Origin of the sequence: Candidatus Bealeia paramacronuclearis (assembly GCF_035607555.1) — a bacterium.
GTDB classification, from domain to species: Bacteria; Pseudomonadota; Alphaproteobacteria; order UBA9655; family UBA9655; genus Bealeia; species Bealeia paramacronuclearis.
Map to the genome: position 1 here is coordinate 223,112 of NZ_JAVHWZ010000002.1, position 112,328 is coordinate 335,439.

The window sequence follows — 112,328 nt, forward strand, 5'->3', positions numbered from 1 at the left end:
TTCAAATTCTTGAGCGGTTGTTTTTTGAGGTTTTTCCCCTCCCGACTCTCTTGGTGTCAACACTCTATTGACGGCTTCTCGCATACTTTCATTCAGCTGTTTTTCATCATTCAACATAAAGAAAATTTTCCGCTGAATATTTTTTGAAGTATCCACATAATGCCCTTTTGGATACCTTTTAAGATAATCTTGAAAAAGCTTTAATGCGTGTAATAATTTCTCTTTATCAATCTCGCCTTCTTTAGGCGTCCAAAATCCGTCCCACGCTTTTTGCGACTGAACCAAAAGGATACGAGCCTCCATATAAGCCGCCGTTTCTTGCAGCCAATTATCATGAGATCCCCCTTTTAGAAAGTCAAACAGACCCAAGAAAGATGAGGCCTTCTGGTTCTTCAATTTTTCATAAAGTTCAAGGGACTTTTCATAGTCGTGGGTATAAAAAAAATAAGAAGCCTCAAGATATGTTTTATAGGCTCCAACCTTTTTCTCATCTAAACTTTGAATCATATCTAATAAATTGACGCCCTTCATCTCATCACCACAAAATGAAAGCATGTAATGGCGTAGTCGTATAAGATCCTGAAACCCTTCATTCGCTTGAGGATCGTAAGAGGCGGCTTTTAAGAAATTGAGCGCACTTGCATAAGTATTACTTCCACAAAACCAATGCCCTAAATCGTGATAGTCAAGGAGCTGGGGGGCAATTGGTTCAAGTTTCTTGTTTTTTTCCAAATCGTTAATTTGGGATTGGTAGTCTGTGAAGGTCATCTCATCTTGAGGCGCCCTAGAAAAATATTGATTCAAAGTTCTATAAAAAGCACTGACATTAGAATCATAAACAGGATTATAATTAGGATCAATATAGGGAGGAGCACTCCAATAAATATAGTCTTCGCGTGGATCAGTAGCACAGGCCTTACTTTTTGTGTGAAACAAAGAAAAAATGAGGATAATGCTCAAAAAAAACTTTAGTCTCATAACTTCTCCTCATTTTTCTTCTGAACAAATAGAACAACCCCTTTAAAATAAGGACTTGTCTGAAGTTGATTGATATAAATATTTGGCGTTTGATGGTTAAGTAATCCCACCTTAAATGGTATGTCAATGCGCGCAAGCTTATGAATATACTTTTTTATATCTGAAAAATGTTGGCGGTCTTGGTAAAGCTGAAAAATGATTTCATCTGTATTTTTTGCAAGTGCGCGAAGACTCTCTTTTTGACCAAATAGAATCCAATCTCCAAGCCCCGTAATGCTCAGTTGATATTCAGGTTTTAAGAGACTTTTCACTTGAGAGAGAAAATCATTATAGACAAGTAATTTTGAAGTAGGGGAATCAAAATCCAACTGCAGACCAACAACTTTCACATTGTGATGAATCCACAACGCGGCATTTCTCTCAAATAATTTCATAAGGTCTTTCGGATGCGGCAAACCACCTGAAATTCGATAAACAATATAAATTTTATGCACTGTAGGATGCGGAAACAGACCTAAACGTTCATAAGAAACCCTTTCTTCATTTTTTCTCAAAATTCCTTGGTAAATATAAAAAACCGAGTTTTCCATCCCTTTCTCAGGTCGAATTCCTGCCCAAATCCAATAATCGACAGGGAAGTTTTTCTGAGACTGAAGATAAAACCAGCTTCCTGCACCTAAAATAAGCAGAGAAAAGCAAGCAACGAGCCACCTCCAGGGAAAAACCTTTATTTTTTGAATGGGAGGAGCTTGCCTTTTTATCATTCCCAATTACCCCTCCTTATCAGGCAAAAATCCTTCCTGCTGAAGTTCCCAGAGATGGGCAAAACGCCCCTTTGCAGCAAGAAGTTTCTTTTGGCTCCCCTCCTCCACAATTTGACCTTTGTCAAAGACGAGAATGCGGTCCATCATTTTCAGTGTGGAGAGACGGTGGGCCACGACAAGCGTTGTACGTCCAACCATGAGCTCTTCCAAACTGTCATGAATTTTCTTTTCGGTAGCCGAATCCAAAGCGGAAGTTGCTTCATCTAAGACCAAAATAGGGGCATTTTTCAAAATGGCGCGCGCAATGGCCAAACGTTGGCGTTGACCACCTGAAAGCCTAAGCCCTCGCTCACCTACCGTCGTATCGTATCCAAACTCCAGCTGCATAATGAATTCATGACAATGGGCCCGCTTTGCGGCCTCAATCACCTCTTCATCCGTTGCGTCCAAGCGACCATAGCGAATGTTTTCCATGATGGATCTATGAAAAAGACTAGGATCTTGGGGAATAACGCCAATATTGGACCTTAGGGATGCCAAAGTAGCATCCGCAATGTTCTGTCCATCAATCAGGATTTGGCCCCCATTAATGTCGAATTCCCGCAAGAGCAAATTCACAAATGAGGTTTTTCCAGATCCTGAAAATCCGACAAGTCCTACCCTCTCTCCAGCTTTAATAAAAAGGGAAAGATTTTGAAAGAGCGGTGAATTTTTCCGGTATCTAAAGTTCACATTATCATAGCGAATTTCACCCTGGTGCGCTTCCAATTTCAAGGCATCTTGAGGATCTGCAATTTCCCGCTCAGTTTTCAAAAGTGTGAGCGCCCCCTCAAGGGTTCCCAAATCATTAAACAAATCCACAAGGGAAATGCTCATATGCCAAATAAGGCCAATGAGATTAAAACTACTCATCGCAACAAGCGGGAAATCTCCGGGGGTAATCCATTGAGCATGCCAGCCCAAAAGCAAACAGTATGTGATGAGGAAAATAAAGACGGCCGTCAGCGCCCCGCGGATTAAGTTTACCTTTTGAAGACTGAGGCCCGCAATTTTGGATTTTTCAATTTCAGTCCTCTGATATTTTCCGAGCCTTTTCGTTTCAAAAGGAATCCGGGCAAAAAGCCGCATAACAGAGGCATTAGCGATAATATCCACCGTCTCTCCATTAAGGCGAACAAGACTTTGATAATGATTCCCAATCTTGGTATTAATCTCATCCAAATAATAAATTGTAATTCCCAGATGCGCTGCGCACCACGTAAGAGTGATGAACGAAAAGAGAAGACTGACTTGTGCCATGACGATCAAGGTAATGAAAAACGCAAATCCAATTCCCAAAACATGCCAATAGAAGTTTTCCATAATGTGCTGGCTACTTCTAGGGATATCTGCGATTTTTGATCCAATGCTTCCCGAAAGATTTTGGGAAAAGTAATTGAGTGATTGGCCTTTTACATAATCAAAGACATCGCCGCGCATGCTGGATTTGAATTTTGGAAACGTATAGACCTCAACAAATCCATACGTACGCATAGCAATTTCCATGAAAAGCCAGGTGATCACAATGCCCCAAATAGGTACAGCGAAAACAGCCCAAATTGAGCCCTCCCCTGGATTTGAGGCCGCAATCAAATCGACCATTAATTTGACGAAATAAGGAAAGAGACACTCGTTAATGGCCCACATTAAAAGGCCAACGAGCATCGTCAAAAATTGCCATTTGTAGAGTTTGGCATAGTGCCACAAAAATGGCACCGCTTTGTGGGGTAATTGCATGATAGTAACTCAGTTTTAAATAAATTTTTTGAAAACGAAAAAAATTAGCCTCTCAAATTGATGAAGAGCTAATGGTGCTGGCGCAAAGCTACTGCTGAAGATTTTCAAATCTAACAGAAGTTTACAATCTTGTCAAGGATGGGTTGTACGAGTGCCAGGGCCACCTCATGAAAAAAATAGCTAAGAGATAGAAAAAATGAGAGCCTACCTGAAAAAAACAGGAGGTAGAAATGGGAATAGAAGTTGAAATTAGTTTTTTAGATCATTTTAAAGATATAGAAGATCCAAGGTCTGAGCGTAATCGAGACTACACAATGTCAGAAATACGCCTTGTCACTCTGTGCGCTGTAATATCTGGAGCAGAAGGATGGCAGGATGTTGAAGACTTTGGAAAGGCAAAGATTGACTACCTTCGTCAATTCTTACCTTACAAGAACGGAATTCCCAGCGATGATACCTATCGTCGATTTTTTAGAGCAATAGATCCCAAGGAATTTCAAGAGCTGTTTCGAAGTTGGGTCGAAAGTCTTAAATCTCAAATGCAAAAGAAAGTTATTGCTATCGATGGAAAATCATCACGGCATAGCTTTGATGAGGGAACTGATATGTTACATATGGTTAGCGCTTATGCGTCAGAAGCCAGATTGGTGTTAGCGCAGGAAAAAGTCTCAGAAAAAAGCAATGAAATCACAGCGATTCCTAAGCTTTTGGAATGGTTAGACCTGAGAGGAACAACAGTCACCATTGATGCAATGGGATGTCAATATGACATTGCCGATCAAATCATTCAGAAAGAGGGAAACTATATTTTTTCTTTAAAAGGAAATCAGGGAACTCTTTGCGAAGATGTAACAACCTGCTTGAGTGATAGCGAATTGAAAACAATTAACAATATCAGCTCTTTTAAGGATTACGATAAAGGTCATGGCCGCCTTGAGACAAGGCAATGTTGGGTCACACATGATGTGGCCTGGCTGCGAGAGCGGCATCCTCATTGGAGCTCAATTCATAGTATCATTCGTATTGATTCTAAACGAGAAACCAAAGATAAAACCACTTACGAAACACGATATTATATCTCTTCTCTCCAAGAAACTCCTCAGAAGGTCCTGGGGGCTATTCGAAGTCATTGGGAGATAGAAAATAATCTTCATTGGGTTTTAGACATGTCTTTTGGAGAAGATCAATCTCGCATCAGGAAAGAAAACGCCCCTCAAGTTATGGCTATTATTCGACATATGGCTTTAAATCTTTTACAGCTTACCAAAGATAAAATGAAGCGTCAGTCTATTAAAAGGCTTAGAAAAATGGCCGGTTGGGACGACAACATCCTTTCCAATATCCTCACTCAAAAATTTTCATGAGGTCGCCCTGCACACACTCCTACACTCTATTGACAGAATCGAAATATTTTTCCAAAATGTCTTTTGGAATTTACTTTCCAATAAAAAATGGCATAAAAGACAACAAGGAGAAATAAATTATGCACACTTTTGCAAGGTTTCTAACCTTAGGATCTCTTGTTTTTGGAGCAGTTGCTTTGCAAGCTACAAATCCTAATCCTGTCCCTATCAATAACAAGAGTTTTTTAATTACATGTAAAAATTGTAATATTAGATCCGATAGTTTTTTGAACTGTGAATGTAAAAGAAAAAATCAACAAAATGCTGACTCAAGTCTTAATTTGAGTAATTTCCATACTCCAGCAGGATCAGTATCTGACCTATGGAAAGCGTTGAGTCTTCAAGTTCAGAACTGTGATGGAATCTTAACAATTACCGAGTCATGTCCTCATAACTGATATTCCCACAAAAAAATAATCACGATTTCTAAATTCAAAGCCACGAACGTAGTTCGTGGCTTTTATTATGCCCAATCAAAATGAAAATTGGGTATTCTATAATGCTCCCCAGAAACTAGACTGACCAGTAGATAAGTGAGATTTTTTTCTTCAAAAATAAAGAAGGAGAAAGACATGATACGAAGAAAACATAGCGCGGGATTTAAGGCCCAAGTGGCTTTGGAAGCGATTCGAGCTGACTTAACAGTGGTTGAAATTGCCAAAAAACACGTAAGCGTCTTATTGGTGTAAATTAGAAAGGGAATACTTAAGATTCCAGGGGAGGAGGTGGGAATAATTATTTTCAGGTGTGGAATTGATGTTGGCGAGGACGTAGCGGAAATAGTCAAAAGCATTGACGCCATTGGCTTTGCAGGTCTCAATGAGGGAATAGATGACAGCTGAGGCGTGGGCACCTTTGACATTGCCCATAAAAAGCCAGTTTTTTCGGCCCACAGCAAATGGACGGATGGCGCGTCCTGCCATGTTGTTGTCAATATCCAAGCGGCCATCATTGAGGTATTCTGTCAAGGGGCCCCATTGCCTTAAAACATAGCCAACCGCTTGCCCCAAGGGACTTTTGGGAACAATCACTTTTTTGTGCTCCTTAAGCAAGACCTTGAATTTCTCAAGGATGGGCTTGGCTTTTTCTTGTCGGAGCTTTTGGATCTTATCGGGCGGGTATTGAGCCTCTTTGGCGTCTTTTTCAATTTTATAAAGGCTTCTGATGATGGTGAGCGCCTCGGCAGATTTGCCCGTGGTGTTGCCTGTACTTTTAATAATGTCCGCAAACTTGCGCCGCGCATGGGCCCAACATCCCACAGCCGTGATGTCTTGACTTTGCGCCAAGGCTTTGTAACCACCATACCCATCCGTATGAAGGTAACCTTTAAAACCCTTCAGGAATTCTTTGGCATTTTCACCTTTGCGTGTGGGCGTGTATTCATAAGAAATGGCGTGATGAGATGACGACCCGGTCATATACACCCACATATAGGATTGCGTTTGCGCCTTGCGGTCACATTCCTTTAAAACTTGAGCCCGCGTTTCATCTGCCCGTACATAAGTCTCCTTGAGAATCTCAGATCTTAAAAGCTCTTTTAAAGGGCTCAAGAGATCACCTATTTGAAGAATCCAACGGCTCATCGTGGCCCGACCTAAGTCAACTTCAAACCGCTCCCACATCTGAGATTGTCGATAAAGGGGTAGATGATCTTGGTACTTGGAGACGATGATGTGGGCCAATAGATTCGCAGATGCCATGCTTTTGAGAAGAGGCGCATTGGGCACTTCAGCCACACGCACCCCTTCGGTGCAAGATTTACAGGCATACTTCAAGCGCACGTTTTGAATGACTTTTAACTGTGCGGGAACGTAATCCAGCTGCTCAGAGATCTCCTCGCCCATCTGATGCAACGGATGTCCACAGGTGCAGATTTTATCACCAGCAATATCATGGATGACACGTTCGCGCGGCAGATGAGCCGGCAACGGACGACGTCCTTTTTTGAGAAGAGTCGAGGAGGATTTGTCCTTTCCAGAGTCATTCTCTGTTTCACTTTCAGCCCCAGCCTTTTCTGCTTCTAAAGGCGGCTCTTCGTAAACCTCATCAAAGACGTTTTCAAACCCGGGGAGCTTGGGAAATTCCTCGAACTTGATCTTCTCAGAGCTCCGCCCAAACTTGCTTTGTTTCATCTGAAGCAATAAATGAGTCAGTCGATCAACCTCTTGCACCAGATGTTCATTTTGTGTGGCTAGAATAGCCTTGTCTTTTTCTGATTTTTGCAAGTTTTTATAGAGCGCCACAGCGTCGAAAACAGAGGAGATTTTGAGTGAAGTTTGGGGCTCATTTTTCATGAGGAACTCTACCCAAAACCCCCTAAAACGTCAATGTATTTCTGAGTTTTTTCAGGTAAAAACCTCAGGAAAATTCTTGAAAATGGACCGCCTTATGGCCTTTGAGCTTTTGATAATTGAGACCCTCTTGCAGCCATCTCAATTGCTGGGAGGTCAACTCCAAAACATCTCCCCTCAAACTCACCTGAAACCTCTCTTTTTCAAGGCGTTTGTACCAAAGACAAAATCCATTCGTCTCCCAATACAAGATCTTCATCTTGGTCAGGGTCCGGTTGCAAAAAACATACATCGTTCCGTCACACGGCACACGACCTAAGCTAGAGGCCACGTAAGCCGCAAGTCCATCAATCGATTTTCTCATGTCCATCGGGGCGGAATAAAACAGAATCTCCCCTCGCGTCTGCTCAAACATGGCAACTCCGCAGTATTGCAATTACACGCTGAAGCGTAATCCCATCAAATCCCGGCACAATCTCAATCCTCTCCCCGGACATAAAGCGAATCTCAAGGGGCACGGGAGCTTGGCGAGCCTCTGCTTGAAGGGCAGGACTCTCAAATAAATCTAATGTTTCTGGACTCTCGTGCCCCACCACAGCAGTCGCCACAAAGCGCCCGACCGATGACCCCTCAAATAGCCTTCTTCCCACGCGGGGAAACCAATACTTAAAGGACGAATAACTCAGTCCTCCAGCCGTACAAAATTTTTCCTGACTCAATCCGCTCTTACGCCAGCTCTCGATCTGCTCTTCCCAATATTTCAGCTTCCCTGCGGATCTTTCATCTCGCGTTTGACGTTGCCCCGTCCTTTTCTCCTTCATCATTTTCATCTCCGTAGTTGTTTTACGGAGTCAACCTTGTCCTATTTTCCTCACACCTAAAAGATGCGGGTCCTATGACGCTTACGATAGGATTGAGGTCAGGAGAGTCAGTTGGGAGAAAGAGGAGATGGCAGCGAAATTTCTCAATCAAATCTTTCGTTTTTGGCGATTTGTGAAAGGCGGCATTGTCCATAATCAGGGTGGTATTTTTTGATAAATTCGGCAATAAAACCTCCTCAAGCCAAGCATTAAAAAGATCTGCATGACATCCACCTTGAAAGGTGAAAGGCGCCACGAACGCACCCTTCATGAGACCGCCAATGATACTGACATGCTCTCTTTTTTGGCCCGGGATCTCCGCGTAAACCTTTTGTCCGCGCGGCGCCCAGGCATGCTCTCGATAAAGGCGATTATCAATCCCAGCTTCATCAATCCACACGATTGTTTCAGGATCTATTTTCTCAAGCTGTTTTATAAATTCGGCCCGCTTGTCTTCGTTACGTTCTTTGTAAAGCGTCGTCTTTTTTTCGTGTAATGTTTAAACGTTTAAGCCATTTACTCACGTTTTGGAATCTCAACCCCAAAGCTTCGGCGATTTGTTTGAGCGTATGATCCGGATTTTGAGCGACGTAGTCTCTGAGTTTTTGCTCATCGACTTTACGCGGATAAGAAGTGCGTTTTTTCGGTTTAATATCCCCTTGTTTATGAAGACATATCCATCGATAGATCGTGGCTTCTCCAACGTTAAAAACCTTTGCAGCCTCCCGCTTACGGCCGCCGCTCGTAATGTAGGAGATGACCTTTTTCCGCAGGTCTTCCGAATATGCTTTTACCATTCCCTCCTTATACCTAAACTTTTCCTAAAAATCTATCTATTTATAGGGGAATGACTATAATAAGTTGCGCGAGATATATCGCAAATTTCTTGGCATATCGCATCGGAAACGTTTTTAGCTTTCAACTTTTCCCAGCGCCTCACGCCGTCTTCATACCGTTTGCGATAGACGTCCAAATAGTCTTGTGTACGCGCATATGCATAAAGCCTATGCATATTTTTATGTAGTCCGTGGATCCTCATCCAGTCCTCCATCAATAGGTTTTTTACATTCTCCTATTCTTGAGGCCTGGTTTGGGTGTGGCGATGGAGATGAGCCTCGCTACAGCGCAATTTGAGGGCGCTCTGCTCATCCCTCTTTTTGTCTCACATCTGTCTGAACTCGGAGATGCGTTACAAATATTTTTTAGTTGACGAAAGTGCAATTTTCGGGCCCAAAGAGAGGGGAATCTTTTAGCGTGAGTTTATATATCATGAACAAATTATTTTTGACGGCTTTTCTTTCAATTACAGCGATCTCTCTTGACGCCAGCTCTCAAGGTTCACCTCAAAAAAACAAGCTCGCGGCGGTTGTCAATAAGTCAGCGATTACGGTAACAGATCTTAATAATCGCGTGAAACTGGCGGCGTTATCAGCGGGTCTTGAGGCTAATCCTGAAGCTATAGAGAAAATGAAACCTCAAATGTTGCGCACCATGATTGAAGAGAAACTTCAATTGCAAGCGGCAAAAGAGAATGACATTAAAATTGAAAAAGATGCCATTGAAAAAGCTATGAAGAGCATTGAAGAGGGCAATGGAATGAAGCCGGGGCAATTAACTCAGCTTTTAAAGGACAACAATATTCCTTTGAAAACTTTGCAAGATCAGATCCAAGCTCAGCTCACCTGGATGGAATTTGTCAGTCAAAAATATGCCCCCACTTTACAAATCAGTGATTGGGAAATCGATCAAGAGTTCGAAAAGCACACGCAAAATGCAACACAAACCCAGTATCATTTGGCAGAAATTTTTCTCAATGTGGATAGTCCTGAGAAAGAGGGACAAGTTCAGCAAGACTTTGAGCGCTTGATCCAACAACTTCAAGCAGGGGCCCATTTCTCAGCTTTAGCCCAACAATTTTCCCAATCGGCCACAGCGGCTAAAGGCGGAGATATGGGATGGCTTTCTGAAAATGCATTGACTGATGAGATTTCACCAGCTGTCAAATCCATGACACCGGGAGATTTAAGTCGTCCGATCCGAACGGCGCAAGGCTATATTTTGTTGGGATTGATCGATCGAAAGATGCCGGGAGAAAGCCAATCTCAGCGTTTAGATGTTCTTCAAACTGCATTGCCTTATCCTCCAGGCGCCACAGAAGCACAGGCGATGGAAGTCATGCAAAAGCTGGAATCTCTTCTTAAAACCACAAAAAGTTGTGCAGATTTAGACGTGGCTATTAAAAAAGCCGGTGGCCAATCCGCAAGAAATGCCAATGCTAGGCTTGATGCTTTCCCAGAAGCGATGCGGAAGATTTTAGCAAGCCTTGAGGTGAATAATCCAAGTCAACCACTTATGACAGAATCTGGAGGACTTGCCGTCATGGTGTGTAATCGCACGGAGGAAAAAGCCAAAGAATTCTCCAAAGATGATGCGCTGCATCTTATTGCAGATAAGCGATTGGCACTTTTGGCGCGCCGCGAACTACGGGATCTCAAGCGTGCGGCTTATATTGATCTTAGGCAATAATGGACGAAAAGCTGCCCTCCCTTAAAGACGTCATTGCGTGCTATGATCTGGCGCCAAAAAAAAGCCTGGGGCAGCATTTCCTTTTGAATCCTTCAGTCCTTGAAAAAATTGTGACCACGGCAGGAGACCTGTCGGAATATTCAGTCATTGAAGTGGGCCCCGGCCCTGGCGGATTAAGTCGGGTGATTTGTGAAAAGGGCTGTCGACACTTTTATCTCATTGAAAAAGATGATCGTGCCATAGAAGGTCTCAGTCTTTTAGAAAAGCATTTTAAAACACCACTCACCATCTTGGCAAAAGATGCCCTTGAGGTGTCTGCACATACGTTAGGTGATTCTCCTCGAAAATTAATTTCAAACCTACCTTATAATGTCTCTGTTCCTCTTTTCTTGCGATGGCTTGAACACATTCAAGACTTTGATCTTCTGGTTTTGATGTTTCAAAAGGAAGTCGCGTTAAGGCTTAAGGCCAAACCCTCTACTCCCGATTATGGAAGACTTTCAGTTATCACGCAACTGGTGGCCGATGTAGAGCTTTTGTTTGATTTGCCGCCTGGCGCCTTTTCTCCACCACCCAAAGTGGTATCTTCAATTATTCGGGTGAGACCTAAAAAAAAACCTCCTACAATTGATTTTAACAGCTTTGAGAAACTCACGGCTGCAGCCTTTGGACAACGGCGGAAAATGTTGCGCTCAAGCTTGAAATCGCTTATGAAAAATCCGGAAGAGCTCCTTGAAAAAGCAGGAATTGAGCCCACATCTCGCGCGGAAGAATTAACTCCTCAAGATTTTTTTAACTTTTATCAACATTGGAGATTGTCATGAAAAAATGGGTTGTATTTTTAAGTTTGTTTTTCCCCACCTCTCTTTGGGGAAGTGAACTTAAAATCTTAACGGAAAAAGGACATCTTCTCTTTGAAGCGGAGCTTGTAACCACAGATGCCCAAACATCCTTGGGTCTTATGTACAGGACAGAATTAAAAGACCGTCATGGCATGCTTTTGGTAATGAACCCTCAAAACCGCACGGTGATGTGGATGAAAAATACATCTATTCCCCTTGATATGATGTTTATCAACACCCAAGGGACAATTGTACACATTCAGGAAAATACAAAACCTTATTCAACAAAACCAATTGGATACTTTACTAATGTATTGGCGGTCTTTGAAGTTCCCTCAGGAACTTGTGATAAGGAAGGTATTCACGTCGGCGATAAGGTCAGTTATCACTTATTTCAGTAACGTTTTTTTGCGACCATAAACCCATCACCTAAGGGCACAAGGGAGATTGAAACACGATCGTCATTCATAAGTTTTTCATTAAATGCGCGCAAAGACTCTGTTGTGACTTCGTGATTTTTGGGATCTGCCACACGTCCAGACCACAAGACATTATCAATGACAATTGTACCATGGGAACGCAAAAGGGTGAGAGCAAACTCATAATAAACGTCATAACGTTGTTTATCAGCATCGATGAACATAAGATCAAACGAACACGTTTGCCCCTCTTCAATAAGATTTTTAAGAGAGTCGACGGCATGACCCAGCCTCAACTCCATTTTTGAAGAAACTCCTGCCAACTCCCAAAACTGCTGAGCAATTTTTGTCCACTCGGGATTGGTATCCAATGTTATGAGATGACCATCTTTTGGCAAACTCAAGCCCATCACAAGGGAGCTGTAACCTGTAAACGTTCCCACCTCAAGAATGCGACGTGAGTCTGTAAGCTCCACTAAAAGACTTAAAAAACGGCCTTGCTCGGATGTGATCTGCAAATGGGCTTCTGGGAGCTTTTGCGTTTCTCGCCGAAGCTGCTCAAGAAACAAAGCCTCTCCACGAGAAATCCGCTGGATATAAGTTGCCAGAGCATCAGACTGAAGGAGGTGTTTCATGAGTGCCAAAAACAAATTTGTTGAAATTTTGCCCTCATACTACAAGAACAATTGTACTTTTTGAACAAACTTGCTAAAGATGGGACAAATTTATTTTGAAGAGTTTCAGAAGGAGAGAACTATCATGCAAGTTATTTTGTTGCAACGCGTTGAAAAATTAGGAAAAATGGGCGACCTGAAGTCTGTAAGACCTGGATATTTCAGAAACTTTTTGTTTCCCAAAAAGATGGCGGCTTTGGCGACAGCTGAAAATATCGAGAAATTTGACAAAGAAAAAGTTGTTCTCGAACAACTCAATCTGAAGCACAAGGAAGAAGCAGAACTCGCAGCAAAAGCGATTGATGGCCTTATGGTTATTGTGATTCGCCAAGCGGGTGAGAGCGGACATCTTTATGGATCTGTCACATCACGTGATATTGCAGAAGAAGTTCAAAAGAGCTTTTCTCATGTAACTCGCCAGCAAGTTCAAATCGATCATCCGATCAAAACAATTGGTATCCACCGCGTTCGCGTAGTTTTACATCCTGAAGTTAATGTGACGGTCTCTGTGAACGTTGCAAAATCTGAAGACGAAGCCAAATCTCAGACCACTGCTATGGAAGAGGCTGTTGTTGAGTCCAAAGCAGAGCGCGTTGAGTAATCACCGTCACCTTGATTTTGTTCCCGTGATTGATTTCAGGGCCTTTCAGAACCTAAAAAAGATATTTAAACAAATTAAATACGATGATTTTAAAAAAAGCTCTGAGGTGTCCCTATACCTTGGGGCTTTTTGTTGACCTTAACGATGATGATGCAAACCCCATCCATGGCCATGATGAAATATCATGGTCTGAACAAAATCATTAGAAATAAGTACTTCTTCATCTTGAGAAGTGTATGCTCAGGGATGCCTATCGCACCATCGCACACTTGGGTACCAAGCTTGAGCAGACCCTGCCCAAAGTATAGACAACAATAAAATTGATAGTATCTTTATTTAAATATCCACATTTTCAATCGTCTTATTTTAATATAAAATTATTTAATATTTTATTAAGAAAGATTTGCATTTCTTTGATGTTTTTCGTATAACCCTCGTAATATTGAGAATGGGGGACATATCATGAAATTTTTAGTCACCGGCACAGCTGGCTTTATTGGAAATCATACAGCCCTACGCCTTTTGAATAAGGGGCATGAAGTAATTGGAATTGATGATTTCAACCCTTATTATTCAGTCTCTTTAAAAGAAGATCGAAACGATCGAATTAAGGATCATCCCAATTTCACGCTTTATCGTGAAGGGCTCGAGAATCTGGAAAAAATCAAAGAAATTTTTAAAGAACACCGTCCCGATAAAGTAATCCATTTAGCGGCCCAACCTGGTGTTCGATATAGCTTGATTAATCCTGAGGCATATACACGCAGCAATGTCACAGGCACACTCAGCATCCTTGAGTCTTGTCGCACTTATCCCGTCGAACACTTGATTTATGCCAGTACAAGCTCTGTTTATGGCGCGAATACAAAGCTTCCTTTTGAGGAAAATGATGCTGTTGATCACCCTCTGACGCTTTACGCGGCAACAAAGCGCGCCAATGAGCTGATGGCACACTCCTATAGTTATCTTTTTAAAATCCCCACCTCTGGGTTGCGTTTTTTTACCGTCTATGGCCCTTGGGGCCGCCCTGATATGGCATTTTTTCTTTTTACCAAAAATATTCTTGAAGGCAAACCCATTGATGTTTTTAACAATGGGGATATGGAGCGCGACTTTACGTATATTGAGGATATTGTCTCAGGTATCCTGAATGTGGCTGCCACAAACCCTGGAGAATTAAATCCAGAAAAGCTCCATGTCGCGGATAAAAGTGCGGTGGCCCCTTATCAGATTTATAACATTGGCAATAACAAGCGTGTTCAATTGATGCACTACATTAAAGTCATTGAAGATGTTTTGGGGATTGAGGCTCAAAAAAATTTCCTTCCCATGCAAAATGGAGACGTTCAAAAAACATTTGCAAGTGTTGATAAGCTGGAGAAAAATGCTGGTTATCGTCCCTCCACTTCTGTGGAAGTAGGTGTTAAAAACTTCGTTGAATGGTATCGAAATTATTATCAAGTGTGATTTCGGCACGACTTTTGCATTCAATCCTTTTGAAAGGAATTTTAATGCAAAAAGTCTGTTGGAAAATTCGGCGATATAACGTCCTTCTGATCACATTCCTCTGTCTTTCAGGGTGCAGTGCCATTAATGACTATCGTGCGACACAAATTTATACTTCGGGCTATTTAAAGGCTTTGCCTGAAAAAACACAGCCACCACTTTATTGCTATGAAACAATCGATAAACCTATGTGCTATCCGGAACCCATCCCTGGCGCTGAAGATCGTTTAATTGATTATTATGAAGGTCCCCCCCCACCGTGCCCCAAGGAAGCGCCCATTCAAAAGCCTTCAAAACCTGAAGGCAAGCCTTATCCAGGCCCAAGATTCCCAAATTCACCCATTGTGATTAGACCATTGAAGAAATAAAATCAGCGCACCTCAGGAAGACTTGCCTCCAGAACTTCGCCCCCCATAAGAAGATGAATTTTCGCTGCAAACATCTGGAGAGATTTCCAGAGTTTAAAGATGGGTAAAAATGAAGACTGAACGTACTCTTCCTCTCCATGACCTTTATGACCCAAAAGCTTTTCGGAAAGTTCTTCGAGTAAAGATTTAGGTTTAGGATAGATGAGGACTTCCGCATCGCTGTCCAGCTTGGCCTCCAATTTAGCAAACATAATGGCGTCTTGAAGGCCTCCCAATTGATCAACAAGTCCTAAGGATTGGGCTTGCTCACCTGTCCAAACACGTCCCTTAGCAGCTTTTTCAACGGCGTCTGGGCTTAATTTTCGCCTAGTTGCGACTTTGTTTACGAAGGAGGAGTAAATTCGATCCAAAAACGCATTCACGCGCTCCCATTCTTCAGGCGAGAAAGTTGTATTCATACTATCAAGTCCACTGTTTTTACCAAAGGACGCGCCAGCCCAATGGATTCCCAGCTTCTCCCAAAGATCCTTAATGACAAATTTGCCAGTGAAAACTCCGATAGAGCCTGTGAGCGTGAAGGGTTCAGCAAAAATCTTACTTCCTTCTGTTGAAACCCAATATCCCCCAGAGGCTGCATAATCGCCCATAGAGACGACGACAGGTATACCTTTTGTTTTGGCATGTCGAATCACACTTGCAATGGTTTCAGAGGCCACAGGAGACCCTCCGGGAGAGCTGATGCGATAGACAATGGACTTAACGTGAGGGTCTTTCAATAACTCCATAAAAATATGATACGTCCGGGCAGAGCTAATAAAACTCTCACGCATCAAGCCTTCGGCGTCATCATCACTGGAATTAATTGCTCCCGCATCAAAAACAAGAGCTACGTGATCTTGAAAGGGAGAGGCAATTTTATCGACAGCTTGAACTTCCTGATAAGTCAAAAAGTCGAGGAAATGGAGTGCCTTTTCGTGCCCATAGCGTTCCTCTAAAGCAGGTTTTAAATTTTGACGATATTCGAGACGATCGATGAGCTTGAGTTCATTGGCCTCAAGATCGGTGTAAGGACTATTATTAATGGCATTGAGAATTTGATCTGTGTTCATCTTCCGGCTTTTCGCCAAAGCCTCCACGACTTGGGAAGTGATGGAATCCAGCATGGCTTGTTGTGCTTCTTTGGCAGGTTCAGAAGGTGCATTGAGAGTAAACATTTCAACGAAGGATTTGTATTCTTTACGCCCTCCAAATTCAGGTGTTACGCCAATTTTTTCTAAGGCGTCTCTGGCATAAGGTTGCTCAAGTCGAAGGCCTAAAATATTCAACATTCCAATAGGTTGCATCCAAATTTCATCACAAGCCGAAGCCAAATAATAGTGCAAAAGTCCAGACGTCATCTCTCCATAAGAATCGGCATAAATGAGTGTGGGTTTTCCCGTTTTTTTAAATTTCAAAATAGCATCGCGCAATTCTTGCAATTGGGCCAACCCTATGCCGGGAGTTTTGAGAGTCATTACAAGACCTGTAATTTTAGGATCTTGAGAAGCAGCATCTAAGGTCGTCAAAAGATCATAAAGAGAGCTTTCCTCACGCTTTAATAAATGCTTGAGAGAGTCTTTTTTAAGATAATCAGGATAGTCGCCCTGAAGTGTGACGGTCAAAAATGTGTTCTCGTGCACAGGGGCCGTGGAGGGCTTTTGAAGAGAGTAATGATAGATAAGGAGAGCGCCAAAAAAAACGACAAACCCCAAGGCCGCACATAATCCGTAAAAGGTCTTAAAGAAAAACTTAAAAAATTTTGAGATCATATGCGTGTCCTTTTTGAATCGCCATCATTGCCCGCAAGAGAGAACTTTGACCCACGCGCCGTGGCACTTCAGAAAAAAATGATATAGTTTGAAGAATTTTGGAGTGTATCTTGAATTTATCTCCAAAGTCGAGAAAAGATTGAGGGGGGGGGGGGAAATACAGGTTTTGGTAAAACCTATCCCCTCCCCTACTCTGTCATGCTTAACTTGGGCACCACATCACCTCATTTTTCAAACGGGCTCTCGATTGCCCTTTTCTAAAACTTGATCCAAACGGTTTAGACACGCTTCATAAGAGGGCTTGAAATTTTCAGAAATCCACCACTCTTCAGTCTCATGAAGGATATTTCCCAAAGCAGGCCCTTTAATGCCACGCTGCATCAGATCCTCACCTTTGAGAGGGAATAGAGGACGCGTCCAACTTTGAATGATTTGAAGCCAGGAGCTATCAAACTCCCCTCCTTTAGAGGCTTGTAAAATGACCCAATCTCTGACAGTTTCAGTCCCCCATCGATAAAGAGATTCAGAAAGATTTTGAGCTGTTATAGGTTGGAAATTTTCAAGTTTCTTGTAGCGCAATTGTTCTTTGTTCGAGAGTCTTAAAGAGGAAAAAAGAACCGTCGATTGGATTTGAGAAAGGGCAAGTCTTAAAAAAGGATCCGGGCCAAAGGAAAGACTTCTCTCAAACTCCAACATCTTTTGAAGCCCTTCAAAATCAATGGTCGTCTCGAGAAAAACGCCTAATATTCTACTACCTTGAAGGGTTTTTAAAACAGGGAAAACGAAGGGCGTTTTCATTAATTTCAGGAATTCTTGAGTGATCCGTTCTTTGGCCAATATTCGAATTTGAGGGGCCAACCGCGTACATGCGGCAAGCCCTTCAGAATCCAAATTTCCTTTTCCATAAAAAGCTGAAAACCGAAAGAACCGGAGAATCCGTAAATAATCTTCCTCAATGCGTTTTGTAGGATTGCCAATGAATTTTACATGATGATTGTGAAGATCTTCAATTCCCCCAAAAGGATCATAGATTGTCCCCTCAAGATCCGCATAAAGCGCATTGATCGTAAAATCCCGCCTTGAAGCATCTTGAATCCAGTCTTCGGTAAATGCGACTTCCGCATGCCGTCCGAAGGTTTTGATATCTGTCCGAAGGCTTGTAATTTGATAAGGGCGTTTTTTCAGCACTGCGGTAATAGTACCGTGAGAAAGTCCTGTGGGAACATGAGGGATGCCCGCCTCATCTAAAAGCCCCATGACCTCTTCTGGCAAAATATTAATCGCAATATCTTCGTCTTCTGCGCGCAAGCCTAAAAGAGCATCTCGGACGCCCCCTCCCACCAAATACGGGGTGGCCCCATTTTGGGACAACGTCTGAAATAAGGTTTTCAATGCAGAATCATTTTCCCAAGGGGACTGAATTTTTAGAGAGGGTTTCATCACATGAGAGATTGCCAAATCGCAAGGAAAAAAGCAATCCCAAGAAGACTGTCCAGACGATCTAAAAGCCCGCCATGACCTGGAATCAAGTGGCCGCTATCTTTCACATGCCAAAAACGCTTGACGGAAGATTCCATAAGGTCTCCCAGCTGACCAATAAAAGACAACCCCAAAACTACCGGAAAAAATTTCATCCAATCCTCAGCTCCCCCAATAAAATAAACCCCAACACTGCCTATGACTGTTCCCAAAATAAGGCCCCCAAAAAAGCCGGACCAAGTTTTATTGGGGCTGAGGCGCGAGGCAAGTTTAGGGCCTTTGAAAATACTTCCTACAAGATACGCTCCTGAATCCGTGCTCCACACGATAATGAGGAGCATAAGGATAAGTTTACCCCCCAGTCCTTCTGGAGTTTCCAAAACATGAAGTAGAAATAACGCACTTGCCAAAACATACAAGAGTCCTGCAAAAAACATGAGGACTCCTCGAAAATCGGGTTTCCGCGCTGAAAAGCTCATCAAAACCCACTCCAAAAGTAACATCAAAGTTACAAGGCCTCCGAATAGGGAGGAATAAGGCGGCCCTGCATAAAGACAGGCAATGACGGGGGGAATCAGAATGACACTCGAAAGAATTCGTTTTTGGAGGTCATTCATTGCCATAATTACGCCGCCGTTCCGTACCGACGCTCACGGCCGTGATAGACTTCTATGGCCTCGAGAAAATCTTGAGGTGTAAAATTGGGCCAGTATTTATTAACAAACACAAATTCTGTGTAAGCCAATTGCCACAATAAATAGTTACTAATGCGTTGTTCACCGCTGGTGCGAATCAAAAGATCTGGATCCGGTACATCAGACGTATAAAGATGGGCGGACAAAGCCTCTTCGGTAATATCCTCTGGTTCCAAACGGCGATCTCTAACTTTTTGAGCCATCTCTCGGGCTGCATTCACAATCTCTGCCCGGCTGCCGTAACTGAGCGCCATAATGAGCTCAATCTTTTTATTCGTCCGTGTTTTGGCTTCCGCATCTTCAATCAGTGCTAAAATATTATTGGGCAAAAGATGACGTTCCCCAATGATTCTCAATTTTACACCTTCTTGATGGAGCGTTTCCACTTCTGTTTCAAGGTAATGTTTTAAAAGAGCCATAAGACCTGTGACCTCATCGGGATCACGGCGCCAATTTTCTGACGAAAACGCAAAGAGCGTGATATATCCTACCCCAGCATCCGCGGCAGCACGGATAATATCGCGCGCGACTTCGCTGCCTTTTTGATGACCAGCAAGACGAGAAAGTCCTTGCTCTCGGGCCCATCGACCATTCCCATCCATAATGATGGCAACATGTTGTGGAACATGTGAAAGAGAAGGAGAACCCTTGGTCATAGACACACCTCAAAACAATTTGAAAATTAAAACTATGTTAAAATTTATATACCCTACAAACTTAACAAACTATATTTCTCTTCTGAGGTCAACACTCGCGCACCGAATTCCTTTATCGTGATGCTAGAATAAACAACCTCATCGCGTAAAACCATCACACCTGCAAAATTTCTTTTTCTTTATGAACTAAGGCTTCATCCAATTTTTTAATAAAATCATCCGTCATTTTTTGAATATCATCTGACAAACGGTGAAGGTCATCTTCCGAGATGTGTCCGTCTTTTTCCATAAGCTTAATTTTGTCCATGCCATCTCGGCGAACACCACGAATGGCAACCCGTCCTGCTTCTGCATACTTTCCGGCAACCTTGACCATTTCCTTGCGGCGTTCTTCGCTGAGCTCAGGGACAGGCACGCGAATGACTTGCCCTGCAGATGAGGGATTTAATCCCAACCCTGCTTCTCTAATTGCTTTTTCGACATGACTGACTAAGGATGCGTCCCAAACTTGCACAGACAAAGCACGGGGCTCTGGTGCGTTAATGTTGCCCACTTGGGACAAAGGCATTTTTCCACCGTAAGCGTCAACCACAATGGCTTCCAAAAGACTAGGTGCCGCGCGACCTGTCCTCAAACCTGAAAAATCCTTATGCGCCGCGTCCAAAGACGCAGTCATTCGACGTTTGATATCTTCGAGAAGAGTGTTAGGCACTTGTTATTCCTCATTATAATAATTTGAGAACTTCATATAAACACCTCTTTTCAAAAGAGGCAATACGATGATTTTAAGATACGACCGTAAACTTACCCCGACCTCTCACAACATCAATCAACGCATCGTGATTCAGAATCGAGAAAACAATGATCGGAATCTTGCTTTCCCGGGCCAAAGAAATAGCGGCCGCATCCATGACCTGCAAATCTTGCGTGAGTACATCCATATAACCCAATTTTTCATAAAATTTGGCGTCTTTATCTTTTATCGGATCTGCAGAATAAACACCGTCCACTTTTGTTGCTTTCAAAAGTGCATGGCAATGAAGTTCTGAGGCGCGAAGCGCTGCAGCAGAGTCAGTTGTGAAATAGGGGTTTCCCGTTCCTGCCGCACAAATCACGATGCGTCCCTTTTCCATATGATGGACGGCCCGTCTTCTAATATACGGTTCACAAATGGAATGCATAGGAATTGCAGACATCACACGAACTTCAAGACCTAAATACTCAAGGCTGCTTTGCAGTGCAAGCGAATTCATGACGGTTGCAAGCATTCCCATGTGATCAGATGTTGAGCGCTCAATGCCCTCTGCAGCGCCCTTAAGGCCTCGGAAGATATTTCCACCACCGACTACAATGCAAATCTCAACACCCATATCATGGGCGTCTTTGATTTCTTGCGACATGCGCTCAATGGTGGGTAAATCTATGCCATAGGATCGCCCCCCCATCAATGCCTCCCCTGAAAGTTTCAAGAGAATACGCTTATATTGAATTTTGGGATCGAAACTAGGACTTAACACAAGATTTTCCTTATTTTGCAAGTGATGCCACTTCTGCAGCGAAATCAGATTCTTCTTTTTCAATGCCTTCGCCCAATGCGAATGAGAGGAATCCGGAAAGAACAACGGAAGATCCAAGCTCTTTTCCTTTTTGCTCAACGACATCTTTCACGCGAGATTTTGGATCCATGATGAAAGCTTGCTCTTCAAGAACAACTTCTTCGTAATACTTGCGAATACGGCCTTCGACCATTTTGTCAGCAAACTCTGCAGGCTTGCCAGACGCAATTGCTTGATCTTTGAAAATCGCGCGCTCACGCTCAACATCTGCTGAGGAGAGATCTGTCGTCTTCAAAGCCGTAGGGCGCGCAGCAGCAATATGCATTGCAATTTGCTTGCCCAATTGGGTCAATTCATCTTTCGATGCTGTAGACTCAAGCGCAACCAAAACACCAATCCGCCCCAGTTCTGGAGAGATCGCATTGTGAAGGTAAGAGACAACAACGCCGTCTTTGACTTCCAAAAAACCGGAACGACGCAATGCCATATTCTCGCCAATAGTTGCAATCAATTGGGTCAAACGCTCAGAAATGTTTTCAGATGTTCCAGGATAAGTTAATGTCTTTAACGTTTCCAAGTCACCTTTGGCATCCATAGTCAACTTTGTGGCCGCTTTCACGAACTCTTGGAAGTGCTCGTTACGTCCAACGAAATCAGTTTCCGCGTTGACTTCAAGGATCGCTCCCTTTGCGCCAGAAACGGCAACGCCAACGAGGCCTTCAGCCGCAACACGGCCTGATTTTTTAGCCGCAGCCGCAAGACCTTTTTTCCGAAGCCAATCAACGGCATGTTCAAGGCTGCCATTGACTTCCGCCAATGCTTTTTTACAATCCATCATACCTGCGCCCGTTTTTTCGCGCAGTTCTTTCACTAATGCTGGTGTTACACTCACGACTCTACTCCTTATTCAAATTTCATTTTTGTTATGCAGAAGGTTGATTTTCCGTCTCGACCTGAGTTTCCACAACGATGATCTCAATTTCAACTTCGTCATCACCAGCAGTCTTAACGGAGACTTCAGCAAGAGCTCCAATATCAACACCTTTGGAAGCGATTTCAGCTTTCATACCTTCAAGAACGGCACCAGCTACGATATCGCAGTAAAGATCAATGGCGCGGGTCGCATCATCGTTTCCAGGGATAGGATAATCCACGCCGTCTGGATTGGAGTTACTGTCAATCACTGCCACAACGGGGATGTTCAGCTTATTTGCTTCTTTAATAGAAATTTCTTCACGGTTGGTGTCGATCACGAAAATAATGTCAGGAAGACCGCCCATATCTTTAATTCCGCCCAAAGCGCGCTCAAGTTTTTCGCGCTCGCGTGTTAATGTCAAAAGCTCTTTCTTTGTGAAACCATGAATGTCGCCATCCAATTGCTCTTCAAGCTCTTTCAAACGACGAATGGACTGCGTAACTGTCTTCCAGTTGGTCAACATTCCGCCGAGCCAACGGTGATTCACATAATATTGACCGCAAAGTCTTGCCGCATCGCGAACCTTATCACTGGCCTGGCGCTTTGTTCCTACAAAAAGAACTTTACCGCCATTAGCAACAACTTGCTTAATAGCATCCAAGCCTTGATGGAGCATAGGGACAGTTTGACGCAAATCGATAATGTGAACGCCACCATGAGTTCCGTACAAGAAGGGTGCCATTTTAGGATTCCACCGACGGGTTTGGTGACCAAAGTGAACTCCTGCCTCTAAAAGCTGGCGCATAGAAAATGTTTGTAATGTCATAATAAAGTGTTTCCTTTTCCGGTTAATCCGCCGCAGAGGGGAAGCTGAGACAATCTCAACACCGGAAGGGCTTGATACAAGGCCCCATCTCTGCGTGTGGTTTTCGCTTGCACTTATAGCCTAATCTCAGAAAAAAATGCAAGCCCTACAATATCGATTGTAGGAGTTCATATAGAATGAGACTCAAGAGGATTCGAGAATATGAGAGTGAATATACTGCAAAGGAGTGAGGCCTTTCAAGGCGCAATGAGGCCGATAAGAATTTGAGACAGCTTGAGAGAGCTCAAAGCGCATAGAACCTATGGAATCAGCCAGGAGGTTGTTTTTGTTGTAAAATTCCTCCCGGAATATTCGATTTCCCCGCTCAACGCCGCCGTTGTAAGTGGGCTTTTTGGGGGGCAGAACAATCAGCGGAATTCCAATTTCTGCACAGGCTTCCTCAAATTCTGCCATAAATTCAGAGCCACCGTCGACGTGTAGGGAGTGAATTTTAAAGGGCGCCTGCTTTACAAACTCAAGCAAGAAGCGCTTGGCGCTGGCACTCTTCGCATGGGAGAATACGGCCGCATAGATAAATTTCTAGCCTCTTTCCCAAGCCTGGAAGTGCTTGAAACAGATGCCATTTTTGGTGACTGTCATGTGGTCAATCTGCACCCGCTCACCAAGCGTCATCGTTTTATAATCCTTGAAAGTCCAAGGTTTTGCATGGCTTTCAAACGTCTTTTTCTTTTTGTTCTCAGGGCAGAGGGTGATTTTTGCACAAGACCCTTGTTTTTGAGGGAGGTCAGGAGACGGCCGACGGTGCTTTCGCTCAGGATTTGCCCATGGTCTCGCTTGAGAATGATGGCGATTTTCTCTTTGCCATAGGTGGGATTTTCGCGGCGCACTTTCACAAGCTGAAGTTCTGCTTCTCTCCAGCGCGGTTTGTTTATAGTCCTTCCCCTATAAATAGATAGATTTTTAGGAAAAGTTTAGGTATAAGGAGGGAATGGTAAAAGCATATTCGGAAGACCTGCGGAAAAAGGTCATCTCCTACATTACGAGCGGCGGCCGTAAGCGGGAGGCTGCAAAGGTTTTTAACGTTGGAGAAGCCACGATCTATCGATGGATATGTCTTCATAAACAAGGGGATATTAAACCGAAAAAACGCACTTCTTATCCGCGTAAAGTCGATGAGCAAAAACTCAGAGACTACGTCGCTCAAAATCCGGATCATACGCTCAAACAAATCGCCGAAGCTTTGGGGTTGAGATTCCAAAACGTGAGTAAATGGCTTAAACGTTTAAACATTACACGAAAAAAAGACGACGCTTTACAAAGAACGTAACGAAGACAAGCGGGCCGAATTTATAAAACAGCTTGAGAAAATAGATCCTGAAACAATCGTGTGGATTGATGAAGCTGGGATTGATAATCGCCTTTATCGAGAGCATGCCTGGGCGCCGCGCGGACAAAAGGTTTACGCGGAGATCCCGGGCCAAAAAAGAGAGCATGTCAGTATCATTGGCGGTCTCATGAAGGGTGCGTTCGTGGCGCCTTTCACCTTTCAAGGTGGATGTCATGCAGATCTTTTTAATGCTTGGCTTGAGGAGGTTTTATTGCCGAATTTATCAAAAAATACCACCCTGATTATGGACAATGCCGCCTTTCACAAATCGCCAAAAACGAAAGATTTGATTGAGAAATTTGGCTGCCATCTCCTCTTTCTCCCAACTGACTCTCCTGACCTCAATCCTATCGAACATTGGTGGCACAAAATCAAATCCATCCTCCGCCCCCTCGTCCAGCAAAACCCAGAAAACCTTCATCAACTCCTTGATAAACTCCTCAGCCAATATCTATCCATATAATGGAGAAGTACTATAGTTTTCTTGGTTTTTTTGAAGGAGGATCAATCCCTTTGTCAAGATCACGCAGAATGTTTTTGTGGCGATAATAAGTTGCGCGGGACATGCCGCAAATTTCTTGGCATGTCGCATCGCAAACGTTTTCAGATTTCAGCTTTTTCCAGCGCCTCACGCCGTCTTCATACCGTTTGCAATAGACGTCCAAATAGTCTTGTGTACGCGCATATGCATAAAGCCTATGCATATTTTTATGTAATCCGTGGATCCTCAGCCAATCCTCCATCAATAGGTTTTTTACATTTTTTTTACATTTCCTATTCTTGAGGCCTGGTTTTGGTAGGGCAATGGAGATGAGCTTCGCTACAGCGCAATTTGGGGGCGCACTCAGCTCATCTCCATCCCTACTAATTTTGTCTCACTTCTATCTGAACTCGGACAAACCCCTACATGATTTTCCTGGACATCCCCAGATCCCAACCCTCCCCTTGATCTTTTTTTCCTCTCACACCCAAACTGGCCCTAACACCTGATTTGTGCAACACAGCCTTAGAACGGGGGCTTTGATTCTACTTATTTTCCGCATTCGAAATGAGCTTTATAAAGGAATTAACATCATTTTGTGTTTCAACAACCTCTTTAAATATATCTCCAAGAGGTTTATTCGCCCAAGTCACAGCTTTGCGAATTAAGTAAGGCGTTGGACTGTGAGGTTCAACTTTGGCTAAATAATCTGCAATATCTTTCAGACGTGCATAAGCTTGCTCACGGGATTGAATGGGGCCCAATTCATTGGGCGTTTTAATAGTATAAGTTCCCATGGATTCCACAACGGGTGCTGCAGATTTTGAAGTCTTAATATTGGCAACTTTTGCGGTTCCCCTTTCGCTCACGACTCCGCGTGCAAATCTTTGAAAATTTTCAATTTTCTCACGAATTTTGTAAAAGCTTGGGGATTCTCCATCCAGGTGAAGTTTAAGCTCCTCATCCAACAAATTAAGTAATTTCAAGGAACGGTCGCACTCCTCGAGGATATGAGCGTAAAAAAGAACAGGCGTTTTATTAATGCCATCCTTAAGTTTTGCCACCGTAGGGCGCTTTTTTTCTTGAGCTTCTGCTAATATCTTTGCGCGCTCAGGGCTTGAGCGACTTTGGATCTCAATGCGATTGGCCTCATTCCAATCAATTAATCGATAGGGCACCATCGGAGATTCTGAAGGCATCGTAATAAGAATATAGGGTACATCATCACTCAAGCGATCGTTAATCCAATCATAGGGCACGATGCGGTGTTCATATCCTGAAGCATCAAGTTTTGGATAAGCGCAATCCCAAAAACCTTTAGTGAGCCCATAAATCAGCTCAAGCCCCCGAGAAAGCCCCGCCACGCCTTCTGTATACATCCAACCTTCCGTAAGCCAGACTGCAATCTGCAAATCCTTACTGCGATTTAAAAGCGCATTGTAGGTTAGTTTAACAAGCTGGTCCCAATCCGCTTTTTTAATTTCTGTCTGCCAAATCCCTTGTGGTAATGACGCATCATCTTCGCGTCTGGCTTCTCGGATTTGATCGTAAACTTCCGTATAGCGAAGAAATTCACCCGCAGGATCTGTACCTCGAAAAGGAGTTAAAAGGCTTTTCAGATTCCAATCTTGACCGTTTCCATTTCCGTTTTCACGACTCATGAGCTTTCTCCTTTTTTAAGGACTGGAGCCGATGTTGGAAATGCGGGAAGAGGACTTGTTTTACTTGCATCTAAAAGCTTTGCACTTTCCCCTGGATTTGCATCTCCTGAAAGAAGTTTTTGCGCTTGAGTTGCATTTTGCAAAGGTTGTGGAGTCACCCTCACAAAGACTTCTGCATTTTGAGGAACTAAAGTTGCAGAGATATCACCTGAAGAGGCAACTGGAATCTTAAATTTCAAAGTCGTGGGGCGATTATCGATCAAACTATTAAAATCAGAAAGAGCGGCGGGTTGATTCAAAAGAAGCCTTAAAAGACCCCACTGTCCCGGATAGGTAAATGAAACGGAGTTTCCATCCACTTGCAGAGCGGGATTATCGCGAGAACCGGTCGGCTCAAGAGGACTGTTGGCAGCCCACCGGAACTCGGCAGAAACGGGTTCTCCGTATTGCCAAAATCCACTACCCAAGGGATCACGGAAATCAATTTTATTACCTGCAAGGTTCATGGTCCAATCAATGATTTGATTGCCCAAAACTTCTCGGTCTTTGTTCACACGAAAATCAACTTTGAAAACAAAAGCTGGTTTTGCCAAAGGATCTTTCTTGACCAAGAATCCTCCAAAAAATGTTCGGACCATATTCATTTGGTCAATAAATTCAGAGGCCCGATTTCCAGCAGCTCCAAGATTTTTAGCTTCTTTGAGAAGACTAGTCACTGTCGCCCCATACTTATCCATCAAATCAAAAAAGCCTTGAATATCACTGGGCAAAGCGTCTGGAGCCACCCCCTTGGGATCCTCAACAAAGGGAAATTTCCCAGCGAGATTAGCATTAAAATAACTCGCCAGCATATCATAAGACTCTGATGAGGATGAATCAGCCAGTTTGTGACACTGCTGAGCCAAAGACAATTGCATATTTTGTAAAGCTGTCGTGAAATAATCCATAGTAAAACTATTGGGCGCAACTGCGTTGGCCAATTGAGGACAGGCGGATAATGTAATTCCACTCAACGTATTTTCAATATAATTCTCAAGGGTTATGATTGTATCTCCCTGTGCCTTGCTGGCATAACCATTAACGGCCCCTATAATCCCATTCCATTTATTCACAAGGGGTAGATTTGCAGGCATACCCTCTTTATTGATGAGCGTTAAAATTTGAACGACAGGATCTGCAAATTCTTTTGAAAGATAGCGAATCCTCTCTCGTTGAAGATTAATATAGCTTTTAAGATCTGGAAGCGTATCCACCCCAAAAGCATCCAATGAGGGAGGATTGGCACCATCCCACCAGTCAAAATTTCCATCTTTAATGGCATAAGGATGATCATCCTCAAAGATTTTATCTATTTTCTCGAGAAGAGCATAATTTTGCCGTGTGACAAGAGATTTTAATTGTGCATAGGTTGTATTGGCTCGATTAATCCTCAAAGCTCCAAAAATCTGCTCCAAGAGAGGGAGCGTAATACGATAATTTTGGACTTGAGACAAAAGTGCATCTTCTGGTGACATCAAAGATGTTTGAGCGATACTTGAATCAAGAATTTGAGAATTTGCAACAATTGTCGTTAAATTTTGGCTCAACCTTTCACGGGCTGTATAAGTTAAAATTGACTGTAGAACTTTGGGAAACGTCATTGATTTTGAAGAAAGAAACTCATTATAGGATGCAATCATATCCACAGCTTTTTGAAGCTGTGAGGCGTCCCACAACAAAACGGAGCCCGCAGGGATCACGGTTATCAGGTTTTCAGCGGGAGCATTTGCCATGAAGGGTTGTGAGAAAAATAAATTTAGATCTCCTTGAAGTTTCAAAGTCCCTTGCGAGGGATTTGAGATAATATTCCCTAAGTCAATTTCAAAAATAGGCCCTTTTGTGAGAGGAGATTGATACGATGCTAATTCGGATTCAAATTGCACAAATCTTTTCTCTGCCTCAGCCCTTAGTGTTTCGGCCACTTGATTGTCAAAGAAATATCGAGATCCTACAATATTATTCATAAGAGCATCATATTCTTCACCTGGATCAAATGTTTGTGCATCCATCCAATTTAAACTGGGATTATTAATGGAATTTAATGTTGTATTCAGCGCAGTTGAAACACTTCGCAATGTTCCCATTTCAAGCTGAGCCAGCCCCTCTCCCCTCCTCAGTTTTTGGAATGCAGACTGCAAGTCATTAAGCCCTGGCACCATATAATCAACATTGAACGCAACATCTTCAAAAGCTTGAAAAAGAGTATGCAGTTTTGAATTGGCGGCATTGTGGTAAACATCAAAATCAAAACGCTTTACACGGCTGTGAAGCAGGGCCAAACTATAGTATTCATCCTCTTCGTAAAATGATTCAGGTAAGTCATAGTTAAAAAGGTATTTTATAATTTTTCCGATATCGTCAGGCGTTGAAGCCATGGAGAGCAAATTAAATTTTTCTGCCACCTTTTCAAAAGTTGTGATCTCTCTCACGTAATCTTGTAAAGTATAAAACTCAGGAGATGCCAATGGGTCTTGAGAATGCACACCCACTTTATCCAAAACTCCACCTTGCGAGGAAACCAAACTCACAAGATTTGTCGCCTTTGCGTTGAGCTCTGCATAAAGAGATTGGAAAACAACTTGATCATAAGCGAGCGTCATTACATTTTGAATTTTAACGTCCAATGCGCTAAACCATGACGAGGGAATAAAAACAGAAAAAAGGCTATTTACTTGAATTTTTGACATAATGTCTAATAAAATCTGGGCATGATTGTCAAAATAAGCTCTTTGATCTGATTTTGAGTCACCTGAATCCGAAACACCTTCCAATTGCACCTCAATTTGCTGAAGGGTGGGCAAGAGGTTCATATTAGCCACTCTTAAATTTTCATTTGATTTTAAAAGCCCCAGTGTTCCAATAATAGCCCCCACAGCTACCCCTGTTTTTGCAATATTCAAGGCTTTGGTATTTCCCAAAAGCACACCAGACACAGGGCGAGCCAGTCCCACCTCTCTAAAGACTTTGTCCTCAACAAGAGACGTTGTAAAAGCAATATTGGAAAGGGATTCCATATTCAAATTAAAGGGCGTGTGCCCCTCATGAGACGGCAAAATAATCTGAGGTGTTTTCGTAGCCTCATCCTCATAATTTCCAGTAAAATATATTCCTCTTAGGAAAAAGGATTCATGATAGCTGGAATCTCTAAAAAGATGATCGCAATAAACCTGAAGACCCTCTTTTAACTTATTGAGACTTAAGGGGAAAAGAAAAACACCAGCACGATCAAATGGCGTGATGCCTTGAGTATAAATCTCTTCTTGAGCTTGATAAAGCTCATTTTCAACTGTATCAAAAGCTTCCGAAATCCAATCTGGCCTATAAACGACGTCGAGAGACTTGCCATTAGACCAGCCAAACATACCGCTCAACGAATCAACTGGGAGATTTTTAAGAAAACTATCAAACCCCGCCACTTGGTCACATTTTGTGACAACGATATAGATGGGCAATCTCAATCCAACGACTTTTTGAACTTCCCATAGTTTTTTATAGAGATACTCAGACCGCATAGTTTGATCATCCACATCGAAATTACCATCTACAATTAGTTCCTCATAAGGGATAGTGAGAATAATCCCATCAAGCGGACGCTTGGGTCGATATTTTGAGAATGAATCCAAAAGAAGGCGCCAATCCTCTTCATCCGATTGGGCACTCTCACTATCCATGACAAGACCGCCATCAGATTCAATTAAGATACCGTGATTAAAGAAATTCCAATCCACCATGGAAAAGGCCTGATCCTCATCAGAAAAACCAGGGTGCCCCAATGGTAAATCTAAATTGAGACTTTGAATAAAAGAAGACTTTCCTGATCCCTTGGCGCCCATAACCAAGATCCAAGGTAGCTGATATTTATAATTACGCCCACCTATGAATTTATGAAGTGTTTTGACGGCCCTTGTAAAAGATTGACTAATGGGATCAAGTGGAAAAATCCCTAGTTTTGCAATAAAGCACGAGTTACGCAGTTTGCAGGAGAAGAGAGAAGAGATAAGGTGAGAGGGAATATTTATTAAATGAGAAGAAATGATGTCTCGACACAAATGCACAAAATCACTTTATCGTTCATTTTTACAAGCCAGCAGTGTGCGCTATTCAGGGTTGGCACTTTCGGAGGTGTCACCGATTCCATTGTCGCATGACAGCGTCAATCGATGGTTGAGTTCTAGTGCATTGCGTCCGAGCGGAGTGTGGAATCTTACTCAATCTCTTATTAACAAGAAAGAACCTTGTTTTTTAGTATGTGACGATACAATTTTGGATAAAAATCGGAGCGAGAAGATAGAGCTTGTGCATTATCAGTATTCTGGGAATGCCCATGATGTTATTGCGGGGATAGGTCTTGTCAATTTGGTATGGCATGGCCTGAGGAGTCATGACTCTATTCCTGTTGATTATCGTATTTATGATAAAGCCAGCGATGGCAAAAGCAAGAATGACCATTTCAGGGAAATGTTAAAGCTGGCTCAAGACAGAGGGATAAATCCGGATGACGTGGTTGCAGACGCTTGGTACTCGAGCTTGAATAATCTGAAGGCCATTGAATCCATAGGCTGGACATGGGTGATGGGGTTGAAGAAAAACAGGAAAGTGAATCGTGGAGAAACTCTTGAAAAGCTGGACATTCCAGATGAAGGACTGAAAGTTCACTTACGCGGATATGGATGGATTACTGTTTTCCGGTTTGTTGCCAAAAACGGTCGCACGGATTATATCGGAACCAATAGGGATAATCCCTCTCGTGATCATATTGAACTGGTCATGAAATCGCGTTGGAAAATCGAAGTTTATCATCGGGAATTAAAGCAAACATGCGGTCTTGAACGCTGTCAGTCTCGCACGGGACGAGCCCAAAGAAATCATATATTTCTTGCCATTTCGGCTTGGATTCAAAGATTTAAAAGACGACTTGCTGGAGGCTTCTCTTTTTATCAGCAGCAGTGGGATGTTATTAAGCATGATATCTCTAGAGAAATAACAAAACTCATGTCTTTCGCTTAGATTCCCACCCTTTTGCTGCAAACTGCGTAACTCGTGTAAAGGCTTTGGGGGCATCAAACAGCAAGAATGAAGCACGAGTTACGCAGTTTGCAGGAGAAGAGAGAAGAGATAAGGTGAGAGGGAATATTTATTAAATGAGAAGAAATGATGTCTCGACACAAATGCACAAAATCACTTTATCGTTCATTTTTACAAGCCAGCAGTGTGCGCTATTCAGGGTTGGCACTTTCGGAGGTGTCACCGATTCCATTGTCGCATGACAGCGTCAATCGATGGTTGAGTTCTAGTGCATTGCGTCCGAGCGGAGTGTGGAATCTTACTCAATCTCTTATTAACAAGAAAGAACCTTGTTTTTTAGTATGTGACGATACAATTTTGGATAAAAATCGGAGCGAGAAGATAGAGCTTGTGCATTATCAGTATTCTGGGAATGCCCATGATGTTATTGCGGGGATAGGTCTTGTCAATTTGGTATGGCATGGCCTGAGGAGTCATGACTCTATTCCTGTTGATTATCGTATTTATGATAAAGCCAGCGATGGCAAAAGCAAGAATGACCATTTCAGGGAAATGTTAAAGCTGGCTCAAGACAGAGGGATAAATCCGGATGACGTGGTTGCAGACGCTTGGTACTCGAGCTTGAATAATCTGAAGGCCATTGAATCCATAGGCTGGACATGGGTGATGGGGTTGAAGAAAAACAGGAAAGTGAATCGTGGAGAAACTCTTGAAAAGCTGGACATTCCAGATGAAGGACTGAAAGTTCACTTACGCGGATATGGATGGATTACTGTTTTCCGGTTTGTTGCCAAAAACGGTCGCACGGATTATATCGGAACCAATAGGGATAATCCCTCTCGTGATCATATTGAACTGGTCATGAAATCGCGTTGGAAAATCGAAGTTTATCATCGGGAATTAAAGCAAACATGCGGTCTTGAACGCTGTCAGTCTCGCACGGGACGAGCCCAAAGAAATCATATATTTCTTGCCATTTCGGCTTGGATTCAAAGATTTAAAAGACGACTTGCTGGAGGCTTCTCTTTTTATCAGCAGCAGTGGGATGTTATTAAGCATGATATCTCTAGAGAAATAACAAAACTCATGTCTTTCGCTTAGATTCCCACCCTTTTGCTGCAAACTGCGTAACTCGTGTGAAGGTGTATCTTGATCAGGATCATCCGCTTGATCTTCACCTTTTCGAAAAAGTTTAACACCTAAAATCCCAAAAATGATCGCCACCAAAAGAATAAGAAGGATCGTAATGACATGAGGGGAGAAGAAATTGCTCATAAGCCCTCGCCCCCTTCTTGTGAATGAGAAGCATTCGTGAGAATTCTTTCAACAAGATCATTAATATCAGATGTCGAAAAATACCAAATCAAAGAGGATGATAGCAGGTATAAAAGCCCAATAGCTGAAAAAATAATGTACCAATTTCGCGCATCCGGGAGATCTTTTCCCCTTAAACCCGAAAGAGTTTCTTGCCCCGCTTGCGGGCAAAGATTATAGCCTTCCCCTTTAGAGAATTGAGAGTCATGATGATTAATGTACGCAAAAAGAAGAGAGGAATAGTTTTGAATGACACCGGCATCATCGCGACTGTGATATTGCCCCCGCAGCCCTAGCCCTAATGCCGCTAAATAAACACGAGCTACATCTTTCCACGCGGGATTATCTCTTTTTAAAAGAGCCTCAATTTTTTCAAAAAAGACTTGCCCACCACTATGGGTGCCATAGATTCTTTGCTCGAGAAGATTATCTTCCCAATAATGCTGTCCAGGCCAATCCAGATTGAGAAAAACCTCATCGGCCAAAACAACCATCGCATATTTAGTTTCTTCATAAAGCGTCTGCAAAATCCCCACAAGGTTTCTACCAAAGAGATGCTCTTCTTGATTTTCTAGGAAAATTTGAAATTTTTCGAGCAAACTGTTTGCAAAAATATCTGGAGTAACCTCTTGATCCGAAGCGTCAGGCTGAAGCCAGGCTTTTGTAAGAACCCTTTGTTTGTTCCTGAGTAATTCACAATAAAAAGATTCAAAACAGGCATAGACGTACGAAGCACTACTCTCTTTGTATCCTTCCAAACCGTATGAACCCGAACCCTGCATGATCGCGCCTTTTATTTTTTTCTAATGTGCGTTAAAGCACACTTATATACACTTTTATATATTTTTTTTATTAACATAAGGTTAATAATTTATCCTTTCTGCTGAGGACGATAGAGGATTAACTCAAGCGGGCGCATTAACGCATTATCAGAAACATTAAAAATCTGAAGCGTATCCTTGAAATCAATGAATTTAGGATCCACATCCACCAGAACTAATTTAATACCTTGTGGCGGAATTAAATCCATCTGAGCACGAGTTACGCAGTTTGCAGGAGAAGAGAGAAGAGATAAGGTGAGAGGGAATATTTATTAAATGAGAAGAAATGATGTCTCGACACAAATGCACAAAATCACTTTATCGTTCATTTTTACAAGCCAGCAGTGTGCGCTATTCAGGGTTGGCACTTTCGGAGGTGTCACCGATTCCATTGTCGCATGACAGCGTCAATCGATGGTTGAGTTCTAGTGCATTGCGTCCGAGCGGAGTGTGGAATCTTACTCAATCTCTTATTAACAAGAAAGAACCTTGTTTTTTAGTATGTGACGATACAATTTTGGATAAAAATCGGAGCGAGAAGATAGAGCTTGTGCATTATCAGTATTCTGGGAATGCCCATGATGTTATTGCGGGGATAGGTCTTGTCAATTTGGTATGGCATGGCCTGAGGAGTCATGACTCTATTCCTGTTGATTATCGTATTTATGATAAAGCCAGCGATGGCAAAAGCAAGAATGACCATTTCAGGGAAATGTTAAAGCTGGCTCAAGACAGAGGGATAAATCCGGATGACGTGGTTGCAGACGCTTGGTACTCGAGCTTGAATAATCTGAAGGCCATTGAATCCATAGGCTGGACATGGGTGATGGGGTTGAAGAAAAACAGGAAAGTGAATCGTGGAGAAACTCTTGAAAAGCTGGACATTCCAGATGAAGGACTGAAAGTTCACTTACGCGGATATGGATGGATTACTGTTTTCCGGTTTGTTGCCAAAAACGGTCGCACGGATTATATCGGAACCAATAGGGATAATCCCTCTCGTGATCATATTGAACTGGTCATGAAATCGCGTTGGAAAATCGAAGTTTATCATCGGGAATTAAAGCAAACATGCGGTCTTGAACGCTGTCAGTCTCGCACGGGACGAGCCCAAAGAAATCATATATTTCTTGCCATTTCGGCTTGGATTCAAAGATTTAAAAGACGACTTGCTGGAGGCTTCTCTTTTTATCAGCAGCAGTGGGATGTTATTAAGCATGATATCTCTAGAGAAATAACAAAACTCATGTCTTTCGCTTAGATTCCCACCCTTTTGCTGCAAACTGCGTAACTCGTGCTGAGGCACGAAATCCACAATTCGCCGAGACGCCCCTAATATACGCGCTTCTCTTGCTGCATCAACATTGGATTCAGTTGCGATAAGCGCATTATTAATCCACTTGATGACGTCCCCATCACTCATTCCAGATGCTCCCTGGACACCAATTGCCATTTGATTAGACTCCCAACTTGATTGCAATTGGAGACTGAAAATTCGATCTTCCTTTGAGAAACTGAGAATCGAATAACTTTCCTGAATTTGATTCAAAACCCGTTGGATATAAGTGATGACTTCCATAAAGCTCGCAAGAGGATCTCCATGATTATAGGCTGAAAACCTTGATGGAATAGCATCATGACTAATGCCCCCTACTGTTCCTGCAATTCCACAAAGCGCGCAATACAAATAAAAGGGATGAGCCTCGTTTATCTGTTGGACAGCCTCAAAGATCAAAAGAGAGGAAAGCATTTGCGTACGCACTGTATCCAATTGGCGCAACGTTCCTATCAAATCTGAGTTTTGGCCAATCGATTGCATTTTTTGTTGGATATAGCCCAGTTTTGACCGAATGGAGGAAGACATTTGATCACAAATCTGCCAAAGTTGAGTAGATGTCGTAACCCGCAGAAGCGGCGATTGATACGCATCAAAGGCGTAATTTTTACCATCATATTTAATACGCGCAATGGGTAAAGACACATATTGCGCAGGCGGAGAATTCCCCACAATTAGCTCAAGTTTATATTCAAGGCGGGGGATCATCACAGGCGAGTCCCCCGTATTTAAATCCACGACGTTATTACCAGGAATAGACCGATAACGCGGCAGTTGACCCAAAATATCTGATGTATTTCCCTTAAGTTGGGGCAAACATAAATAAACATTTAATGACCCTGCTTGAAATTCAGCACTAAGTGCTGTTAAATCTGCCTCTAAATAAGGTGTTGAACTTGGCAGCGCATCAATCAAAGTCCCGTCCGGTAAAACACCATTAAACGAGAGAAGCCGACATTTTCCACTTGCAAGCAAGGCGTCGTCAAATACCTGAGACTCAACCCCCCAGTAAAAAGCGGCCATATGATTGAGATGAAAATTGAGAATTTGCTGGTGCCTTAAATCATATTGCTGAAAATGCTGTGGAACTAGCAGCATTCCCTCATGCCATTGAATAGGATCTGGTAAACTCTGCGCACTTGCTAGCATAGCACTCCCCTGTATTAGAGTCTCTTTTTTGAAAATCTTAACATATCTTTGAGATTAAGATCGAGTTTTTTTATGAAACTTGTAGGAGCAATTTGAAAATGTCCGGTTAAGCAATTTAGAAATGTCCGGATTTGTCCTTAAGTTTTATGCTGATGCAGTCAGCAAGCAGGAGGATGAATGGAGACATTGTATAGCGAGGCCGAGATGGAAAAACTAAAGATATTGGATGACATAAAACGAGGTCTGCTGCGCCAAGGTGAAGGTGCGGCAGAGTTAGGTTTGAGTGCTCGGCAAGTGAGGCGTTTGCAGGCGAGAATTTCTGTTGAGGGACCTTCCGGGATTAAACGGCGTGCTATATCGGGCAGTAATCGTGCGCATTCAGAGGGCTTCAAAGCCAGAGTTCTTGAGGCAGTTCGGAATCGTTATGCGGATTTTGGTCCGACGCTAGCCAGCGAGAAACTGTTGGAGAATGAGGGGCTTAAGATCAACAAAGAAACTCTGCGACAATGGATGATAGCCGATGCATTATGGAGCGGGAAAATTCGGAAAAGCTCGCCTCTGCATCAATCCCGTCAGCGCCGCTCGTGCTTTGGTGAGCTTGTACAGATTGATGGGTCGCACCATGATTGGTTTGAGGGACGGCGTGCAAAGTGTTGTTTGCTCGTCTTTGTAGACGATGCCACCAGCCGCATCGTATCTATGCGATTTGAAGAATCGGAGACCACTGCCGGCTATTTCCGAGCCATGGAATCACACCTCGAGCAGCATGGTCTGCCTCTGGCCTATTATAGTGACCGGCACAGCATTTTTAAAACAACGCGCACAACTGACGGATATTACCAAGCTACTGAGCTGCATCGCGCCATGAAAGATTTAGGAATTGAGTTGATTTGCGCTTACTCACCCCAAGCCAAGGGCCGTGTCGAGCGGGCGAATCAAACGCTGCAAGATCGCTTAATCAAAGAGATGCGTTTGAGAGGTATCTGCGATATTGCGACTGCCAATGCCTATTTGCCGGCGTTTATCGAGAAGTATAACCAAAAGTTCGCCGTTGATGCGGCAAACCCGAAAGATCTGCACCGTGACGTACCTATCGACGCGCAAAGGTTGCGACGAATTTTATCTCATCACGTCACGCGCAAGCTTTCAAAAAACCTTGAATTCTCTTTGGAAGGGCAGGCCTATCAAGTTCAAGTGCCTGGAAAAGGCTATCGCTACCAGAATAAAAAAGTCACAATTTATCAACATTATACGGGGGCAATAGAGGTGATGCTTGGAGAAGAAGTCTTAAGCGTGATGGCGCTGGATAGGGTGACAAGGGGGCCCATTCTAGCTGATCGTAAGGACTTAGATCATGTTTTTGACCAGGAAATCTTCCCCAAAATAAACCCAGACTTCTTATTACCCACAGGGTCCACAGCCCCAAGTCTCTCTTGCGCTTGAGAGCGCGAGAGAGGGCTATGGACTTGTGGATAATAATTCAACTCAAAGCGGACATTTCTAAATTGCCTTGACAGTTTTTTTATGAAACTTCAATCCCCTCACACCATTTTATTCTTCAAACAGTGAGGTTAATGTCACAAAAGCTAATGATCTAGCTCTTTTCCAGGGTTATCCTCATGCGGATCCACTGAAACGCTAGGACTTTGAAGTATCACAAATCCTCCAGATGCCTCATCAGATCCAGAATCAGTATCACAAGGGACTTTTTTCTTGGGCGTTTTAGGAGGCGTTACAGGCACATCATCGGATGCTGTTTTTCCGACATTCAACCCATCAAAGCTGCCTTCCGCCATACTGATAAGATCATCCTTTTTCAGTAAAATTTTAATTTCTCCTGAAGGCGGAATTTTAACCCTATGATCACCAGGAGTGAGATAATTTGCAAAAATAAGACCTCCAAACGCTTTCCCCTTATCAGACTCAAGTTCAAAGTCTTTGACCACCTGCCCGGGCACCAACTCCCACCGCCATACATCCAATAAACTGGGATTATCAAGGCGAAGTTGGTTTGAGGCTTCGAAATATTTTTGAGCAGGAAGTTTGGCAATAGCCCCCAGCAAATCTTGATTATAAACGAGGACGACATCAACGGCGATTGCCGAATTTTTATTGGCATCTGGCTCTGAAAAAATAGAGGCGCTACTGACGTTCAAAGTCGGCTTGTTTTCTGAAGAACAACCTTGAAGCATAAAAAGAGCCATTCCGACTCCCATTATATTTTTGATCTTCACTATTTTCCTCCTTGAGGCTTAAGTTCAACAACCATGGCCCCGGGTATATTTTCTTGTGCAAATTGTGCTGCACGTGTAACGGTTGTTTCATAATCCGGATAGTTTCCACTTTGCACGGTATAAAGGACATCTCCTGAAGGTGATTTTGTAGAAACCACCTGTGCCGGAATATAATCCTGACTTTTCAACCTATCAACAAGAGCGTGAGCATTTTCTTGAGTGGCAAACATCCCCAATTGAATCGTATAACGCTTCCCATCACCCTTTTGAGTAGAGACATTGGAGACTTGCGAGGAATGAGACCCATCTCCTCCCGATTGAGGATGCATTGCCGATGAAATTTCTGTCCCCACCGCTTGCGCAACATTTTTACCGACTTTATTCGAAATAGCTTGACCTGCTGCAAACTGAACAGAAGATGCCAAAGGTTGCAAAGCGTTGGGAACCCCCGGGAGAGGTTGTGACGTAATTAATCCACTTGTCGAACTCGCCGCTTGCTTTCCGGCAATTTGTTGAAATCCAATTGCACCCAATCCTTGCGCCGTGGCCGAAGCCCCTGCTGCGACATACCCCGAACCAACACCTCCCGCCATGATGGGAGACGTTGGCATTCCTATCCAATATCCAGTAAGGAATCCTCCTACAAAAACAAGCGCCCCAAAAATCATTAAACTGAGGGAGATGGAAAGCAGCGAGAGTTTTGACATAGCAAAAACGATCCTTTTCGACTTGGCTTTAGAGGGGGGAGATCCTTTAGGCAATGAAGCCCCTTGACTTTGAGGAGTGCCTGCAGCACCTACAGAGACATCATCAGAGGGCGCATGAGCTTGCAAGAGTTGAGCCTGAAGCGTCCGAGCACGTTTTAACGATTGCTGGCGCAACAAATCTACTTTCTTTTTCAAGTCATCATTCGACTGCTGGAGGTCTGTGATATCGTCCAAACCTACTCCTCCCTTTATTAAATTCATATTACCACTCAAATCGTCTTGTGAAAAGAGGGAGTTCCAATACCTTGAAGTTCTTCATTCAAAAAACTGTTGCAATTTATTTTTAAATTTCACTATATTGTAAAAAGTTAAATACAATTAATTGAGTTTGTTTTTTATGAAGTATCATTTTCTTTTCTCATTACCCCTTCTTTTTTCAACATCTTTTTTAACTGGACTCACTCCTGAGGAGAAAGAGGTAAAATTCAAAAGTATTGTAGGTAAGTTTCAACAATACAGTGAATCTTTAGAAGATCTTTATCAAGATAGGTTTTCAATTTTTTCTGAAATTCAAAACATCTACAAAACTCTTAAATACACTGATACCCAAGAGCTTGCCATGCAGTTCTTGAAAAATTTTTTTGCCCTTCCAAAGGACTGCAATCTCACCGAAGAAACCTATCTGAATTATCTACAAGAAGGTCAAACGACAGCGGCCGAAAATGCCACAATTCCTAAAGTATTTAAGAAAAAAATAAATGAATCCTCCTCTTTTTCAACCGCAGAAGGAAAGGCCAGTTTTCTTTTTGAATATCTTCTCAATTTTCACTATGATGTTCTTAATACACGCTTAAAGAGAGTATGTGAGGGGAAAAAGATATTACCAACGGCACCTGATGAAGTTGAAAAACTTACAAATCCTATGGAAAAAAGTGGAGCTCAAATTTCTATCACCACTTATCAAGAACGAATATCTTTTTTAGTCAAACTTTTTCCCTTAATTGATTCTGCTTATCTCAGTGAAACATCGCGTGCACGCTTGGCGCTTGATAAAAATTTAATGGATCGACTCGAAAAAAGAACAAAGGATATGGGGCATCCTGACCAAGGCTTTGAAACCAATCCCCCTGAATCTTGGATAAGTATTTTATTCAAAACCCCTTTAGCTCAGGCCACAGACCAAACAAAACCTAAAGAGCTTAAACGGTTAAAGGAAGAACTTGAAAAAAGAAAACCTACAATTTTCTACATTAAAACAAAATATATAAAAGCAGGCACAAATCTTGAGATTAGGAGTGAAGCCTCACTTAATTTCGAAAGATTGGAGAAAATTCCATTTCAAAATCGCAAAATTTTTCTCAACGACCAACTGACAAATACATTTAGTTCACCTAACACAAAACAACGCCTCTTCAATGACTACGAAAACTGGATTCAAGAAAAGAAAATGGCGGAAAAAAAAGAGGCACCAGTTATTCCCAACAAATCAACTCCTCCTAAAAAATCGAAACCTAAAGAAAAGCAGCACAAAGTTTCAAACAATACCATTCCTTTAGTTTCCTCTCAAAAAGAGCAAGTGATGGAGACGCCTTCATCTTCCCTACAGATGCTGCCATCCACATCACTGAAATCTAAAGAAGCACCTTTAATCACAGAAAATTCTCAATCCACTTCATTGAAAAATGAACAGAAAGAAGAAATTATTATTCTTACTCCCAAAGATCGTGAAAAACGAAAGGAAGAGTGGGAGCGTAAGCAAAAAGAGAATAAGACATCAGCACCCACGAGCGAAATAAAAATCGAAACCAAAAATGAGAATCAGAAGACAATTACGTCTGATATCTCTGAAAAAACTCTAAGCATATTATATCAGCTCTACTACAAAGACCAACGTCAGACTACCTTAAAATGGAAAGACTTCGTTTCCACTTGGCGTGAATTACGCAAACTTATTGATCGTGTTGAGGACGAACCGATCACAAAAACCGGTGGAACACGTAAATTCCACGGTGGCCCCCTTCAAGAAGGAAAAAAGAAGAAAGCCCGCAGCTTTACCATTCATGAACCTCATCCCTCAGAAGGTCATACACTCGGTCCCAAAGCCATTGAGCGTATTGCGGATCACTTTCAAAATAAGTTTGGCTGGACACCGGAAAAATTGGGGCTCACGGAGAAAAAATAGCTTTTAGAGTCGTACAAACTTGCCTATTGTTGGGATAGATAGAGATTCTTTAAGATTGAAAAGCATGACGTTCCCTCTTTTTTTGTCCCAAAACCTTGTACGCACATTTCATCGTCGAGTTTTCCTATTTATAATAGGATTACTCATGGCACTGGCGTTTGCGCCTGTTCATGCCGTGCCCATTTTATGGCTCAGTTTTTTAGGTGCCTTTTATTGCCTTAATTTTGCACCCACCCCCAAAGCCGCCTTTTGGGATGGCTGGTGGTTTGGACTTGGATTTTTTGTGGCCAGTCTTTATTGGATAGCCATTGCCACATTTGTGGATTTAGCAAGTTTTTGGTGGGTCATTCCTTTTGCACTTTTGGGATTGCCCGTAATTCTCTCATTCTTTGTGGGTCCTGTTTTTTATCTCACGATAAAATTTTCCAAAGATAACTATTCTCGCATTCTTCTTTTTATCTGTTTTTGGGTTCTTTTTGAATGGCTCCGCGCCCATCTTTTTACGGGATTTCCTTGGAATCTTTTGGGTTATGTTTGGACTGTTTCCACACCCTTTCTCCAGATCGCAGCCTTTGGCGGCGTTTATCTTTTGACTTTCTTCACGCTTCTTCTTATTGGAATAACCTACATCGGTCTTCAGGGCGGCCTTCTTGAAAAACGCATTATGATTAGCACTTATGTTATCGCCGTTTTCTTAGGGATTGCAGGCCTTTCAAAATTGCAAGAAGTCCCCATGACATCATCAGGTCCGTGGATGCGATTGGTGCAACCTTCCATTCCCCAATCTTTAAAATGGAATCCGGAGCAACGGGAGGCTAACCTTTACCGTCTTTTAACGCTTTCCCATGAAACGAGCGCCCATATCCCCCAAGCCATCATTTGGCCAGAAACGGCTGTTTCGTTTTTTCTTGATCATGAACCGCGCCTAAGGCGTCTTATTTCCCAAATTATTCCCGAGGGAGCTTATTTGATTACAGGCGCACCCCGAAAAACGCCAGAAGGCCATGAGCCTTTTCAAATCTGGAATAGCTCCCTTGTTCTTAATCACGAAGGCGCAGTTTTAGGGCACTATGACAAATTTCATCTGGTTCCTTTTGGCGAATATGTGCCTTGGCGGAAAGAACTCAGTCATTATATGGATTTATCTTGGATGAAAAAAATCACCGCAGGCGCCATTGATTTCAGCATCGGTAATGGTCCAGAAACGTTACATGTGGAAAAAATCCCCGCGTTTGGACCTCTCATTTGCTATGAAGCTATCTTCCCGGGCGCAGTTGTGACGCCCTCCGGTCCACGTCCTGAGTGGCTTTTGAATGTGACGAATGATGCGTGGTATGGTAATTCTTCTGGACCTTACCAACATCTCGAAATTGTCAGAATGCGAGCCGTGGAAGAAGGGCTGCCTTTGGTCAGAGCCGCCAACAACGGTATTTCTGCCGTCTTTGACGCCTATGGTCGCCAAGTGGTATCCATTCCCTTAAATGAAATTGGGATTCGCGACTTTCAATTGCCTCCCCCTATTGCGCCCACCCTTTATGCACGCTTTGGGGACCTAATTATTTTTTCAATCCTTGCCTTTTTTCTGGGAGCTGCCTTTTTAATCAGAGTGGGAAGGACAACGTAACGTCTCACTCTCCTTTAAAAACGGGTTTTCTTTTTCCAATAAAGGCTTCCATACCTTCTTTCCGGTCTTCAAGGGCGAAGGTGGAATGGAAAACGCGGCGTTCAAATTTAAGGCCTTCAGTAAGCGTTGTTTCATAACTACGATTGACACATTCTTTAACCATCATAGCAACTGGCAAGGACATACTCGCGATTTTTTCTGCTAAGATTAGAGCTTCTTGGCGCAGTTGATCCAAAGGCACAACACGACTCACAAGACCTGCTTTTTCAGCATCAGTGGCTGAGATCATATTTCCCGTCAAACACATTTCCATGGCTTTGGATTTTCCAATGGCGCATGTTAATCTCTGGGTGCCACCAGCCCCTGGGATTGTACCAATTGTGATTTCAGGCTGCGCAAACTTAGCGTTATCGGCGGCGATTAAAATATCGCACATCATCGCCAATTCGCACCCTCCGCCCAAAGCATATCCGGCAATGGCTCCGATAACGGGCTTGCGACATTGACTCAAACGCTCCCAACCTGTTGTAATGAAATCACCTAAATAAGCATCCATATAGGTTTTATCGACCATTTCTTTAATATCAGCCCCGGCCGCAAACGCTTTTTCTGAACCAGTGATGACAATCACATGGGTCCCGGGCTCATTTTCAAAATGATCGAGGGCATTTTCAAGATCACGAATTAGACCTTCGGAAAGAGCATTTAAGGCCTGAGGACGATTTAAGGTCACAACGCCTACTCGCCCAATCCATTCCACAATAACATTTTCAAGCGTGGCCGCACCTGAATCTTGACGCTCTAATACCGCAACATTGCCCATGAATTTACCCCCCCCTTATTTTTATGAAAATTCTTTTAGATATTGATATAAAGCCTCAATTTTTGGTGAGCCCTTCAAAATATCAGCGCACACAAAATTAAAAGTTACAAGCGGTGTTTCAACTTCTGGCAAAACTTGAATCAAACCGTGACAATGAGATGCAATATAGGGAGGGATACAGGCAATACCCGCCCCCGCTTCAACGGCTCGTCCAATGCCATAAAGGTTATTAATTGTAATATAAGGCACTCTTGTCCCCCCCTCGGCCCGGCCACAACTTAAAAGCCAGTTTACATCCGTAGATGGAATCTTCGAATTATCTCCAAAAACGACAAGTTGATGCTGGTCTAAATCTTCAATTTTAAGAGGTACGCCATGAGCTAATAGATACTCTCGACTTGCATAAATTCCCATAGGGGCCTTGAAAAATGGGCGTCCATACATTGATTCCGAAGGTACAAATACACTGGAAAGCGCAATATCTGCTTCATGAATACTAAGATCCACAACATCATCTGAGAAAATGAATGAAAGATTGAGATCTGGATAACGTCTCAAAAACTCTGGAATTTTAGGAGTTAACCAAATCGCACCAAATCCAATAGACGAGGTGATCTTAAGTTTTCCCTGAATTTTATCGCCCTTGTCTGTAATCAAGGCCTCCGTCATGGAAAGATCAACAACGACTTCGCGGGCGGTTTTAAAAAGTTGTTCGCCTTGCTCTGTCAAAAAAAGCCCACGAGCATGACGATAAAACAAGGGGGCACCTAAAGATTCTTCAAGAGAGCTAATTTGTCGACTAATCGCAGACTGACTGAGGCTGAGCTTGACCGCAGCCTTGGTGAAATTTCCAGCCTCCGCCACAGCAAAAAAAACTTTAAGTTTATCCCAATCCATAGGATTGTCCTTCCCTGATGTATTCTTAGTGCTCTTGCAAATACCGTTGAACATCGAGCGCGGCCATACACCCTAATCCCGCAGCAGTCACAGCTTGTCGATAGACTTTATCACGAACATCACCTGCCGCAAATACACCCGATACAGAAGTTTCTGTAGTGTGAGTTGGCCCCACAATATAGCCCTCATGATCAAGGTCTAATTTTCCCTTAAAGACATGGGTATTGGGGACATGACCAATGGCCACAAAAACACCATCAAATGCTTTTTCTGTGATCTCACCCGTTTTTGTATTTTTCAGTCTGAGGGCAGATAGAGACGTTGGGTTTTCTGTTCCCAAAACTTCTTCAACAACGCTGTCCCAAATGACAGAAACTTTGGGATGGGCCAAAAGACGATCTTGCAAGATTTTTTCAGCCCGTAATGTATCCCGCCTGTGAACCAGCGTCACGTGAGCCGCATGATTTGTCATATAAAGAGCCTCTTCAACGGCAGTGTTACCGCCTCCGATGACAGCCACATTTTTGCCTTTAAAGAAAAAACCATCGCAAGTCGCGCATGCAGACACACCAAACCCACGGAATTTAGTTTCACTTTCAAGTCCCAACCATTTGGCTTGGGCACCTGTTGCAATAATAAGTGTATCTGCCACAAATGTATTTCCAAAATCGCCCCTACAAACAAATGGGCGCTTTGAAAAATCAACTTCGGAAATATAATCACTAATGAGCTGCGTTCCCACATGCTCGGCTTGTAATTTCATTTGCTCCATAAGCCACGGCCCTTGGATAACATCCGCAAATCCGGGGTAGTTCTCAACATCTGTTGTGATCATAAGCTGCCCCCCAGGCTCAAGCCCTGACACGAGAATCGGCTCCAGATTGGCCCGCGCGGCATAGATTGCCGCCGTATAACCGGCAGGTCCGGACCCAATAATAAGTACTTTTGTTTTGTAGTGCATTTTGTCCCTCATTGCGGGTTGAAATTTTAGGGAACCATATCAAAACAAATTCCATTTTGCAGTAAGAAACTCAATTTCCTTACACTTTCTTAACTATTTCTACTTACGATTAAAAGTGTGCCTAATTTCTGTGCCAGGCCTAAAAATGAACGAAAACAAGAAATTTAAAACACAAGTGCTTATTGTGGGCGCCGGCCCCACAGGTCTCACTTTGGCCTATGCTTTGGCACAATTGGGCATTTCCATTCGCATTATTGATAAGTCGCAGGAACCCTCTCAGCATTCAAAAGCATTGGCCATTCAAGCACGAACACTTGAGACATTAAAGATTTTAGGGCTTGAGAAATCCTTTTTGGAAAAAGGCATTCAAGCACGACACCTCAATGCGTATTTGGAAAAATGTCGCCTGTGGCGTTTTCATATTCATAACTCCAACACCCCTTTTCCTTTTATTTTGATCCTACCGCAAAATGATACAGAAAATATCCTAATCACGCGTCTTCGAGAGGACTTTCATATCGAGGTCGAGCGTAGTGTTGACCTCATAGAGTTAAAACAACAAGCCCGCACCGTAAGGGTTGAACTTTTGAAAAATGGCAGTCTTTCAGAAAAAAGCACCTATGATTATGTCTGCGGTTGCGATGGTGCTCATAGCCACGTCCGTGGTCTTTTGAGTCTTCCTTTTGATGGTAATATTTTTGAGGAATCCTTCACGCTTTTAGATTGTCATATTAAAGGTGATTTACCTCTAAACGAAGGCAACGTATTTCTGGGACACGAGGATCTTATGGGGATCATTCCCATCAGCAAAAAATATCATCGTATTATTTTGGCGCAGCCTCCAAACTTGCGCCCCCCTGAGACCCTGTTAGAATTTCAGACGCTTTTAAATAAACACTCTCCAAAACCTCTCGAACTCTCTGATGAGATTTGGATGTCTCATTTTCGCGTAAGTCGGCGCATTGTGCCCACAATGAATCTGGAGAATGTATTTTTATTAGGAGATGCCGCCCACATCCACAGTCCCGCCGGAGGGCAAGGCATGAATCTTGGGATTCAAGATGCCATCAATCTCGCTTGGAAATTAAGTTTGGTTCTTCAAAATCACGCCCCTACCCATTTCCTGGAAAGTTTTTCCCGAGAAAGGCGCCCCATCGCACAACATGTCTTGAGAGGCACCAATTTTGCCACGCGCGAATTAATCACACAAAATCGTTTTCTTTTGTGGTTGCGAAATCATCTTCTAGCAAACCTTTTGACAATTAATTGGATTCAAGAAAAATTTGCTGACGCCATTATGCAACTGAGCCATAATTATAGAAAGTCAAATTGGGTTTCGGGCGACTCGGGACATAAACTCAAACCTGGGGATCGTTTTCCTCATTTTTGGATTGAAGATTCTCAAGATCAAAAAATATCATCTCTCAATCTTGTAAACCCTCACTCTCATACATTAGTTTTGGCCCTGAATCGGACGTTGACGATGGGCGAAAAAGAAGTCCTTCAAAAAATCAAAGGGCATCATAATATAAAAACATGTGTGATCTCATCCTTACCATCAACTCATGAGAGTTATTATAAAACCACATCCCACGAACTTAAAAACCATTTGTATGTCTCAGAGTGTGCCCTTTTCCTCATTCGGCCCGATGGATATATTGGCATGAGAAGTTCAACTCTCAATGAGGAGCTGATCTCAAATTATTTTCAATTTCAAGGCTAAACCAAACGCTCTTGCTCAAGTGCAGCTTTAACGAAAGCGGCAAAAAGCGGGTGCGGTTTGAAAGGTCGAGATTTGAGTTCCGGATGGGCTTGAGTGGCTAAAAACCAAGGATGATCTTGAAGCTCCACCATTTCAGGGAGCTCCCCATCCATCGAGGTTCCTGAAATCAGCATACCTGCTTCTTCCAAGACGTTTCCATAGTTCGCATTGACTTCATACCGATGGCGATGGCGTTCGGAAATTGTCCCCGATCCATAGGCTTCATATGATTTGCTTCCGGGTTTTAATTGGCACTCATAAGCCCCCAAACGCATAGTCCCCCCCATATCACCACCGGGTAAATGTTTGACCAAAGTCTCGCCCTTCATCCATTCAGTGAGCATTCCGACAACAGGAACGGGAGTATTTCCAAACTCGGTAGAATTTGCCTCTAAAATACCTGCCACATTACGCATGGTCTCAATAACGGCCAATTGCATCCCCAAACAAATTCCCAAGAATGGAATTTTTCGCTGACGCGCAAATTGAATAGCCTCCAGCATCCCTTGCGTTCCCCGTTCGCCAAACCCACCAGGGATCAAGATACCGTGGAGATGCCCTAATCTTTCGATAAGATTAACTTTATTTCCCTCATCTAAATCTTCAGATTGGATCCACTCCACATCAACTTTCACATTGTTGGCAATACCGCCATGAATGAGTGCTTCAAAAATAGATTTATAGGCATCCGGTAATTCGACATATTTACCAACCACTCCAATGGTGACTTTTCCTTCGGGGCGCTTGATACGATCGACCACATTCCGCCAAATGGAAAGATCAGGAGGCGTATTCGACTCAAGTCCAAAATGAAGACAAATTTGCCGATCGAGACCTTCTTCATGATAGGTTAAAGGTGCCTCATAAATTGTTGAGACATCAAGTGCCTCAATCACACTGTCCGTTTTGATGTTGCAGAAAAGGGCTAGTTTTCGACGCTCGTCCTTGCCAATCAAACGGTCACTTCGACAAAGGAGAATATCAGGTTGGATTCCCTTACTCTGCAGCTCTTTGACCGAGTGTTGCGTGGGTTTGGTTTTAAGTTCGCCCGCAGCTGGAATATAGGGCACCAAGGTCACATGGACGGCAATCTCACGCCGATCTCCCAACTCATTTTTAAGCTGACGAATGGCTTCCAAAAAAGGAAGCCCTTCAATATCACCAACAGTGCCCCCGATTTCGCACACCACAAAATCCGCATCATCAATATGGGATAAAATGGCCTGCTTAATCGCATCAGTAATATGGGGAATGACTTGAACCGTTGCGCCCAAATAATCACCGCGTCGTTCCCGCGCAATGACTTCTGAATAAATTTTTCCTGTGGAGACCGCATCATACTGTGTTGTGGTTACGCCCGTAAAACGCTCATAGTGTCCAAGATCAAGATCCGTCTCCGCACCATCATCAGTCACATAGACCTCTCCGTGTTGGTAGGGGCTCATAGTGCCAGGATCAACGTTAATATAAGGCTCCAACTTGCGGAGTTTGACTTTATATCCGCGTGCTTGAAGGAGCGTCCCAATGGACGCCGCAGCAATACCTTTTCCTAAAGAGGAGACAACACCACCGGTGACAAAAATAAAACGCGCTGTACTCACTTCCACCTCTTTCCCCAAAAGGGCAACATTCATTAACTTGATTTACTTTACACCAGGGGCTTGCTGTGGGACGCTTTGTGCTGGAATGGTGTCAGGCAATTTGTCGAGAATTGATTTATCTTGATGGGTATGACTTGCCAAAATTGCAAGGCCCAAACATGTGACGAAAAAGCATCCTGCAAGGATGGCAGTTGTGTGCGTCAAAAGGTTTGCGGTGCCACGTGCGGACATTAGCCCCCCCATATTTCCACCACCCAACCCCATGCCACCGCCTTCACTGCGTTGAATGAGAATAAGTGCGATCATTGCAATCGTGATCAATAAGTGAATCGCCAGCAGTACCGTTTCCATACTTTGTCCTAATTTCAGTTTATAAAATTTCCGACTTAATCTAGGGCAAATCGAAAAAAAATACCAGTCTAAAGTCTCGATCTTGCACAAAAATAGAATGCAATTAAGATGTCGTTTGAATTTGAGACCCTTTCTTGACACACGACACAATCAGTTTGAAAGAAAAAACCTACTCTTTTTCAGCATTATCCTAAGGCCTTTTTTTGGCTTAAAATTTCATTAATTTGGAACTGGATAAAATTCTGGGCAGGCTCTTTAATGAAGTCAGTAATTTTTATTCGCTTGAGATAAAATCGGATTAAAAACAAATTCTCATATTGCGCCTGAGGGGTGAGTCGTAAGGACTCTTTTACTCCTTGAATCAAATCAATTGCTGTTTCTTCATTTTCTTTTCGACACTCTGAGGAATTTAAAGCCAACGCTGTGTACAAGTGAGACATCAGTAAATCTTCGGTTAAGGTTTGAAGTGACCGGGGTTCGTACCGATTCACGTTATTCCTACTCTCCGCAGCTTTTTTAAGAAACAAGGGGAGGTCCTCAAACTTTTCGAGATAAAGCGCTGAAAACGCCAAGCTGCTCCAGGAGTCTTTGAATTTAAGAAATCGTGTATTCTTCTTTGAGTCTTCTAAAAAGCTCTGAGCGGCTTCAACAACGAGAGACTCTAATTCTGACTTTAATGTAATAAACTTTTCTTTCTCTTTGTGTTGTGCATAAAGTATCAAAAGCTTAGGTCCGGCTGCGATTTTTAGATCCTGTCCTGACCCGTAGGCTTTTTCAAAAGAGGCAATAGCAGAAACAAAATTCTCTTGATCTTCATGAAGACTCCCCAAGTTCAAATAGATTTCAGATGTCTTTTTTTTGAGCAAGGTTGAAAGAACAGCATATTCTTCAAAATTCGTTATGGCCTCTTTTGCAAATCCGTAATGTTGAAGCAAAAGAGAGTAGTGAATTTTTCCACGAGGATCTTCCTCTTTGATTGTTTTCCACCATAAAAGCGTCTCTTTAAAATGACGCATTTTCAACAGCATACATCCTTTAAAATACATAAGTTCGTGAAGTTTAGGGTCTTCATCCCCTTGATCTAAAATTGTTTTTGCATGTTCATAAAACAAATGGGGATTCCCGTTTCCTTGAAATTCAGCCAAAGTCGCAATGACGTCAAGTGGTGATATTGATTTCAAAGGTGACGACGTTACTTTTAAAGCATTCTTGGCAAATTCTTCAATATGCTTTTGTTTTAAATCCCTGAAAATCTGTATTTTTTTTTGAGCAGCAACGTTGTTTTTCAGGCTTAATCTTTGAAGTGTTCTCATGGCTTGAAGGCAGGCCTCTATCTCTTTTTGTCCATGCGCGGTCAAGTTTTTATTTAATATTTTAACGGAGACCTTAACCTGCTTATTGTCTTCAAGCAGTTGGCTGTAATCGGGAATCAAACCATCCTTCCACCCAGAGTAGGGTTCTGAGTTTTTGCGCGTAAAAAATTCTCTTCGTTTTAAAGTTTCAGAATTCACTGTGTTTTCTGATACCTTTTCATCAGGTGTGTTTTCTTTCTTTTTTGAAGGGCCATAGAAAGCATTGCTGCTTTTTGTACGCTCAAGTTTGATAAATGTAGAAGGACTGTAATTACCATCGCTGGGGATTTTAACTAAGGGAACTGTGGGACTGCTCACGCTTTTCATCAAAGGCTTTTCATCTTCCATACTTTGAGTGCTTTTCTTCCACATTCCAGAAAGAGAAGTTATTGAAACGTTTAAAATAAGGAGATTTAAAAAAATATATTTCTTCATGGGGCAAGTCTCCTGGAATTGTTATCAAAAAAATCATCTCATTACTGACTGTCTAAAGTTAATTATTCGTTAAAAAAGACAATCGCTTCGGAAACCTCTTTATTGATAAGAACGTTGAACGGTCCACTTCGTATCGTTCATAAATCTCTTCTCAATACCGTCGTTATGCAACAAAACTACTTGATATTTTACAGGGGTTTGAATTCCATTTTGTGTAAAAATTTTTACTTCAGTGAGCAAGATTGTGATGTCTTTAACTTCTTGAATCTCCCAAGGCAAAATTTGATGAGATAACAACACGAAATTCAGGGGTATAAATTCAGTTTCATTTTGTTTTTTCATATGAAGCTGTGCCGTAACGGCTATTTGTAGTTTTCCTGATTCAGCATAATCTTTGACACAAGACTTTTTTCCAAGATCTGCGAGCCATTTTCGATTTTGAGAGTTTAAAATGTCCCTAAATTCATCAAAATTTTGATAGGTTTTTTCTATATTTTGGACAAAAACAAATCCATTAAAGTCTGACAAATTTAAAGCTGCGCTGTAGTACAAGAAATCAGATTTATTTTGTCTCCTATCAGTAAACTGAAGGGTGAGCTGATTGGAATTTGGCCAATACGGAAGTTTATAGCTTTCATCTTTTTGAGACTTTGCAATCGTAAGCTCTCCCTGTGCTCTGACTTCATACAAAGGCCCCACCACATCTTCCCACGAGATAAAGTCCAACCCTTTGAATTTAAATCTGACCTCCTGTATCTCATTAAAAAGACTTTCTGGAAAAACAGAATGGGAAACAACTTCATATGCCGCATTGATAACAGATTTATCTTTGCCCTCTTGTTCATGGCGTAATGTCATACAGATATTGAGAAAAGTTCCCCTGTAAACATCATCAAGTTCAACTTCTTGAGATGCCTCTGTTAGTAGAAAAGGTTTTATTTTCAAAGTGTCCCAGGCTTTAAGGGCAGGCAATTCTGAGAATTTTGCTCTGCGAAGGGGGATGTCCTTGCTAGTAAATATCTGGAGTGAAAAATCTGAAAGACAATGAAGCTTTCCATTTTTTTCAGAAAAGTCCCAATTTTTGGAATAAGTTAGACAATCCTCCGTCTTTGCAACCTTTTCCTCTATTTCCTCTTTTTTCAAGGGCGGGAATTTTTTTGTAGAATCATAAAAGCCCTCAAAGCCTTCAATTCTGAATTTCACAGCCTCAAGAGAGGATGAAATTGCCGCAAACGCTAAAAATCCTAAGGCTGACGTTTTCATAAATTCCCCTGCTTTTTGTTCGCTTCGTTTTTACTTTTTAATTCATCTCTGATAAGATGAGCAGAATCTCATAAATTTGAAAAGAGTGAAAAAATGCAACTCTCTACTAAGCTGACTTTTGTTGATTTTGATTCACAAGCCCTTCCCATTATGTGTCTGACGCCCGCTGAATTCCAAACCTGGATTCTTGAGCAAGACGAGGAGACTCAAAATTGGGTGGCCCGTATGGGCGTTGTGGGAAAAGCCGGCGATGTTTTGGTCAGCTCTTCAGAAGTGATTGCTATTGTAGAACATGCCCTTGCCCATTTTGCTGCAATTCCCGAAAAGCTCAAAGGGGGCACTTATTATTTTGAAGGCCTTGAGGAAAATCTTCTTGAGGTGGCGGTTTTAGCTTGGGGCATGGCAACGTATCGGTATCAAGAATTTAAAACGGGTGCGCCTGTTCCCAAACTTGTGTGGCCCGAAGATATTGATCGCGGAGCTTTTCAAGCCCTGATTGAATCCATCACCTTTGTGAGGGACATGATCAATCAACCGGCCAATCTCATGAACCCACAAACGCTTGCCCAAAAATCAGAAGACTTGGCAAAATCTTGGGGCGCCGAAATTGAGATTCTGAAAGATCAAGACCGGCTTCAAAAAGAGTATCCACTCGTTCATGCCGTTGGAAAAGCTTCTGCAACGCCGCCTTGTTTGATTGATGTGCGTTGGGGAAATCCAGCTCATCCTAAGCTCACTTTGATCGGAAAAGGGGTTACTTTTGATTCAGGGGGACTTGATCTCAAATCCTCCTCCAATATGCTTTTGATGAAAAAAGACATGGGCGGTGCGGCCCACGTGTTGGCGTTAGCGCATTTGATCATTCACCACAAACTTCCTGTACGTTTGCGCGTTTTAATTCCGGCTGTTGAAAACGCAGTTTCAGGCACGGCCATTCGTCCGGGAGATATTTTTAAAAGCCGCAAAGGACTCACCGTTGAAATTGGCAATACGGACGCCGAAGGACGCCTTATTTTAGCGGATGCTTTGGCAGAAGCGGATTCTGAAAACCCTGACCTTGTGATTGACTTTGCAACGCTTACAGGAGCTGCGCGCATTGCGGTAGGGACTGAAATCGGGGCCCTTTTTTCCAATCAAAAAGATCTTCTTTGGCCTTTGCAAGAATTGGGAGATCAACTCGAAGACCCCCTCTGGCCCCTGCCACTATGGTCAGGCTATGAATCCATGATTGCAAGCAAATTTGCAGATGTCAACAATGTGGGGACGTCCTCCTATGCAGGTGCCACATTGGCGGCCCTTTTCATGAAGAAGTTCATAGAAGCGCCTTGGATTCACATCGACATGATGGCGTGGAATATCACCGCAAAGCCCGGAAAACCCGAAGGCGGAGAGGCCATGGGTCTGAGGACCATTTTTGCCTACCTCATGAGCCGTTATTCAGTTCTTAATTAATATCCCTTCAGAATTACGAGAGGCTTAGTTGATCTCTCTCTTTTCAAGGTGAGCGATTAAAAGGTCAGGGCGATCCGTCGTAATGCCATGAACTTCAAGGTTCACCAAGGTTTCCATGACGTCAATATCATTCACCGTCCAAGGAATAACCTTGAGATTTTTATTTTTCAAAACGGCTCTTTCTACATGCAAAATATCATAATGGTCTGGCCCCCAAAATGTGGGCGCACGCTTTGATATAGCCTCAAGAAGGGGCGGGATTGCCTTAGGATGAGTCAATGCATCATCTCGATTTTCACTAAGATAGCAGCGTGAAAAATTGGGATATTTCGCGTTCAAATAATCCAACGCTTTCCAATTAAACGAAATCACCAAAGCTCTATCCAGCAATTGTCGCTCCTGAATTTTATTCACAACGGCGTCTACCAGAGGCTGGTGCTCATCTTCAGGCCTAGATTTAATTTCGATTAAAACCATTTTACTCGCAGGTAAAATATCCAAAACTTCATCCAAAGTGGGTATTTTTGAAGGCTGAAAATGCACCAAATAAGGATGATCTTTTCCGTATTGGCTTTGAGGATCCACTTTCCCCAACGCATAGGACTTAATTTCAGCCAACGTTAAATCACGAAGGGGAATTTCGCCCTGAACGGGTCTTCCTTCCTGGTCAATGGTATAATGAGGATTCAGGATATAATCGTGATAAACAATCACCTGGCCATCTTGGCTCAAATGCACATCGAGCTCAATCCCATCAGCACCTAATTCAAAGGCATTTTGGAATGCGGGCAACGTATTTTCTAAACGCAATTGCGCCCCACCCCGATGGGCAATCACAAGAGGACGCGCGACTAAAAGTTCACTCATGAACACGCATACGCAACAGAATAAGACGTAAAAACGCCATAATTTTATGATTCTCACTCCTCTGCCCTACTTTTTTATTTTCAATAATTTGAATCGAGTTTATCAGATTTACACCTCACAAACAAGGCCAAGACACCCGTCACCACCACACCTTCCACAATTTTCTTGCTTTCCTCATAAAGATCCGCTAAAACCCCACTCATTCCATTGTCCCCTTCGTCTAGAGGCCTAGGACACCGCCCTCTCACGGCGGCAACAGGGGTTCGAATCCCCTAGGGGACGCCATATCTTTGGCAAAGTAATCTACGGGCGATTGCCGCATGACACCAAGCTTTCCTGACAGCTTCAATCATTTAAAGCATCTCCCCCTGGTCGTGGATTTGGACGGCACCCTCATTTTACGCGATTCACTAACTGATCTTTTCATCGATATGGGAAAAAGATGCCCCTGGAATTTTTTGAAGATTCCCTATTGGTATGTGCGTGGCGGACGATCTTACGTCAAATATCACTTGGCAAAATATCTGAAAGTTGATCCTCAAAAATTAGAATTTCATGAAGCCCTTTTAAAAACCCTCAAACAGGAAAAATCACAAGGGCGTTATTTGGTTTTAGCAACCGGCGCGAATGAGAAAATCGCCCAAGATATCGCAGATCATGTGGGATGTTTTCATGCAATTTTGGGAAGTACTCTCAACAAAAATTTAACGGGCCTGCGCAAAGCCGAACGCCTCATCGCACTTTACGGAGAGCGCGGATTTCTTTATGCGGGTAATGCACGAATTGATCAGCATGTCTGGTCAAAATCTGCAGGTATTATCGTCGTCAACCCAGGCGTTGGCGTGGTTGCCATTGCTCAAAAAGTCTCAGAACTCCACACTATTCCCATTCATTTTCTGGATGCTGTGTAACACAACTTCTACTCAATAACGCACGCCCCCTCTTCCCTGGAATTTCTCGTTAACACTTTCTTAAGATTTAATCCTCTAGAGTTCATAAATTGATTGTTCTAACAAGGATTCACCTTATGAAAAAAGCTCTTGCTCTTGGAATTTCTCTTCTTTTACTCTCATCACAAACTCCACTTTTCGCCATGGAAGGAAACAGCACCAACAAAGGCGAAGTCGAGCTTGACGAAAAAAAGAAAACGACCACGATACCTACTAAAAATGAAACACTTCTTCAAAAAACTAATTCAAAAAAAGAAGAGGTTCTTGGTCTCCTTGAACTTAGCGATGCCGAGTATTTGAAAATTTTAAAAAGCTCCCGTAATCGTTGGAAACTTGCAGGGCACGCTTTTGAGATGATTGAAAACTTTTCCGATGCTCTGGCTTATGTTGGAGTCATGTTCTCACAAATTATCCCGGGAGATTCCAAAACCACATTCACCTACGCCATGGTCGCCGTGGGAGGAGTTAAACTCTTGTGTCTGAAACTTGTAAGCGTCGCCCAAACAAGCGTGGAAGAAGCAGATAAAGAGATTGCATCTTTATCAAAATCCGACACTGTTTAGAAAAGACTACTCACGAAAACTAAAATCATCTCCAGAGATCACCCAATCAAAGGCGAAAAGAAGCACAAGGGAAATCAGACTCGTGATGACCAATTTCTGCCAGATATAAGGATTTTCAGGGGCACTTGAAGCATGGCCCTCCCCTGGTATTTCAGGGACTCTGACTTTCCAAGGCAAAACCATGAAGAGAACCACAGTCCAAATCATGACATAAACGGCAAATCCTGACATAAAGCCCATAAAATTTTACTCCTGACGTTCGGATGTTGTTCCAAGAAAATCCCCCTCAAAGGAAATGGTGACGCCACCCGGTGGCTCCAAGTTTTGTTGAGTCTTATAGGCAGGATCTTCAATGGTAACTTTGACATCTTGAGATATTCCTGATTGCTTGAGCTCAATCAAAGTCCCTTGTGTGTTTTTGGGGTTAAAAAATAAAATGGGATGTCCATCATACCCTGGCGTGGGCGTACCGTCTCCAATCACAGTGATCCCACTTTGCGCCAATTGATCACGGGCGGCCAAAATATCAGGGACTTCAAAACAAAGATGATGAACCCCACCTAAGGAATTCCGCGCCAAAAATTTGGCAATTGGGGAATTTTCGCCATAAGGGTATAAAAGCTCAATCCTCGTGTTGGGCAACGTGACCATCACAGCGGTCACCCCTTGGTCTGGCAAGTCCTTAGGATCGGAGACATCCGCTCCAAAAGCAGCTTTATATTGTGCGCGCGCGGCCTCTAAATCCGGCACGACAATGGCCACATGATTGAGTTTTCCCAGCATTAATCCCTCGTTTTTTAATTTTCCTTATTCTCAGAAAATAGACCGTTACTCGCGCAATATCAATGGGCGTTTAAACATCCTAAAAAGGCAAGTGTCTCCTCGACCTCTTTCTGAATCTGGGCAGAGCGCTCCATGTCTAAAGGCTCCTCCCCCCACAAGGAGCGTTGAAACGTTTCATGCAATTCTGAGGCTTCAAAAACTTGAGAAATCCCACATTTAATCGCCAAAACAGCAAGAATCAGCGAATGGGTGAGCCCCTCCAAATGAGACAGCCCCACCAATTGAAAATCACTGAGAGATTCGAGATAGTTTTTCAATTTCAACGCGGAAACAACGGAAGGCGTTGACAGCGTCATGACGGGATGCAAATCCATCTCCATCTCAGCGTTAAACTTTTGGACCAGAGGTAACCAAAACTCTTTTTGCAATTGAAGAAGCGCGGGCGGCGCATTTACCCACAACAGGAGAAGATCAGTTTCCAAATTCTGAAGAAGACCTTGAATAACTGCATCACGGAGGCCTTTGATACGATCACACGCTGAAAGCGCCAGGGCCGTCATCGTCTGAGTGGTAAGCTTTGACGGCCAGGCTTTGAGATCCCGCATTTCATCTTCAATAGAATTTTTCAGCGCCAATGTTGGAACCTCAAAGGGATTTCCTTTGGGCGTTAAAATGGGCAGAGCTTTGAAATGAATAGGATAACGTACGGCCATGAGATTTTGCAGCTTTTTATATTGAATACCTTGAATTATTTTATAGACAAAGCCCCACGTGTTGTCATCTCAGAAAGTTTAGTGATTTATGTGAATTTCAGCTGCTATTAAAAAAACCTTGGAAACAAAAAGTTTCCAAGGTTTTAAATTTGCAGTCTAAAACAGACTTATTCGGCAGACGCTTTTTGGATGCGTGATTTTAATTTCAACGCATCCGCTGTTAAATTCCGATCAGACGTATTCAAAAGGAAGCTATCAATGCCACCGTTTTTCTCAACAGTCTTTAATCCGCGAGGAGAGACACGCATACGAATCTTACCCAACTTCTCGCTCAAGAAAGAGACAATTTGAAGATTTGGGGAGAAAGTCCGTTTTGATTTGATGTTGGAGTGAGAAACATTGTGTCCACTCATAACTTTTTTTCCAGTAATGACGCATTGACGTGGCATCGCATTTTTCCTTCATGATTAAAAAATTTATATCATTCTTTAGGCGAGAGCGGTCCGTTGGTCAAGGAATTTTACAAACTTGATGAAAGAATTATTGCAGAATCTAAGCGAGTCCATTATAAGACCCTTAAGATTTTAATGAATGGAGTCATCCGATGAAAAAAAATATCCACCCAGACTATCACGAAATCAAAGTCGTTATGACTGACGGTACTGAATTTACAACATCCTCCACTTGGGGAAAGCCTGGCGACACCATGCGTCTTGAGGTTGACCCTAAATCCCATCCAGCTTGGACGGGTGGAGGAAATCTTTTGACACAAGGCGGTCAGCTTGAACGCTTTAAAGGTCGCTTTAAAGATTTTAAAATTTCTTAAGATTTAAAAAATTGGTTATATTAAAAGCCTCTTTTCGAAGAGGCTTTTTTATTTTAATTTGTTTACCATTTGTTAATAAATTATATTTATAATCTGGCTCGAAAGTGGCTTCAATCCACTTCGTATCCACATTTAAGAATAAAAAAATAGGGAGAAAAAAATGTCTAAAGTATTATTGTCCACAACTATGCTCGTAGCTTTGTTAGCCATTGGGATTGAAACAGCCAAAGCTGATGATTCCGCTCCAGCTCCAACTGGAAATGCAACTGGAATAACGACACCATCAACAAATTCAACATCTGCAGCAACAGGATCTTCAACGGATTCCTCAACAGGCACTTCGACACCATCAAATGTTGTTGGCGACGCGAAGGATTCAACACACGCTAACGATCAAGAAAAATCCCCAGCTTCCGGAACACCCTCCGCTCAAAGCACACAGGCTTCTGAAACTCCAGACACTGTCGCAAAATAAAGTGAATTCAGAACAAAGAAAAAAGGTCTTGGAATTTCCAGGACCTTTTTTTTATGTGGTCATGCTACAAGACTTTTTATACCAGAGCCACCATGAATTCCCACATTCGCGAGACTGATGATGTGCTTGCTTTAATTTGTTAATCATTCCTTACAAATGGGATAATTAAATCTTCCCCAGCAAAGGTTTTTTCCACCCTCCCCCCTTCCTTTGTCATAAACTGTGACGATTTGTGAGGCAGCTTTTGTTGACTTTTATTTTCCAAATTGACTAGAGTGGCCTCACACATCAAAATGGTAGGTAACGTGACGCAAGATTATACTCATATTTCACTCGGATTAATTGGTTGTGGCGCCTGGGGCAAGAACCTCGCGCGCAATTTTAAAGCACTTGGAGTACTTCGTGCCGTCGCTGACGCAAGTCCTGCCCGCACCCAAGAATTTTCTGAACTCTTTAACGTACCTACCCTATCCGCGCCAGAACTTGTAAAATCAGCTGAGATTCAAGCCGTAATCATTGCAACAACTGCTGAAGAACATTTCACGCTCGCCAAAGCCGCTCTTCTTTCCGGAAAAGACGTTTATGTGGAAAAACCACTCACGCTCACCAACCCTGAAGCCTTAGAGCTTTGCAAAATCGCCCGGGAACAAAATGCGATTTTGATGGTGGGCCATATTTTAAAATATCACCCCAGCTTTCAAGCCCTTTTAAAACAGATTCAAGACGGCGCCATTGGCGATATTCTCTATATTCAGTCCGTCCGCCATGGTTTGGGCCGTATCCGTCGCAAGGAAGATGTTTTATGGGATTTTGCTCCCCATGACCTTGCCATGATTTTAGAAATTGCAGGAGAATCTCCTCTTTCCGTTTCCGCAGAGGGCGGTGCTGCACTTGTGCAAAATTATGCCACCATTGCCTCTTTAAATCTCGAGTTTCCATCAGGCCTGAAAGCCAGTGTTTCTACGTCTTGGGTCTCCCCCATAAAAGAACAACGCCTTGTGGTCACCGGCACAAAAGGCGTGATTGTTTTCGATGATCGAAAATCTTGGGAAGAAAAAGTCATCCTTTTTAAAAATCATGTTCTTTGGAATGAGGATATGCCCCACACAAATTTTGAATGTGAAGGTATTGCGATTCCTCACCCCCAAGCCGAGCCTTTAAAAGCAGAGTGCCAGCATTTCTTGGATGCGATCCTCAGTCGAGAAATCCCTCATACACCAGGCGAAGAAGGTCTTCTCATCACAACAATTCTTGAAGTAGCGCAAGAAGCGCTTTTAACGCAAAAGGCCATTTTTATGGACGATGCACCTCAACCTCAAAAGCTTCGTGCGATTTAGAAAGCCTGACAATGATGACACCTCACATTCCTTTTATTGACCTTTCCCTCCAACAAACTCGTATCCGTCCCTTAATTGATGCCGCTATCGCCCGCGTACTCGATAATGGCTCTTATATCTTAGGCAAAGAAGTTACCGAACTCGAATCAGACCTCACTCGACATTCTGGGGCCAAGCATGTCCTCAGCTGCTCTAATGGTACGGACGCCCTTGCCCTTATATTGCGTGCTAAAAACGTAAGCACTGGAGATGCTATTTTCGTCCCCAGTTTTACCTTTGCCGCTTCTGCAGAAGTTATTGCGTGGATGGGTGCTGAAGCCATTTTTGTAGATGTGGATCCTCACACATTTAATATGGATCCCGAAAGCCTCAAAGCTGGCATTCAAAAAGTCAAAACCATGGCTCTCAAACCAAAAGGCATCATTGCCGTAGGTATTTTTGGCCAACCCGCCGATATGGATACATTATCCTCTATTGCTCATGAAAACAACTTGTGGATTATGGATGATGCCGCTCAAAGCTATGGGGCCTTTTATAAAGGCAAGCGCGCCGGAAACTTGGCCGATTATACGACGACAAGCTTTTATCCGGCAAAACCTCTCGGATGCTATGGTGATGGGGGTGCTGTCTTTTGCAATGATGATGAGACGTTTGAAATCCTCAAATCTCTCCGTGTTCACGGTCAAGGTACGGACAAATACGAAAACGTACGCATCGGTATGAATGCCCGTTTGGATACAATTCAAGCTGCTGTTCTCATTGAAAAACTCAAGATCTTTGATGAGGAATTCGAGATGCGCCAAAAGGTAGCAGATCGCTATACGCAAGGTCTTTCTGATGTTGTTAAAACACCCTTTGTAATGCCGGAAACACAATCTTCCTGGGCTCAGTACACAACTTTGGTTGACGCCAATGTACGGAGTCAAATCGTCTCAGATCTCAATGCCAAAGGCATCCCCACCTGTCTTTTTTATGCAAACCCCTTACATACACAAAAAGCCTATTGCCATTATCCTTTGGCCACAAATCAATTGAAGATCACGGAAGATTTGGCAGGGCGCGTGATTTGCCTTCCCATGTCGCCTTATATCTCAAAGGAAACTCAGGATTATATTATCGAGAACTTTCGGGAAACTATGACACGTTATACCCAAAGGGCTGCGTAGATAAAATTATTCGCTTCCCTTTAAATCAGATCTTGACCACGGATCCCATTCAGAATTATACCTTTTAGCGAAGGCCGGGTGGCAGAATGGTTATGCGGAGGACTGCAAATCCTTAAATGTCGGTTCGATTCCGGTCCCGGCCTCCAAAAATGAAAAAAAATAAAAAAACCCTCTAGCATCATCTTCATACCTTTGTTATAAACCACTCCATTGAATGGTAACATTCATGTTCCCCGGTAGCTCAGTCGGTAGAGCAAGTGGCTGTTAACCACTGGGTCGGCGGTTCGAGTCCGTCCCGGGGAGCCATTTTTCTGACCTCATTCCCCTCCCCTTATAAAAAAGCTATTGATCTCGTCAGGATAACTCTGTGATGATAACATTATCAAAAAAAGCAGGGAGCTATTGTATGAAAACGAAATTCATGAAAACTCTACTCGTCCTCACATTGTTTTTCGCATTTCCCCTCAATGCTATTGAGGACGACGAAACTGAAAACGATTACATCCCTCAAAGCGTTTTCATGAAGCAGCTCATCCCCCTGCGCGAGGCCTATGAACAGGATCCTGCCACATTCCTGACGGCAGTCCATTTTATTTTGGATGGCGTTGAAACTGTTGCAAGACCTTATTTGCCATCAAGTGCGATTAATTTTATGGATATTGTTCGTCTCGGCGTTTTGATGCACGCAAATTTTTGGAATATAGATTCTTTTTATACGACAGCCTCCCCTTTAAAAAAAATCCTCGGAGCGCTTCTTTTTGGACATACAGCTTTGGATGTTCTAACCTATTTTTCATATTATGACCCCAATCTTTCTCTCTGGGGACGAACGTTCGCACCTCTCGCCGCATTTGGCTGCGGATTTGGTTATATGTTTTTCAAACTCTATGAATTTCAAGAGAATTCGTCTTCTAACAATGAGTTGGAACATTCAACCTATGGGGATTATTAGAAATTTATCCCCTATCTGTCACTTTTTGAAAAGAAAGATTGATGAATGCAGAGCGGCCTTACTCTCCTAAGTTTTATTAAGCCAGGCAGAGACCCCCTCAATCTCCTCAGAACTCATAAGCGCCGGCGCATGACCCGCCCCTGGGATTTCCACAACTTCCATTTGGGGTTGAAGATAAGACATTTTTTCAACGATTTCGGGGGTCAATAAATCCGATTCCTGCCCTCGAATGACAAGAACGGGGCACTTGAGATCATGCCAAAATGTCTCGAGATGAATATCGTTTGAAGAAGCTGACAAGAAAGCCTGGCCAATGGCGGGATCATAAGCCAATTTAAACGTCCCTTCCGGATCTTGCCGCGTGCCCCATCGGGCGATATGATCCCACTGGGAGCGCTCTTTGATGCCAAAATTGGGCATAATTGTTTGGAAATATTTCCGCGCCTCCTCAAGACTTTTAAATCCCACATCGTTGCGAGCATAAGTCGCAATCCGATTCATGGCCAAACTAGGAACCACCATACCCACATCATTTAATATAAGGTTTTTAATAGGCGTTTTGGGAAAACTGGCCATCATCATGCCCACAATTCCTCCCATAGAGGTTCCCAGCCAATTGACCTCCTTTGCCCCAATCCGCGCTATGAGTGCAACCATATCGGAGATATATTGGGTGAAGTTATAAATCAAAGTGGATCCAATATAATCGCTATCGCCTCGCCCCACAACATCGGGGCAAATCACACGATAGTCTTTTGAAAGGGCGCGCGCCAAATAATCAAAATCCCGTGAATTTCGGGTAAGACCATGCACACAAATGAGAACTTTTGGATTTCTAGGATCTCCCCACTCTAAATACGAAAGTTGATGAAATCCTTCTGGACTTAAACCCCAATAAAACTCTTGAGAAGGCTCGATAGTTTTTAGTTGTGCTAATGATGACATTAAAACCTTCCCCTCTTTAGAATTAATAAAGGACTCCCCACAATTACTCCCCAGACTTGCCCTTCACTTCTTTTAAATAGAAGGATCCGCGGACATGGGTGTGCTTGTCTTTAGCGATGTATTTAATGACGCCAGGTTGAGTTTCTTGGACGCGATAAAGCCAATATTCTGCAAACTCACCATTGAAAAAATCCTCAATCACAGGGCCTTCTTCCCCATGGAGAACTTTATAGCGTGTGCCTTCGATTTCCACATAAGGATGATCTTTGGATTTTAAGGCGCTTTGAATCTCGGGGATTTTGCCCTTGATCAATTTCAAGGTGGGTGCGTCTTTCGCAAAAAGTCCAAAAGGAAGCGTTAACGCCAACAATACCGTATAAAGTTTCATAAAATTTTCTCCGGTTAAATCAAGCTTTCAGGAGAAGTATAGGACAAGCCCAGTTCCTGTGCAACGACAGGATGGGTAATATGTCCTTGATAAACATTGAGTCCGCCTCTCAAATGGACGTCGTCCAAAAGAGCTTTTTTATAGCCTTTGTTCGCCAAGGCCATCACAAAAGGCAGCGTCACATTATTAAGGGCAAAGGCCGAGGTCCGCGCCACGCCCCCGGGCATATTGGTAACGCAATAGTGTACAACGCCATATTCTACATAAGTGGGGTGGGTGTGAGTTGTGGGACGACTGGTTTCAAAGCATCCTCCCTGGTCGATCGCCACATCCACAAGAACCGATCCGTGACGCATTTTTTTCACCATCGCTTCTGTGACCAATTTGGGGGCCGCAGCACCTGGCACCAAAACTGCGCCAATGACAAGATCTGCATCAATGACTGCGCTTTCAATCGCCTCAAGATTAGCATAAAGCGTCTTTAACTGCGGTCCAAACAAAGCATCTAATTCGATTAAACGGCGTGCGGATTTATCGATAATGGTGACCTCAGCCCCCAATCCTAAAGCGACACGTGCTGCATTGATACCCACAGACCCACCACCAATAACGACAACTTTTCCAGGTAAAACGCCAGGAACACCACCCAAAAGAATTCCCGCACCACCCTTTCCTTTTTCAAGGCAATGGGCACCCACTTGAATGGACATGCGCCCAGCAACCTCACTCATAGGTGCAAGCAACGGAAGCCCTCCCCGCTCATCAGTTACAGTGTCATACGCAATCGCGATGCAGTTTGATTTTAATAAGCCTTGGGCTTGATCCGGATCTGCTGCCAAATGGAGAAATGTCAAAAGAACTTGGCCGGACTTCAGCATTCTCCATTCGGTTTCTTGTGGTTCTTTGACTTTAACAATCATCTGAGCGCGATCAAAAACTTCTGCAGCAGAACTGAGAATGGAGGCCCCTGCGGCTTTGTAATCATCATCACTGCATCCAATCCCGGCCCCCGTTTGCGTTTCTACAAGAACGCTATGACCTGCATGAATCAGCTCCCGTACCGCCGAAGGCAAAAGCCCCACACGATATTCGTGAATTTTAATTTCCTTGGGCACACCAATGATCATTTTTTTTAATCCCTGTTCATTATTTTTCTGATTTAAGGGCTAAACACTCAAAGCCGTTGTGTCAAGGGTGTGTGTTAGTCCACAAAGACATCTCAAAAATCATAAAAAAAACACCCATCTTTCTCATCAACCAGTTCAATGATGAAGTGATGGGTGTGGTCTCGTATAGAAGTATAGAATATTGTGCCCATGGAAGATTTACTGAATGCAGCCTGAAGGAGCACACTCACAATTTAAAACTTTCTTACCATTGTAGCCATTGGCCGTAACATTCCATGTTTTCGTCCAAGTTAAGCGTTGAATATTACAGGCCTGCTGACATTTGTCATCAGCATCCTTTTGGGTTGGTTCCGTAGAAAAAAGGCCAAAAAAGGGCACAACGATACCCCCGCCACAAGGACAGCGAAGGTTATATAGACTGCTATTATTTCTTCCTGAGTGCCCGTAATACTCCGGGTTTCCACAAAGCCTTAGGTTATGGTCGGCGCATTCTTTTTTACATAAATTTTTACCACCATCTGTAATCTTATTTGGATCAATATGAGCTGTGTTGTAATATGTCACTGAGTTCAAATAATTTGCTGAACTAATGGAAAATATTGATATTAAAAGAGTTTTCTTAAGTATTTTAAATATCCTTTTTGTTTTGTAATGTTAACAGAAAAATGAAAATCTGGACGCAATTTTAATTTTGTAACATTTTCATTAAAATTTCGTTAATATTAAAAACTGGATTCAGTAAGGGGCTGGAGAAAGCAAGTGCTTTTTTAGAGCGATTAATTGATTCAGATCATCCATGAAAGGCAAATGAAATTTCCATTCAAAATATTTTTTACAATAGGTCTTGATTTTCTCATCTGAAGACAGTACATCAAGTCATGTCTTTCAGGTCCCCATCGTCTAGAGGCCTAGGACACCGCCCTTTCACGGCGGCAACGGGGGTTCGAATCCCCCTGGGGACGCCAATTTCGAAATTGTTATTGATATTTTAACCTTCTCTCCTTAGTTTTGGACATAAGGTCGGGGGGGGCAGATGTTCATTTCAAAATTAAATTCACTCAAAGCACGAATTTTGGAGGTTGTACCTGCCAAACTTATTGGTGCGGCTTTTATGATGAGCTGGGCACTTTTGTTTTCAACTGCCATGGCTTTTTCAAAAACGCTCCATCCAGATGTGCATAGCCTTGTCATTCTTTTTATGCGCTGTCTTTTTGGATTTATGATTTTCTCGCCCTTTGCTCTTAAAATGGGGTTGGCGGCGTTTAAAACCAATCGACCTCTTCTCCATTTGTTGCGTGTGTGTTTTATGTGCTCGGCCATGGCATGTACATATTATGCCTACCGGAATCTTCCTTTGGCCACCGCAACCTCTATTGGAATGACAGGCCCTCTTTTTACAACAATGCTCGCAATGCTGATTTTACGCGACAATGTTAGCCTTCAAAAATGGGGCGTTATTTTATTGGGGTATGTGGGCGTTCTTGTAGTCGTGAGGCCCCATGAGATTGAAATTACTCCGGCCATTTGGGTGGAAATCTTGGCCAATATTTTTGCTGCTTGCACAATCATATGCGTAAAACTTCTTTCAAAAACGGAGGAAACCGTCACGATTATGATGTATGCCACGTCTGCAGCCGTCATCGTCTCGGGACTTGCGGCCGTTTCCGTTTGGCAACCCCCCTCTTATGAGGACATTCTCACATTAGTGGCGATTGGCGCCTTGGGCGTAAGTTCTCAATTTTGCTCCGTAACCGCCCTGAAATTCGCAAATCCCTCGTATTTGAGCCCTTTTGAATATACTCGCCTTTGCTTTGCCATCCCCGTGGGATTCTTCTTTTTTGAGGAAGTTCCCACCCTTTGGGTTTTGGCAGGAAGCCTCATTATTATTCTGGCAACAACACTTCTCACAAAGATGGAAATGAAGACGTAAGAAGTCCCAAACAATACATCTAATTCTTCGATTGTAAAACTGAGGGCTTGATCTCCAGAAAATTTTTCTTCCCTGAAATGAAATTTGCAGAAAAGCCAAAAACATAAGTATCAAAAACGATTACATGGCTATAAGTCATATTTTCCGGCAAAGAGATTTTGAAAGCTTTTAATTTTTTTGCATCATCCCACACAATAAAGCCCCAAAAAAGTTTAGTTAAAGGCATTTCCATCTCATCAAGAACAATAGTTTTCGATTCTGTTAGCTCTAAGGACTTTTCTAGCCAAGAATTTTTATTCAAGATTTCAGAATTTTTCGGTGAATCCTTTCGTAATGCGATATCTCTGGGGTTTTGTTGGATGCCCTCTATCATGACTCTAAATGTTTTTTTGTGATCATAACTTTTGAGAGTTTCGAAATAATTTGTAGAGTTACAAACCCATCCCGGGCATCCCTTGACATTACCACCAGTTAAGGAGGCTTCAAATCCAAGGTCTTCAGCAGAGATAAACTTATATCCCGCGTGAAGCGTTGTGGACCAAAGTGCAAGGACCCAAGCGACGGATTTCATAGCGTTCTCCCTATTTTTTAGTCCCGGATTTCATCACAAGGCAGTGCGCCATGAGATCATGAAGGGCTTGGCGTCTTCGGGTAAGCCCCGCCAAAATAAATCCTAAATCCAAAATGATCATAGAGAAGACTTTGTTAAAATTTCGTAAAAAGGACTGAGAAAAATCCAATTGCTCGCCATTTATATCACAGACTTTGAGCCCCACAACTTTTTTGCCTGGGCTTGCCTGCCATTTGGACGACTCTAAAAGACTTATCAGAATGGTGAAAATCGTAATCCACATCATCCCAAACGTAAACATTTGCGGATTAAAAGATTCCTCCAAAAACATAGCGCTCATAAGATATTCCACCTCCTCAAGGACGTTGCTCCAAGCCTCAACGAAGGACATACCTTGGCGTGTATGCATCAGAATTTGCGACATCAGTTGGGGAATGGAAAAGAGAAATATGCCCCCTGCAAAAATTATCATATCAATCAAAAATGCTAAAACACGCCGCCAAAACCCAGCATAAGGCATAATTGGGATCTCCTTTTTTTAAGCTTTAATCAATTTAAACTCTTTTTGATCTCTCATAATTTTTGAAAATAGAGTTCTTCAAATTTGAAAATATTTATGCGAATGCATCTTTTAGCTGGGCAGAATAAGGCTCTCAGAAAAAATCCTAAATGGTGGGCCCGGCAGGAATCGAACCTGCGACAACTCCGTTATGAGCGGAGGGTTCTAACCGCTGAACTACAGGCCCACTGAGAGATAAAATAGCGAAAAATTAGTTTCCGTCAAGTCGGTTAAATCCTAGATTTTTTTAATTTCATAAATTCCAGAATTGAAAATGATGGAAAACTCTCTTCGAATGTGGTTTACCCCATTGATCAAGAGATCACAACAGAGGCCCATATTGAAACGCTTAACAATAGTGTTGTGCACATTGGGGTGAGCTTCGAGCCATTAATCAAATATCTTAAGCTTACTGTAAAACCAATCAGTCTTGGAAATTAGATCACTGACGTCCTTAGGATTTTTGATAACAGTCCTCTCATTTTTATCTGGGTGTTTGTGAGGGATTTATAAGGCACGTGCCACCTGAGTATGTACTCAGGACTTTGCAATGAGAGAATAATCTTTTGTCCATTGCTGTCCTTAATAATGCCCAGTGATTGCGTAGCCGCGCAAGGACTCAAAAAAAGATCTAAAGAACTTTCTGGAAGAGCAAGCATTGAAACTGTTGTTTTTTGATTGGAAATTTTGATTTCTCGAACTTTCCGTTTCAAACGCAGGGTTTCTTTGTTCCCATTAACATCAACTACAAGGGTTCGCTCCCCCTTTTTATACAGTTTCAAGGTTGTAAAATAAGTTTCTTCATCGGAAGTTGTAAACGCATCCGTGTCGGGATCGTAAACACGATAATTGGCTAGAAAATTTCCAAAACTTAAAGAACTTCCTAGTAAAAAAGAGACCATAAGCGCAAAGAGAATTTGGATTTTCATACGACGCTCCCTTTTGACACACACTTTCTCTAAATTTATTCGAGCTGTTACTGAGCTTTTTTTACTTTCTTTTTTTGTCTGAAAAATAGCAAAAAGCACAATCTTCTTTATTAAAAAAAAATTCACCAAATCACCAAAATTATAACATCCAGTTGATTTAATTTGGACGAAACTAGAGGATCCACAATTTAAAAAGGGAAAATAATATCCCACTTAAAAAGGGAAAACAATATCCCACTTTTATTGATAAATCCAATCTATAAAAATTATAACGATAAAAAAATATTTAAAATTATTATATAATAAATTCTCATGAATATTATTAATAACATATAATGTCAGGCCTCGTTTTAGTCTTTCGTAATATCCATTAATGCGGAATCCTTAAGAACAGCAACCTCATCGCATTGACCATTCCAAAGAGCTTCTAATTTACAAATAGCACCTGATGAAAGGATGCATTCTCCTTGATCTTCGCTAAGAGATCCACCTTGGATCACGCAATAGACTTGCTGAGGCGTATCAAATCCTGTGACTTTAACGCCTTGAGGCGGACATTTCCTCCTTAAAAGCGCCCATTCTTCACAGAGTTGATTGTCCCCCAAATCACAAATGCCATATTCTCCGCCGTCGCCTCGCTTTTCAATGTAGACCTTACCACCGCTATCAACGCAAAATTGAGACGCTGGATTGGCCAATCCTAAAAGAGCTGTTGAAGAAATTGAAAACAATGCCCATATTACAGTGAATAGATAATTTTTCATGAGTGAAACCTTCCAGATATTGATTTTTATGAATAACGTAGCCTCATCCTATCATAGTCTTCGTGGCATTGGATACATTCTCTTAAGCATTTGTTGCTTTGGGCTTAGCGATTCTGCGTTGAAATTTTTAGGAGCCCACATGCCTGTGGGAGAGGTGATGTTTTTTCGCTCCCTCATTTGGTTGTTCCCCGTTTTGGGATATTTTGCCTACAAAGGTGCCCTGCATGTTTTTTGGGAAGGAGATCTGAAGGCACAAACGGTTCGTGCGGCCATTGCTGCGGTGACACTTCCTTGTTTTATTTATGCCTATTCTCAGCTTCCCCTTGCCGATGCCTATGCGATTTCATTCGTATCACCTTTTTTTATGGCTATCTTTTCAATCCCCATTTTAAAGGAACGCGTTGAGCCTTATATGTGGTGGGCCATTCTCTTTGGGTTTTGTGGGGTTCTCATCATGATGCGCCCTGGAAGTTCAGTGATGAGTCTTGGGGGACTCGCCGCTTTTTCAGGCGGAGTTCTTTATGGCCTTGCGATGGTTTTATCGCGAAAGCTTACACGCAACCATGCCCCTCTTTCGGTGATGGTTTGGTTTTCTGTATTTACCCTTTTGGCAGGGATGGTGACCCTACCATTTTCTTGGGAAGCTCCCAGCTTATTTGAAGGCACACTTCTGGCTGTCACGGCGATTCTCAGCAGTTTAGCTCAACTTTATGGTATCAAGAGCCTTAGCATTTTAAAGGCACCCGTTGCAGGCGGCGTTGAATATCTCAATTTGGTTTGGGGAACTTTTTTAGGTTATTTTTTCTGGGGAGATTTTCCCGACAACTACATTGTAACAGGCGCTGTCATGTTAGTGATGGGGGGGCTTTACCTCACCTATCGCGAGACGACAAAATCTTCTCAAACCCCGCCAACGGCTTGCTTTGAAAATTAAGTGGTGTGCCCGAGAGGATTCGAACCTCCGACCCCAAGATTAGGAATCTTGTGCTCTATCCTACTGAGCTACGGGCACCTGATCGTTTTATAAAACTTTAGAGCACGTTGGGCAAGGTCTCAACGGGAAAATAAACAACCTCGAGGAGACTAAAAGTCTTCTCGAGGTTGAAAATCAGTTTTCAAACATGAATACTTATTTTACAACGGGTTCATCACTTCTTTCTTTTACAAAAGGATCTTTCACGGCATTACCCAAAGCTGCGTCCATCATGTGAGCAGCAACAAAGTTGGAATATCCCGCCCAATTCGCAAATGGCATTGCAAAAATGCCCCCTTCAAGATGAGGAGCTGCACTAACGCCATAAAGATAAACAGATTTTCCGTCCATATCGATGGTCTTCCAAGCTTCCATGTTAGGAACCATCATATGAGATCCAACAACCCAATAGTTTCCATAAGGCGCCCACCAATAGTTTGCACCCTCATAAACATGTGGTGTTAACGCAAGCTCATATTCGCCCAACATGATCATTTTTGCAGCAGCAACTGCTTTAGCTTCAGGGGATACGCCCAAAATGGCAACGGCAGATACAGCCGCTAAAAGTACATTACGCATAATTTTGCCTCCAGTATAAATTTGTTTGATGTTCATGTTTTTTTCATGTTTTTTCAGGCATTTTATCCTGACGAAAAGAACTATACCAGAAAATCCTTTCTAATTTAATAACAAAACATTTAAATTTAGAAAATTAAATGCCCTTAAAGGGCTCTCACCTTAGAGTCTCCCCAAAAACTTATATTATCATAAAGCTTGAATATTGACCTTAAAGAATTTATATGAATCATACGATATATAATTTTATAGGTGCTATCATTTCTAAAGCTGTTCCCAACCCGCAAGAACTCAAGGCTGAAATTCTGAAATTCTTAGAGGATCATAAAGCCCTTGATATTTTTACAATCGACATTAAAGACAGATCATCTTTTGCAGATTACCTCATTATTGCCTCAGGCACATCTCAGCGGCAAATCAGCTCGACTGCCGAGCTTTTGCGTCAGCATCTCAAAGAAATGGGTATCACCCCGATTTATATTGAAGGCGTTCCCCAATGTGATTGGGTCTTGATTGATGCAGGAGACATCATCGTGCATCTTTTTCGCCCTGAAGTGCGTGAGTTTTATAATATTGAGAAAATGTGGGATATTGTGGAGTCCCATTTAGAATCTCGAAATGCTTAAATGCACATTACACTGATTGTTCTTGGAAAGCTCAAATCTGGCCCTTTCAAAGCGGCAATCGATGAATATCAAAAACGACTTTCCTGGAGTTTGACACTAATTGAAATTGATGCGCGCTCAAAACTCCAAGGAGAGGCTTTGAAAGCATACGAAGCCCAAGAAATCCTTAAGTGTATTCCTGCCGCCTCGTTTGTAATTTCTCTGGATGAACGGGGCGAGAATCTCTCAAGTCCTGAATTTGCAACACTGTTTTCAGATATTCAAAATCACCATCAAGGACGAGTCACTTGTATCATTGGCGGGGCCGATGGCCTTGATGCCGGTGTTCGAAAACTCAGTCAAAAAACAATCTCAATGGGAAAGCTGACATGGCCCCACATGCTTGCACGCGTTATGCTGTTTGAACAAATTTACCGCGCCCAACAAATCCTCAAAGGACACCCCTACCATCGAGAGTGAGGCTTCCCTAAAAGCTTAATTTTCAACTTGATTTTCTTCATTCTCAAGCGTCATAGTGTCCTTCTTCGTCTCTTCTTCATCGGAATCCGTTGAATTCAGCTTTTTCTCGTCTTTCTCTTTGGACTCTGCTGGTTTTTCTGTTTCTTCCTCTTTGAGATTGGAAATTACGGGCTCCTCGATGATCACCGTAGGCTGCTGAACAACATTTTCAGGCTCTTGAACGATTGGAGCCGTCATCTCAGTCACGGTTGTGGTTTGAGGAAAATTTTCCGGCTCATGAACGGGATGAATGACTGGAACTTCTGGGATATTTGGAATTTCAGGTTCGATTACGATGGGCTGAGGCATTTGTGTTTCAACGCCAGACGATTTTGTTAAGGGCGTCTCAACAACAGTAGGGATCGTTGCATTTTGAGATACGGGTTTGGACTGTGTTTTTTGTGGAGTCAGTTCAGACATCGTTGGAACAAAGACAGGTGTCACACGGTGCTGTGTATTATTAATGATCGTAATTTTTTCGGAATATACAGACTGTTTTGAATTCACATGGTTAATTTGAAGAGGAGCCTGTGTGGATCCGGAACGATAGGCTGCCGTGTTTTTATTTCCAGCACTTTTACCTTCTAATGCACGAGCTTTGCGGCGCTCCACATTTAATTTTTCTTCATGATATTCGAGATTTTCGATACATTGTGCCAATTGAGGACTGCCCCAAGCAAACCCATAATCCAAACACTGGTTGCGGTAATTGGCTAAAATTTCCTGTCGTGTTAAGGGGGGCTCCATCAGATTACAACCAGAAAGCAAAAGAAGTGGAGAGATAAACGCGAATTTTTTCATTACACAACCTATACAATTAAAAGGTTTAAAACTTGGGATATCCTTGGGGCTTTAAATTACCAGCACGTTGTCTTTCCAAGAAAGTTTGATCCTCCAAAGCACGCGCTTTGCGTCTTTCGAGGGAGAGTTTTTCTTCTTTGTATTCTTGATCTTGAACGCACTTTGCAAATTCTGGTGTACCCCATTCAAATCCATATTCCAAACATTTGTCCCGATAAATGGTCAAAAGTTCTTGGCGCGTTAAGGGTGGCCGAAAAAGATCACAACCTGATACCAGAAGTAAAGGAAGAAGCATTATAATTTTTTTCATAAAAAAAACTCATCATCTATCTTGGAGCGGGTGAGGGGAATCGGACCCCCGTCTGAAGCTTGGGAAGCTCCTGCTCTACCATTGAGCTACACCCGCAAATTCCTGCTTCTAGTTATAAGAAAAGCTGGAAAGCTCTGCAAGCGCTTTTTAAGAGAGAAAATCACTCGGTCGAAGCCTCAATGATGCTCCAAAAATCATCAAGCTTGAGGCTTGCGCCGCCTACAAGAACGCCGTTCACATGGGGAAGGCTAAGAATATTTTTGGCGTTACTAGCTGTCACAGATCCCCCATAAAGGATGGGAATTACGCCACCACCAGAAAAGCGTTGAGAAAGTGTGTGCCGAATGGCTCCATGCATCCGTTCAATGTCTTCAAGAGTTGGCGTCAGGCCAGTTCCAATAGCCCACACAGGTTCATAGGCGATCAGAAGAAGTTCAGCCTTGGCGTCTGAGGGCAGTGAGTTTTCAATTTGGGAAATGACGGTAGCAATGGCTTTTCCCGAAGTACGCTCCTCCTTATTTTCACCAACACAAACGATGGTATGAAGCTTTTGAGTGAGAGCTGTCTTCACTTTGTTTTGTACTAAGGTATCGGATTCTAGGTGTCCATGGCGGCGTTCGCTATGCCCCAGAAGAACATAGTGAACACCCACATCCACGAGCTGTTGCGCGCACACATCCCCTGTAAAGGCTCCATGCTCTTTGTGATGACAATCTTGGGCCCCCAAAAGAATGGGCGTATTTTTAATGAGTGCATGCACAAGATCGAGATAAGGGTGGGACGGACATAAGATAATGTATGGCAAAGGTCGATCAGCCTCCAATAGCTTTTGAGTAAATCCTTTGGCCAAACCCGTGGCTTCCGCCCGTGTTCCATTCATTTTCCAATTGCCGACAATATATTGTTGCATATTTTTTAACTCTTTTTTAAGTGTCCCTATGTCTTACTTATAGGCTACATTGCTAAAAAATCAACTGAGGTCAGATGATTACGTTCAAAAAAATATCAACTGTTATTCTCATCCTTTTTCTGTTTTTTAGCTTTGACGTTTTTGCAACTTTGCCCGCCGTTTATTTCGTGCATCAACAAACAGGGCAAGAGAATAGCTGCCCTTATGTGAGCTGTCTAAATTTGAAAAAGATTCGAGAAAATCGATTTCAAAACCAAGGCACTTTAAACATGACGTCTGAGGAAAGTTTCCCCAAATGGAAGTCCTGCGCTGAGCTTTATTTTGGACTTTCAATCGCGGATCAAGTCTATGTGGAGACTTTAAAAACTTCAAAATTTTTTCAAAATTGGCATAGTCTTATTCGCAAAGAAGGCATTCATGATTCTCAAGTTTTCACTTATTGGAGGCTGCCTTTAAAAATGTGTTCGATCTTGCCTCTGGGATCCGCCCAGTATCGTGGATTTTTTCCGACTCTTTTTCAAGATCGTAAAATCGCCCATCTTCCCCCTGTTCAACGACGTCATCCTATTTTTATCAAAAAAGAAATACATTACCTTTATAATCAAGGAACAAAAAAATTAAAGATTTCACATCTCCAGGAAGACACTTCCAAATATAAAAAATCAGACGGGCCTTTTGGGTCTAGCCAGACTTATCTTTCAACAACTTTGCCTTATCAAGATCAGGAAAGTCCTTTTCATGAGGTAGGGCTTTATAAACTCGTTCTTTTTACCTTGGGACTTCATCGCGACCATCGACCTTTTGAAGAAAAAGACTTGGAGTTTAAAGCCTCCCAAGATTTTAGGAATGCAATTAAGGCTAAAAAAGATCACCCTTGGGCCGGACTTGAAGGCCAAGATTTGCTTGAGTTTCATCTCTCGAATCTATTTCTTACAAACGAATCTCTCAAAAAACGGACGGAATCACTAATTGATTTTTATTTTACCCCTTGGAAAATTTACAACCAGTTGTCGGGGTTTTATGATCCCTCAGGAAAACCACTTTCCAACAAGCATCTACCAGGAGATGAGCAAATGCTCGCCTATTATCTCAGTCTCACATTAAAGTACCTTTGGGCGGCAACACTCAGCGAAGACGCTTTGAGTGCAGTGATGCGAGAAGACAAAATGGGCTCCCGAGATTCAAATTGGTATCGTCGACTGCAAGATTGGGGGCTCGCGCCCAATCATAGAAATTTTCTGAAAGCTGCAATGAATTCAAATAGTTTTATGGGGCTTCATTTTGGAAAAGTAAGTATGACACATCCCCATCCGGAATCCTTTATGACTCTTTGGAAAGACATTCGAAATGCGCTTCCAAAAAATCTGCCGTTAGAGCTCATTGCCTTTGCCAGTCATGCCTGTGTTTTGAGCTTTGATGAAAGCTTACAAAAAGAACAATTTAAAAATCATGTTTATCCTGATGCTGCAAAACATCTGGGATTTATAGTTTTTGACTCCCTCTATGATAAAGAGTTTAAACCCATTTATCGCCTCCAAGGAAAAGACTCAGACAAAATGTTTGAGGAGAGGTAAATTAAATGTTTTTTCTTTTTCACATCTCAGACAAAAATCCATAAAAAATAGATTATAATTACAGCTCCAATTGATTTTTGAATATCCTCTTGGCTTAATTTTTCTGATTGTTTTCCCGAGTAAAGAGACTACTGACACAAATTAATGATAACACCATTGATGAAAAATAGTCTTTTGCGTACCAATGGTATAAATTTTAAGCATTTTTCTAAATAAAATAACTTAAGCGCAAGGCCAATAAATTAAGGCTTTTCACCTCCCCAAAAGGCGCAGAGCTTGGGCACGGGCTTCTTCTGTGATATTGGCACCTGAAAGCATGCGGGCAACCTCCTCAATACGGTCCTGGGGCTCAAGCACAATTACATCTGTGCGGGGAGCCCCCTCTTCAATGATTTTGAAGACGTGGATGTGATGATCTCCTGAAGTCGCCACTTGGGGCGAATGAGTGATGGCCAAAATCTGAACACCTTTGGAAAGGGATTTTAAGCGCTTCCCCATAGCATCCGCAACGGCCCCACCTGTGCCTGTATCAATCTCATCAAAGATCATGGTCGGAATGGCCATTTTGTCCGAAAGCACGACTTTGAGCGCAAGCATCAAACGCGACAATTCTCCACCTGAAGCAATTTTTGCAAGGGGACCTGGAGCAGATCCCGGATTGGTTGCGACCACAAAAGAGATGGTATCGATCCCTCCCCTGCCCCACCGCTCTTCGGGGAGCGTTTCAAATTGGACTTCAAATTGCACGTGACCCAATTTCAAAGGTTCAAGTTCGGATTTTAATTGAATGGCTAAATTTTCGGCCGCCACCTTCCTTTTTTCTGAGAGTCGCATGGCCAATTTATAATAATGAGATTTGGCTTGATTTGAGGCTTTCTCAAGATCTTCCAGCCCCGCTTCACCTTGCGAAAGTCGTCCAAATTCTGCCTCCATCTCCTGGAACAAAACAGAAAGATTATCCGCCTCTACTTGGTGTTTTCGGGCCATTTGTCGCAAAGCATATAAACGCTCATCAATCTCTTGTAAAGATTGATGGTCATCCAAAACTTGCGTATGCAAATCTTGAACATCAAAGGCTGCACTCTGCACCAAATTTAACGCTTCATCCAATTGACTTAAAATGGGATTCACACGATCTGAAATATACTCTTCAATACGTGCCAGGGATTTGTGGGCTTGCCCCAAACGTGTTGTGATCTGATCCCCCAAAAGCGAACTCAGCGCCTCCTCGGTTGCATTCGCAATTTTGGATTGATGGGCCACTTGCTTGCGCTTTTCTAAAAGCGTAGACTCCTCATCAATTTTGGGAGAAAGCGCCCTTAAATCTTCAATAGAGACTTTTAAATAGGCTTCCCGCACTTGGGAATTTTGAAGGTTTGAAATGGCCTCATCTAGGGCTTTTTTGGCCTTTTGATAGTGGAAAAAAGAATCAGAAACTTGGGATAAATCATTTTCTGCTGCAGAAAATCGATCAAGGGCTTCAAGATGAGCGTTTGCATCGAGTAATCGATCAAATTGACCATGAATTTCAAGAAGCCGTCCACCCACATCGCGCAAAAAACTAAGGCTTACGGGAACATCATTAACAAAAGATTTACTACGTCCGTCCCGCCCGAGAATACGTTTAAGAAGAAGATTTCCGTCTTCAAAAGGAATCTCGTTTTCGCTCAAAATCCCAGAGATTTGATCTAAAGAGGACACTTTGAAAGTGGCAATGACTTGAGATTTTTCAGCACCCTGACGAATGAGATTTCCGTCCGCTCTCGCCCCCAAGGCCAGCCCCAAAGCATCAAGCAGAATCGACTTTCCCGCACCAGTTTCACCCGTTAAAACGGAAAGACCTTCCCCAAATTCGAGATCAAGTTTTTCAATCAGCACCACATCGCGAATAGATAGAGATTGCAACATGGCTGGAAATCCCTCTCGTTTTAGAAGAATTTAATGCGGCGCAATTTATCGAGCCACGATCCCTCTTGTTGTTTAATCCAAAGTGGGCGCAAATCTTGGCCCTTCAAAAGCAAGAAAGTTTCTCCGTACCACTCATTGCCGGGGAAATTATGCCCCATCACGGCCGCAACCACTTGTGCTTCTTCGGTTAACCCCATAGCCAAATAACATTCAACCAAGCGATGCAAAGCCTCAGGCACATGGGTTGTGCGGGGATAGGCATCAATGACGGCTTGAAAGCGATTAATGGCCGCCAAATAAAGCCCGCCATTCATATAAAAGCGTCCAATATCCATTTCTTTTCCGGCCAAATGATCATAGACCAAATCGAGTTTCCATTTTGCGTCCCGCCCATATTTCGTCTCAGGGAAACGTTTGATCACTTCTTCAAAGGCTTTTAAAGACTCAAGCGTATTGGTTTGATCACGTTTGACGGAAAGAATTTCCTCATAATGACAAAGTGCACGCAAATAATACGCATAAGCAATATCTTTGTGTCCGGGGTGAAGCTCGACAAACGCATTAAGGGTTGCCAAAGCTTTATCAAATTCACGGTTAATATAACTAGAATACGCCGCCATCAATTGACCTCGCGTCGCCCATTCGGAATAAGGATGCTGACGTTCTACTTCATCAAAAGCCTCAGAGGCTTTATCGTATTCCTCAGTTATGAGCTTTTTATAGCCTTCCTCATAAAGTTCGGTGGCCGGACGTTCCACATAGGGTTTTTCTTTAGGACTACACGCCCCCAAAAGAACAAAAGGAAGCAGAGCGATTGGTTTTAAAATTTGACGAGTGCGCAACACGAGAACCCCTAATACGTGATATCAATTGATGGATTTGTTATACGCGGTTTATAGTCGTCCTGCAATGGGATGCGTTTTGGAAAATACAATTAAAAGCCCAAGGAGAAATAAATTGCACTGACACAACTCTCACCCTCTACCGCCATGAAGGCCGTTAAAGATTCGCTTCGATCTCCTCAACAGTCTCTTTGATTTTCTCAAGCGCAAAATCCACTTCCTCCTTTATAATTACAAGAGGTGGAGCCAAGCGTACAACTGTCTCGTGAGTTTCTTTGCTCAAAACACCTTTTTCTTCAAGCATTTCACAAACCCGCCGGGCAGAAACGAAATCAGGGTTAAACTCAAGACCCACCCACAGGCCACGTCCATGGACACTTTGAATTAACGGAGACCTTATTTTTTTCAACTCATCTTGAAGGTATTTTCCCAAAACTCGTGAATTTTCTACAAGCCCTTCTTCAATAAGGACATCAATTGCCGTTGAGGCTACATGACATGCCAAGGGATTTCCACCAAATGTAGATCCGTGAGAACCGGGCACCATATGTTTAAGAACATCACGATTGGAGAGAAACATCGAAATCGGAAGCAGCCCACCTCCCAAAGCTTTGCCTAAAATAAGACCATCGGGATGGATGCTTTCGTGTTCAAATGCAAACATTTTACCTGTCCTCCCCAACCCAGATTGGACTTCATCCATAATCAGAAGGACGTTGTGCTTCGTGCAAATGTCGCGGACAGCTTTTAAATAACCTTCGGGAGGAACGATAATGCCCGCTTCACCTTGAATGGGCTCGACCAAAAAGGCACACGTGTTTTCTGTAATAGCCGCTTCAAAAGCGGCCGCATCACCAAAGGGAACGTGTTTGAATCCTGGCGTACAGGGGCCGAAATGTTCTTTATAAGAGGGCTCTGAAGAAAAGCTGATAATGGTTGTAGTGCGTCCATGAAAATTATTTTTGCACACAATAATTTCGGCTTGATTTGTGGGGATCCCTTTGGATCTATATCCCAATCTGCGAGACGCCTTAATGGCTGTTTCCACAGCTTCTGCGCCCGTATTCATGGGAAGCCCCATATCAAATTGGGCCAACTTACAAACTTTTTCTAATAAGGGCGCCAATTGATCCGTATAAAATGCACGCGAAATCATAGCCAGCTTTTGAGCTTGTTCATTCAAAGCTTTTAAAAGACGGTCATGGCTGTGGCCATGGCTGACGGCAGAATAGGCCGACATCATATCAAGATATTTTCGTCCCTCAACATCCCACATCCAAACGCCTTTGGCCTTGGTGATCACAACGGGAATCGGGTGATAATTGGGCGCACAAACTTGAGATTCACGGAGGATGAAGTCTTCGGTAAGATTGGGCATATTATCACCTCTTTTGTTGATGGGAAGATCCATGCCTCATTATCCATCAAAGATAATTAAGAAGGTGTTAACGCCCCTGATAAAATCTTACTTAAAGCCACCTCACAAACACCCAAACTTTTCCATTCGCAACCCTCACAGGACGCATGAAACTTCTCAAAGGTCATATGTGTTTTGATGCGATTCAAGCCTTCATTCCAACTTAAGATTTGCCCCTCTTGAAGTTCAAGGGCCAATTTGTGACGAGCGTCCAAAGATTGGATTTTTTCTTCCTTTTCGCAAAAACCCTTTTCCAGATTATGGGGGCAAGGACGGCAAATCTCATCGGTGCGAGAATGGACTTGTAAGAGAGTTTCGGGACTTTCAGTGATCTGATCTTTGATCGTTTGATAGTTTTGAACAAAATCAGGAGAGTACCCCATCCCTTGAAAACCCACCGTACACATAAAATGATGCGGGCGAAAAAGGATGGGAACATTACTTGTCATAGAGTTTTTATCGCGTGCGATAAGACCGAATAGCTTTAAGGGCGCTGCAGAGAATTCCCGCCTTCACAATGCCTGGAATGATGAAAGGCATAAGGCCAAAAGTCACCGCTTTGTCAAAGCCAACGAATGTTGAAAGCCATGCCACGCCCATAGCGAACGTCATGATAGTGGCAATTCCACACAAGGCCATATCAAAAAACCAACCTTGAGAATTCAAGCGCTCACGTAGATGGGGAATGAGGGCTGCGATAAAAACATAGCTATAGATATATCCTGCGGTGGGTCCTACGAGAATCGCCAGACCTGGCTCCCATCCTGCAAAAACAGGAAGACCCGCAGCACCCATACCAATCCAGAGAAGAACGGATTGCAGTGCGCGTCGTGACGAATAAGTAAGTGCCAACAAAAGGACCGCTGTGGGCTGCAATGTAATCGGGACTGGTTTTAAGGGAATGAAAATTTTGGAGGCGGCCAGAAGGAGGATGACGCCACCAACAACATATGTGAGTTCTTTCCAAATGGATTGAGACTCAGATTTTAAAAGGGCTTTAATCATAAGAGAAACCTCATAGTTTATATAAAATTTTATCTTATATTAACCTATTTTTAATCTTTTGAATAGGTATTTTGTTTCGATCTTCAGGAACCCCTCATGAAATAACGGAAAACAATACACCCTCGAATCGTGCTAAATTATTTGGCTACGCCTCAGTTTTGCTCAGAATCTCAACAAGTTTAAAAAAATTTCATATTTGTTTTAAGTTCATAATTCCAACACAGTCATGCTGAATTTATTTCAGTATTTCCTTAAAAATAACGCGGCAAGTAAAAAGATCCTGAGAAACAAGCTACTTGTTGTCAGAAGTCGTTTTCTCAAGATGCCCCAGCTATTTGGTTTTAATAAATAAATTACAGCACATGCTTGAGACAAACTTATTCATGAGGTGGTCCTGACAAATCAACTCTCGATCTTGGAAGGGTTGTGATCTTATGTTAGACTTAGCCTCTGCTAAAGATTGGTTGATTATAAACTTCAGAGGGAGCTAAAAAATGCTAAAAAAAATTATAATGCTATTCCTAGCCATCGGAACTTATCAGACTCTAGATTCACGATTTTTAACTGCAGATTGTGGTGGCATGACAACGTGTAGTGATACTTGTCAAAATACAGATGGGTGCGAATGTTTCTGGGGAGGCTGTCGCTCCGTGGGAGACGCTCTCAAAATGCAACGAAGTGAAGAAATGAAATATCACATGCGCTGGCTTCAAGAAAAGTTATGCGAGGCCAATCCGACTTCCTGTCAATAAAGTTATCGCTGCAAATCATGAACGAGTGTCATCTTTGGATGTCTCTCCTCATGAGCGCGGTAAACGTTCACGTTTTCAAGCACGCGCTGAATATAATTCCGAGTTTCATAATAAGGTACAAGCTCTAACCAATCGACTACATCAATCTCGCCCCGACGTGGATCCCCAATCTCTTGAAGCCAACGGTTAACAGGCTCCTTCCCCGCATTGTAAGAGGCAATAGCCAGAATATAAGATCCGTCAAATTCTTGGACTAAAGAATGAATGTGATGCGCTCCCAATTTCACATTATGTTTGGGATCATGAAGTTTATTATGAGAATGAGAAATTTTCATTTTTTTGGCCTCTTTTTGAGCCGTTGCAGGCATCAATTGCATGAGTCCCATAGCACCAGCATGACTCACGGCACCTGCGTCAAAGCGGCTTTCCTGCATAATAAGCCCATTAACAAGGGCGGCTTCTAGGCCCTCTTGCCCATGAGGATGATTGATTTTGGGATAGGCCGCTTTCAAATGAAGACCCTCTTGAAAACCTACTTTTTTGGCAACAACAGCTGCCGCATGAGGGCTGACTTTGGCCGCCAAATCCACCAACAAATGACGTTCTGCTGTTGATTTTGCATTCTTACCAATGTGAAACGCAAATGTTTGCATATAGTTTTCCGCAGGCTTTCCCATTTTGGTGAGCACTTTTAAGGCCTTAACAAGATTCTGACTTTCAAATTCTTGTCTCTCTTTCGTAGTGGCCTTAGGCAATGAGGCTAACTCTGGATGGGGACGTTTTTCCAATTTTGCTGCAGACAATTGTCCATAAAAAGACGTCGTATGCTTGGCTCCTTTTTCGTACCATTTTGCAGCAAGTTCAACATCCTCTTGCCCCTCAGCAGCACGGCCCGCCCAATAGGCGGCACGACTCTTACTGATGGGCGATTTAACCTGATTGTAAAGATTTGAAAACCGTTGAAGGGCTGCTTCTGAATTATTCAAAAAACGAAGGGCCACAAACCCACTTAAAAACTCTGCTTCCGCAAAAGCCTCCCCTTCCTCAAGCCCATGCTTTTGAATGAGCGCATAAGCGTCTTGAGGACGTCCTTGTTGCAAAAATTCCCGCGCCAAATAATTGCGTTCCTTCCACCATTTATCGGCATAAGCGGATTTTTGAGGGACCATCTTTAACAGTTTTGCGGCAGTTTCCAGCTGATCTGATTTTCTCAGTAATTTGACTTGCTCATAAAGAACACCTTCATTTCGATCTCCTGAGAAGGAATGACTTACTGATTCCGCTTGAATGAGCGCAAAGCGCGCTTCTGCAGATTGACGAGCTTGAGGTCCAACAAGGCTCACCAAACGCTTGGCTTGATCCAACTCCTCATCCCACAAAAGGCGCTCAAGACGCGCTTCGTGATCGGGTGCCTTAAGGTCTTCACCGAAAGCGCCCAAATACTCTTGAGCTTCTTCTCGCGTAAAATTTCTTGTTATCCAACCTTCCCTGGCAATGTTAAGGGCTTTGGTTTTCTGTCCCAAAGCTTTCAAGGCTTTTGCATAATGCAAGTACCCAAAACTCGTTTGAGGGGGATGGGATTGAAACCATTCGGCAACGTCTTGAGGCTCTAAGGTTTCATCCATCATAGATTCAGCACGTGCATTGAGTTTTTCTTGTGCGGGCCAATCGGGATGAGCAATAATAAACGCGGTTACATCATAAAGGCCAAGCCTTGGATCCTTTTCTTGAATCCCCACCCACGTCATGAGATCACCTACAACACCACAATTGGTCATGGGATTATACCCCCCTTTTGTCAGTTGCGCCTGGAAAGCCTCTTCACATTGCTTTGAGTTTGAAACTAATGATGACGTTGAAGCCCATAAAATTGCAATGAATCCACTTACCAAAATCGAATAACGCGATCCGCAAATTCGATCATCCCCCTGGCACAAGCTTAGGGTGCCCCTGCGGGAATAGGATTTTCGATCGTGACTTACCATCAAACTCTTGCAGATCTTTGTGATCATCGCTACCCTCTCGCTTAGAAATCATATGACAGGAAAAATACCATGCTCCACGGAATTATAACAGCTATTATCACCCCTTTTCGTGAAGGAAATATTGATTGGTCTGCACTTGAGAAAATTATTAACTATCAATCTGATGCGGGAATTCACGCCCTTGTAGTCGCAGGATCTACGGGCGAAGGACTTCTTTTGACTGAGGAACAAAAGATTTCTGTCATTCAAAACTCCCTTAAATTTGCCAAAGGACGCCTTAAAATTATTGCAAGCACAGGCTCTCCCTCAACTCAAGATGCTGTCACCCTCAGTCAAAAGGCCCAGGACTTAGGCGTCGATGGCATTCTTGTGATTTCTCCTTGGTATGTAAAGCCCAATCAAGAAAGTCTTTATCAACATTTCAAAACCATTCACGACGCCACTTCCGTCCCTATGATTGTCTATAATCATCCCGGACGGTGCATTGTCGATATTAGTTATTCAACGGCAGCACGCTTGAGCGAACTGGCTCATCTTTCAGGTTTTAAAGATTCTTCAACAGATGTGGCCCGACTTCAAAATATAAAATCTATAGCCAATCCTAAGTTGAAGTTTTTCTCAGGGGATGATCCCACAGCCCCCGGTTATTTGGCCTTGGGGGGGGATGGAATTATCTGCGTGGGCTCAAACGTGGCCCCGCGGGAATACATCACACTTTATGATGCCTGGGCGCAGAGAGATCTCAAAAAGTTCACTCAAATGCGTGACCTTTTATCGCCCCTTGCTATTGCCACCAATTTGGAAACAAACCCCGCGCCCATCAAATATGCGGCTTCTCTTTTGGGACTTTGTCAAAACGAGTGGATTTTGCCTTATGTTGACTTGCAGGAGTCAACAAAAACGGCTATTCGTAAGGCCCTGGAGTTGCTTGCTCTTAAACCCGTTTCGCAAAAGGTCGCCTGATGTGTCATGACTAAAGTTCACGAAAAAAAAATGATCGCCCAAAATAAGCGTGCCCGATTTGACTATCATATCGAAAGCACTATTGAAGCAGGCGTTATGCTTCAAGGGAGCGAGGTGAAATCTTTGCGTCAAGGCAAGGGTAGTATTTCCGAATCTTATGCAAGCAGCGAGGGCACCAACGATCTTTACCTCATCAACTCCTTTATTCCTGAATACATTGAGGCGAATCGATTTAACCATTCCCCAACCCGCCCACGAAAGCTTTTATTAAAACGTCGTGAGTTGAATAAACTTTTGGGCGCCGTGCGAAAAAAAGGCATGACGATTGTGCCTTTAAATCTCTATTTCAATTCCCGCGGCATGGTCAAGCTAGAGATCGCTCTTGTTTCAGGTAAAAATAAGGCCGATAAACGCGCCACAGAAAAAGAGCGCGATTGGAAACGCGACCAATCCCGCATTCTCAAAGGCGACATGGATTAGGAACACATTTTTCAAACCTTACGATTATTTCCTGTGGACGATTTTTCACTTCCCTCCATCATAAAATTTTATATTGACAAAATAATTTTTTATTAAAATACTATTTTACCTTTATTCAATTTTTTAGGCTTTTTAATAAAATAGTAAGGAAAAATTAAATATGTTAAAAAAATTAACGAGTTACGTCACCCTTTTGATATCAATCCCCTTTTTAGGACAGGCTACACTTTACGAATTGGAGATTGGGGATCTTAAAAGTCGAACAATTTACATTCCCTTTTCTAAGGCCATTGCATAATTAATAAAAATTCCAACTGAGGTCCTGAAAAGCTAATTTTTGAGTTTTTTAAATTGAGGGGGATGATATTTTTCTTCGTCTCTTTGTTCTTTTTTTGCTCAAATACTCACTTAACTCGCCTGATTTATCCATAAGCAACCTTATTTGTGGCCTTTAAGAGGTTAAAGGCTATGGCTTTTAGGGCCATTTGTCCTTGAACTTTGGGTGTTGTAAAATAGGATGCTCTCGTGAATTTGAATTTTCGTTTTAAGGTTCCAAATCCTTGTTCCACCCTATATCGAATCTTCGAAATCATCCGGTTAAATACTTTTTGCCAATGGGTTAAGGGCTTATTTCTTTTCGCTTTCTCCATCAACCCGTTCTTAATCCCCTTAGACCTCAGCAAGTCTTTGTTTCCTTGGGAAGCATACCCTTTGTCTCCATAAAGCCTCTTATCTCGACGCTTCTTCACAACCTCTTCCAACTCTCTCACTTCAGAGACATGCGCAGGCGTCACGTGAACCTGATCAATATATCCGTCCTCCTGGTCAATGACCATAAAGCCTTTGTACCCAAAATAGCTCCGTTTCCCCTTCTTAAGCCATGTGGCATCTGGATCTTTGGAAAGGGTTACCTGCTCTTCAACAGCATATTCCTTGTCTTCTTCACGATCAACAGCCATCCCCTCCATTTCTTTCCGAGGACGTGCCGCTGATTCGATAAGCGTCGCATCTATAATCGCTCCTTGGGATTCTTTCACTTTTAATCCCTTTTGTTCTAGTTGATAATTGATCATTGCAAGGAGGTATTCCCAAAGGTTTTGACTGATCAACAAGTTGCGAAATCGACAGAGCGTCGTATGATCAGGCACCTTTTCCAACCCCGTGATGACCATAAAGTCCAACCGAACCCTCAAGGCTTCTTCCAACCCCTCATCGCTTAAGCTATGCCAAGCCTGCAAAATCAACGCCTTCAGTAAATTGACTGGTACGTACCCATTGGGGCCATAGCCAGATCTTCCTAGTTTCCCCATATTTTGCTTTACACTCTCCCAGTCGATAAGGCTAAAAGCTTGGATAAGTTGACTGTTCTTTAAACGCTCTCTGGCTTCACGATTTAAAAAGGACATTTTCGATCACTCCTGCTTTTCGGACTTTCCTCAGTATATCCTTTCTCTCCTCATCCCTCAATTATGCAATGGTCTTAATTTACATTCCCTTTTCTGCCAAAGAGAAAAAATATACACTTGTACGTGCTACAGAAAAGGATAAGGCAGGAATGGAGCTGAAAAATGCGAATAAGGATCAAGAAGAAAGAATCAAATTTGCCAATCAATTTGGTTTGTCGCATGGGCTAAAAACTCTCGAGACTTACAAAATGTTATCTGAATGGAACATTCCCGCATTTAAAGATTATAAGTTTGGTTTGTTTTCCATCTATCAATTAAACGAATCAAATAACAAGGCCTCCTACGTTGGAGAACTCAATTTAGACGAATCCAACTTGTCTACAAATGGGAGTGTAGAAGCGAGTTATGATATCGAACCCACTGTGCGCAATCAGGGAATTGCAAAGGCTGCGATGCTTACCGTAATGATCAAGCTTTTTAAACCGCTAGAGAAAACATCTCCTTGGCAAATGGATTACGCTTCCCTCAGCAACAAACAAAAAGCAAACAGTACCGGCTTTAAAAAATCAACTAAAGTGCTTTCATTTATGAAGCTTAAAATAGGGCCTGACAATCTCTATTCTACGATTTTAGCCAATCGGTTAAACTTTCAATTTTATAATCTTGGCGCAGACTATTCCGTTGTTTATTCTTGGCCGCCTCAAAAGAGTCCAATTCCAGAAATAGCGTTTACTCAATTGACGCCTTTCATCAAAAATTTAATTTCTTCAAACGAGAATGATCGACAAATTGCCATTCAGACGATTATCAAAACGGTCGACCGAGCAAATGAACAAAAATAAAGATAGCACTGAACTCTTAAGCCTATTGCGCAGGAGGGGCACACTTGGCAAGGCATCCCTCTTCACAGGCTTTGAATTGGTGAGCACAAGCCTCAAGTGCTGTTTTATCGATTCCTGCAGTCGCGTGGCATTGCTCGAAAGTTACTTTGCACCCCTGAGGGCCCTTGGCACACGCGTTAAAGCAAGCTTCACATTTATCGTCACATTTTCTGTTGCATCCCACAAGTGCTAACATAAAACACACGGAACATAGCGTAAGGAAAGAAGAAACTTTGGCCATGAACTGGTCTCCCATTTTTATTGTTATTGATATATATCCTGACTCAAAATTTTGGATTTGAAAACAAAAAACGTCATATCTGGCAAAGGCACCTTAATAAAAAATTTATTTTCAACATATTATGAAATTCGGAGAGGCATGAAAATCTGCCTTTTCTCATACCAACTTTTGCATTGACATTACAACAAGAAAAACAAATTAATGTCTTTAATATAGCTATTTTTAAGTGAGGTCCCCATGATGCAAAAACATATCACCATTGGAAATTTTAAAATTGGAAATGATCTTCCCTTTGTTTTGATCGCAGGACCGTGCGTCATTGAAAGCAGAGCTCATGCGATAGAGATGTCCTCAGCGCTTAAAGAAATCACCTCAAAACTTGGAATCCCCCTCATTTACAAAACGTCATTCGACAAAGCCAATCGCACCAGCGCCTCTGGAGAGCGTGGCCTTGGCATGGCGGAAGGTCTCAAAATTCTGGCTGACGTTAAAGAAACTCAAGGATGCCCTGTCATTACTGACGTTCATGACGCCTCACAGTGCGCGCCTGTAGCAGAAGTTGTGGATGTTTTGCAAATTCCGGCATTCCTCTGCCGTCAAACAGATTTATTGATTGCCGCAGGAAATACCGGTAAAGCCATTAATGTCAAAAAAGGTCAATTCTTAGCACCCTGGGACATGAAAAATGTGGCGGCTAAAATTGCAGCCACGGGTAATGAAAATATTATGCTCTGCGAACGCGGTGCATCATTTGGATACAACACACTCGTCTCAGATATGCGGTCTTTGCCTATTTTGGCGCAGACGGGATATCCTGTCGTTTTTGATGCGACACATTCGGTTCAACAACCGGGCGGTCACGGTACGTCTTCGGGGGGACAACGAGAATTTGTTCCTGCTTTGGCACGTGCAGCATTGGCTGTGGGAGTGGCTGCCGTTTTCATCGAAACGCATGAAAATCCAGACCGAGCACCCAGCGATGGCCCCAACATGGTCAAATTGCAGGATCTTCCAAAGCTTCTTCAATGTCTCAAAGACTTTGATCAACTGTCAAAATCAAACCCATTTTCTCTAGCATCTTAAAGGAAGAATACCATGAGCATCATTACCGATATCCACGCCCGAGAGATTCTAGACTCCCGCGGCAATCCTACAGTTGAAGTCGAAGTCACATTGGAAACAGGTGCATTTGGTCGCGCAGCCGTGCCTTCAGGAACCTCAACAGGTAGCCATGAGGCTGCCGAAAAACGCGATGGAGACAAATCCCGCTATCAAGGCAAAGGTGTCCTTGATGCTGTTGAGGCCGTCAATGGCGAGATCTATGATGCAATCTCAGGCTTGGATGCGGATGAGCAAATTGCCATCGATCAACGTTTGATTGACTTAGACGGCACAGAAAATAAGGCGCGCTTGGGCGCTAATGCCATTTTAGGTGTGAGTTTGGCCACCGCCAAAGCGGCAGCGGCTGAGCGCGGAATGCCGCTTTATCGCTATGTCGGTGGCGTTTTTGCCCACACTCTCCCCATCCCGATGATGAATATTATTAATGGGGGCGCACATGGAGACAATCCCATCGATTTTCAAGAATTCATGATTATGCCAGTGGGGGCGGTCAGCCTTACTGAAGCTGTTCGCATGGGGTCCGAGATTTTCCAAACGCTTAAAAAAATTCTCTCCCAAATGGGAATGAGCACCAATGTGGGAGACGAAGGCGGTTTTGCACCCTCTCTCCCTTCCACCCGTTCAAGCCTTGATGTCATTATGAAATCCATTGAGCAAGCGGGATATACTCCTGGCGAAGATGTCATGCTGGCCCTTGATGTGGCAGCTACTGAATTTTATCGCGTGGGGCGTTATCACCTTGCGGGTGAAAATAAGATTTTAGATGCCGAAGGGCTTGCAAAATTTTATGAAGAACTCGTGAGCAATTATCCGATTATCTCCATTGAAGACGGCATGGCCGAAGACGATTGGCATGGTTGGCAGCTTTTGACGAATGCATTGGGCAAAAAAATTCAATTGGTCGGCGATGACCTTTTTGTAACCAATCGCGAGCGCTTGATTGAAGGCGTCCAAAAAGGCGTTGCCAATTCTATTTTAATTAAAGTCAATCAAATTGGAACGTTAACCGAAACGCTTTCCACGATCGACTATGCACACAAAGCTGGATACACAACGGTCATGTCCCACAGGTCTGGAGAAACTGAAGACACAACCATTGCAGATTTGGCAGTTGCATGCAATTGCGGACAAATCAAAACGGGATCATTGTCGCGTTCGGACAGGGTTGCCAAGTACAACCAGCTCCTCCGCATTGAAGAAGAACTGGGAACACAATCCGTTTATGGTGGATTTTCAATTGGAAAAACAACCCGAGAGGACAGGGCCACCTCATGAAAAAGTTTGCATCAAGAAGACATAGTAATTTAGAGCTTAAAACCTATTAAGGTGCTGAAATAAATTCAGCATGACGATTCATGGCGGTGTACTGTTTTCTGTTTTTCATTTGGTGACCCTGACTAAATCACGATACCTTCTTGAATATAACTTTCTCTTAACGTAAAGTTTTTTATGAGTTGACACTGGACTAAGTTCAGATAGCCGTGAGAAAGCCTTTATGCAATCGCTGACGAAACCTCCAAAATTAAAAGCTGGCGATAAGATTGCTGTGGTCTCGCTCTCATGGGGCGGGCCGGGCGCTTTTCCAGAGCGATTTGAGGTGGGAAAACAGAGATTAGAATCTGAATTCGGCCTGGAGGTACGCCCTTCAAAACATGCCCTTCGGGACCCTGAATGGGTTTATCAAAATCCTCAAGCACGGGCAGAAGATTTGATGGAAGCATTCTTGGATCCATACATTAAAGGGATTTTCTCAAGTATTGGGGGAGATGACTCTATCCGATTGCTCCCTTTTATGGATCTTAAAATCATTGCGCAAAATCCTAAGATATTTTTGGGCTTTTCCGACACAACGGTCACCCATTTTGCCTGCCTTAAAGCCGGACTTCGGAGTTTTTATGGGCCAGCCGTCATGACCACTTTTGCTGAAAACGTAGAAATGCATCAATATTCTATTGAAGGCATTAAAAGGACTTTGTTCGCTGATGAACTGATTGGGGACTGGCCCCGCAGTGAGGACGGGTGGACAAAAGAAGTTTTGGGGTGGGAAAACCCCACCAATCAAAATATCAAAAGGAAATTGAATCCATCCCTGCCCTGGAACTTTATTGGAGCTCAAAACACCATTCAAGGGCGCCTTATTGGAGGATGCGTTGAGGCCTTGCAGTTCCTGAATGGCACCCCCCACTGGCCAGATCTTGGGGTTTGGGCAGACTCTATTTTATTCCTGGAAACCTCTGAAGAAGGCCCCTCTCCCACTGAGTTGGTCAGATTTCTTAGGAATCTTGCTGCCCAACGTATTTTGGAGAAAGTGAAAGGCATTTTATTCAGCAAGCCCGGAGGGAAATCCATTTCGGCAGCTCACTTCGTCCACTATGATGAGGCAATTTTAAAAGCACTGAATGAATACAATCTTCACCACATTCCCCTAGTTACTCAAATGGATTTTGGACATTCTGATCCGATGTGGATCTTGCCTTATGGGGCTTTGATAGAAATTAATCCATTTGAAAAGGCGGTTAGATTTTTGCCTGAAAAATACTGAGAGATTCCTTGTCGTCGTTCTCATTTTAGAATAATAATGGAGTATAAATAAATTCACTCACAGGGATTTTTGATATGAAAAAAAGAGTTCTTATGTCTTTTGGACTTATGATCACGAGCTTTCAAGTTCAAGCTCAGCCTTATCCGGATTCTTATTGTTGCCGTTTTTGGGATCTTAGCAATTCAAACGACCCTCAATTTTATGAGGTCAATGGGGATGGACTTTGTTGCAATTCGTACAAAAACAACTTACCCGCCGGCTATACGTGCGTTGATACTGTACAAACTTATGCCACCCCTCCTTTTGGCGATTGGTGCTACAAATTAACTGCAAGTCCAGGTTATAGCCAATGTCCTCCTCCCCAATGTGATAACTCGCTCCCAAAAGATCTAAAAGGTTTTCCAGACGCCAATCCAGAAAAGAAGGACCATAAGACACCAGATACAAGGTGAAATGAAAGAAGACCAACAATTTGTATCCAAATCGCAATCTCCAAAACATGACCTCCTTTTTAGAAAAAGCCAAAATACCTCTTTTATTTTGGTCGTCTTTTTGTATATGGTAAAAAAGTTTTTTGACTGAGAGAACCATATATGACTGCAACAACTGTTGAGGCCCTTAATCGTGGCTACACTCCTGAAGTCGCCCCTATTCACATAACGGCCCCCCTTTCTCGTGAGGTGCGTTCGACATATCGCTCCTGGCGAACTCAGATTTTGTATTCTGTCATTATTGGATATGCGGCCTATTATCTTTTGCGACAAAATTTCTCTATGGCCATTCCAGGGATGATGGAAGACCTGGGCTACACCAAGATCGAACTTGGTTGGGTTGTCACTATGTGGTCCATTGTTTATGGCATTGGAAAATTCGTAAATGGCTTTTTAAGTGATCGTTCAAATGCGCGGATATTTATGCCGGCGGGATTATTGCTTTCGGCGGTTGTATGTTTGTGCATGGGCTTTATGGATACTTTGTGGGCCATTGGTTTTTTGTGGATGTTTAACGGGTGGTTTCAATCCATGGGATGGCCACCGGCAGCACGTCTTGTAACCCACTGGTTTAGCCCCACTGAACTGGGAATGAAATGGGCTCTTTGTTCTTCCTCCCACCAAATTGGAGGCGCCATTATCTCTGTTTTTGCAGGATATCTCATTGTTCATTATGGATGGCGTTCAGCCTTTTATATACCGGCTCTTTTGGCCATAGGAGTTGCTTTTTTCCTCTACAATCGATTGCGAGACCGCCCCCAGGATTTGGGACTGCCTCCTGTGGAAGAATACAAAGGGGACGTTCGTCATGTCTCCGATGAATACGAAGAACGCGTCACACTCAAAGACGTAATTCACCAAGTTTTAGGTAATAAATTGGTGTGGTATATGGGCTTTGCCAACTTGTGCTTGTACATTCCACGCATGGGCATTTTCGTCTGGGCGCCTACGTTTTTGAAAGAAATTAAAGGCACTGGCCTTTTGGAAGCCGGGTGGCAAGTGGGTGGATTTGAAATCGCAGGCCTTGCCGGAGGACTTATGGCCGGATGGCTCTCTGATCGTTTCTTCGGAGGAAGACGCGGCCCTGTGGGCGTCTTTTTCCTCATTGGCCTAGCCGCCTCCATTGGATTGCTTTGGGCTATTCCTGCAGGATATCCCCTACTGGATTTGGTGGCATTAATGTTAGCGGGTTATTTGGTCTATGGCCCTCAAATTTTGGCAGGCGTAGCTTCGGCTGACTTTGCCTCTAAAAAAGCTGTGGGCGTTGCTAATGGCTTCATTGGCACCTTGGCGTATCTAGGTTCTGGCATTGCCGGAGTCGGCATTGGCTACGTCGTCGAATCCTACGGATGGGCGGGCGGCTTTACTCTTTTCATCGCAAGCTCCTTAATTGGCGCCTTTTTCTTCCTCCTGGTGTGGAATCGCCGCGCGAAAGTACTTGAGGACCAAGGCGCTTAGGAAAGCAAAGAGCGTCAAAGAAACGGTCTCTTTACCCCATCTCAAAGAAGAGCTTACGCGCCTGACCGCGTCTTTAAAAGGTGGGCAATTAAGGAGAGTATTCACCTAAAGATAGGCAAGAGGGTTTTCTGGTAGTGATGAAAGATTTCGGGAGAGGTTAGGGCGCACCAGAGCAGGATAGACCCATAAACCATGGATTCTTTTTTCGAAACGACCTTGGTGCGTCGGGTCATGCGACCAAGGTGATGGCTGTATTGCTATTATCGCGTTCAATGCACACCGTTCCCGACTTTCCAATCGTGTGACGCTCTTGAGGTAAAACCTTCGAAAAAGCATCCCAATTATCTGTATAAAAATGACATGTTTTTAGGTGACTGACTTTGTCATAGAGCCTTTGGAATGTTGCAGTATCACGACTCCCTGTAACCCAGGCCACAGTTCTCCGGGTCCCACGATCAACAGCTTTGAGGATCCAAATTTTGTTTTTTTGAACCCAAAAAATGCCACATTTCATCAAACTCCATTTCTTGAATACCTTCTGAAATGATGGGCTCTCTCACCTGATCCATCGCCTCCACAATCCATCGATACATAAGAGAAGGCGAATGTCCTAATATTTTTCCCAGCATGGAAAATGAGGCCTTTCCAAGACTATAAAGGATCACGCAAAGGGCTTTCTTGACGGCCGTTTGTGGCTTTTTTCGCTGGTCGCCCTCAACGAAATTCAGCAAACACTCCCGGCACTTGTAGCGCTGATGTCTCCTGACAAAACCGTTCTTAACACTGTTATTGCCTCCACATCTTTTGCACGCAACCATCTCTTCCCCTTTCTTATTCCAAGGAAAAAGAATAGCTCATATCTATCTTTTTGTGAATACTCTCGAATTATTTAATCACTACAAAACATTCACGATGGGTATAATTGGGTATATAAAATATTTTCTACCATTTTCTTTTTCGAAAAAACTAGCAACGAGTTGAACATCTCAACTCAGGTTATTCCAAAAGTTCCTCGATTCAAAAATCATAAATTCACTCATCTTCCCATTTAATTTTAGCTTGCCCTGTGATTTTAAGGCTGTTTTTAATGGAGTTGTGTAAACTAATTTCATCTGTGACGCCAGTTACATCAATTTCTTCGAGAGATCTGAGTTTTGAAAATTGCTTTAATGACCCTTGATCAAGGCTTGTCTTTTTTAAAAATAAAGATTTAATTTTTGATTCTAAACCAAAAGTAATTTGTTTAATTTCTGAACCCTCAAGATTAAGCTTTTCCAAATATTTCATGCCTGAAACATCAAGCTCTTTGAGGTTTTGTGTGTGACTAAGATTCATATCTTGTATTGTGGACTCTTTTAGACCTGTGAATTTCTGGATGCCTGACCCTTGAAAATCTAAGTATTTTAATTTTTTTGCATTTGCTATGTTTATCTCTCTAAGATTTTTTGCATCTCTAACAATAAGAGTCTCAATATTAGAATCTTCCAATCCTTTAATTTCTCTAATTCCTGTATCATAAGCAGCAATAATACGTTTTAAGGATTTCATTCCTGCAACGTCCAGTTTTTCTAAATTTTGTGTTTGCAGAAGAAACAGCTCCTCAATGGATGACTCTTCGGCAGTGATTTGCTTAATGCTTGAACTCTCAAAATATAATTTTTTTAAGGATTTCACACCTGAAACATTTACTTCTTCAAGATTTTTTGTGGATTTAAGAAGTAGCTCCTCAATGGAAGCGTCTTTGGCCGTGAATCGCTTAATTCCTGACTCCTCAAGATCTAATTTTTTTAAGAATTTCATTCCTGAAACATTTACTTCTTCAAGATTTTTTGTGGATTTAAGAAGTAGCTCCTCAATGGAAGCATCTTTGGCCGTGAGTCGCTTAATTCCTGACTCCTTAAGATCTAATTTTTTTAAGAATTTCATTCCTGAAACATTAAGGCTTTCAAGATGGGCTGTTTCTGAGAGATCCATCGTTTCGATGCTGGACTCTTCTAACCCTATGAGCTCCCTAATATTAGATTTATAAAATTCTACTTCTTTTAAATAATTTAAACCTTTTTTTATTACAAATGATTCAAGTTTTTTTGTACGACTTGCATGAAAAACTGTAAGAAAAGGAAGGTTTTCCAACTCAATTTTCTTTAAATACGTTTGGTTTAAATACAGTTTTTTCAAGCTGGAAAAATTTTTCCAGGTAATATGTTCTAAATGATAAGTTTCTGATAATATCAAAACCTCAAGTTGTGGCAGTGATTTTAACGCTTCCAGGCTTTTCGCACTCACTTTTGTATTGGATAATTTTATAGATTTTACAGAACCACACTGATTTATCTCAATCTCTTCAAGCTGTTTGGCATCAGACGCGTTAATATTAGTTAGACTGGGAAGTCCCTCGAGAACAATTTTCTTAAAAGGAGGAAACCCCATTCTTGACAAGCATAAGACAATTAGCCCTTTAAAATCTTTAAGAATTAATTCATCTTGTTTGGTTTCATATGAAAAATCCAGACTTCTCACTTTTTTAAAAAGAACGTCTTGAAATTCTTTTTTTTCAAGCAGCTCCATAACAAAAGGACTGGCTCTTTGAGATATGTAGGGATCATCCCATCCAATACTCTCGAGAACGTGAGACAAGGAATTTTTTATATACGGGAGATACGGCTCTATTTTCTGGGTATTGAAGTCACATAGCTTTTTTATAAATCGAATGCGAGAATCATTATCAACAAGCCCTTCGCTAAAGAGCTGGTATAAAAACGGAAAAGTAGTTTTTTGAGCAAGAAGGCGAAAAGTTTCCATGGTTGGAACAGCCTCAAGTTCATTATTTAAGACAACTTCAATTCCTTCAGCTTTGTTATTATTTTTATTGAGATCACTTTGTTCCAGAAATACATAACTCTTGTTGCCATCTTGCTGACTGTCCTGAATAGAATCAATGTAGCTGTGTAGATTATAATAAGAATGAATACGAAAAGAAAAATTGCTTTGATCAGAACTCGTAGAGCTCCTAATTTCAAGCGGGCCCTCTATCTCATTAGAAAAATATTTCAATTTTTGACTATTTACTTCGTAAGACCTCGTAGGATCCAAGATTTTGAATAAAGTTGCAAAAGAGTCAGAAAGCCACGTTTTGCCAACTTCCAATTGCGCTTGAGAGCTCAGCTTCTCACCTTTTTCATTTGTCGCTTTTGGAAAATCCCCCAAGGGCAAGCTAAATAGTTTTTGAAATACGCGCATAAAATGAATATGTCCCGCCTGTAGTTCTGCCTCAACACCATCAATCTTTTTTTTGTATTCAAGGTGAATGCCATCTTTAACCTGATCATTTAATGCATTAAGATCTCCAAAGATTTTGTTTCCCTTAGAGCGCGTGACAATATCCCCTGCATTGGCATTCTCGGGGTATTCTGTTGTGAAAAAAGCTCTCACATTCTCGAAAAATGGATTGGAGGCCTTTAAGCTTTTGATATGTTTTTCCACAGCCTCCAAATCATAGACTTTCTTTTCTGGATTAAAAAACACCATGGATAGAAATTGGATCATGCTCGTTTCTACGCAATTTTGAAACGTGGCAGTAAGTAGCCTTCCACTTTTGCGATCATAGAATTTCGTATCCCCATTGCTGACAGGTGTCACACCCGATTTAAAGGGGATTGAGCGATAAAAAAAGCTTGCCTGCGATAAATCATAAAGATCATCGATGTTTTTGTCTGTCTTGGCTGCAATTCCATCCAATTCTTCTTTTTTTAGGGGATCCGCAGTGCTCGGGACCGGTATCATTTTGTCCACAATTTCTGGTCGGAGGCCTCCTATAAAAGAAAAAAGATCTTCCTGTGTATTAAACTTCTCACAGAAAAAAGAGTTGAGAATTTGCTCAGGAGTACCTTTGGGATAAATCGATTTTTCACCCAGGGTTTTTTCCTGAATTTCAGCAGCCTCTAGGGCTTTTAAAACATCCCCCACAGCTTGGAATTTTCCTCGAAATAAAGTTTCATTAAAGAGATAGGAAACATCTGCGGCGGGATCGTCTCCCAGGGCTTCGATGGCTCTTTTCACAGTTTCTTCGAGTTTTTGATTAACGTCCCACTTTTTACCTTGCAAGGCCGTTAATAATTTTTTATTCAGTCCCGCTACCAGCGCAGTCATTTGACCAAGTTCCGCTTGAGATTTCTTGCCCTGTTTTTTAAGTAAGGCATACTTTTCCATTTCCTCTTTGTTCTTCTCTACAAGTTTTTTCAAACTTTTTTTCAGCTCTCCCTTTGAAAAACCGGTATCAAAAAGATCAGCAACTTCAGCATTGGGGTTTTCTTGGAGTTTTCTGATTGCTTTTCCAAAAACACCTTTTGGTAATCTTTCTATGTTCCAATTTTGACTGGTGAGAAACTCCTTTAATTTATTTTCTAACGTCACATGAAGCGTTTTAAGGCCTTTCTCATCTTCTGTAATTTTGAGTTTTTCAAAATCGGATTTGAACTCCTGATACTCTTTAAAAGCATCTTCGTTTTCCTTGACCAACGCACTTGCACTTGTCTGGATTTGAGAGGCCAGCTGATTGCTTTTAATAATATTGGAAAGATCTGCGTTGGGAGTTTCTTGAAGTGCGAGGATAACTTTTGAGATGACACCTTTAAGCTCCTTATTCATTGTTATGTTAGGAGTTTTTTCCTCATTTTTATTGGCACTTTGGGGCTGGTTTTGAATGAGTTGAGTAAGTTTTGTTTCTAAGGCCTCTGTGATCTTCGTCATGTTTTTTAAAACGTCAGAGTTTTTGTTTTTTTCAAGTCGCAACTGAACGTCACCTAACTCCTCAAACAGTTTGGCTTCTTCTTTCGCAAGGCGCGTAACACTGTTTTTCAGTCCATCCTTGAGAAGGTTTTTTGTCAATAGCTCAGAAACATCAGCTTTGGGGTCATTAAGAAGACGGGAAATTGCGTTTTGAAGGGACGCCTGATGATGGGCGCCTAACTTCCAATTGAACTCCATGAGCTTCTCTTGAAGCTTAGCTTCCAATTCATGTTTAATCCCACTGGCCCTTTCTTTGTCGGTAGGAGCGGCCTCATCAGTTGCAAGTTTTTGGTAGTCTTCAAAAAGTTTTGTGTTTTCCTCTCGTAACCCTTGTAGAGGCTTTGAGATAGCTAACTTTTGAGCCTCCTCATCCGCGCTATCCATCATATCTAAAATGTTATTCAGCGTTTGGGGAATTAAGGTTGGATTGGGTTTCTCCTGATGACGCATATCATAGGAAAAGTTCATGACTGCTGACATTACCTTGGGATCCGTCACATATTTTCCAAAGTTCGTGTCGGCGTTGGTTTCTGTGGAAAGATTGCCTGCAGGGGAAGGAAACAATAATTTGACGAGTCTCCAAGTTGGGTCCTGAGAGCGATCGTCGATGTAATTACGAGTCCCATCTGCCTTCACACCATTTTCAAAGTCACCATAAAATCTCAAATTCCCAATTAATTTGACATCAAGAGCAATTTCTCCCAAAGTTGGGGAATATAGTTCCTGTTCCTTTTTAAAGTATTTTGTAATTCCTTTAAAAGCCAATGGCGAGATTTTGGCGCTCGCACCCGAGGCATATAAAGCTGCCACCCCTAAAGACAAAGAATAAAGTGCATTCTGTAAATTAGATTTTTTCCGTGCCATCACAATCACCACCATTAAATTAAAAAAAATCTCTATATTCATATAATATAAAAAAAATATTAAAAAGATGTTAAAAATTGAGACTCTTAACTAAAGATAGATAAGAAAGAGTCCAGATATTTTTTGAAGACTTCAGGATTGGAGAGATGGTAAAGAAGAAGTAAGGAAAGATCTACCATTTCATGGCTTCGAGACGTGACCTTGGAGCGCCTTCGAAAGCGCGCGAGATAATGACGTGTGTTGCTGTTATCCTGCTCGATTGGGTAGGTTAAATCCTTGCCAGTAAAAAGTTGATGTTCAGGAATTAGACGATGAAATCCCTCCCAATCGTCCGTGATGAAAGTGAGATCCCTCGTGCCGATTTCGTCGATTAAGCTTTTGGCTGTTCGATCATCACGGCGACCCAAAGTCCAGGAGATAACTCGCCCTGACACAGGGTCAAAGGCTTTCCAGATCCAAATTTTGTTTTTTTTCCATTCACGTAATGCCACATCTCGTCGATTTGAACGAGCTTAAGGTCAGATGGAACGGCAGGCCTTTCCAATGATTTTGCCTCTTTTCGAATCCACTTCAAAACAGCGACATTACTGACTTTAAGAACCTTTCCGATCATTCCAAAGCTTGCATTTCCCAATGTATATAAAAGGATTGCCAAGGCTTTCATGGCCTCTGGCTTTCCGCGCTTAGGTGTATTTGTGAAGTTGCAGCCGCAGCTTTTACAGCGGTAGCGTTGGATCCCTCTGACCATTCCATTCTTAACATACTGAACTGAATTACATTTCTTGCATTCCATGGCCTATCCCCCTTTAAATAAGCCATCTTATCACGTTATCTATCTTTAGTTAAGTGTCTCCGAAAGCTTGCAATATGAAACCGTCAAAAACAGATACATCTCAAACTGAACTTTTTAGAGAACGCCTGTCCAATCAGTTAAACCCGCAAGAGCCATTGTTTATTCTCGCGGGGCAAATCAACTGGTCATTATTTGAAGAATCCTTTGGCGCAGAATTTACAGATGGTCCTGGCCAACCTCCCAAGCCCATTCGATTAATGTTAGGGCTCATGATGTTGCAACACATGAATGCTTTGTCGGATGAAGAGGTTGTGAAGCAGTGGGTTCAGAGCCCTTACTGGCAATACTTTTGTGGCTTTGATTATTTTCAGTGGAAGATACCTGCCGATGGGAGCTCCATGACAAGGTGGAGAAAACGCATTGGGAAAGAAGGTTTAGAAAAGATTTTATAGTCCTTCCCCTATAAATAGATAGATTTTTAGGAAAAGTTTAGGTGTAAGGAGGGTATGGCAAAAGCATATTCGGAAGACCTGCGGAAAAAGGTCATCTCCTACATTACGAGCGGCGGCCGTAAGCGGGAGGCTGCAAAGGTTTTTAACGTTGGAGAAGCCACGATCTATCGATGGATATGTCTTCATAAACAAGGGGATATTAAACCGAAAAAACGCACTTCTTATTACACCGGCAATAAAACAGAAGACATGAGGAGATTAATGTGATAAGTAGAAGGTATGAAATTAGGAGATGCACGAAAGTTAACGCAAGACGCCCAAGAAAGCCTTCGTTTGAGGGGGATTAAGGCAGTTGTTGAAGGCGGGAAGACGCATGCGGAAGTGGGGCATTTATTGGGAGTAGCGCGAGGCACTGTCAGCCGATGGGTTTCGAGCTATCGAAGAAGGGGCCAGGCGGCGCTATTGAAGAAAAAACGAGGGCGCCGGGCTGAAGACATGGTGCGCTTGAAGCCCCACCAGTGCGCCAGCCTCGTCAAAATGATCACCGATCGTTGTCCCGACCAGCTAAAACTGCCCTTTATGCTCTGGACGCGAGAGGCTGTGGGAGAGTTGATCGAACGCACTTTTGGCATCCGACTCTCGATTCGCTCCGTGGGGAACTATCTGAAACGTTGGGGATTTACGCCCCAAAAGCCGGTGCGTCGGGCTTATGAACGTCGCGAAAAAGAAGTTCAGGCTTGGCTTAAAGAGGTTTATCCGGCGATTGCCAAGCGGGCGCGCCTTGAAAATGCCGAGATTCATTGGGGAGATGAGGCGGGCTTTCGTTCCGATCATCAGACGGGCACAACTTATAGCCCCAAGGGTCAGACGCCTGTGATTTCAGGAACGGGAAAACGATTTCGAATCAATATGATCTCGAGCGTCACGAATCAGGGCACGTTGCGGTTTATGCTTTTTGAGGAGAATTTTACGCGAGAGGTTTTTCTTAATTTTCTCAAAAGGTTAATCAAGTCTTCCAAGAAAAAAGTGTTTCTCATTGTGGACAATCACAAAGTACACCACGCCAAAGTGGTCGGTGAATTTTTGAAGGAAAACAAAGAAAAAATTGAGGTATTTTTTCTGCCCGCTTACAGCCCAGATTTGAATCCAGATGAGCTTTTGAATCAAGACGTGAAAAGCAATGCTGTCGGACTCAAACATGCCAAGTCATTGCAGGAACTCAAAACCAACATCACAAAATATCTTTTTGGCACCCAAAATTGCCCCGAAATCGTTCGCTCCTATTTCCTCAAAAAAGAAGTTACCTACGCCGCCTAACGTCATCTATTTTATTGCCGGAGTAATATCAGGGGAGTAAAGATACCATCCTTGCCCACAAGAGCCTTCCCCGCCTTCATATCGGCTATGGATTTACTTTTAAACTCCTCAAAATCAAAGGAGGCTTCTTCTTTTTCTATCGGCATTGGCCAGTCCTTTCTTCAAAGTGGAATTCCCATTTCTATCAAAGCTGACACAGTTTCCAAAACACTCCCGCCTTTCCTGGACTTTCCAAGCGACATCCGCAAAGCCATTTATACGACAAATGCCCTGGAGGCGATCAATCGTCAGATCAAAAAAATCGTCAAAGCCAAGGGGGCTTTTCCTCACGATCAAGCCGTTTTCAAGCTGGTATTTCTGGTCTTGCAAAATGCCAGCAAAAAATGGACAATGCCCATCAGAGAATGGAAATTAGCACTCAACCAATTTGCTATCCTCTATTCAGATAGGGACCTCTAAATATTGACCCTATCTTTCACAACTTACACAAAATTTATGACACCCTCTATTGGGCACATGAAAGCTGATGGAAACCTACGTCGAAATTTCCTCAAAGGAACCCTTGGAGATGCCTTCAACGCCCTGTTGTGTGCCGTTGGCCATAATTTGAGGATGATCCTGAGAACGATCATATCCTTTTTATGCTTTGGTTAGCAATCTTAATGCGGATAACTCAGCCGGACAATCATCAGGTTAGGTCGTTAGCCTGCGTTTAAAACAATTCTTCAGAGCCGACCAAATAATCTCAGAAATATCAAAGGCTTTTTCGACATTTTTCTGCGTCTCATACTCATACAGCATTCTCCTGACCTTTTTTCTCCTCCTTTTCCCTTATCTCTCTTCTCTTTTCAATCCCTTACCTCACTTGCGTATCAGGTCTAATGAATCACTACTTCCCTGTCGGAGTTTTGCGATCCTCCCCTTATAATCTGCATCAGAATGGGTTTTTCTGGTGAGCAAGAAGCTCTAATCCACTCTCTTGCGGGTTTTTCAATAAAATAATACCCGACCGCAGAAAAAACTGTTAAAAACACAAATACTACGAAAGTCAAAACTATATTATTAGACAAAAAAGAAAAATTCATAACTATTTTTTCATAATTGTCGATTAAAGGTAAAATTAACACAGCCTGAAAAGAATAAAAACAATAGCTTATTTTCCCAAACCAAACGCTAATAGGTGCGCTTAACACGTAGTTCAGGATACTTCTCCCATTGAAAAGAGTTAAAATCATAAAGCTGAAAAAGGGAAGGGCAATCCAATTGTGCCCGATATATAAAAGCATTTTTGAGCCAAACACCCCTATGTAACATACAAACGCAGCTATAAACCAAAATTGATATTTTTTGTATTTCGTAAAATCTACGCCGGCTGTAATGAGCAAGTAACAAGCTATCCCAATTAAAAATTCAGGGAAACGGAAAATAGGGATTGCGTAGAAAACAGGAGCAGGAACCGTTGTAGGAAAAAGTTTGATGGACAGGCCAGGCAAGATAGCAAACGCATATAAAATAAGTACAGTCCAAATTAAATATTTTTTTGATATTTCTTTGAGGCGCGGCAAAATAAACGGAAACACTGCGTAGCAAAAAGCTTCTACAGATATTGACCAACTACCACCGTCATTCCAATAAGAAAAGAACTGTGGAAACCAAGCTTGAGTAATAAATATGTTTACGACGATTAAAAATGCTAATCGGATAAATTGCCTTATAAATTCATATAAAGAAGAGAATTCCATCTCTATACCAAGCCAAGGTAAAGCAGCTAAGGCCGCAACAATATATATAGGGTATATTCTCGCAAATCTACTTACATAGAAAGTATACTTTAAAACGCTGCGATCAGTGTATTGATAGGCAAGAATAAACCCTGAGAGTATAAAAAAAAGGCTCATTCCTATGGCGCCTTGCCCCAGAAGTGAGGAAAAAAAACGCGTTTTCTGTTAATGGCCAACGTATGTGCACATGAAACAAAAACACCCAAAACGCGGCAACAAACCTTAGACCAATTAAAGCAGGCACTTCCTTTCTGCCAACCATATAATAATCTCCAACAAATGATTATGAAATAATCTTATACAGGATCTCAAAGCCGAAATGCAACAGTATGGTAAGGAAGGTTCTGTCGCATCTGTTGAAAAAGAAGTGAAGGTTGATTAAATAGACCTGATGCGTAAGTTGGCTGTAGTAGGTGGAGTCAGGAAAGCGCAAGCTGCCCTTCCCGGAAAGGTTGGGGAGTGTTTTGGAAACTGTGTCAGCTTTGATAGAAGTGGGAATTCCACTTTGAAGAAAGGACTGACCAATGCTGAAAGAAAAAGAAGAAGCCTCCTTTGATTTTGAGGAGTTTAAAAGTAAAGCCATAGCCGATATGAAGGCAGGCAAGGCTCTTGTGGGCAAGGATGGTATCTTTACTCCCCTGATAAAGCAATTTTTAGAAGCCGCTTTAGAAGGTGAAATAACCGCCCATATGACGACTTGTCTTGAAGATCCTGAGAATCAGAATCGCCGTAACGGCAAGAGTCTTAAGACACTCAAAAGCGCAATGGGGGCCTTTGAGCTTGAGACGCCCCGTGATCGTGAAGGCAGTTTTGAACCTCAAATTGTCAAAAAAAAAGCGTCAAACGGTTTTAAATGCTTCTTTAGACAATAAAATCTTGGGGTTATAGGCTCTTGGGATGAGCTATCAAGACATCGCCTCACATCTGAAGGAAATGTACGATTTTGATGTTTCTGCCGGCACAATCAGCGCTGTCACGGACAAACTTGTTCCTCTGATTGAGGATTGGAGAAGCCGTCCCTTGGAATCTATTTATCCCATTGTTTTTCTGGATGGAATGTATTTTAAGAGCCGTGATAACGGAAAAGTGATGACGAAGGTTATCTATAATATTCTGGGAGTTAATCAGGAGGGTTACAAGGAAATTCTCGGATTTTATGTTGCAGAATCAGAAGGATCCAACTTTTGGCTGGGTGTTCTAAATGATTTAAAACAAAGAGGGGTTCAAGACCTCCTTATTGCATGCGTGGATGGACTTAGGGGCTTTCCTGAAGCGATTAAAGGAGCCTTTCCTAAAACAGAAATCCAGTTATGTATTATTCACCAAATTCGTAATTCACTGAAGTATGTTGCCAGCAAAAATCAAAAGGAATTTATGAAAGACTTAAAGGAGGTTTATCAAGCTCCTAACAAGGAGGCTGCTGAGTATAACCTCTTAAAATCAGAAGAAAAATGGGGAGAAAAATATCCTATGGTCATTAAATCTTGGCAATCACATTGGGAGCATTTAAGTCATTATTTTCAATATTCTGGTGAAATTCGAAACCTCATTTACACGACCAATGCCACCTTAGGTTTTCATCGCCAGGTCAGAAAATACACTAACACGAGTTACGCAGTTTGCAGCAAAAGGGTGGGAATCTAAGCGAAAGACATGAGTTTTGTTATTTCTCTAGAGATATCATGCTTAATAACATCCCACTGCTGCTGATAAAAAGAGAAGCCTCCAGCAAGTCGTCTTTTAAATCTTTGAATCCAAGCCGAAATGGCAAGAAATATATGATTTCTTTGGGCTCGTCCCGTGCGAGACTGACAGCGTTCAAGACCGCATGTTTGCTTTAATTCCCGATGATAAACTTCGATTTTCCAACGCGATTTCATGACCAGTTCAATATGATCACGAGAGGGATTATCCCTATTGGTTCCGATATAATCCGTGCGACCGTTTTTGGCAACAAACCGGAAAACAGTAATCCATCCATATCCGCGTAAGTGAACTTTCAGTCCTTCATCTGGAATGTCCAGCTTTTCAAGAGTTTCTCCACGATTCACTTTCCTGTTTTTCTTCAACCCCATCACCCATGTCCAGCCTATGGATTCAATGGCCTTCAGATTATTCAAGCTCGAGTACCAAGCGTCTGCAACCACGTCATCCGGATTTATCCCTCTGTCTTGAGCCAGCTTTAACATTTCCCTGAAATGGTCATTCTTGCTTTTGCCATCGCTGGCTTTATCATAAATACGATAATCAACAGGAATAGAGTCATGACTCCTCAGGCCATGCCATACCAAATTGACAAGACCTATCCCCGCAATAACATCATGGGCATTCCCAGAATACTGATAATGCACAAGCTCTATCTTCTCGCTCCGATTTTTATCCAAAATTGTATCGTCACATACTAAAAAACAAGGTTCTTTCTTGTTAATAAGAGATTGAGTAAGATTCCACACTCCGCTCGGACGCAATGCACTAGAACTCAACCATCGATTGACGCTGTCATGCGACAATGGAATCGGTGACACCTCCGAAAGTGCCAACCCTGAATAGCGCACACTGCTGGCTTGTAAAAATGAACGATAAAGTGATTTTGTGCATTTGTGTCGAGACATCATTTCTTCTCATTTAATAAATATTCCCTCTCACCTTATCTCTTCTCTCTTCTCCTGCAAACTGCGTAACTCGTGACTAAAACAAAGGGCGCTTTTAGCAGTGAATCTGCGCTTTTTAAGCTCATTTATACGCGCATAAAACCATGGGGCTTGTCCCATGGATGAAGCGCCCCTCATATAATTAGTGATATGAGGCAAGCGCAGCTTGAACTTGGCCTTTAGGCCAACGAGATACCACGGGGCTTGCCCCGTGGAGGTTCACTGCGCAATTCAAAAAATTACGGAGAAATGGACAGCGCCTTTGCAAAATTGGGCTTTGACGATTTCTCAGTTCGATGTATATTTTGAAGGAAGGCTCCAACTGGGGTCTATGTTTAACCGCTGACACAGTTAGTTGAACACTCTCATTTAAAAGTTAAGGAGAAAATAAAAAATGAAAAAATTAGGGATGAGTATCTATTTTACTGCAAACGTTTTGGTTTTGGGAAGTTTATATGCCACATCAAAAACAGAAGTTGTTGATATTAATGCAAAAATTCCGTTTGATTGTATAGAAGGCAATGCTCCAGTACAATTGTATTGTCTTGAGATGACAGACTGGCAAGACGGCGAAGGCAACTGCAATTTGGGCCCCACGAGCCTAACAGGTGTAACGCAACCAGATCCTGGTAATGGGACAACAAAGCCTTGTAATAATCCTGGAGTCAATTCCTTGGTAGAGACTTGCAAGAGTTTTCTCAAAAATCAAAATATAAAGGCCATTGCATAATTAATAAAAATTCCAACTGAGGTCCTGAAAAGCTAATTTTTGAGTTTTTTAAATTGAGGGGGATGATATTTTTCTTCGTCTCTTTGTTCTTTTTTTGCTCAAATACTCACTTAACTCGCCTGATTTATCCATAAGCAACCTTATTTGTGGCCTTTAAGAGGTTAAAGGCTATGGCTTTTAGGGCCATTTGTCCTTGAACTTTGGGTGTTGTAAAATAGGATGCTCTCGTGAATTTGAATTTTCGTTTTAAGGTTCCAAATCCTTGTTCCACCCTATATCGAATCTTCGAAATCATCCGGTTAAATACTTTTTGCCAATGGGTTAAGGGCTTATTTCTTTTCGCTTTCTCCATCAACCCGTTCTTAATCCCCTTAGACCTCAGCAAGTCTTTGTTTCCTTGGGAAGCATACCCTTTGTCTCCATAAAGCCTCTTATCTCGACGCTTCTTCACAACCTCTTCCAACTCTCTCACTTCAGAGACATGCGCAGGCGTCACGTGAACCTGATCAATATATCCGTCCTCCTGGTCAATGACCATAAAGCCTTTGTACCCAAAATAGCTCCGTTTCCCCTTCTTAAGCCATGTGGCATCTGGATCTTTGGAAAGGGTTACCTGCTCTTCAACAGCATATTCCTTGTCTTCTTCACGATCAACAGCCATCCCCTCCATTTCTTTCCGAGGACGTGCCGCTGATTCGATAAGCGTCGCATCTATAATCGCTCCTTGGGATTCTTTCACTTTTAATCCCTTTTGTTCTAGTTGATAATTGATCATTGCAAGGAGGTATTCCCAAAGGTTTTGACTGATCAACAAGTTGCGAAATCGACAGAGCGTCGTATGATCAGGCACCTTTTCCAACCCCGTGATGACCATAAAGTCCAACCGAACCCTCAAGGCTTCTTCCAACCCCTCATCGCTTAAGCTATGCCAAGCCTGCAAAATCAACGCCTTCAGTAAATTGACTGGTACGTACCCATTGGGGCCATAGCCAGATCTTCCTAGTTTCCCCATATTTTGCTTTACACTCTCCCAGTCGATAAGGCTAAAAGCTTGGATAAGTTGACTGTTCTTTAAACGCTCTCTGGCTTCACGATTTAAAAAGGACATTTTCGATCACTCCTGCTTTTCGGACTTTCCTCAGTATATCCTTTCTCTCCTCATCCCTCAATTATGCAATGGTCTTTGGAAAGTTATTTGAGAACTAAAATGGGGCCGTCCTTAGATGACGCCTTATATCAGCAGGCCTTTATTGTTGTGCTTGAGGCGCTTCTTCCATTTTTTGATCAAGATGTTCAAGAGATGCTTTTGATTGTCGCAAAAAAATTACAAGAAGGATATCCTTGTCCGGCCTCTCAGGTTGCCGCGGGATCTCTTTGTTGCGGAAGCTTGGTTGCCACATGTGTTGAGCATATTGTACGAGGTGCCATCATCGCTCCCTTTCCTAAATTTCATTATATCAACTTACACCGTACACTCGAAAGTACCGCAGACCCCCTTCTTAAATAAGGATCATTTACCGATGAAAAGTATTACGCACGAAAGGCGAAAACAGCAAAGCGACTATCTTGATCAACATTATGACCGGAGGGGACATCACTTTAGTTCTGTTCTTGCTGATTCAGCATTATTGGAGCGTTTTTATTATGATCTTAGGTACATTTCTTATATTAAAGAAGCGCGAATTCCTTTTAAAACTGATCCAAGTCTTAATAAAGTGGAAGTCGATGAATCGGATGCAAACTCACTAAAGTTTTTACTTCTTTACAAACCACTCCATCTTTTTTTAGGAGGAAACAGAATCATTCTTCCCGATGAGGAAAAAGACTATGCTGGTCTTCCTACGCTTGCCTATTCAAAGGCATTAAAAGAAATTATTCCTGAAAAAGACTGGTATCAAACAGGAGAAGTCTCACGTTTTTTGATTTCCAAGGAACGCTCTCAAATCTGTTTTGAGCATTTAAAAAAATTTGATGACTCTTTAACTTTGAGGAAAATTGAAGAACAAAAACTCATCACTTTAATGTTAACGTGCTCCCAGGCGTGCCAGAAGAAAAATTTAAACATTTTAATTTTTTCTTTAGAAAAGGCGCTTATTAAGCTTTTGCAAAAAAATGATATTCTCCTCATCCCCACCAACGAAGATATTGAGTATCATGGGAACGTTCAAACGGCTGTGTTGTATTTTGATCGTGCCCTGGAGCATATAAAAAAGTGCAACCCTGCTCTTTTGGATTTTTATCTCTCGCAACCGTCATCCAATAGTCAAAGTGAGTTTTATTAAGGAGTGATCTCATGGTATTGCCGTCTCAAGATCGGAGAATATCTCAATCTCACTCCTTTTTAGAAAAATATTTTGAACGGCGGGATAGCCCTTTTTTAACGATAGAGGCGAATACGCCTTATCTTAAAGAATGTTTTTTTCGTTTAAGGCATGATGCTTTTGTAAAAGATACGAGATCTCTGAAAAACATTGAACCACATCCTATTTATAAGGATTGTGATGTCGATATTTATGATGAAAATGCTTTTCATTTTCTGACAACTTTTCGTCCGCTTGATATTTTTATTGGGGGAATCCGGCTTATTCGGCCCACCCCAAAATACAGACGATTGACATTCCCAAGTGCAGAATTTTCCGATCCCTTACATAATTTTGTTGAAGCTGTAGGAGCTGAAAATTGTTTGGAACTCTCTCGTTTTATGCTTTCTAAAAGCCGCATGCAATTTGTAGATGAACACACACAAGATAAGGCTCTTGCAAATGCATCGCCCTTTGCGCCCACCATAGGATTTCTTATTCAAAAGATTTATCAGGTAGCTCAGGATCAAAAGGCCTCTTACCTGATTACAAGCCTTGATGCCTATCTGATTCGTATTTTCAGACAAATGCATATTGAGTTTATATCTGTGGGGCATGCAATTCCTGAGCTTGGAAATCTCCATCCCTGTTATTTGGACATAGAAAAAAGTCTCAAAACCTTGGCTTCCAAAAATCCAAAGCTTTATTATTTTCTAACGGAAGAAGCTATCCAGGAATAAAGCCTATTTTTGGGAAACAAGTGCCATCAATTTAATGCGCGCCATTTCAAGGGAACGGTCAGCTTCTTGCCTTGCTTCATGAGTTTTACTGTCTTGCGCATCTTCAAGAAGGTTTTGTATTTCAAGCTCAAGGGCTGAGCGATCCAAAGTTTCAACGGGCGTGCCTTCGGTCACAAGGGCGGTGCACCGTTCAGGGGTGATTTCAGAAAAACCTCCATCGACGAAGATTTTGACTAAAACATTGTCACCCTCATAAACAGTCACAATGCCGGGACGTAATGTCGTTAAAAGAGGGGCATGTTGCGGTAGGACACCAATGTCTCCATCGATGCCTGGAACCACAACCATACTGACTTCCTTCTCAAAGAGGATCTTTTCAGGAGAGACTAATGAGAAGTGAATCGTTGACATAATTATGCTGCCTCTTTTGAGAGTTTCTGAGCTTTTTGGATAGCCTCATCAATCGTTCCCACCATATAAAAAGCAACTTCAGGAAGGTGGTCGTATTTTCCTTCAACGATGCCTTTAAATCCGGCAATGGTGTCTTCTAATCTCACGAACACACCAGGGCTTCCTGTGAAGACTTCTGCCACATGGAAGGGCTGGGAGAGGAAACGTTGAATCTTACGGGCACGAGCCACAACGATTTTGTCTTCTTCCGAAAGTTCATCCATACCCAAAATCGCAATAATATCTTGCAAGGATTTATAGGTTTGAAGAATCTTTTGAACATCTCGGGCGACAGAATAATGTTCCTCACCCACAACGCGAGGATCCAAAATACGAGATGTGGAATCCAAAGGATCCACGGCCGGATAAATACCCAATTCCGCAATTTGACGACTTAAAACGGTGGTCGCGTCTAAGTGCGAGAACGAAGTTGCAGGTGCAGGATCCGTTAAGTCGTCAGCAGGAACATAAATTGCCTGAACTGAGGTGATCGATCCTTTTGTGGTTGAGGTAATTCGCTCTTGAAGTTCACCCATTTCAGTGGCCAATGTTGGTTGATACCCAACCGCTGAAGGGATACGACCCAAAAGTGCCGAAACTTCCGATCCCGCTTGTGTAAAACGGAAGATGTTATCTACGAAGAACAAAACATCCTGACCTTCTTGATCGCGGAAATATTCCGCAACAGTTAGTCCTGAAAGTGCCACACGGGCGCGAGCGCCTGGAGGTTCATTCATTTGACCATAAACAAGGGCGGCTTTGGAATTACCTTTTTCAAGGTCAATAACGCCGGATTCGATCATTTCATGATAAAGATCGTTTCCTTCACGGGTCCGCTCGCCCACGCCTGCAAAGACAGAATATCCTCCGTGCGCTTTGGCGATGTTATTGATGAGCTCCATAATCAAAACCGTTTTACCCACACCGGCGCCACCAAAAAGGCCAATCTTTCCACCGCGAGAATAAGGCGCCAAAAGATCGACCACTTTAATACCTGTGACTAAAACTTCTGTTTCTGTGGATTGCTCGACAAAAGGAGGAGCGGATCTATGGATGGGAGAACGTTCTTTATATTCAATGGGCCCCATTTCATCGATGGGTTCGCCAATGACGTTCATGATGCGTCCCAAAGTTCCAGGTCCTACGGGGACGGTGATTTCTTGGCCCGTGTCTTTAACTTCCATTCCACGAACAAGACCTTCTGTTTCATCCATGGAAATCGTCCGAACGGTCCTGTCTCCTAAATGCTGGGCTACCTCAAGAACGAGACGTTTTCCATGATTGTCAACCTCAAGGGCGTTTAAAATTTCTGGAAGTTTTCCTGGAAATTCCACGTCCACGACAGCGCCAATAACTTGAACGACTTTACCATTTCCAACTGATTTTGCGCCTTTTGAAGCCATATTTGCTCTCCTTGCATCCAATGATTCGATTTTACTCACGATAGGGCCTCTGCACCCGAAATAATTTCAATTAACTCTTTTGTAATATGGGCTTGCCGCATTCTGTTGTACGTTAATTCCAGCTTTTTGATCATGTCCGCAGCATTGCGGCTTGCGTTATCCATAGCCGTCATTCGCGCGCCCTGTTCGCTTGCCGCATTTTCTAACAGGATATTAAAAATCTGAATGGCTAAGTTTTGGGGGAGAAGCTGATTCAAGATCACATCTTCGTTGGGCTCATATTCATAAACGGCCCGAAGCACACTTGTATCTTGGGCCTCTGATGACGTGTTTTCAATCTTTAAAGGGATCAATTGTTGCGCGGTTACTTTTTGCGTCATGGCGGTTACAAATTGGTTGTAGACCACCTGACACACATCAAATTGACCATCTTGAAATCGACCGATGATGGAATCACAAATTTTTTGTGCATCGGAAAAACGAATGCGCTTTTGTCCGATTTCTGTGAAGGTTTCAATAATCAAAGAGCCGTAATCGCGCTTTAAAAGATCGCGTCCTTTGCGCCCAATGCAGATAATAGAAACGTCTTTTCCATCCGACCGTAAGGTTGAAATTTCACGGCGCGCTTGTCTCACAATAGACGAGTTAAACG

The 112,328-nt window shown here is 42.5% G+C and carries 112 protein-coding genes, 7 tRNA genes and 7 pseudogenes (2 of these 126 running past the window's edge); 53 read left to right on the forward strand and 73 right to left on the reverse strand.

What is annotated here, in order from left to right; genetic code table 11:
- The 3 genes in view from Bealeia2_RS05960 to Bealeia2_RS05970 are tightly spaced (at most 6 nt apart) and all read right to left on the reverse strand, a layout consistent with a single transcriptional unit that may run on beyond the window.
- On the reverse strand, positions 1-978 hold the 5' end (the start) of the coding sequence (locus tag Bealeia2_RS05960) for a hypothetical protein (protein WP_331256183.1). 1,113 nt of this gene lie to the left of the window's left edge; the window shows 978 of its 2,091 coding nt (coding positions 1-978); the start codon lies at positions 976-978; its stop codon lies beyond the left edge, outside the window.
- Positions 975-1,742, reverse strand: coding sequence for a DUF3142 domain-containing protein (locus Bealeia2_RS05965; protein WP_331256565.1), 768 nt, complete (start codon positions 1,740-1,742; stop codon positions 975-977). The genes Bealeia2_RS05960 and Bealeia2_RS05965 overlap by 4 nt, the downstream gene beginning before the upstream one ends.
- Positions 1,743-1,748: 6 nt before the next feature.
- Positions 1,749-3,518, reverse strand: a complete 1,770-nt coding sequence (locus tag Bealeia2_RS05970) for an ABC transporter ATP-binding protein (protein WP_331256184.1) — start codon at positions 3,516-3,518, stop codon at positions 1,749-1,751.
- 230 nt (positions 3,519-3,748) lie between these two features.
- On the opposite strand from Bealeia2_RS05970, the gene Bealeia2_RS05975 reads away from it, so the two are divergent.
- Positions 3,749-4,882, forward strand: coding sequence for an ISAs1 family transposase (locus Bealeia2_RS05975; RefSeq protein ID WP_331255183.1), 1,134 nt, complete (start codon positions 3,749-3,751; stop codon positions 4,880-4,882).
- Between the two features lie 716 nt (positions 4,883-5,598).
- Here the strand turns inward: Bealeia2_RS05975 and tnpC are convergent.
- From tnpC to Bealeia2_RS06005, 6 genes are all read right to left on the reverse strand, one after another.
- A complete protein-coding gene (tnpC, locus tag Bealeia2_RS05980) occupies positions 5,599-7,215 on the reverse strand; it encodes an IS66 family transposase (protein ID WP_331255562.1) in 1,617 nt (538 codons plus the stop codon).
- Positions 7,216-7,279: 64 nt separating this feature from the next.
- Positions 7,280-7,627 (reverse strand): IS66 family insertion sequence element accessory protein TnpB, encoded by a 348-nt coding sequence (gene tnpB, locus Bealeia2_RS05985; protein ID WP_331255536.1) that lies wholly within the window; start codon positions 7,625-7,627, stop codon positions 7,280-7,282.
- Positions 7,620-8,036, reverse strand: coding sequence for an IS66 family insertion sequence element accessory protein TnpA (tnpA, locus tag Bealeia2_RS05990; RefSeq protein ID WP_331255563.1), 417 nt, complete (start codon positions 8,034-8,036; stop codon positions 7,620-7,622). The genes tnpB and tnpA overlap by 8 nt, the downstream gene beginning before the upstream one ends.
- A 19-nt stretch (positions 8,037-8,055) precedes the next feature.
- Positions 8,056-8,508 (reverse strand): IS630 family transposase, encoded by a 453-nt coding sequence (locus Bealeia2_RS05995; RefSeq protein ID WP_331256566.1) that lies wholly within the window; start codon positions 8,506-8,508, stop codon positions 8,056-8,058.
- Between the two features lie 22 nt (positions 8,509-8,530).
- Positions 8,531-8,869, reverse strand: a complete 339-nt coding sequence (locus Bealeia2_RS06000; protein ID WP_331255234.1) for an IS630 transposase-related protein — start codon at positions 8,867-8,869, stop codon at positions 8,531-8,533.
- Between the two features lie 32 nt (positions 8,870-8,901).
- A complete protein-coding gene (locus Bealeia2_RS06005) occupies positions 8,902-9,123 on the reverse strand; it encodes a hypothetical protein (RefSeq protein WP_331255259.1) in 222 nt (73 codons plus the stop codon).
- A gap of 218 nt (positions 9,124-9,341) precedes the next feature.
- Here Bealeia2_RS06005 and Bealeia2_RS06010 point away from each other — a divergent pair, with 218 nt between their 5' ends.
- The 3 genes from Bealeia2_RS06010 to Bealeia2_RS06020 are packed head-to-tail and all read left to right on the forward strand — an operon-like array spanning position 9,342 to position 11,841.
- A complete protein-coding gene (locus tag Bealeia2_RS06010; protein WP_331256185.1) occupies positions 9,342-10,598 on the forward strand; it encodes a peptidylprolyl isomerase in 1,257 nt (418 codons plus the stop codon).
- Positions 10,598-11,422 carry a 16S rRNA (adenine(1518)-N(6)/adenine(1519)-N(6))-dimethyltransferase RsmA gene (rsmA, locus tag Bealeia2_RS06015; protein ID WP_331256186.1) on the forward strand — a complete coding sequence of 275 codons (825 nt, stop codon included), beginning with the start codon at positions 10,598-10,600 and terminating at the stop codon, positions 11,420-11,422. Before Bealeia2_RS06010 ends, rsmA begins: the two co-directional genes overlap by 1 nt.
- Positions 11,419-11,841 carry a DUF192 domain-containing protein gene (locus Bealeia2_RS06020; protein ID WP_331256187.1) on the forward strand — a complete coding sequence of 141 codons (423 nt, stop codon included), beginning with the start codon at positions 11,419-11,421 and terminating at the stop codon, positions 11,839-11,841. Before rsmA ends, Bealeia2_RS06020 begins: the two co-directional genes overlap by 4 nt.
- Here Bealeia2_RS06020 and Bealeia2_RS06025 read toward each other — a convergent pair.
- Positions 11,835-12,494 carry an O-methyltransferase gene (locus Bealeia2_RS06025; protein ID WP_331256188.1) on the reverse strand — a complete coding sequence of 220 codons (660 nt, stop codon included), beginning with the start codon at positions 12,492-12,494 and terminating at the stop codon, positions 11,835-11,837. The genes Bealeia2_RS06020 and Bealeia2_RS06025 overlap by 7 nt on opposite strands.
- 124 nt (positions 12,495-12,618) lie before the next feature.
- Here Bealeia2_RS06025 and rplI point away from each other — a divergent pair, with 124 nt between their 5' ends.
- The 3 genes from rplI to Bealeia2_RS06040 all read left to right on the forward strand — a co-directional run bounded on the left by rplI (position 12,619) and on the right by Bealeia2_RS06040 (position 15,008).
- Positions 12,619-13,134 (forward strand): 50S ribosomal protein L9, encoded by a 516-nt coding sequence (rplI, locus tag Bealeia2_RS06030; RefSeq protein ID WP_331256189.1) that lies wholly within the window; start codon positions 12,619-12,621, stop codon positions 13,132-13,134.
- Between the two features lie 462 nt (positions 13,135-13,596).
- A complete protein-coding gene (locus tag Bealeia2_RS06035) occupies positions 13,597-14,601 on the forward strand; it encodes an NAD-dependent epimerase/dehydratase family protein (RefSeq protein ID WP_331256190.1) in 1,005 nt (334 codons plus the stop codon).
- Entirely contained in the window at positions 14,574-15,008 is a 435-nt protein-coding gene (locus tag Bealeia2_RS06040; protein ID WP_331256191.1) for a hypothetical protein, read from the forward strand. The genes Bealeia2_RS06035 and Bealeia2_RS06040 overlap by 28 nt, the downstream gene beginning before the upstream one ends.
- 2 nt (positions 15,009-15,010) lie before the next feature.
- Here the strand turns inward: Bealeia2_RS06040 and sppA are convergent, their stop codons facing one another.
- The 9 genes and pseudogenes from sppA to Bealeia2_RS10660 all read right to left on the reverse strand — a co-directional run.
- Positions 15,011-16,816 carry a signal peptide peptidase SppA gene (sppA, locus tag Bealeia2_RS06045; protein WP_331256192.1) on the reverse strand — a complete coding sequence of 602 codons (1,806 nt, stop codon included), beginning with the start codon at positions 16,814-16,816 and terminating at the stop codon, positions 15,011-15,013.
- 231 nt (positions 16,817-17,047) lie between these two features.
- A complete protein-coding gene (locus Bealeia2_RS06050) occupies positions 17,048-18,256 on the reverse strand; it encodes a CCA tRNA nucleotidyltransferase (RefSeq protein WP_331256193.1) in 1,209 nt (402 codons plus the stop codon).
- Positions 18,256-18,918, reverse strand: coding sequence for a phosphatidate cytidylyltransferase (locus Bealeia2_RS06055; RefSeq protein ID WP_331256194.1), 663 nt, complete (start codon positions 18,916-18,918; stop codon positions 18,256-18,258). The genes Bealeia2_RS06050 and Bealeia2_RS06055 overlap by 1 nt, the downstream gene beginning before the upstream one ends.
- A 2-nt stretch (positions 18,919-18,920) precedes the next feature.
- On the reverse strand, positions 18,921-19,646 hold the full coding sequence (locus Bealeia2_RS06060) for an isoprenyl transferase (RefSeq protein WP_331256195.1): 726 nt from the start codon (positions 19,644-19,646) through the stop codon (positions 18,921-18,923).
- 154 nt (positions 19,647-19,800) lie between these two features.
- Positions 19,801-20,322: a ribosome recycling factor gene (gene frr, locus Bealeia2_RS06065; protein WP_414437866.1), complete on the reverse strand. Its 522-nt coding sequence runs from the start codon at positions 20,320-20,322 to the stop codon at positions 19,801-19,803.
- A gap of 109 nt (positions 20,323-20,431) precedes the next feature.
- Positions 20,432-21,163 (reverse strand): UMP kinase, encoded by a 732-nt coding sequence (gene pyrH / locus Bealeia2_RS06070; protein ID WP_331256197.1) that lies wholly within the window; start codon positions 21,161-21,163, stop codon positions 20,432-20,434.
- Positions 21,164-21,173: 10 nt separating this feature from the next.
- Positions 21,174-22,094 carry a translation elongation factor Ts gene (tsf, locus tag Bealeia2_RS06075; RefSeq protein ID WP_414437851.1) on the reverse strand — a complete coding sequence of 307 codons (921 nt, stop codon included), beginning with the start codon at positions 22,092-22,094 and terminating at the stop codon, positions 21,174-21,176.
- Between the two features lie 31 nt (positions 22,095-22,125).
- Positions 22,126-22,944 (reverse strand): 30S ribosomal protein S2, encoded by an 819-nt coding sequence (rpsB, locus tag Bealeia2_RS06080; RefSeq protein ID WP_331256198.1) that lies wholly within the window; start codon positions 22,942-22,944, stop codon positions 22,126-22,128.
- Positions 22,945-23,127: 183 nt separating this feature from the next.
- A pseudogene (locus Bealeia2_RS10660) lies at positions 23,128-23,873 on the reverse strand (integrase core domain-containing protein); the annotation flags it as partial.
- A 59-nt stretch (positions 23,874-23,932) separates the two neighbouring features.
- Between Bealeia2_RS10660 and Bealeia2_RS06095 the strand changes: the two are divergent.
- Positions 23,933-24,271 carry an IS630 transposase-related protein gene (locus tag Bealeia2_RS06095; RefSeq protein ID WP_331255234.1) on the forward strand — a complete coding sequence of 113 codons (339 nt, stop codon included), beginning with the start codon at positions 23,933-23,935 and terminating at the stop codon, positions 24,269-24,271.
- Between the two features lie 22 nt (positions 24,272-24,293).
- Positions 24,294-24,794 carry an IS630 family transposase gene (locus tag Bealeia2_RS06100; RefSeq protein ID WP_331256568.1) on the forward strand — a complete coding sequence of 167 codons (501 nt, stop codon included), beginning with the start codon at positions 24,294-24,296 and terminating at the stop codon, positions 24,792-24,794.
- A gap of 10 nt (positions 24,795-24,804) precedes the next feature.
- Here the strand turns inward: Bealeia2_RS06100 and Bealeia2_RS06105 are convergent, their stop codons facing one another.
- The 3 genes from Bealeia2_RS06105 to Bealeia2_RS06115 form a co-directional block, all read right to left on the reverse strand.
- On the reverse strand, positions 24,805-25,074 hold the full coding sequence (locus Bealeia2_RS06105; protein WP_331256201.1) for a hypothetical protein: 270 nt from the start codon (positions 25,072-25,074) through the stop codon (positions 24,805-24,807).
- Between the two features lie 283 nt (positions 25,075-25,357).
- Positions 25,358-26,473, reverse strand: a complete 1,116-nt coding sequence (gene tssA / locus Bealeia2_RS06110; protein WP_331256202.1) for a type VI secretion system protein TssA — start codon at positions 26,471-26,473, stop codon at positions 25,358-25,360.
- The gene (locus Bealeia2_RS06115; protein WP_331256203.1) at positions 26,470-30,345 is read right to left on the reverse strand and encodes a type VI secretion system protein; all 3,876 of its coding nucleotides are present in this window, start codon (positions 30,343-30,345) and stop codon (positions 26,470-26,472) included. Before Bealeia2_RS06115 ends, tssA begins: the two co-directional genes overlap by 4 nt.
- 202 nt (positions 30,346-30,547) lie before the next feature.
- Here Bealeia2_RS06115 and Bealeia2_RS06120 point away from each other — a divergent pair, with 202 nt between their 5' ends.
- Both Bealeia2_RS06120 and Bealeia2_RS06125 read left to right on the forward strand, forming a co-directional pair.
- Complete coding sequence (locus tag Bealeia2_RS06120) at positions 30,548-31,519, forward strand: IS701 family transposase (RefSeq protein ID WP_422388038.1); 972 nt, start codon at positions 30,548-30,550, stop codon at positions 31,517-31,519.
- A 147-nt stretch (positions 31,520-31,666) separates the two neighbouring features.
- Entirely contained in the window at positions 31,667-32,638 is a 972-nt protein-coding gene (locus Bealeia2_RS06125; protein WP_422388038.1) for an IS701 family transposase, read from the forward strand.
- A gap of 170 nt (positions 32,639-32,808) precedes the next feature.
- Here the strand turns inward: Bealeia2_RS06125 and Bealeia2_RS06130 are convergent, their stop codons facing one another.
- Positions 32,809-33,633 carry a DotU family type IV/VI secretion system protein gene (locus Bealeia2_RS06130; RefSeq protein WP_331256204.1) on the reverse strand — a complete coding sequence of 275 codons (825 nt, stop codon included), beginning with the start codon at positions 33,631-33,633 and terminating at the stop codon, positions 32,809-32,811.
- Between the two features lie 89 nt (positions 33,634-33,722).
- Positions 33,723-33,881 carry a hypothetical protein gene (locus Bealeia2_RS06135; RefSeq protein ID WP_331256205.1) on the reverse strand — a complete coding sequence of 53 codons (159 nt, stop codon included), beginning with the start codon at positions 33,879-33,881 and terminating at the stop codon, positions 33,723-33,725.
- Positions 33,882-33,961: 80 nt separating this feature from the next.
- Between Bealeia2_RS06135 and Bealeia2_RS06140 the strand changes: the two genes are divergently transcribed.
- The gene (locus tag Bealeia2_RS06140; protein WP_422388038.1) at positions 33,962-34,933 is read left to right on the forward strand and encodes an IS701 family transposase; all 972 of its coding nucleotides are present in this window, start codon (positions 33,962-33,964) and stop codon (positions 34,931-34,933) included.
- 45 nt (positions 34,934-34,978) lie between these two features.
- On the opposite strand, the pseudogene tssK reads toward Bealeia2_RS06140, so the two are convergent.
- A pseudogene (gene tssK / locus Bealeia2_RS06145) lies at positions 34,979-36,157 on the reverse strand (type VI secretion system baseplate subunit TssK); the annotation flags it as partial.
- A gap of 177 nt (positions 36,158-36,334) precedes the next feature.
- Here tssK and Bealeia2_RS06150 point away from each other — a divergent pair.
- Positions 36,335-37,600 carry an ISNCY family transposase gene (locus tag Bealeia2_RS06150; protein WP_331255482.1) on the forward strand — a complete coding sequence of 422 codons (1,266 nt, stop codon included), beginning with the start codon at positions 36,335-36,337 and terminating at the stop codon, positions 37,598-37,600.
- A 143-nt stretch (positions 37,601-37,743) separates the two neighbouring features.
- On the opposite strand, the gene Bealeia2_RS06155 is transcribed toward Bealeia2_RS06150, so the two are convergent.
- Both Bealeia2_RS06155 and Bealeia2_RS06160 read right to left on the reverse strand, forming a co-directional pair.
- Entirely contained in the window at positions 37,744-38,391 is a 648-nt protein-coding gene (locus tag Bealeia2_RS06155) for a hypothetical protein (RefSeq protein ID WP_331256206.1), read from the reverse strand.
- Positions 38,391-39,332 carry an SPOR domain-containing protein gene (locus Bealeia2_RS06160; RefSeq protein ID WP_331256207.1) on the reverse strand — a complete coding sequence of 314 codons (942 nt, stop codon included), beginning with the start codon at positions 39,330-39,332 and terminating at the stop codon, positions 38,391-38,393. The genes Bealeia2_RS06155 and Bealeia2_RS06160 overlap by 1 nt, the downstream gene beginning before the upstream one ends.
- Positions 39,333-39,495: 163 nt before the next feature.
- Between Bealeia2_RS06160 and Bealeia2_RS06165 the strand changes: the two genes are divergently transcribed.
- Both Bealeia2_RS06165 and lnt read left to right on the forward strand, forming a co-directional pair.
- Positions 39,496-41,280: a hypothetical protein gene (locus tag Bealeia2_RS06165; RefSeq protein ID WP_331256208.1), complete on the forward strand. Its 1,785-nt coding sequence runs from the start codon at positions 39,496-39,498 to the stop codon at positions 41,278-41,280.
- Positions 41,281-41,425: 145 nt separating this feature from the next.
- Entirely contained in the window at positions 41,426-42,904 is a 1,479-nt protein-coding gene (gene lnt, locus Bealeia2_RS06170) for an apolipoprotein N-acyltransferase (protein ID WP_331256209.1), read from the forward strand.
- 4 nt (positions 42,905-42,908) lie between these two features.
- On the opposite strand, the gene Bealeia2_RS06175 is transcribed toward lnt, so the two are convergent.
- From Bealeia2_RS06175 to trxB, 3 genes are read right to left on the reverse strand one after another with little or no spacing between them, the layout of a single operon-like run.
- Complete coding sequence (locus Bealeia2_RS06175) at positions 42,909-43,727, reverse strand: enoyl-CoA hydratase (protein WP_331256210.1); 819 nt, start codon at positions 43,725-43,727, stop codon at positions 42,909-42,911.
- Positions 43,728-43,748: 21 nt separating this feature from the next.
- Positions 43,749-44,624 (reverse strand): LysR family transcriptional regulator, encoded by an 876-nt coding sequence (locus Bealeia2_RS06180; protein WP_331256211.1) that lies wholly within the window; start codon positions 44,622-44,624, stop codon positions 43,749-43,751.
- Positions 44,625-44,649: 25 nt separating this feature from the next.
- Positions 44,650-45,585 (reverse strand): thioredoxin-disulfide reductase, encoded by a 936-nt coding sequence (gene trxB, locus Bealeia2_RS06185; protein WP_331256212.1) that lies wholly within the window; start codon positions 45,583-45,585, stop codon positions 44,650-44,652.
- 145 nt (positions 45,586-45,730) lie between these two features.
- On the opposite strand from trxB, the gene Bealeia2_RS06190 reads away from it, so the two are divergent.
- Complete coding sequence (locus Bealeia2_RS06190; RefSeq protein ID WP_331256213.1) at positions 45,731-47,308, forward strand: FAD-dependent oxidoreductase; 1,578 nt, start codon at positions 45,731-45,733, stop codon at positions 47,306-47,308.
- Here Bealeia2_RS06190 and Bealeia2_RS06195 read toward each other — a convergent pair.
- The 4 genes from Bealeia2_RS06195 to Bealeia2_RS06210 form a co-directional block, all read right to left on the reverse strand.
- On the reverse strand, positions 47,305-48,981 hold the full coding sequence (locus Bealeia2_RS06195; protein WP_331256214.1) for a CTP synthase: 1,677 nt from the start codon (positions 48,979-48,981) through the stop codon (positions 47,305-47,307). The genes Bealeia2_RS06190 and Bealeia2_RS06195 overlap by 4 nt on opposite strands.
- Before the next feature lie 9 nt (positions 48,982-48,990).
- Positions 48,991-49,299 (reverse strand): preprotein translocase subunit SecG, encoded by a 309-nt coding sequence (gene secG, locus Bealeia2_RS06200; protein ID WP_331256215.1) that lies wholly within the window; start codon positions 49,297-49,299, stop codon positions 48,991-48,993.
- A 185-nt stretch (positions 49,300-49,484) separates the two neighbouring features.
- Positions 49,485-51,086 (reverse strand): hypothetical protein, encoded by a 1,602-nt coding sequence (locus Bealeia2_RS06205; protein WP_331256216.1) that lies wholly within the window; start codon positions 51,084-51,086, stop codon positions 49,485-49,487.
- A gap of 99 nt (positions 51,087-51,185) precedes the next feature.
- Positions 51,186-52,031 carry a hypothetical protein gene (locus tag Bealeia2_RS06210; protein ID WP_331256217.1) on the reverse strand — a complete coding sequence of 282 codons (846 nt, stop codon included), beginning with the start codon at positions 52,029-52,031 and terminating at the stop codon, positions 51,186-51,188.
- Positions 52,032-52,442: 411 nt separating this feature from the next.
- Between Bealeia2_RS06210 and Bealeia2_RS06215 the strand changes: the two genes are divergently transcribed.
- On the forward strand, positions 52,443-53,801 hold the full coding sequence (locus Bealeia2_RS06215) for a leucyl aminopeptidase family protein (protein WP_331256218.1): 1,359 nt from the start codon (positions 52,443-52,445) through the stop codon (positions 53,799-53,801).
- A 24-nt stretch (positions 53,802-53,825) separates the two neighbouring features.
- Here the strand turns inward: Bealeia2_RS06215 and Bealeia2_RS06220 are convergent, their stop codons facing one another.
- Both Bealeia2_RS06220 and Bealeia2_RS06225 read right to left on the reverse strand, forming a co-directional pair.
- Entirely contained in the window at positions 53,826-54,668 is an 843-nt protein-coding gene (locus tag Bealeia2_RS06220) for a glycerophosphodiester phosphodiesterase (protein ID WP_331256219.1), read from the reverse strand.
- 80 nt (positions 54,669-54,748) lie between these two features.
- The gene (locus tag Bealeia2_RS06225) at positions 54,749-54,871 is read right to left on the reverse strand and encodes a hypothetical protein (RefSeq protein WP_331256220.1); all 123 of its coding nucleotides are present in this window, start codon (positions 54,869-54,871) and stop codon (positions 54,749-54,751) included.
- 6 nt (positions 54,872-54,877) lie between these two features.
- Between Bealeia2_RS06225 and Bealeia2_RS06230 the strand changes: the two genes are divergently transcribed.
- The 3 genes from Bealeia2_RS06230 (at position 54,878) to Bealeia2_RS06240 (ending at position 56,181) form a co-directional block, all read left to right on the forward strand.
- A tRNA-Glu gene (locus tag Bealeia2_RS06230) sits at positions 54,878-54,953 on the forward strand.
- Positions 54,954-54,988: 35 nt separating this feature from the next.
- Positions 54,989-55,579, forward strand: a complete 591-nt coding sequence (locus tag Bealeia2_RS06235) for a haloacid dehalogenase-like hydrolase (RefSeq protein ID WP_331256221.1) — start codon at positions 54,989-54,991, stop codon at positions 55,577-55,579.
- 116 nt (positions 55,580-55,695) lie between these two features.
- The gene (locus Bealeia2_RS06240) at positions 55,696-56,181 is read left to right on the forward strand and encodes a hypothetical protein (RefSeq protein ID WP_331256222.1); all 486 of its coding nucleotides are present in this window, start codon (positions 55,696-55,698) and stop codon (positions 56,179-56,181) included.
- 6 nt (positions 56,182-56,187) lie between these two features.
- Here Bealeia2_RS06240 and Bealeia2_RS06245 read toward each other — a convergent pair whose 3' ends face one another.
- From Bealeia2_RS06245 to rpmB, 4 genes and pseudogenes are all read right to left on the reverse strand, one after another.
- Positions 56,188-56,421, reverse strand: a complete 234-nt coding sequence (locus tag Bealeia2_RS06245; RefSeq protein ID WP_331256223.1) for a DUF1467 family protein — start codon at positions 56,419-56,421, stop codon at positions 56,188-56,190.
- A 144-nt stretch (positions 56,422-56,565) separates the two neighbouring features.
- Positions 56,566-56,964: pseudogene (gene mce, locus Bealeia2_RS06250) on the reverse strand (methylmalonyl-CoA epimerase); the annotation flags it as partial.
- A 59-nt stretch (positions 56,965-57,023) separates the two neighbouring features.
- A complete protein-coding gene (locus Bealeia2_RS06255; RefSeq protein ID WP_331256225.1) occupies positions 57,024-57,677 on the reverse strand; it encodes an ATP12 family protein in 654 nt (217 codons plus the stop codon).
- Positions 57,678-57,844: 167 nt separating this feature from the next.
- The gene (rpmB, locus tag Bealeia2_RS06260) at positions 57,845-58,126 is read right to left on the reverse strand and encodes a 50S ribosomal protein L28 (RefSeq protein WP_331256226.1); all 282 of its coding nucleotides are present in this window, start codon (positions 58,124-58,126) and stop codon (positions 57,845-57,847) included.
- Between the two features lie 155 nt (positions 58,127-58,281).
- Between rpmB and rpmE the strand changes: the two genes are divergently transcribed.
- From rpmE to Bealeia2_RS06295, 7 genes are all read left to right on the forward strand, one after another.
- Positions 58,282-58,503 (forward strand): 50S ribosomal protein L31, encoded by a 222-nt coding sequence (rpmE, locus tag Bealeia2_RS06265; protein WP_331256227.1) that lies wholly within the window; start codon positions 58,282-58,284, stop codon positions 58,501-58,503.
- 160 nt (positions 58,504-58,663) lie between these two features.
- Positions 58,664-58,978, forward strand: coding sequence for a hypothetical protein (locus Bealeia2_RS06270; protein ID WP_331256228.1), 315 nt, complete (start codon positions 58,664-58,666; stop codon positions 58,976-58,978).
- Positions 58,979-59,271: 293 nt separating this feature from the next.
- Positions 59,272-60,315 carry a Gfo/Idh/MocA family protein gene (locus tag Bealeia2_RS06275; protein WP_331256229.1) on the forward strand — a complete coding sequence of 348 codons (1,044 nt, stop codon included), beginning with the start codon at positions 59,272-59,274 and terminating at the stop codon, positions 60,313-60,315.
- 11 nt (positions 60,316-60,326) lie between these two features.
- Positions 60,327-61,481 (forward strand): DegT/DnrJ/EryC1/StrS family aminotransferase, encoded by a 1,155-nt coding sequence (locus Bealeia2_RS06280; protein ID WP_331256230.1) that lies wholly within the window; start codon positions 60,327-60,329, stop codon positions 61,479-61,481.
- Positions 61,482-61,553: 72 nt separating this feature from the next.
- Positions 61,554-61,627 (forward strand) — tRNA-Cys (locus Bealeia2_RS06285).
- Between the two features lie 84 nt (positions 61,628-61,711).
- Positions 61,712-61,787, forward strand: a tRNA-Asn gene (locus tag Bealeia2_RS06290).
- Between the two features lie 100 nt (positions 61,788-61,887).
- The gene (locus Bealeia2_RS06295; RefSeq protein ID WP_331256231.1) at positions 61,888-62,433 is read left to right on the forward strand and encodes a hypothetical protein; all 546 of its coding nucleotides are present in this window, start codon (positions 61,888-61,890) and stop codon (positions 62,431-62,433) included.
- A gap of 66 nt (positions 62,434-62,499) precedes the next feature.
- Here the strand turns inward: Bealeia2_RS06295 and Bealeia2_RS06300 are convergent, their stop codons facing one another.
- Genes Bealeia2_RS06300 through ald form a run of 3 tightly spaced genes read right to left on the reverse strand, consistent with a single transcriptional unit; the run spans position 62,500 to position 64,893 of the window.
- Positions 62,500-63,378: an alpha/beta fold hydrolase gene (locus Bealeia2_RS06300; protein WP_331256232.1), complete on the reverse strand. Its 879-nt coding sequence runs from the start codon at positions 63,376-63,378 to the stop codon at positions 62,500-62,502.
- A 43-nt stretch (positions 63,379-63,421) separates the two neighbouring features.
- Positions 63,422-63,766 carry a hypothetical protein gene (locus tag Bealeia2_RS06305; RefSeq protein ID WP_331256233.1) on the reverse strand — a complete coding sequence of 115 codons (345 nt, stop codon included), beginning with the start codon at positions 63,764-63,766 and terminating at the stop codon, positions 63,422-63,424.
- A gap of 14 nt (positions 63,767-63,780) precedes the next feature.
- Entirely contained in the window at positions 63,781-64,893 is a 1,113-nt protein-coding gene (ald, locus tag Bealeia2_RS06310; RefSeq protein ID WP_331256234.1) for an alanine dehydrogenase, read from the reverse strand.
- A gap of 889 nt (positions 64,894-65,782) precedes the next feature.
- Here ald and Bealeia2_RS06315 point away from each other — a divergent pair.
- Positions 65,783-65,858: transfer RNA gene (locus Bealeia2_RS06315), tRNA-Glu, on the forward strand.
- A 68-nt stretch (positions 65,859-65,926) separates the two neighbouring features.
- Complete coding sequence (locus Bealeia2_RS06320; protein WP_331256235.1) at positions 65,927-66,823, forward strand: DMT family transporter; 897 nt, start codon at positions 65,927-65,929, stop codon at positions 66,821-66,823.
- Positions 66,824-66,842: 19 nt separating this feature from the next.
- Here Bealeia2_RS06320 and Bealeia2_RS06325 read toward each other — a convergent pair whose 3' ends face one another.
- From Bealeia2_RS06325 to Bealeia2_RS06345, 5 genes are all read right to left on the reverse strand, one after another.
- Positions 66,843-67,394: a hypothetical protein gene (locus tag Bealeia2_RS06325; protein WP_331256236.1), complete on the reverse strand. Its 552-nt coding sequence runs from the start codon at positions 67,392-67,394 to the stop codon at positions 66,843-66,845.
- 10 nt (positions 67,395-67,404) lie between these two features.
- Complete coding sequence (locus Bealeia2_RS06330; protein WP_331256237.1) at positions 67,405-67,914, reverse strand: RDD family protein; 510 nt, start codon at positions 67,912-67,914, stop codon at positions 67,405-67,407.
- A gap of 150 nt (positions 67,915-68,064) precedes the next feature.
- Positions 68,065-68,140 (reverse strand) — tRNA-Ile (locus Bealeia2_RS06335).
- A 250-nt stretch (positions 68,141-68,390) separates the two neighbouring features.
- Positions 68,391-68,882: a hypothetical protein gene (locus Bealeia2_RS06340; protein WP_331256238.1), complete on the reverse strand. Its 492-nt coding sequence runs from the start codon at positions 68,880-68,882 to the stop codon at positions 68,391-68,393.
- 350 nt (positions 68,883-69,232) lie between these two features.
- Complete coding sequence (locus Bealeia2_RS06345) at positions 69,233-69,646, reverse strand: putative hemolysin (RefSeq protein WP_331256239.1); 414 nt, start codon at positions 69,644-69,646, stop codon at positions 69,233-69,235.
- A gap of 28 nt (positions 69,647-69,674) precedes the next feature.
- Here Bealeia2_RS06345 and Bealeia2_RS06350 point away from each other — a divergent pair, with 28 nt between their 5' ends.
- On the forward strand, positions 69,675-70,580 hold the full coding sequence (locus tag Bealeia2_RS06350) for a DMT family transporter (RefSeq protein ID WP_331256240.1): 906 nt from the start codon (positions 69,675-69,677) through the stop codon (positions 70,578-70,580).
- Between the two features lies 1 nt (position 70,581).
- On the opposite strand, the gene Bealeia2_RS06355 is transcribed toward Bealeia2_RS06350, so the two are convergent.
- Both Bealeia2_RS06355 and Bealeia2_RS06360 read right to left on the reverse strand, forming a co-directional pair.
- Positions 70,582-70,658, reverse strand: a tRNA-Arg gene (locus Bealeia2_RS06355).
- 117 nt (positions 70,659-70,775) lie between these two features.
- Positions 70,776-71,198 (reverse strand): hypothetical protein, encoded by a 423-nt coding sequence (locus tag Bealeia2_RS06360; RefSeq protein WP_331256241.1) that lies wholly within the window; start codon positions 71,196-71,198, stop codon positions 70,776-70,778.
- A gap of 221 nt (positions 71,199-71,419) precedes the next feature.
- On the opposite strand from Bealeia2_RS06360, the gene rsfS reads away from it, so the two are divergent.
- Both rsfS and Bealeia2_RS06370 read left to right on the forward strand, forming a co-directional pair.
- Complete coding sequence (gene rsfS / locus Bealeia2_RS06365) at positions 71,420-71,821, forward strand: ribosome silencing factor (protein ID WP_331256242.1); 402 nt, start codon at positions 71,420-71,422, stop codon at positions 71,819-71,821.
- Positions 71,822-72,280, forward strand: coding sequence for a 23S rRNA (pseudouridine(1915)-N(3))-methyltransferase RlmH (locus tag Bealeia2_RS06370; RefSeq protein ID WP_331256243.1), 459 nt, complete (start codon positions 71,822-71,824; stop codon positions 72,278-72,280).
- A 15-nt stretch (positions 72,281-72,295) separates the two neighbouring features.
- Here the strand turns inward: Bealeia2_RS06370 and Bealeia2_RS06375 are convergent, their stop codons facing one another.
- The 4 genes from Bealeia2_RS06375 to tpiA form a co-directional block, all read right to left on the reverse strand.
- A complete protein-coding gene (locus Bealeia2_RS06375; protein ID WP_331256244.1) occupies positions 72,296-73,120 on the reverse strand; it encodes a hypothetical protein in 825 nt (274 codons plus the stop codon).
- Between the two features lie 25 nt (positions 73,121-73,145).
- Complete coding sequence (locus tag Bealeia2_RS06380) at positions 73,146-73,430, reverse strand: hypothetical protein (protein WP_331256245.1); 285 nt, start codon at positions 73,428-73,430, stop codon at positions 73,146-73,148.
- Between the two features lie 22 nt (positions 73,431-73,452).
- A tRNA-Gly gene (locus Bealeia2_RS06385) sits at positions 73,453-73,526 on the reverse strand.
- Positions 73,527-73,590: 64 nt separating this feature from the next.
- Positions 73,591-74,340: a triose-phosphate isomerase gene (tpiA, locus tag Bealeia2_RS06390; protein ID WP_331256246.1), complete on the reverse strand. Its 750-nt coding sequence runs from the start codon at positions 74,338-74,340 to the stop codon at positions 73,591-73,593.
- 74 nt (positions 74,341-74,414) lie between these two features.
- Here tpiA and Bealeia2_RS06395 point away from each other — a divergent pair, with 74 nt between their 5' ends.
- Complete coding sequence (locus tag Bealeia2_RS06395) at positions 74,415-75,914, forward strand: hypothetical protein (RefSeq protein WP_331256247.1); 1,500 nt, start codon at positions 74,415-74,417, stop codon at positions 75,912-75,914.
- Between the two features lie 252 nt (positions 75,915-76,166).
- On the opposite strand, the gene recN is transcribed toward Bealeia2_RS06395, so the two are convergent.
- From recN to Bealeia2_RS06425, 6 genes are all read right to left on the reverse strand, one after another.
- Entirely contained in the window at positions 76,167-77,822 is a 1,656-nt protein-coding gene (gene recN / locus Bealeia2_RS06400; RefSeq protein ID WP_331256248.1) for a DNA repair protein RecN, read from the reverse strand.
- A 20-nt stretch (positions 77,823-77,842) separates the two neighbouring features.
- The gene (locus tag Bealeia2_RS06405) at positions 77,843-78,667 is read right to left on the reverse strand and encodes an outer membrane protein assembly factor BamD (protein WP_331256249.1); all 825 of its coding nucleotides are present in this window, start codon (positions 78,665-78,667) and stop codon (positions 77,843-77,845) included.
- A 154-nt stretch (positions 78,668-78,821) separates the two neighbouring features.
- A complete protein-coding gene (gene rocD / locus Bealeia2_RS06410) occupies positions 78,822-80,075 on the reverse strand; it encodes an ornithine--oxo-acid transaminase (RefSeq protein WP_331256250.1) in 1,254 nt (417 codons plus the stop codon).
- 23 nt (positions 80,076-80,098) lie between these two features.
- Positions 80,099-80,530, reverse strand: coding sequence for a DUF1284 domain-containing protein (locus Bealeia2_RS06415; protein WP_331256251.1), 432 nt, complete (start codon positions 80,528-80,530; stop codon positions 80,099-80,101).
- Between the two features lie 7 nt (positions 80,531-80,537).
- Entirely contained in the window at positions 80,538-81,086 is a 549-nt protein-coding gene (locus tag Bealeia2_RS06420) for a biotin transporter BioY (protein WP_331256252.1), read from the reverse strand.
- Positions 81,087-81,840: 754 nt separating this feature from the next.
- Positions 81,841-83,823 (reverse strand): lytic transglycosylase domain-containing protein, encoded by a 1,983-nt coding sequence (locus tag Bealeia2_RS06425; protein ID WP_331256253.1) that lies wholly within the window; start codon positions 83,821-83,823, stop codon positions 81,841-81,843.
- 69 nt (positions 83,824-83,892) lie between these two features.
- Here Bealeia2_RS06425 and dapA point away from each other — a divergent pair, with 69 nt between their 5' ends.
- The 3 genes from dapA (at position 83,893) to Bealeia2_RS06440 (ending at position 85,564) form a co-directional block, all read left to right on the forward strand.
- Entirely contained in the window at positions 83,893-84,786 is an 894-nt protein-coding gene (gene dapA / locus Bealeia2_RS06430; RefSeq protein WP_331256254.1) for a 4-hydroxy-tetrahydrodipicolinate synthase, read from the forward strand.
- 6 nt (positions 84,787-84,792) lie between these two features.
- On the forward strand, positions 84,793-85,266 hold the full coding sequence (smpB, locus tag Bealeia2_RS06435) for an SsrA-binding protein SmpB (RefSeq protein WP_331256255.1): 474 nt from the start codon (positions 84,793-84,795) through the stop codon (positions 85,264-85,266).
- Positions 85,267-85,426: 160 nt separating this feature from the next.
- On the forward strand, positions 85,427-85,564 hold the full coding sequence (locus Bealeia2_RS06440) for a hypothetical protein (protein ID WP_331256256.1): 138 nt from the start codon (positions 85,427-85,429) through the stop codon (positions 85,562-85,564).
- Positions 85,565-85,688: 124 nt separating this feature from the next.
- Here the strand turns inward: Bealeia2_RS06440 and Bealeia2_RS06445 are convergent, their stop codons facing one another.
- Complete coding sequence (locus Bealeia2_RS06445) at positions 85,689-86,672, reverse strand: IS5 family transposase (RefSeq protein WP_331255236.1); 984 nt, start codon at positions 86,670-86,672, stop codon at positions 85,689-85,691.
- Between the two features lie 68 nt (positions 86,673-86,740).
- Here Bealeia2_RS06445 and Bealeia2_RS06450 point away from each other — a divergent pair, with 68 nt between their 5' ends.
- Positions 86,741-87,514: a hypothetical protein gene (locus tag Bealeia2_RS06450; RefSeq protein ID WP_331256257.1), complete on the forward strand. Its 774-nt coding sequence runs from the start codon at positions 86,741-86,743 to the stop codon at positions 87,512-87,514.
- A gap of 22 nt (positions 87,515-87,536) precedes the next feature.
- On the opposite strand, the gene Bealeia2_RS06455 is transcribed toward Bealeia2_RS06450, so the two are convergent.
- Positions 87,537-87,794 (reverse strand): hypothetical protein, encoded by a 258-nt coding sequence (locus Bealeia2_RS06455; protein WP_331256258.1) that lies wholly within the window; start codon positions 87,792-87,794, stop codon positions 87,537-87,539.
- 237 nt (positions 87,795-88,031) lie between these two features.
- Here Bealeia2_RS06455 and kdsA point away from each other — a divergent pair, with 237 nt between their 5' ends.
- From kdsA to Bealeia2_RS06480, 5 genes are all read left to right on the forward strand, one after another.
- Entirely contained in the window at positions 88,032-88,877 is an 846-nt protein-coding gene (gene kdsA / locus Bealeia2_RS06460) for a 3-deoxy-8-phosphooctulonate synthase (RefSeq protein ID WP_331256259.1), read from the forward strand.
- A gap of 12 nt (positions 88,878-88,889) precedes the next feature.
- A complete protein-coding gene (gene eno, locus Bealeia2_RS06465; RefSeq protein ID WP_331256260.1) occupies positions 88,890-90,191 on the forward strand; it encodes a phosphopyruvate hydratase in 1,302 nt (433 codons plus the stop codon).
- 220 nt (positions 90,192-90,411) lie between these two features.
- Positions 90,412-91,458, forward strand: coding sequence for a S66 family peptidase (locus tag Bealeia2_RS06470; RefSeq protein ID WP_331256261.1), 1,047 nt, complete (start codon positions 90,412-90,414; stop codon positions 91,456-91,458).
- Between the two features lie 92 nt (positions 91,459-91,550).
- Positions 91,551-91,910 (forward strand): hypothetical protein, encoded by a 360-nt coding sequence (locus tag Bealeia2_RS06475; protein WP_331256262.1) that lies wholly within the window; start codon positions 91,551-91,553, stop codon positions 91,908-91,910.
- A gap of 141 nt (positions 91,911-92,051) precedes the next feature.
- Positions 92,052-93,407, forward strand: coding sequence for an MFS transporter (locus Bealeia2_RS06480; RefSeq protein ID WP_331256263.1), 1,356 nt, complete (start codon positions 92,052-92,054; stop codon positions 93,405-93,407).
- A gap of 229 nt (positions 93,408-93,636) precedes the next feature.
- Here Bealeia2_RS06480 and Bealeia2_RS06485 read toward each other — a convergent pair whose 3' ends face one another.
- The 5 genes from Bealeia2_RS06485 to Bealeia2_RS06500 form a co-directional block, all read right to left on the reverse strand.
- Entirely contained in the window at positions 93,637-93,843 is a 207-nt protein-coding gene (locus Bealeia2_RS06485) for an IS1 family transposase (protein ID WP_331255416.1), read from the reverse strand.
- A gap of 19 nt (positions 93,844-93,862) precedes the next feature.
- A complete protein-coding gene (locus Bealeia2_RS06490; RefSeq protein WP_462346296.1) occupies positions 93,863-94,225 on the reverse strand; it encodes an IS1/IS1595 family N-terminal zinc-binding domain-containing protein in 363 nt (120 codons plus the stop codon).
- 214 nt (positions 94,226-94,439) lie between these two features.
- Positions 94,440-99,101 carry a disease resistance family protein gene (locus tag Bealeia2_RS06495; protein ID WP_331256264.1) on the reverse strand — a complete coding sequence of 1,554 codons (4,662 nt, stop codon included), beginning with the start codon at positions 99,099-99,101 and terminating at the stop codon, positions 94,440-94,442.
- A gap of 44 nt (positions 99,102-99,145) precedes the next feature.
- Positions 99,146-99,493 carry an IS1 family transposase gene (locus Bealeia2_RS10575; protein WP_414437814.1) on the reverse strand — a complete coding sequence of 116 codons (348 nt, stop codon included), beginning with the start codon at positions 99,491-99,493 and terminating at the stop codon, positions 99,146-99,148.
- Complete coding sequence (locus Bealeia2_RS06500; RefSeq protein ID WP_331255242.1) at positions 99,430-99,852, reverse strand: IS1/IS1595 family N-terminal zinc-binding domain-containing protein; 423 nt, start codon at positions 99,850-99,852, stop codon at positions 99,430-99,432. The genes Bealeia2_RS10575 and Bealeia2_RS06500 overlap by 64 nt, the downstream gene beginning before the upstream one ends.
- A gap of 74 nt (positions 99,853-99,926) precedes the next feature.
- On the opposite strand from Bealeia2_RS06500, the gene Bealeia2_RS06505 reads away from it, so the two are divergent.
- The 5 genes and pseudogenes from Bealeia2_RS06505 to Bealeia2_RS06525 all read left to right on the forward strand — a co-directional run.
- Positions 99,927-100,304: a transposase gene (locus tag Bealeia2_RS06505; RefSeq protein ID WP_331255248.1), complete on the forward strand. Its 378-nt coding sequence runs from the start codon at positions 99,927-99,929 to the stop codon at positions 100,302-100,304.
- Positions 100,305-100,358: 54 nt separating this feature from the next.
- Entirely contained in the window at positions 100,359-100,571 is a 213-nt protein-coding gene (locus Bealeia2_RS06510; protein WP_331256265.1) for an IS630 transposase-related protein, read from the forward strand.
- A 12-nt stretch (positions 100,572-100,583) separates the two neighbouring features.
- Positions 100,584-101,621, forward strand: a complete 1,038-nt coding sequence (locus tag Bealeia2_RS06515) for an IS630 family transposase (RefSeq protein WP_331256266.1) — start codon at positions 100,584-100,586, stop codon at positions 101,619-101,621.
- A 210-nt stretch (positions 101,622-101,831) separates the two neighbouring features.
- Positions 101,832-102,080: pseudogene (locus Bealeia2_RS06520) on the forward strand (transposase); the annotation flags it as partial.
- Positions 102,081-102,122: 42 nt separating this feature from the next.
- A pseudogene (locus tag Bealeia2_RS06525) lies at positions 102,123-102,275 on the forward strand (IS5/IS1182 family transposase); the annotation flags it as partial.
- Positions 102,276-102,499: 224 nt separating this feature from the next.
- Here Bealeia2_RS06525 and Bealeia2_RS06530 read toward each other — a convergent pair.
- Complete coding sequence (locus Bealeia2_RS06530) at positions 102,500-103,540, reverse strand: acyltransferase family protein (RefSeq protein ID WP_331256569.1); 1,041 nt, start codon at positions 103,538-103,540, stop codon at positions 102,500-102,502.
- Between the two features lie 386 nt (positions 103,541-103,926).
- On the opposite strand from Bealeia2_RS06530, the pseudogene Bealeia2_RS06535 reads away from it, so the two are divergent.
- A pseudogene (locus Bealeia2_RS06535) lies at positions 103,927-105,010 on the forward strand (IS256 family transposase); the annotation flags it as partial.
- A 32-nt stretch (positions 105,011-105,042) separates the two neighbouring features.
- Here the strand turns inward: Bealeia2_RS06535 and Bealeia2_RS06540 are convergent.
- On the reverse strand, positions 105,043-106,014 hold the full coding sequence (locus Bealeia2_RS06540) for an IS701 family transposase (protein ID WP_422388038.1): 972 nt from the start codon (positions 106,012-106,014) through the stop codon (positions 105,043-105,045).
- Positions 106,015-106,089: 75 nt separating this feature from the next.
- Here Bealeia2_RS06540 and Bealeia2_RS10665 point away from each other — a divergent pair.
- Together Bealeia2_RS10665 and Bealeia2_RS06545 are read left to right on the forward strand one after the other, a co-directional pair.
- Positions 106,090-106,399: pseudogene (locus Bealeia2_RS10665) on the forward strand (hypothetical protein); the annotation flags it as partial.
- Positions 106,400-106,447: 48 nt separating this feature from the next.
- On the forward strand, positions 106,448-106,783 hold the full coding sequence (locus tag Bealeia2_RS06545) for a hypothetical protein (protein ID WP_331256268.1): 336 nt from the start codon (positions 106,448-106,450) through the stop codon (positions 106,781-106,783).
- Positions 106,784-106,907: 124 nt separating this feature from the next.
- Here the strand turns inward: Bealeia2_RS06545 and Bealeia2_RS06550 are convergent, their stop codons facing one another.
- Positions 106,908-107,891 carry an IS5 family transposase gene (locus Bealeia2_RS06550; protein WP_331255236.1) on the reverse strand — a complete coding sequence of 328 codons (984 nt, stop codon included), beginning with the start codon at positions 107,889-107,891 and terminating at the stop codon, positions 106,908-106,910.
- Positions 107,892-107,990: 99 nt separating this feature from the next.
- On the opposite strand from Bealeia2_RS06550, the gene Bealeia2_RS06555 reads away from it, so the two are divergent.
- Genes Bealeia2_RS06555 through Bealeia2_RS06565 form a run of 3 tightly spaced genes read left to right on the forward strand, consistent with a single transcriptional unit; the run spans position 107,991 to position 109,823 of the window.
- Entirely contained in the window at positions 107,991-108,290 is a 300-nt protein-coding gene (locus Bealeia2_RS06555) for a hypothetical protein (RefSeq protein ID WP_331256269.1), read from the forward strand.
- A 13-nt stretch (positions 108,291-108,303) separates the two neighbouring features.
- Positions 108,304-109,065: a hypothetical protein gene (locus tag Bealeia2_RS06560; protein ID WP_331256270.1), complete on the forward strand. Its 762-nt coding sequence runs from the start codon at positions 108,304-108,306 to the stop codon at positions 109,063-109,065.
- An 11-nt stretch (positions 109,066-109,076) separates the two neighbouring features.
- Positions 109,077-109,823 carry a GNAT family N-acyltransferase gene (locus Bealeia2_RS06565; RefSeq protein WP_331256271.1) on the forward strand — a complete coding sequence of 249 codons (747 nt, stop codon included), beginning with the start codon at positions 109,077-109,079 and terminating at the stop codon, positions 109,821-109,823.
- A gap of 3 nt (positions 109,824-109,826) precedes the next feature.
- Here the strand turns inward: Bealeia2_RS06565 and atpC are convergent, their stop codons facing one another.
- The 3 genes in view from atpC to Bealeia2_RS06580 are tightly spaced (at most 35 nt apart) and all read right to left on the reverse strand, a layout consistent with a single transcriptional unit that may run on beyond the window.
- Positions 109,827-110,234, reverse strand: a complete 408-nt coding sequence (gene atpC, locus Bealeia2_RS06570; protein ID WP_331256272.1) for an ATP synthase F1 subunit epsilon — start codon at positions 110,232-110,234, stop codon at positions 109,827-109,829.
- A gap of 2 nt (positions 110,235-110,236) precedes the next feature.
- Positions 110,237-111,676: a F0F1 ATP synthase subunit beta gene (gene atpD / locus Bealeia2_RS06575; protein ID WP_331256273.1), complete on the reverse strand. Its 1,440-nt coding sequence runs from the start codon at positions 111,674-111,676 to the stop codon at positions 110,237-110,239.
- A 35-nt stretch (positions 111,677-111,711) separates the two neighbouring features.
- A protein-coding gene (locus Bealeia2_RS06580) for a F0F1 ATP synthase subunit gamma (RefSeq protein WP_331256274.1) crosses the window boundary here: on the reverse strand, positions 111,712-112,328 show its 3' portion. The gene runs 277 nt beyond the window's last position; the window shows 617 of its 894 coding nt (coding positions 278-894); its start codon lies beyond the right edge, outside the window; the stop codon is at positions 111,712-111,714.

What these genes read in the sequence shown, in the direction of transcription:
- Bealeia2_RS05965 (WP_331256565.1), bottom strand. Translation starts at nt 1,742, where the DNA reads ATGATAAAAAGGCAAGCTCCTCCCATTCAAAAAATAAAGGTTTTTCCC.
- Bealeia2_RS05970 (WP_331256184.1), bottom strand. Translation starts at nt 3,518, where the DNA reads ATGCAATTACCCCACAAAGCGGTGCCATTTTTGTGGCACTATGCCAAA.
- Bealeia2_RS05975 (WP_331255183.1), top strand. Translation starts at nt 3,749, where the DNA reads ATGGGAATAGAAGTTGAAATTAGTTTTTTAGATCATTTTAAAGATATA.
- tnpC (WP_331255562.1), bottom strand. Translation starts at nt 7,215, where the DNA reads ATGAAAAATGAGCCCCAAACTTCACTCAAAATCTCCTCTGTTTTCGAC.
- tnpB (WP_331255536.1), bottom strand. Translation starts at nt 7,627, where the DNA reads ATGTTTGAGCAGACGCGAGGGGAGATTCTGTTTTATTCCGCCCCGATG.
- tnpA (WP_331255563.1), bottom strand. Translation starts at nt 8,036, where the DNA reads ATGATGAAGGAGAAAAGGACGGGGCAACGTCAAACGCGAGATGAAAGA.
- Bealeia2_RS06000 (WP_331255234.1), bottom strand. Translation starts at nt 8,869, where the DNA reads ATGGTAAAAGCATATTCGGAAGACCTGCGGAAAAAGGTCATCTCCTAC.
- Bealeia2_RS06005 (WP_331255259.1), bottom strand. Translation starts at nt 9,123, where the DNA reads ATGGAGGACTGGATGAGGATCCACGGACTACATAAAAATATGCATAGG.
- Bealeia2_RS06010 (WP_331256185.1), top strand. Translation starts at nt 9,342, where the DNA reads ATGAACAAATTATTTTTGACGGCTTTTCTTTCAATTACAGCGATCTCT.
- rsmA (WP_331256186.1), top strand. Translation starts at nt 10,598, where the DNA reads ATGGACGAAAAGCTGCCCTCCCTTAAAGACGTCATTGCGTGCTATGAT.
- Bealeia2_RS06020 (WP_331256187.1), top strand. Translation starts at nt 11,419, where the DNA reads ATGAAAAAATGGGTTGTATTTTTAAGTTTGTTTTTCCCCACCTCTCTT.
- Bealeia2_RS06025 (WP_331256188.1), bottom strand. Translation starts at nt 12,494, where the DNA reads ATGAAACACCTCCTTCAGTCTGATGCTCTGGCAACTTATATCCAGCGG.
- rplI (WP_331256189.1), top strand. Translation starts at nt 12,619, where the DNA reads ATGCAAGTTATTTTGTTGCAACGCGTTGAAAAATTAGGAAAAATGGGC.
- Bealeia2_RS06035 (WP_331256190.1), top strand. Translation starts at nt 13,597, where the DNA reads ATGAAATTTTTAGTCACCGGCACAGCTGGCTTTATTGGAAATCATACA.
- Bealeia2_RS06040 (WP_331256191.1), top strand. Translation starts at nt 14,574, where the DNA reads ATGGTATCGAAATTATTATCAAGTGTGATTTCGGCACGACTTTTGCAT.
- sppA (WP_331256192.1), bottom strand. Translation starts at nt 16,816, where the DNA reads ATGATCTCAAAATTTTTTAAGTTTTTCTTTAAGACCTTTTACGGATTA.
- Bealeia2_RS06050 (WP_331256193.1), bottom strand. Translation starts at nt 18,256, where the DNA reads ATGAAACCCTCTCTAAAAATTCAGTCCCCTTGGGAAAATGATTCTGCA.
- Bealeia2_RS06055 (WP_331256194.1), bottom strand. Translation starts at nt 18,918, where the DNA reads ATGGCAATGAATGACCTCCAAAAACGAATTCTTTCGAGTGTCATTCTG.
- Bealeia2_RS06060 (WP_331256195.1), bottom strand. Translation starts at nt 19,646, where the DNA reads ATGACCAAGGGTTCTCCTTCTCTTTCACATGTTCCACAACATGTTGCC.
- frr (WP_414437866.1), bottom strand. Translation starts at nt 20,322, where the DNA reads ATGACTGCGTCTTTGGACGCGGCGCATAAGGATTTTTCAGGTTTGAGG.
- rpsB (WP_331256198.1), bottom strand. Translation starts at nt 22,944, where the DNA reads ATGACATTACAAACATTTTCTATGCGCCAGCTTTTAGAGGCAGGAGTT.
- Bealeia2_RS06095 (WP_331255234.1), top strand. Translation starts at nt 23,933, where the DNA reads ATGGTAAAAGCATATTCGGAAGACCTGCGGAAAAAGGTCATCTCCTAC.
- Bealeia2_RS06105 (WP_331256201.1), bottom strand. Translation starts at nt 25,074, where the DNA reads ATGGAGGATTGGCTGAGGATCCACGGATTACATAAAAATATGCATAGG.
- tssA (WP_331256202.1), bottom strand. Translation starts at nt 26,473, where the DNA reads ATGAGTCGTGAAAACGGAAATGGAAACGGTCAAGATTGGAATCTGAAA.
- Bealeia2_RS06115 (WP_331256203.1), bottom strand. Translation starts at nt 30,345, where the DNA reads ATGGGCGCCAAGGGATCAGGAAAGTCTTCTTTTATTCAAAGTCTCAAT.
- Bealeia2_RS06120 (WP_422388038.1), top strand. Translation starts at nt 30,548, where the DNA reads ATGTCTCGACACAAATGCACAAAATCACTTTATCGTTCATTTTTACAA.
- Bealeia2_RS06125 (WP_422388038.1), top strand. Translation starts at nt 31,667, where the DNA reads ATGTCTCGACACAAATGCACAAAATCACTTTATCGTTCATTTTTACAA.
- Bealeia2_RS06130 (WP_331256204.1), bottom strand. Translation starts at nt 33,633, where the DNA reads ATGCAGGGTTCGGGTTCATACGGTTTGGAAGGATACAAAGAGAGTAGT.
- Bealeia2_RS06135 (WP_331256205.1), bottom strand. Translation starts at nt 33,881, where the DNA reads ATGGATTTAATTCCGCCACAAGGTATTAAATTAGTTCTGGTGGATGTG.
- Bealeia2_RS06140 (WP_422388038.1), top strand. Translation starts at nt 33,962, where the DNA reads ATGTCTCGACACAAATGCACAAAATCACTTTATCGTTCATTTTTACAA.
- Bealeia2_RS06150 (WP_331255482.1), top strand. Translation starts at nt 36,335, where the DNA reads ATGGAGACATTGTATAGCGAGGCCGAGATGGAAAAACTAAAGATATTG.
- Bealeia2_RS06165 (WP_331256208.1), top strand. Translation starts at nt 39,496, where the DNA reads ATGAAGTATCATTTTCTTTTCTCATTACCCCTTCTTTTTTCAACATCT.
- lnt (WP_331256209.1), top strand. Translation starts at nt 41,426, where the DNA reads ATGGCACTGGCGTTTGCGCCTGTTCATGCCGTGCCCATTTTATGGCTC.
- Bealeia2_RS06175 (WP_331256210.1), bottom strand. Translation starts at nt 43,727, where the DNA reads ATGGGCAATGTTGCGGTATTAGAGCGTCAAGATTCAGGTGCGGCCACG.
- Bealeia2_RS06180 (WP_331256211.1), bottom strand. Translation starts at nt 44,624, where the DNA reads ATGGATTGGGATAAACTTAAAGTTTTTTTTGCTGTGGCGGAGGCTGGA.
- trxB (WP_331256212.1), bottom strand. Translation starts at nt 45,585, where the DNA reads ATGCACTACAAAACAAAAGTACTTATTATTGGGTCCGGACCTGCCGGT.
- Bealeia2_RS06190 (WP_331256213.1), top strand. Translation starts at nt 45,731, where the DNA reads ATGAACGAAAACAAGAAATTTAAAACACAAGTGCTTATTGTGGGCGCC.
- Bealeia2_RS06195 (WP_331256214.1), bottom strand. Translation starts at nt 48,981, where the DNA reads ATGAATGTTGCCCTTTTGGGGAAAGAGGTGGAAGTGAGTACAGCGCGT.
- secG (WP_331256215.1), bottom strand. Translation starts at nt 49,299, where the DNA reads ATGGAAACGGTACTGCTGGCGATTCACTTATTGATCACGATTGCAATG.
- Bealeia2_RS06205 (WP_331256216.1), bottom strand. Translation starts at nt 51,086, where the DNA reads ATGAAGAAATATATTTTTTTAAATCTCCTTATTTTAAACGTTTCAATA.
- Bealeia2_RS06215 (WP_331256218.1), top strand. Translation starts at nt 52,443, where the DNA reads ATGCAACTCTCTACTAAGCTGACTTTTGTTGATTTTGATTCACAAGCC.
- Bealeia2_RS06220 (WP_331256219.1), bottom strand. Translation starts at nt 54,668, where the DNA reads ATGAGTGAACTTTTAGTCGCGCGTCCTCTTGTGATTGCCCATCGGGGT.
- Bealeia2_RS06225 (WP_331256220.1), bottom strand. Translation starts at nt 54,871, where the DNA reads ATGAGTGGGGTTTTAGCGGATCTTTATGAGGAAAGCAAGAAAATTGTG.
- Bealeia2_RS06235 (WP_331256221.1), top strand. Translation starts at nt 54,989, where the DNA reads ATGACACCAAGCTTTCCTGACAGCTTCAATCATTTAAAGCATCTCCCC.
- Bealeia2_RS06240 (WP_331256222.1), top strand. Translation starts at nt 55,696, where the DNA reads ATGAAAAAAGCTCTTGCTCTTGGAATTTCTCTTCTTTTACTCTCATCA.
- Bealeia2_RS06245 (WP_331256223.1), bottom strand. Translation starts at nt 56,421, where the DNA reads ATGGGCTTTATGTCAGGATTTGCCGTTTATGTCATGATTTGGACTGTG.
- Bealeia2_RS06255 (WP_331256225.1), bottom strand. Translation starts at nt 57,677, where the DNA reads ATGGCCGTACGTTATCCTATTCATTTCAAAGCTCTGCCCATTTTAACG.
- rpmB (WP_331256226.1), bottom strand. Translation starts at nt 58,126, where the DNA reads ATGCCACGTCAATGCGTCATTACTGGAAAAAAAGTTATGAGTGGACAC.
- rpmE (WP_331256227.1), top strand. Translation starts at nt 58,282, where the DNA reads ATGAAAAAAAATATCCACCCAGACTATCACGAAATCAAAGTCGTTATG.
- Bealeia2_RS06270 (WP_331256228.1), top strand. Translation starts at nt 58,664, where the DNA reads ATGTCTAAAGTATTATTGTCCACAACTATGCTCGTAGCTTTGTTAGCC.
- Bealeia2_RS06275 (WP_331256229.1), top strand. Translation starts at nt 59,272, where the DNA reads ATGGTAGGTAACGTGACGCAAGATTATACTCATATTTCACTCGGATTA.
- Bealeia2_RS06280 (WP_331256230.1), top strand. Translation starts at nt 60,327, where the DNA reads ATGATGACACCTCACATTCCTTTTATTGACCTTTCCCTCCAACAAACT.
- Bealeia2_RS06295 (WP_331256231.1), top strand. Translation starts at nt 61,888, where the DNA reads ATGAAAACGAAATTCATGAAAACTCTACTCGTCCTCACATTGTTTTTC.
- Bealeia2_RS06300 (WP_331256232.1), bottom strand. Translation starts at nt 63,378, where the DNA reads ATGTCATCATTAGCACAACTAAAAACTATCGAGCCTTCTCAAGAGTTT.
- Bealeia2_RS06305 (WP_331256233.1), bottom strand. Translation starts at nt 63,766, where the DNA reads ATGAAACTTTATACGGTATTGTTGGCGTTAACGCTTCCTTTTGGACTT.
- ald (WP_331256234.1), bottom strand. Translation starts at nt 64,893, where the DNA reads ATGATCATTGGTGTGCCCAAGGAAATTAAAATTCACGAATATCGTGTG.
- Bealeia2_RS06320 (WP_331256235.1), top strand. Translation starts at nt 65,927, where the DNA reads ATGTTCATTTCAAAATTAAATTCACTCAAAGCACGAATTTTGGAGGTT.
- Bealeia2_RS06325 (WP_331256236.1), bottom strand. Translation starts at nt 67,394, where the DNA reads ATGAAATCCGTCGCTTGGGTCCTTGCACTTTGGTCCACAACGCTTCAC.
- Bealeia2_RS06330 (WP_331256237.1), bottom strand. Translation starts at nt 67,914, where the DNA reads ATGCCTTATGCTGGGTTTTGGCGGCGTGTTTTAGCATTTTTGATTGAT.
- Bealeia2_RS06340 (WP_331256238.1), bottom strand. Translation starts at nt 68,882, where the DNA reads ATGAAAATCCAAATTCTCTTTGCGCTTATGGTCTCTTTTTTACTAGGA.
- Bealeia2_RS06345 (WP_331256239.1), bottom strand. Translation starts at nt 69,646, where the DNA reads ATGAAAAATTATCTATTCACTGTAATATGGGCATTGTTTTCAATTTCT.
- Bealeia2_RS06350 (WP_331256240.1), top strand. Translation starts at nt 69,675, where the DNA reads ATGAATAACGTAGCCTCATCCTATCATAGTCTTCGTGGCATTGGATAC.
- Bealeia2_RS06360 (WP_331256241.1), bottom strand. Translation starts at nt 71,198, where the DNA reads ATGCGTAATGTACTTTTAGCGGCTGTATCTGCCGTTGCCATTTTGGGC.
- rsfS (WP_331256242.1), top strand. Translation starts at nt 71,420, where the DNA reads ATGAATCATACGATATATAATTTTATAGGTGCTATCATTTCTAAAGCT.
- Bealeia2_RS06370 (WP_331256243.1), top strand. Translation starts at nt 71,822, where the DNA reads ATGCACATTACACTGATTGTTCTTGGAAAGCTCAAATCTGGCCCTTTC.
- Bealeia2_RS06375 (WP_331256244.1), bottom strand. Translation starts at nt 73,120, where the DNA reads ATGAAAAAATTCGCGTTTATCTCTCCACTTCTTTTGCTTTCTGGTTGT.
- Bealeia2_RS06380 (WP_331256245.1), bottom strand. Translation starts at nt 73,430, where the DNA reads ATGAAAAAAATTATAATGCTTCTTCCTTTACTTCTGGTATCAGGTTGT.
- tpiA (WP_331256246.1), bottom strand. Translation starts at nt 74,340, where the DNA reads ATGCAACAATATATTGTCGGCAATTGGAAAATGAATGGAACACGGGCG.
- Bealeia2_RS06395 (WP_331256247.1), top strand. Translation starts at nt 74,415, where the DNA reads ATGATTACGTTCAAAAAAATATCAACTGTTATTCTCATCCTTTTTCTG.
- recN (WP_331256248.1), bottom strand. Translation starts at nt 77,822, where the DNA reads ATGTTGCAATCTCTATCTATTCGCGATGTGGTGCTGATTGAAAAACTT.
- rocD (WP_331256250.1), bottom strand. Translation starts at nt 80,075, where the DNA reads ATGGATCTTCCCATCAACAAAAGAGGTGATAATATGCCCAATCTTACC.
- Bealeia2_RS06415 (WP_331256251.1), bottom strand. Translation starts at nt 80,530, where the DNA reads ATGACAAGTAATGTTCCCATCCTTTTTCGCCCGCATCATTTTATGTGT.
- Bealeia2_RS06420 (WP_331256252.1), bottom strand. Translation starts at nt 81,086, where the DNA reads ATGATTAAAGCCCTTTTAAAATCTGAGTCTCAATCCATTTGGAAAGAA.
- Bealeia2_RS06425 (WP_331256253.1), bottom strand. Translation starts at nt 83,823, where the DNA reads ATGGTAAGTCACGATCGAAAATCCTATTCCCGCAGGGGCACCCTAAGC.
- dapA (WP_331256254.1), top strand. Translation starts at nt 83,893, where the DNA reads ATGCTCCACGGAATTATAACAGCTATTATCACCCCTTTTCGTGAAGGA.
- smpB (WP_331256255.1), top strand. Translation starts at nt 84,793, where the DNA reads ATGACTAAAGTTCACGAAAAAAAAATGATCGCCCAAAATAAGCGTGCC.
- Bealeia2_RS06440 (WP_331256256.1), top strand. Translation starts at nt 85,427, where the DNA reads ATGTTAAAAAAATTAACGAGTTACGTCACCCTTTTGATATCAATCCCC.
- Bealeia2_RS06445 (WP_331255236.1), bottom strand. Translation starts at nt 86,672, where the DNA reads ATGTCCTTTTTAAATCGTGAAGCCAGAGAGCGTTTAAAGAACAGTCAA.
- Bealeia2_RS06450 (WP_331256257.1), top strand. Translation starts at nt 86,741, where the DNA reads ATGGTCTTAATTTACATTCCCTTTTCTGCCAAAGAGAAAAAATATACA.
- Bealeia2_RS06455 (WP_331256258.1), bottom strand. Translation starts at nt 87,794, where the DNA reads ATGGCCAAAGTTTCTTCTTTCCTTACGCTATGTTCCGTGTGTTTTATG.
- kdsA (WP_331256259.1), top strand. Translation starts at nt 88,032, where the DNA reads ATGATGCAAAAACATATCACCATTGGAAATTTTAAAATTGGAAATGAT.
- eno (WP_331256260.1), top strand. Translation starts at nt 88,890, where the DNA reads ATGAGCATCATTACCGATATCCACGCCCGAGAGATTCTAGACTCCCGC.
- Bealeia2_RS06470 (WP_331256261.1), top strand. Translation starts at nt 90,412, where the DNA reads ATGCAATCGCTGACGAAACCTCCAAAATTAAAAGCTGGCGATAAGATT.
- Bealeia2_RS06475 (WP_331256262.1), top strand. Translation starts at nt 91,551, where the DNA reads ATGTCTTTTGGACTTATGATCACGAGCTTTCAAGTTCAAGCTCAGCCT.
- Bealeia2_RS06480 (WP_331256263.1), top strand. Translation starts at nt 92,052, where the DNA reads ATGACTGCAACAACTGTTGAGGCCCTTAATCGTGGCTACACTCCTGAA.
- Bealeia2_RS06490 (WP_462346296.1), bottom strand. Translation starts at nt 94,225, where the DNA reads ATGGTTGCGTGCAAAAGATGTGGAGGCAATAACAGTGTTAAGAACGGT.
- Bealeia2_RS06495 (WP_331256264.1), bottom strand. Translation starts at nt 99,101, where the DNA reads ATGAATATAGAGATTTTTTTTAATTTAATGGTGGTGATTGTGATGGCA.
- Bealeia2_RS06500 (WP_331255242.1), bottom strand. Translation starts at nt 99,852, where the DNA reads ATGGAATGCAAGAAATGTAATTCAGTTCAGTATGTTAAGAATGGAATG.
- Bealeia2_RS06505 (WP_331255248.1), top strand. Translation starts at nt 99,927, where the DNA reads ATGAAACCGTCAAAAACAGATACATCTCAAACTGAACTTTTTAGAGAA.
- Bealeia2_RS06510 (WP_331256265.1), top strand. Translation starts at nt 100,359, where the DNA reads ATGGCAAAAGCATATTCGGAAGACCTGCGGAAAAAGGTCATCTCCTAC.
- Bealeia2_RS06515 (WP_331256266.1), top strand. Translation starts at nt 100,584, where the DNA reads ATGAAATTAGGAGATGCACGAAAGTTAACGCAAGACGCCCAAGAAAGC.
- Bealeia2_RS06540 (WP_422388038.1), bottom strand. Translation starts at nt 106,014, where the DNA reads ATGTCTCGACACAAATGCACAAAATCACTTTATCGTTCATTTTTACAA.
- Bealeia2_RS06545 (WP_331256268.1), top strand. Translation starts at nt 106,448, where the DNA reads ATGAAAAAATTAGGGATGAGTATCTATTTTACTGCAAACGTTTTGGTT.
- Bealeia2_RS06550 (WP_331255236.1), bottom strand. Translation starts at nt 107,891, where the DNA reads ATGTCCTTTTTAAATCGTGAAGCCAGAGAGCGTTTAAAGAACAGTCAA.
- Bealeia2_RS06555 (WP_331256269.1), top strand. Translation starts at nt 107,991, where the DNA reads ATGGGGCCGTCCTTAGATGACGCCTTATATCAGCAGGCCTTTATTGTT.
- Bealeia2_RS06560 (WP_331256270.1), top strand. Translation starts at nt 108,304, where the DNA reads ATGAAAAGTATTACGCACGAAAGGCGAAAACAGCAAAGCGACTATCTT.
- Bealeia2_RS06565 (WP_331256271.1), top strand. Translation starts at nt 109,077, where the DNA reads ATGGTATTGCCGTCTCAAGATCGGAGAATATCTCAATCTCACTCCTTT.
- atpC (WP_331256272.1), bottom strand. Translation starts at nt 110,234, where the DNA reads ATGTCAACGATTCACTTCTCATTAGTCTCTCCTGAAAAGATCCTCTTT.
- atpD (WP_331256273.1), bottom strand. Translation starts at nt 111,676, where the DNA reads ATGGCTTCAAAAGGCGCAAAATCAGTTGGAAATGGTAAAGTCGTTCAA.